Here is a 115,343-nt window from a genome sequence, read left to right on the forward strand (position 1 = left end):
ATCCGGCTCGTGCTCGCCAACCCGGGCCGTACCGGCGCCCATTGGGAGCACACGGTCGACCAGCTGGAGCGGATGACGACGACCTCGGACCGGCTGCGCGCGGTCACCGGGATAGGGCTGAGCACGGAGGAGAACACCCGGGCCGTGAGGGAGCTGACGAGGCGCGGTATCCCCGTCGTCGGCACGTCCATCACGGCCGACAGCCTCGCCAACGGCCAACAGGGCAGCCCCGGGGGCCTGAAGCCCTTCCCGGGGCTGGCCCGCACCGCCCCCACCAACACCGACGAGGCCCGTGCGCTCGCCTCCTTCGCCAACGTGGCGGCCGACAAGGCGGTGCTGGTGTACGACGATCCGGGCGACCCGTACACGCTCACCCTCCAGGCGTCGTTCGAGAAGCTGCTGACGGGCTCGCGCTACCAGCCGTGGCCCTTCACCCCGCTCACCGACCGCACCAAGGAGGGGACCACCGCCAACGACTTCCGGCAGATCAGGGAGCTGGTGTGCGACACCGCGCCCGGCGTGAACACCATCCTGTTCGCCGGACGCCACACCCAACTGCGCCAGTTCATCAACGCGCTCGGCAAACGCGGCTGTATGCAAAGGGCGTTCACCATCCTCACCGGGGACGACGCCTCGTATCTCACCGGCGACAAGAAGCTCGACGCCGAAGCCCTCAAGAGCAGCATCTCGGTGCGCTACAGCGCCCTCGCCCACCCGGACGCCTGGCTCAGGAACCCTCCGAAGACCGGGGGTTCGGCGGCGGACGCCCAGGACCTGAACGAACTGCTCAGCGCCGCCCGGGCCAACAAGGAGGCCAAGAGCGACAAGCCCTCCCCCATCGGCACCATCGACCTGGAGGACGGTCAGCTCATCATCGCGTACGACGCGATGCGGCTCACCGTCGAGGGCATCCGCGAGGCCACGCCCAGCGGACAGAGCGCGCCCACACTCGCCGACGTCGGCGACGAGTGGACGCTCATCAAGGGCTCGTCGGGGCGGGTGAACGGCGCGAGCGGCTGGATCTGCCTGGACAACTACGGCAACCCGTACGACAAGGCCGTACCGATCGTGGAACTGACCTCCGACCGGCACGCCCGCTTCGTCGAGATCGCCTGGCCGACGGGCAAGCCCCCGAAAGAAGACTGCCTGCCGCCGTCGTGACCCCTGTCGGGCCTGTTCAGACTCCCGCGTACGAGTGCTTGCCGGTGACGAAGATGTTGACGCCGTAGTAGTTGAAGAGGAAGCACGCGAACGCGATCAGGGCGATGTACGCGGCCCTGCGGCCCTTCCAGCCGGCCGTGGCGCGGGCGTGCAGGTAGGTGGCGTAGGCGACCCAGGTGATGAACGCCCAGGTCTCCTTGGGGTCCCAGCCCCAGTAGCGGCCCCACGCGTCGCCCGCCCAGATCGCGCCCGCGATGATCGTGAACGTCCACAGCGGGAAGACGGCGGCGTTGATCCGGTACGAGAACTTGTCGAGGGACGCCGAGGCGGGCAGCCGCTCCATGACGGAGGTCGCGAAGGTGCCGGGCTTGCCGCCGGACGCGAGCTTGTTCTCGTACGAGTCCTTGAAGAGGTACAGGATCGTGGCGACCGCGCCCACGTAGAAGACGGCGCCGCAGAGGATCGCCGTGGAGACGTGGATGTACAGCCAGTACGAGTGGAGGGCAGGGACGAGCTGGTCGCTCGCCGTGTACAGGACGGTGACGGCGAGGCCGAGGTCGAGCAGGACGCTCGTGACCAGGGGCAGGCCGAGCCAGCGGATGTCCTTCTTCAGCGCGAGGAAGACGAGGTACACGCCCACGGCGGTGGTGGAGAAGGTGAGGTTGAACTCGTACATGTTGCCCCACGGCGCCCGCTGCACGGACAGCGCGCGGGCCAGCACCCCGGCGAACTCCACGAGGAACGCGACCACCGTGAGGGACACGGCGATACGCCCGTACAGGTCGCCCTGCTCGTCCCCGCCATGGGCGCCGGGCCCGTCCGGCACGTCCCGGGCCCCGGCCGCGGCCCGCACGACGACCTTCGGCCGCTCCAGTACGGCGGTCCCGCCGGCGTTCTTGACGGTCACCTCCGGCGCCTTCGCACCGGCCGCCCCGGCCGGCTTCGCGGTGAGCGCGGCGGCCGTGCGGCTGATCTTGCTGCGGCTGCCGAAGGTCCACTCGGCGATGTAGGTGAAGAAGGCCAGGGTGTAGACGGCCATCGCGGAGTAGATCAGCGTGTTGCTGATGTTCGCGAGGTGCTCGTTGGTCGCGGTGGCGAGAGTCGTCGCGTGGGCGAGGTCGGTCGCGGTGGCGAGAGCGGACATTTACTTCTCAGCCCCTTCAGCAGGTACGGCAGAAGTATCGGAGTCGGGGTCGGGGGTTTCGGGATCGGGCGCGCCCGGCGCCTGGTCGTACAGGGTTCCGGCGAGGTCGCCGAGTTCCTCGGGCAGCTTGGCGGACTCGCTGCGGCCGAGGCCGCCCATCTCGACGACGGTGACGCCGTCGGAGCCCTTCACCGCCCGCACCCACACCCGCCGGCGCCGGATGAACAGGGAGCCGGCGAGGCCGAAGATGGCGACGATCGCGCCGCCGAGCGCCCAGTCGGCGGCGGGCTGCCGGGTGACCTGGAAGTTGGCCCACTCCTGGGTGCCCTCGTAGGTCACCGAGCCGGCGCCGCCCGGGAGTTGCATGGTCTGGCCGGGCTTCAGGTTCTCGCGCACCTGCTGGCCCTTGGCGTCCTTGTAGGCCTTCATATGGGTCTTGTCGAGCTGGTACACGCTCTGCGGGAGACCCGCGTTGACCCCGAGGTCGCCGTGGTACGGCGCCAGGTTCAGCACCGGGTTCTCCAGCGCGGGGAACTGCGAGGCGACCTCGTTGCCCGGGACGTAGGTGGGCAGGAAGAAGGCCTGGATACCGAGCTGTTCCTCGACGCCCTTGGCGTCGCGGTAGCCGTCCATGACCTTGACCGCACCGGAGGAGGTGACGTTGGAGTCGAGGGGAAGGAGTGCGACGGCCTGGTCGAAGACGATGTCGCCCTTGCCGTCGCGGACCGTGAGGACGGGCGCGTAGCCGTGGGCGGTGAGGTAGACCTTCGAGTCGCCGATCACCAGCGGCTCGTTGACCTTGATGGTGCGCTTCCTGTCCTTGCCGTACGCGCCCACGCTGTAGTCGACGTCGGCCTCGTAGGTGCGCGGGGTGCCGCGGTTGGGCCCTGACACCTCGTACGTGCCCTTGAAGTCCTTCAGGGTGAAGCTGAAGGAGTCGAGGTCGTCGGTGTCGAAGAGGGTGCCGGACTTGAAGTCGTCGTACTGGGTGAGCGTGTTGGAGAAACCGTCGCCTTCGAGGATCAGCTTGTTGCCCTCGGACTTGTACAGCTGGCCCCAGGCGAAGGAGGTCAGCATCACGATCAGCGCGATGTGGAAGGCGAGGTTGCCGACCTCGCGCAGATAGCCCTTCTCGGCGGCGACCGAGTCCCCGGCGAGATGGGCCCGGAAGCGGCGCTTCTTGAGCAGTACGAGGGCTGCCTCGCGGACCTGCTCGGGCTCGGCCTCCGTACGCCACGTCGTGTACGCGGGCAGCCGGGTCAGGCGGCGGGGCGCGCCCGGCGGGCGGCTGCGCAGCTGGCCCACGAACTGCCAGGTGCGGGGCACGATGCAGCCGATGAGGGAGATGAACAGCAGGATGTAGATCGCCGAGAACCACACCGAGCTGTACACGTGGAACAGCCCGAGCTTGTCGTAGAGCGGCCCGAGGAAGCTGTGCCGCTGGATGAAGTCGGCGACCTTGGTCTCGTCGGTCCCGGACTGCGGGATCAGCGAGCCGGGGATCGCCCCGAGCGACAGCAGGAACAGCAGGAGCAGCGCGACCCGCATCGAGGTGAGCTGCCGCCAGAACCAGCGGGCCCAGCCGATGACACCCATGGAGGGCAGTCCCGGCGCCTCCTCCTGCGGGGCGGTGGACAGCTGGGAGCCGGCGGCGCCGAGGTCCTGGTCGTCACTGTCCTTGGGCGCGGGGACAGTGGCAGGCACAGGCACAGGGGTGCTGCCGGTGCTGCCGGTGCCGGTGGTCTTGCTCATCGATCAGATCCCCACAGTGAAGCCGTTGGACCAGGTCTGCATCTCCTGCACCAGACGGTCCCACGCGCCGGTAAGGAGCAGCACACCGGTAAGGATCATCATCGTGCCGCCGATGCGCATGACCCAGACATAGTGGCGCTTGACCCAGCCGAAGGCACCGAGCGCCTTACGGAAAGCGACAGCCGCGAGCACGAAGGGGACACCGAGGCCTACGCAGTAGGCGACCGTCAGTACGGCGCCGCGCCCGGCGCTGGCCTGGTCGAAGGCGAGGCTGTTGACGGAGGCGAGGGTCGGGCCGATGCAGGGCGTCCAGCCGATGCCGAACAGCGCGCCGAGAAGGGGGGCGCCGACCAGTCCGGTGGCGGGCTTCTTGTGGAAGCGGAACTCGCGCTGGGTGAGCCAGGGCATCATGCCCATGTAGAAGACGCCCATGAGGATCATCAGGACGCCGAGCACCTTGGACAGCGTGCCCTGGTGCTCCTGCAGCGTCTGCCCGAAGTACCCGAACAGGGCCCCCGTGGACACGAACACCGCGGTGAACCCGAGCACGAAGAGCGAGGCCCCGGCGACCATCCGCCCCCGGCGGGCCTCGCCGAGATCGGTGCCGGTGACGCCGGTGACGTACGACAGATAGCCGGGTACGAGGGGCAGCACGCACGGCGAGAAGAAGGAGACGAGGCCTCCGAGCAGGGCGATCGGCAGGGCCAGTATCAGGGCGCCGTTCATCACGGTCTTGTTGGGCTCGGTGACGGAGGCGGCGAGCGTGACGAGGTCGGGCACCTGGGACATCCCGCTCACGTCACTTCTCCGCGAGGACGGGATCGATCATCTTGCGGAGGTTGTCCTCGCTGAGCGCCAGGAGCGCGCGGGCGGCGATCTTCCCCTCCCGGTCGAGGACGATCGTGGAGGGGATCGCCTTCGGGTTGAGCGTGCCCTTCTTGAAGCGGAGCATCAGCTTGCCCGTGGGGTCGTACAGACTCGGGAACGTGACGCCGTACTGCTTCTCGAAGGCGACCGCCGGACGGGTCTCGGTGTCGCGGGTGTTGATGCCGACGAACTGGACTCCCTGGTCCTTGAGGGCGGCGGAGACCGCGACGAAGTTCTTCGCCTCAAGGCGGCAGGGCCCGCACCACGAACCCCAGATGTTGATGACGACGATCTTGCCCTTGTAGTCGGCGACGTCGAGCTGCTTGCCGTCGATGGTCGGCCCGGAGAGGTCGGGGGCGGCGATCCGCTTGCCCTGAGCCACCGTGGCGATGCCGCCGTCGCCGGTGACGAAGTTGGTGTCGCCGGAGCCCCCGGACGTACCGCCCGAGGTGCACGCGGTCAGGGCCAGCGCGGAGGCGGCGACCGCGGCGGTGAACAGGGCGGCCCGGCGGCTACGGACATGGCCACGGGGACGGTTCGGGGGGCGGTCCAGGAGGAGGGAGACGCGGCTGGCGACACTCATGTGAAAAGTTTCGCATGTCCGTTCCGAGGATCTTGCGCACCCCCCTCGCGGGCCACTGCGCCATCCCGGGGGACGGCCCCGGACCCCCAGCAGACAAGCAGGCCGCTTGGTACGACCGGCGTGCGCGCTGAGAGGCCAATCTGAGCGAACCCGCATTTCAGGCAGCCTTTCCGGCCCCTTCGGCACCCGCGGTCGCGGTGCTCTGCGGGTCGGCCAGGAATCCCTTCCAGCCACCCGCCGGCTGCTGCCCGACGTCGAGGGTCCGCAGCTTCTCCAGCACCTCGGGCTTCTGTACGTCCAGCCAGTCGACGAACTGCCGGAAGGAGACGAGGCGGACGTCCTCGCCCTTCTCCTTCTCCCGCGCGATGTGCTTGAGGGCGGCCTCGACGGCGTCCATGTAGATGCCGCCGTTCCAGTGCTCGAAGTGGTTGCCGACGAAGAAGGGGGCCCGGTTCGTCTCGTACGCCCGCCGGAAACCGGCGATGTAGGAGCCGGTGGCCTGCTCGCGCCAGGCCGGGTAGTTGTACGCGGGGGCGTTGGTCGAGTTGATCGACTGGTTGGCGAGGATGTTGTAGTCCATCGACAGGACCTCGAACTGGTGGCCGGGGAAAGGTATCGCCTGGAGGGGCAGGTCCCAGACGCCACCGGTCTTCGTGGGCCACACCTGCCGGCCGCCGGGCGAGGAGGCGTCGTAGCGCCAGCCGAGGGCGCGGGCGGTGGGCAGCAGGTTGTTCTGGCCGAGGAGACAGGGCGTACGGCCGCCGATGAGCTCCTTGTCGTAGTCGAAGGGGAGCGCGGGCAGGTCGGTCCACCCGGTGTTGGTGCGCCACTCCTTCACGAAGCCCTTGGCCTGCGCTATCTCGCTGCGCCACTGCTGGGGCGTCCAGTTGGCGACCGTGCCGTGGCCGGAGCAGAAGTGACCGTTGAAGTGGGTGCCTATCTCGTGCCCGTCGAGCCAGGCCTGCCGGACGTTGGTGAGGGTCGCCTTGACGTGGTCGTCGGTGAGGTAGCCGATGTCGGAGGCGCCGGGGGCGTTGTTCGGCGGGAGGTACTTGCGCTTCTGCGACTCGGGGAGGAGGTAGAGCCCGGAGAGGAAGAAGGTCATGTGGGCGCCGTGCGTCCTCGCGAGGTCCAGGAAGCGCGGGAAGAGTCCGTTGCCGACCTCCCCCGCGCCGTCCCAGGAGAAGATCACGAACTGCGGCGGGGTCTGCCCGGCCTCCAGGGGCACGGGCCTGCCGGGCTGGTGGGGCTGCTTTCCGGTGAACGAGGTGGAGCCGTCACCGATGGGCCTGGCGGCGGGGGCGGTGTGGCCGGGGCGGGACGGCTTGCCGGAAGGCCGGTCACCGGAGGAGCCTCCGGACCCGCTCGACCCTTCTCCCAGTACGGTTCCGCAGCCGGCGGCACCGAGAACGGCGGCGGCACCGAGGCCGAGGCCGATCGCACCCCGTCGGCTGAAGCCACCGAGGCCGACGCCGACGCTTTCAGCGTCACCGTTCTTGCCGTGCATGGGATCCCCATTCGTCGTACTCACAGCTGGTTCACACAGTGAGAGGGAACGACGAACGGGGAGGTTCCCGTCGTTGTCACGCGCTTCGGAACAATTGCAACAGCTGTGTCACCGAGCTCTCGGGGTGACGACGGTGACGACGGTGTCCGAAGTGTTGCCTGGTCAGGGACGGGCAAGGCTGATCGGGGCCGGCCAGGTCTGCTCAGGCCCCGAAGGCCTTGTCCTTCCCCTTCACCGGCTTGGCGCCGGCGAGGAGATGGGCCGGGACGAGGTCGCGGGCGGGCTCGGTGTAACCGACCGACACGATCTTGTCGCCGCGGTAGGTGAAGGTGGTGAGGGAGGCGAGCGTGCACTGCCGCTTGCGCGGGTCGTGCCAGAGCCGGCGCCGTTCCGCATAGCTGCGCACGATCCAGATCGGCAGCTGATGACTGACGAGCACGGCCTCGTGCCCACGGGCGGCGTCCTTGGCGGCGTCCAGCGCCCCCATCATCCGTACGACCTGATCGACGTACGGCTCCCCCCAGGACGGCTTGAACGGGTTGACCAGGTGCTTCCAGTTCTCCGGCCGCTTCAGGGCCCCGTCCCCGACGCCGAAGGTCTTGCCCTGGAAGACGTTCTCGGCCTCCAGGAGCCGCGCGTCGGAGGCGAGATCGAGCCCGTGCGCCTTGGCGATGGGCGTCGCCGTCTCCTGCGCCCGCTCGAGCGGGGAGGCGCAGACATACGTCACGTCACGCGGGGCGAGGTGCTCGGCGACCCGGTCGGCCATCCGCCGGCCCAGCTCGGAGAGGTGGTAGCCCTCCAGCCGCCCGTACAACACCCCTTCGGGGTTGGCGACTTCGCCGTGCCGCATGAGGTGTACGACGGTGATGTCGCTGTTCGTCCCACTGTTGAGGTCGTTGCTGACGTCGTTGCTGATCTCGCTCATGCTGCCGTGGCCTCCGCCGCCGCACGGGCCGCCGCCGGAAGGGCGTCGGCGATTTTCTGGATGGCCCGCTCGTCGTGCGCCGTGGAGACGAACCAGGACTCGAAGGACGAGGGCGGGAGATAGACCCCGTTCGCCAGCATCGACTGGAAGAACGCGGTGAAGCGGAACGACTCCTGCGTCTTCGCGTCCTCGTAGTCACGGACCGGCCGGTCCGTGAAGAACACGGAGAACATGTTGGAGGCGTTCTGCACGGTGTGCGCGACGCCCTCCTTGCCCAGCGCCTCGCCGACGAGCCCCTGGAGCTGCGCGGAGACCGCGTCTACGGTGACGTACGCGGCCTCGTCGAGCAGCCGCAGCTGGGCGAGCCCGGCGGCGGTGGCGACGGGGTTACCGGAGAGGGTGCCGGCCTGGTAGACGGGCCCGGCGGGAGCGAGGTGGGCCATGACGTCGGCGCGCCCCCCGAAGGCGGCGGCGGGGAACCCACCGCCCATGACCTTCCCGAAGGTCATCAGGTCGGGCCGAACGCCGTCGATCCCGTACCAGCCACTCCGACTGGTACGGAACCCGGTCATGACCTCGTCGGACACGTAGAGCGCGCCGTTGGCCGCGCACGCGTCCTTGAGCCCCTGGTTGAAGCCGGGCAGCGGCGGTACGACGCCCATGTTGCCCGGGGACGCCTCGGTGATCAGGCAGGCGATCTCGCCGGGGTGCGCGGCGAAGGCGGCGTGCACGGCGCCGAGGTCGTTGTAGGGGAGCACGATCGTGTCGCCGGCCTGGGCACCGGTGACGCCGGGGGTGTCGGGCAGCGCGAACGTGGCGACGCCGGACCCGGCGGCGGCCAGGAGCGAGTCGACGTGACCGTGGTAACACCCGGCGAACTTGATCACCTTGGCGCGCCGGGTGAATCCGCGGGCCAGCCGGATCGCGGACATGGTCGCCTCGGTCCCGCTGGACACGAGCCGCACCTGTTCGAGGGGGTCGATACGGGCGACCATCTCCTCTGCGAGAGCGACCTCGCCCTCCCCCGGCGTACCGAAGGACGTGCCGCGCGAGACGGCGTCCTGGACGGCGGCGATGACCTCCGGGCGGGAGTGCCCGAGGATCATCGGGCCCCAGGAACAGACCAGGTCGACGTATTCGCGCCCGTCGGCGTCGGTGAGATACGGGCCACGCCCCGACACCATGAACCGGGGTGTGCCTCCCACGGCGCGGAAGGCACGCACCGGCGAGTTGACGCCGCCGGGTGTGACGGCCGTCGCACGGTCGAAGAGGCCCTGCGAGACGGGCGCTTCGTATGAATAGGGCAACCCACTCGCCATTCCGCTGGCTGCCCCGCTAGACGTTTCGCTCATGACCTGCGACTTCTCCGACTTCTCGGACTCCGGTTGCCAGTGACCCCCTCAGAGTAGGCGGCCCGACAGGGGGGCGTCGGCCCCGCCCGTCTGCGAAACTGGGAGCGGACACACACACGGACACAGAGACACGCAGCTCATCGGGCCGTACATATGGACGATGGGCAGACGATGGTGTTCAGAGGCTGCGAAGATCCTGCGGACAGGTGTTTCAACGCACGTTTCGGCGGGCGGACGTGGGGGAGGTCACTGACACGATGATCGGGTTGCGCGACGGGGCTCGCGCGTCCTAGAACAGCAGTCGGGTGGAGATATGCATCGCGGTGGCGGACTGGGCGAGGGGACTGACGACCTGGGTCCTCGACGTGCCCGGCGGGGAAGGCACCGACGCGACGTGGAGGAAGCGGCGGCAGAAGCGGCACGGCAGGCACAGGCCCAGGGAATGGGGCCTGGCCAGGGGACGGGTGCGGGACAGGGCACGGTTCCTGGCCAGAGCACGGTTCCCGGGCTGGGCATGGGATCGAACGGTGTGCCCGAGAGCCTCGACCGGCGGGTCGAGCGACTCCGGGCGGCGAGCGGGAACGGCGGTCGGAATGGTGGTCGGGTGGGGGTGACGTACAAATACTTCGGCGCTCCGGACGGCGCCACGGCAGCCCGCGTCCCGATCTCGATGCGCCCCGAGGAACTCGGCGGCGACGAACTCGGCATGAACGGCATGTTCACCAAGATCAAGCCCGAGACGATGGCCGCGATGGTCCTCACGGGCATCGAGGGCGTCCCCCTCAACAAGGTGCCCCCGCTGGAACTCGTCGTCCTGCACCCCGACTACGCGGTCGTGAAACTCCCGATGACCGTCGTCGACCCGCTACGGGGCATAGGCGAGGAGGCGGTGGGCGCGGCGGCGTTCATCTGGTCCACGGTGCCGGACCGCGGGGGGCCGCGAGACGCGTACAACGTGTATCAACTGCTGCACGAGTGGCAGGACTTCAGTCATCGGCTGCATGAGGCGGGGCATCAGCCGTACTGCCTTGTCTGGCCCTGAGTCGGGGTTTTGGTGGTGGCGGGCGGGGTCTTCGGACCTCGCCTTCTTCATGTCCCCGGAGGGGCCGTCAGGCGGCCAGGGCACATTGAGGGCACATGGGTTTCGGCGGGGCACTGATGTGCCCTGGGCTGCAGGCGGGTCGCCGTCGTCTTCCGCCTCGGCTCCCGTTCCCGTTTCCGTTTCCGTGAAGGCGTCGTCGATCGCCTTGCGGGTGCGGGTCTCGCTGGACGGCAGCAAGTGCGTGTACGTGCGCAGCTGAAGCCGGGGTCCGAGTGGCCCAGGAACTCGGAGAGCGCCTTGATGCTGTCCCCCGAAGGGACAGCGGCGCTGATTACGCCCGCGCAGACAGCCGGGGAGCGAGAAGTTCCAGCGCCTCCTCCCAGGGGTAACGGTCGGCCCCGCCTCCGGCTTTCGGCTTGTGTGGCTCGTACGAGCCGATCAGAACGCCCATCCCGCGTAGCCGTTCCAGGCTCTGCTGGTACGCGGGGTGGGCAGCCTGAGCCGCGTTGACGTACGGCACGACGGCTGTGGGGATTTCCATGCCGTACGCCTCGCACAGGATGCCCAGGGCGAGGGTGTCGGAGATACCTGCGGCCCACTTGTTGACCGTGTTGAAGCTGGCCGGCGCGACCGCGATCGCGTCCGCGGGCGGGAGCGGCCGGAGCTCACCGGGTGTGCGCCAGGCGGAGCGGATCGGATAGCCGGTCTGTGTCTCGATCGCCTCGGCGTCGAGGAAGCCCAGGCCCTGCGGGGTGGCGACGACCCCGACCTCCCAGTGGCGCTCCTGGGCTGCGGTGATCAGCTTGCCGACGTCGCCGGCGATCCCGCAGGCGCAGACGACGACGTACAGGAAGGGCTTCTTCTCCGGGGCGTTCGGCTCGGTCACGCGGGGGCTCCCAGTTGGCGACTGAAGTGGTGCAGTTCCGGAAGGGTACGGCGCCGGTCGCGGGCAGCCATGTCGGCGACCAGGTCGCGCACGGCGGGGCGGCGGACGTCCTGAGCAGCGCAGGTCTCGGCGATGCGCACGGCCTGGTAGCCATCGGAGAGACGGCCCTGCTGGCTGTAGGCACGGGCGGCCTCCACCCACAGAGCGGCACGACGCTCGGGGACAGGGATGTGCCGGCGCATGAGCGGGCGGGCTGCTTGGAGAGCAAGCCCGGAGTCGCCGAAGGCCACCAGAGCGCTCAGCTCGTGGAGAGCGACGTTGGTGGGGCTGAAGTTGGCCCAGGCATCGGCACTGTCGAGGGACACGTACCGTGCCACCTCTTTGGCCTCGGCGAGGAACTCCTCGGTGGCCGTGCGGTCGCCACCGCCGCTGGCCGCGGTCACCCCACGCAGCAGCAACAGCCCTACGGCCGCCAGATACTTCGGGGAACGGCGATCGTAGGAGCCGGTGAGCTGGTCGGCCGTGTGCCGGACGAGGGTGACGGCCTGGGTGGTGTGCTTCTCGCGGGCCAGGACATGGGCCTGCACCCGGACACTGGAGGCGAGGACAACCGGATCACCGGAGCGTTCGGCCTCGGCCATCGCTCGGCCGACCGCGAGCCAAGCGTTGCCCTGGTCGTGCTGTTTCAGCAGGAGGCTGGTCGAGGTCTGGTAGGTAGTGGCCAGCAGCGCGGACAGTACGTCGCTGTCCACCACACCGCTGGAGGCCAGCCTGAGGTCGGCGATCAGGTCCGGCAGAGCGCGTTCCAGTTCCACGTAGTCGCACGTGTAGAAGAGCCTGCGGGCCGCGCCGACCCGCTCGCGCAGAACCGTTGTATCCACGGGGGCACCGGTGTTCGCCGGGCCGAGGCCAGGCAGAAGGGCTTGGACCAGGTCGTCGTGGGCGGCGGTTGGGGTGGCGGGGTTCGCGAGCGCTGCGATGCTCACGGCGAGGAAGGTACGGCGGTGCATCTCTTCGGCTTCGGGATCGGCGGTGGCGGCATCGCGAACGGCGGCGAGGCCCAACTGCTCGGGTGGAATCCTGAGTTCCTGCGCAACGGCACGCAGGACACGGATGTCCTCCGTGCCACGGCCGCCCTCCAGCCGGCTCACCTTGGACTGGTGGTAGCCGAGCGCGGCGGCGACATCCTTCTGCGAGCGTCGCCTTAACACCCGCGCCTGACGGATCGCTTCGCCGATCCGTCTCGCTTCGCTGTGCACCTCGGCCATCTGCCACGGCCCCTTCCGCCGTCGCCGATCCTGCCTGCTCAACCGAGCGTAGATCAGCGGTACTTCGTCGCGATGCAGCTCCTGCATAACCGATGCAGCGCCAGCACCTGGGCTAACCACCCACCGCGACGAGCTGATTGCGTGAAGTGGCCGCACCAACCTCGGGAGGCCGCTCATGGCAGCGCACCGGCTCACTCTGTCCGTACCCACCACACCCGCCGCGGTCACCGCCGTCCGGCACCAGGCGATGAACGCCATAACGGGCTGGGAGACGGAGCTGGACGACGCGCTGATGCCCACCGCCGAACTGGTGATCAGCGAACTGGTCACCAACGCAGTCCGGCACGCGGGCACCGGGCAGGTCTCCCTGTCGGTTCAGCTCGTCCAAGCCGGCCTGCGCATCGAGGTCGACGACTCGAACCCCGCACTCCCCCAGCTCTGTCTCCCGGACGAACACGCCGAGAACGGCCGCGGCCTGTTCCTGGTCGCCGTTCTGGCCGACCGGTACGGCGCCGATCCGACACCCACCGGCAAACGGTGCTGGGCCGAGATCGCCCTGCCCACCTGCCCGGGCCAGGAGATCGCTGTCTCCCTTCCTCTGCAAAGGAGTTGACTGTGACGACCACCACCTCCACCCCGGCACGGGCCGCCGAGGTGATCGCTGTACGCCCCGGACCCCCACTCGCCGGCACCGTGACCGTCGATGGTTCCAAGAATGCCGCCCTACCGCTGCTGGCCGCCGCGGCAGCCTCGGGTCGACCAGTCCGGCTGAGCAACATCCCTGCGAACACGGACGTCCAGATCATGCTGGCGCTGTTGCAGCAAGCGGGCTGGCATGTCGCGCAGCCCGTCGGGGAGCCGACCACGGCGATGATCCTGCCGACCGAGAACCGGTGCGTATCTCCCGAACTCGCGCAAGCCGCCCACATCCGTGCCTCGTACTACCTGGTGCCCGCGCTGCTCGCCCGGCACGGCGAGGCACGGCTGCCGTGGCCCGGCGGCTGCCGGATCGGTGCACGCGGGATGGAGTTGCACTTCAAGGTGTACGAGGCGTTCGGCGACCGGAGCGCAGTGGACGACTCCGGCTACCGCGTCGAGAGCGTCTCGCCGCGCACCGGCACCGTCTCCCTGGTGCTGCCGTTCCGCTCCCGCGGGGCAACCGTGGCCGCCGTACTGCGCGCCGTCACAACCGGTCGACCGTTACGGCTGGGAGGGCCCAACCTCTCCCCAGAGATCCTCTGGGTGCTCGACGCCCTGAGGACGGTGGGCTGGGAGACCCGGGCGAATGAGCACCTCCTCAGCCTCGTACCGCCGCCTCCGGGCCACGACGAAGCTGTCGTCTGGGAAGTGCCCGGCGACAAGATCGAGGCAGGCACGCTGGCGTGCGCCGTCGCGGCCACCGGGGGTACCGCACGCATCGAGGGGGTCCATGGCAGGGATGTAGGCCCGCTCGTCGCTGCGCTCCGGCGACTGGGCATCCCTGCCGACGCCGATTCCGGCGTCCTCTCTGTCCGTTCCCAGGACGCGCGACCGACGGGTCGCGCGCTGCGGGCCATCGCGTCCCTCAGCCCTGGTGGCCTGGACGCCGACTTCGAACCACCTCTGATGGCCCTCGCCCTCAACCTGCCGGGCACTCACCTGTTCGCCGACGCGATCAACCCCGGCCGTCACGGCAATCTGCTTCCCCAACTGACCCGCCTCGGCGCCGAGATCGAGGAGACCTCCCCCACCGAGTGCCGCCTGACCGGACCCCAACGGCTGACCGGAGCGGGCGTGGAGGCCACCGACATACGGACCGGCTCCGCCCTCATGGTCGCGGGCCTCACGGCCAGCGGTGTCACCACGCTCGGTGGCCTCGATCAGCTCCGGCGCGGCCACGCCGACCTGCCCGGCAAGCTGCGCGCCCTCGGCGCCGACATCTGCGAGGTCACCCCATGACCACCCAGCGCACCCTGCGCCAGATCGTGGCCACCACCGACGTCCACTCCGCCCTCGACAACGCCGTGCCCTTCCTGAGCCGTCTCCATGCCCTCCGCCCGACCTCGCTCATCGTCGACTGCGGCGACTTCTTCGAAGGTTCCGGCTACTACCGCCTCGCCCAAGGGGCCATCGAGCGCGAGATCCTGCTCCAGCTCTACGACGTCCTGGCTCCCGGCAACCACGGCTGGCCCTACCACTTCGAACCCGAGCTCCACCGGCTCACGGTCTGCGCCAACGCCGTCCAGGCCGATACAGGCGACGCGCTCTTCCGCCGCCTGTACACCACCCGCATCTCGGGGCGACGAGTCGGAATCACCGCGGTGATCGGGCAGCAGGCGTTCAACGCCATCCCTGTCAAGCATCGGGCCGATCACCGCGTGACCGACCCCGTCCAAGCCCTGCGCGAGGTGATGCTCGCCCACCACCACGAGGTCGACGACTGGATCCTGCTCAGCCACTCCGGCTTCGACGAGGACCACAAGCTGGCGGCCGTCTGCCCCTTCCTCGACGTGATCTTCGCCGGGCACTGCCACAGCGCCCGGTACGGCCCGGTCCGGGTCGGCGACGCTCTCATCGTCAAGGGGCGCGAACTCGCCGACGGGTATGCGATCGCCACTCCCGTCGGACCAGGCTGGGGTGCCGGCACCACTCGCTTCCCGGACCGGGCTCCGGCTCTCGTCCCTGCCGAACTGGAGCCGTTGGAAACGAAGATCGGCGAACTCGGGCAGCAGCTGACCGCCGTCCTCGGCCCCGTGACCAAGGCGTATCGGCACCGGACTCCCGATCGCCACGACCTGCTCGTCGACCTCGCAGCACGCCTGCGCACAGGACTCGGCGTCGACGCGGTCATCCTCAACGAGACCGTGCTCCGTCCCGTCCCACTCGGCGACATCCTCACCCTGGGCGATCTGCTCGCCATCGAGCCCTTCGACAACCAGCTCGTCCACGCCCATGTCCCAGAAGACTTCCGTCAGGACCTCCATGGCCTACTGACCTATCTCGCCGAACAGGCCGGCCCCCTCGTCACCTCGCCAGATTTCCTGCCGGACGGCATCACCACTGTGCTGACCACCGACTACCTCGCCGACACCTACCTCGCAGGCCGGACCCACGCCGCGGGGCTGCTCCTCGGCCAGGCCGTCAAGCACGTCCTCACAACGCCCGCCCAAGGAGGCACGCGATGATCCTCACCGGTCCCGAGATCACCGCAGCCGCCCAGGACGGCCGCCTGCGGATCACACCCTTCGCCCCTGACCAGGTCAACCCCAACAGCTACAACGTCCGCCTCGGCCCGACCTTGGTCACCTATACCGCCGGCGTCCTGGACACCCACCAGCCGAACCCCACCACCGAGCTCACCATCGGCCCGGACGGATACGTGCTCCAACCCGGCGAGCTCTACCTCGGCCACACCGTCGAAGAGGTCGGCTCCGACTCCTTCGTACCGCTGCTGTTCGGTCGCTCGTCCGTCGGACGGCTCGGTCTGTTCGTCGAGATCACCGCCCCTATCGGCGACATCGGCTTCCACGGCCAGTGGACCTTAATGCTCACGCCGATCCGCCCTCTGCGCGTCTACGCGGGCATGCTGATCGGGCAGATCATGTTCTTCGCCTCCGTCGGCCCCGTCGCCCTGTACCGCGGCAAGTACCAGGCCGCAGCCGGACCACAGCCCTCCGGCTACTGGCGGGACGTCACAAAACTTCGGGCGGTGGCCTCGTGATCCTCACCGGCCCCGCCATCGCCTCGGCCCGAGCCGCAGGAGAGATCACCATCGAGCCGTACGACCCGGACTGCCTCTCCCCCAACGCCTACGACTGGCGGCTCGGAGACACCCTGCGCGTCTGCGACACCGACCTGGACGCCGCCGCCCCCACCCCGTACACCGAGACCGCCGTCCCCGGCTCCGGACTCGTCCTGCGTCCCGGCGTGCTCTACCTCGGCCACACCCACGAGAGGACCGGCTCGGAGACGTACGCCCAATTCCTCAACGGCAACCGCACCATGGGCGCGCTCGGCATCTGGGTCCACGTCTCCGCCCCACTCGGCCACCAAGGCCACGCGATCCACTGGACCCTGGAGATCCGCGCCGCCAGACCCGTCCGTGTCTATCCCCGGATGACGTTCGGCAAGCTCGTCTTCCTCCGGTGCCTCGGCGCACCGGCCAGCTACCAACTGCACGGTCTCAAATACACCGCGACCGCGGGCATCGACATCTCGCGCCTCTACGAAGAACTCGCCGGAGGTACCACGTGAGCCCTCTGATCGCGACCGCCCTCGACATGCCGTTCGGCAGCGCGGGCGGAAGTGTCGAGCTCTTACTCGACCTCTACACCGGCGAGAACCCGCTGATCCCAGCTCGTGCCTTCATGCTCGCCCCACAGACTCCTCCGCTTCGACTGCCTGCGGGGCTGGAACTGATGGCTGTGGCCGGCAAATGCCTCTCCGGACCGCCCTTCACGACGTACGTCAACGCGTTGCGCCGGGCCCTGGCACAACGCATCGACCCGTCCAGCGTCGATGTCCTCCACCTGCAGCACCTCGCCTTCGGCGGAACCCCGGCCCTGATCCGCGCACTGCCCGCCCACCCCCGCATCGCGCTCGTCCACGGCACCGACCTGCTGTTCGCCGAAGCCCACCGCGACCAACTCCGAGTCCTGCAGGAAACCGCACGCCTCGCCAACGCCATCGTCGTCCCGACCGGCGCCATGGCCGACCGACTGCTCCAGCTCGCCCCCACCACCGACCGCCGGAAGATCACGAAGATCCCCTGGGGCATCCCCGACCACCTGCTCACCACCCCACCACGGCGCCCCGCCCGCCGATCAACCGGACACCTCCGGCTGCTTTACGCAGGACGCCTCACCTCCGAGAAGGGCATTGAGACACTCCTGCGCGCCATGCCCGTAGCCCGGGCCCTCGAACTGAGCATCGCGGCACCCCGCCACCAGTTCCACGGGCTGACCCCGCTCCTCCGTCTCCTTAAGGTCCACGTCCGCTACCTCGGCTGGCTCAGCCGTCCACAACTGTGGAGAACCTTCGCCGATCACGACGCCCTCCTCATGCCCTCGACCACCCTCGAAGCCATGGGCCTGGTCGCACTCGAAGCCCAAGCGTGCGGACTGCCGGTCGTCTACCAACCCGTCCCGGGCCTGAGCGACACCCTCGCCACAACCGGCCTGGCCACCGACTTCACCAACCCGGCCGCACTCGCCCAGGACCTCAACCGGCTCCACAGCACCCCCGGCTTGCTGCCCGCACTCCAGGCCGCAGGCCGCACCAACGCCGCCCGCTACCCCCTCACCGCCACGGCAGCTGCCCTGAACAACCTCGGCAAACAGCTCGCCTGACGACCCACGCCGCAACGGGAACTGCACCCGGCTCATCACTACGCTGAGCATCGGGACACCCTACGGCACGGCCCACGATCGATCGGGAGACCATGGCGCTCGACCTCGACACCGACCGCATCCAGCAACTCCTCCACGACGGCGTCCGCGACAAGGTCTACCCCGGCGCCGTCTGGGCCATCGGCAACAGCCAGGGCATCCAGGCCAGCGGCTCCGCTGGCGTCCTGGATCCCGAGCGCCCCGGCGAGCCAATGCGACGCGACACCGTCTTCGACGTCGCCAGCCTGACCAAGATCCTCGCTGTGTGGTCGACCATCGGCTGCCTCGTCGAGGACGGCAAGCTACAACTCGACACGCAGCTCGGGGACTTCTGGTCCGAAGTACACGGCCATCCGCTGGCCGAGGTGACTGCACGGCACCTACTGACGCACACCGCCGGCGCCCCCCTCCGAGCCAACCTCCGGAACCTCTACGGCACCGATCGCCAGGATGTCCGCGACGGCGTCCTCCGCGAAGCCCTGCACCGGCCGCCCGGCGAGGCCGTGGAGTACACCGATCGCGCCGCGCTCATCCTCGGCTACCTCGCCGAACACCTCTCCGGTCAGAGTCTCGGCGCGCTGGCAGACAGCCGCGTGTGGCAACCCCTGGGCATGACACAGACCCGCTTCGGGCCACTACCCGACGGTGCAGCGGCCAGGTGCGCGCCAACCGAGCTCGACGACGGCACGGGAACCCATCTCAAGGGATCCGCACACGACTTCTCCGCCCGCTTGCTCGGCGGGGTATGCGGCATCGCGGGCGCGTTCTCCGTACTCGAAGACCTCGCCACGTTCCTGCGCTACCTGCTCGCTCCAGCCCAGGTGAGCGAGTCACCCGGATTCGGCGCGGGGTGGATCAAGGAATCCCTGCAGATCCACACAGGCGAACTGAGCCCGCCCCGTGGCCTCTTCTGGCACCCGGCCCCAGGCACCGCACCCAAAACCGACGACATCTGGGTCCACTACGGCTTCACCGGCATGGGTGTGTGGATCTCCCCCGGAAAGAACCGATGGGCGACTCTGCTCACCAACAAGCTTTACTACACCCGTGACCGCGAGCCGCTCACCCTCGTCCGCAACACATTCCGCTCATTGGCATTCACCTGACCAAAGGCGCGCGGCCACTTGATACTTGGCCAAAGGCTACCTCTGCAAGAACTTCGTGGCGTCAGGCGATTCTCACAACCGGGTAGCCCACCTTCTTTACAAAGACATCAAGATATCTCCCCTTGCTGGCCGCATTCATCAGTCCGCTGAACACGGCCTCAGGTACGCCCGCGTACTGGTAGGTCGATCCATTTCTGAACTGCACTTCGAGCGTCCCCGAGTTCGACTCATAGCCGACGGACGCCAGGTTGGTGGAGGCGACGGGTATGCGCTGCACAGAATCTCTCCCAAGTTCGGTACGAGGCGAGGCGAGACCGGGGGCCTCAACGTGAGGAGGGTCTCCGCCTGCCGACGTGGATCAGAAGTGCGTTGCGATGCCGTAAAGGCGGCGGAGTTGTGCCATGTCCTGACGATCGCGTTCCGAGGGCTCGTAGCCCTGGTGGAAGTAGACCTGCTGTTCGGCGGACAAGCACGCGACTGACGTCCCATGGATGGTGCCCGTCACGAAGCACGAGGACGGGTAGGCGAATGGACGCTCGGGTTCGGGTGACGCCTGCACTGCTGAGCCGTCGTCGGCGAAGACCAGCGGGTGAAGGTCAATCTCTCGTCCGTCCGGTGTCGTCACGACGAATCGGATGGGCCTCCAGTTCAGGGTCTCCACGAAACCGACCTCATGGAGGGCCGCCACCACAACGTCTTCCTGGTCCTGCCGGTGCATCAAGTCCAGGTCCCGATGGTTTCGCGTCTGCTCGCCGACCAGAGCGTCGATCCCCCATCCTCCACCGATCCAGACGTCCGCATTCGCCTGTCGTAGCAGGGCCAGGACGAACAACACGTCTTCAGCTGTCATCACCTGACACAGGCTAGAAGCGTCCGCCCAGTGCCGCGAACGTTTTCCTGTCAGCCTTCCGCTGGCTGGTGGTGGCAGGGGCGAGCTCGGCGTGCGCAGCAAGAACACATCTTCGAAGGTGACCGCACCCACAGTCACCAGACCGATCGCCCGCCCAACCAAGAATCAAATCCGCCAACTAACGATCAAAGTCACAGCAGGGGCACCGACCCGCGGGGAATGCTTCCACGCCGCCTTCTTGGCGCCTGCTTCGCCGAATGCCGTGCGCCGGAAGCCGGTACTGGCCGACCGGCGCACTGACCTGCGGCTCGTCACCGCCAGATGGACTTCAGCTGCCACGCCCGCATCTGGTCGAGGGTGGCGGTGCCGCCTTCGGCGAAGACCTCGACGCCGGTGCTGGAGGGGTCGGGGAAGATCTGGTCGGTGATCACGGCCTCGCCGTTGCCGCCGAAGACCTCGACGGAGGACCAGTCGACGAGGATACGCAGCTTGACCATGCCGTTCTTGGCCTTGAGGGGTGCGGTCTGGACGCCGGGGAAGGTGCTGTTGAAGTCCCCGGTGCCGGAGCGGGTGCGGTCGACGTACAGCTCCTGGGTCGTGGTGTCGTAGCCGATGACGGTCTCCTCGCCGCCCGCGCCGGTGCGCACCTTCAGGCCGAAGCGTTCGGCGTCCTTGAGGGAGAAGGTCGCCTCGATGTCGAGCGCCTTGCCCTTGGCCGCGCGGCTGATCAGCGGCTTGGACGTGCTCTTGACGGTGACGCCTGACGCCGTCGCCGGGCGCTGCTGCCGGAGGGACTCCAGGCTGCCCACCGGCTTGCTGGTCAGCCGGACTTGGCCGTTGATCGTGCGCAGTGCCATTTCCCGGGGAACGCTCTGCGCGCTGCGCCAGGGGGAGGTGGGGATGGATTGGCCGTAGTCCCAGTTGTTCATCCAGCCGATCATGTAGCGCTTGCCGCCCGGGGCGTTCTCCCAGGACACCGCCGCGTAGTAGTCCTTGCCGTAGTCGGTCCAATCGGCGCGCTGTACGACGGACTTGGCGGGCTTATCGGCGGTGGTGAACTGGTCGGCCATGACGTGGCCCCAGCCGGCGGAGTTCATATCGACGACCTGGATCTGCGCCTTCTTGCCGGCGTACGGGCGCATGTCGAAGGACGCCCAGTCCAGGCTCTCGCTGTCGGCGCCGGTGGCGCTGCGGACGACCTCGCCGTCGACGAGCAGGTTGACGGACGTCTCCTGGGAGACCGGCTGCGCCTGGGTGTCGGACAGCATGATGTGGTCGACGTTGAGGTGGCCCCAGCCGCCGGTGTTGTTGTCGACGATCTTGATCTGCGCCTTCTTGCCGGTGAGGTCGCCGACGTCCCAGGAGGCCCAGTTGAGTGCCTCGGCGTCCTTTCCGGTGGCGCTGCGGACGACCTGGCCGTCCACGAGGAGCTCGACGGCGGTGGGGTTGTCGGAGTCGGCCGGGTGGTTGCCGCCGCCGATGAGGAAGTTGATGTGCTTCTTGTCGATGGTGAACTCGGGAGAGGTGAGTGTGCCGGTGGTGGAGTCGCCGTTCAGGAAGGTGTTGACCAGCCCGTCTCCCAGGAAGCCGGAGACCTGTCCCTGGTCGGGGAGGGTGCCGGTGGCCGGTGCCGAGCCGAAGGCGTCCCCGGTTGCCGTCCAGTCGCCGTAGGTGCCGCCTTCGAAGTCGGCGAGGACCGTGCCTTCGGGCGGAGTCCTGTCCATGACGGTTCCGGCCTCGTGCGGATGCCGCCCGCCACCGACCTTGAAGTTCAGGTAGGGGCTGTCCACGGTGAATTCGGGTGAGGTGAGGGTGCCGGTGGCGCCGTCACCGCCGTGGAAGCTGTTGGCGAGGCCCTTGCCGTCGAAGCCGGTGACCGCCCCCTGCCAGTCCACCGCACCGGTTGCCGGTCCCTGACCGAACGCGGTGCCGGTGGTCGTCCAGGAACCGAAATTGGTGCCCTCGAAGTCCTGCACCACCGTGCCGGTGGGCGGTGTGTAGGTGCCCTTGTCGTCGGCGGTGAACTTCTTGCCGTCGAAGTCGCCGATGAAGTACTGCGAACCCGAACCGCCCGCGATACCACCGGGATTGATGTTGACGACCAGGACCCACTTGATGTTGTTCTTGTCCCCGTCGACCGCGAGGGGGAACAGGTCGGGGCACTCCCACACGCCGCCCGTCGCGCCGGCCGGCCCGAACTCGCTCTGCAGCTTCCAGTCCTTGAGGTTCTTGGACGAGTAGAACTGCACCTTGTGCTCGGCGGACAGCGACACCGTCATCAGCCAGCTCTTGGTCGGCGCGTACCACTGGACCTTGGGGTCGCGGAAGTTGTTGGAGCCGATGTCGATGACGGGATTGCCCTGGTACTTGGTCCAGGTGCGGCCCCGGTCGGTGCTGTAGGCGAGCGACTGGGCCTGCTTGCCGCCGTCCTTGTAGGCGCTGGTGTAGATCGCCACCATGGGCGGGTTCTTCTTCGTACCGAACCCGGTGGTGTTTTTCCAGTCGACGACCGCACTGCCGGAGAACACCATCTCCTCGTCGTCGTGCGACAGGGCGAGCGGCAACTCCTCCCAGTGCACGAGGTCCCGGCTCACCGCATGCCCCCAGGACATGTCGCCCCAGGAGTTGCCGTTCGGGTTGTACTGGTAGAAGAGGTGGTACTCGCCCTTGTAGTACACGAGCCCGTTGGGGTCGTTCATCCAGTTCTTCTCCGGCGTGAAGTGGAACTGGGGCCGGTAGGTCTCGGTGTACGTCGGGGTGTCGGCAGCGACGGCTGAAGGAGCCGGCGGCGCTGCGGACAGGGCGCATACGGTCGCCACCGCCGCCATCATCCGTATGCGGGCATGCCGGGATACGCGTGCAGAGCTCATGGTGTCTCCTAGTCCCGCGGCTCGTCGGCGCAGCACTGACTGCGGCCCCGGCGCGGACGGACCGAAAAGTGACATCCCAGCGGCGTCGACGTCCACGCAGCCGACTGGGGTGTCAGCGACGACGAATGTCATCGATGACAGCGAGTGCCCGATTATGAAGGGCAATCCGGCCAGTGCGTCAACGGTTCAGGCGCGATTGCTCCGGGACGGGTCTGCGGTCCGTCGGGCGTCGGCGGCGGACGGCAGCCGCGCCAATGAGCTCGGCCATGGCGGGTTGGACTCGGCAACCGCGCAGGTCAGAGCGGTGGCCTGGGTGGCAACCGGCAGGCTTCCGCGGCAGCGTGCGAGACCGAGATCGGCTGCGTTAACGAGTTGTTTCCGGGGTGTTGACCGGTGGGGCCTCTCGATGCTTCACTTCCGGAACCGGTCCCGAAACCGGTTCCGGGACTGCTTCCGGTACCGGTTATACGGGTCTCTGTACGATCGTCCCTTCGGTGCGGGAGGGAAGTCTTCCGCCTCTGCAGAAAGGGAGGGGAGGTGACATGGGAGTCACTATCGCCGACGTGGCCACGCGGGCCGGCGTCAGCAAGACGACGGTCTCGCGGGTGCTGAACGCCAAGGGCGAGATCAGCGAGGACACCGTCTCGAAGGTCCGCAAGGCGATCTCGGAGCTCGGCTATGTGCCGAGCGCCGGGGCCGTGGGGCTCGCACGCGGCACGACACAGATGATCGGCATGCTGGTCCCTGACCTGGCATGGGTCTGGGCCGGCATCGTGCAGGCGGTCGTCGAGACGCTGGAGGCCGAGGGCTTCGGGCTGCGGATGCTGACCGTTAACGGCGGTGAGGAGTCACTGCGCAGGCTGGGCCTGCAGGTCGCCGCCAAGTCGTTCGACGGGCTGCTGGTGATAGAGCCCGAGGGAGCCCTGGCGGCCATCACGGAACTGCACGAGGCCGGACTGCCGGTGGTGCTGATAGACGACCGCTTCCAGCGGCCAGGATTCCCCTATGTGGCCACCACCAACCGGGAGGGCGGTGAGCAGGCGGCGCGCCACCTGCTGGACCTCGGTCGCCGTCGCCCTCTGGTGGTGACCGGTCCTGATGAGTACGGCTGTACTCAGGAACGGTTGGGCGGCTTCGTCGACGTCTATGCGCAGGCCGGGATCGAGCTCGAACCGCGCAGCATCATCGGCGGTGACTTCTTGTTCGACACAGCCCGGAGCGCGGTCGCGGGGGCTCTCACGGACGGCGTGGAGTTCGACGCGGTCTTCGGGCACAACGACCCCTCGGCGGCCGGCGTGCTCGCGGCCTTGCACGAGGCCGGCCTCAAGATTCCGCGGGATGTCGCCGTGGTGGGGTTCGACGACGTCGAGGTGGCGTCGTACACCTATCCGGCCTTGACCACCATCCGCCAGCCGATGCGGGAGATGGGTGAGGCAGCGGCGCGTCTGCTGCTCGACCACGTGCGCAGATCGCCCGAGGCCGCCCCCTCGCGCATCATTCCCACCAGCCTCGTGATCCGTGGCTCGACGTTAGAGCCGAGCTCGAACTGACGCGACGTCATCACGATGCGTACGTGATGGCGCCTCGCAGCCGGGCGGTGCGTCGCCGGTGACGCACCGCCCCCCGTCTCCTTGAAACCTCGGCGACCCACTTCGGCCTCGCCTTCCTCGCAACCATGGCGGCTGCACACGCGTTCACGCGGCACCGCCCACATGCACCCTTCCGCTCGCGCGTTCCCGATCCGGGACACCGAACGGCGCGCCTGGCCCACCCCGCCCGGCCCCTACCCACTCCGCGTCGGATGCTCCAGCCGCGCCCTGCGGCTGACCGCCGATGCCGCTGTCACCGCAGACGGTCCCCACCCGTGCGCCGGCCCATCCGGGCGTCCGCCCCGTCTCACCCTTAGCCCCCCGCGCCCTGTATCGCCTAACGGCAAGGAGCCGCATCATGCGTATCACCACCCGTCACGCTGTCAGAACCGTCCAGATCCTGTGTGTCACCGTCACGGCCGCCCTGGTGGCCACCGGCTGCGGCCGGAGCGAGGATTCCGGCACCGGCAAGGACGCACCCGCCGAGATTGCCGCGGGCAAGGCCAAGGGGACAGTGGTCATGTGGTCCATGGGCGACCCCGACGAGGACCTGAAGGCGCTGGCCAAGAAGTTCGAGCAGGAGAACCCGGACGCGACCGTCAAGATCACAGCGATCCCGTGGAGCGCCGCCCACGACAAACTGACCACTGCCGTCGCCGGTGGCAACACCCCGGACATGTCGGTGGTGGGAACCACCTGGATGGCCGAGATGGCCGCCATGAACGCCTTCCAGGCCACCCCGGCGTCGATCAAGTCGTCGGACTTCTACCCCGGCCAGTGGGACACCACCAAGTACAAGGACACCTCCTACGGCGTCCCGTTCATCGCCGACACCCAAGCAATCTACTACCGGACCGATATCACCACGAAGGCTGGCATCAAGGGCGCCCTGGCCGGCGACCGGGCCGGATACCTGAAGGACCTGGAGGCCATCCAGGCCACCGCCGGCAAGGAGAACCCCAAGCTGCTCCATGCCAGCGGGCTGGTGATGGGCTTCAACTCCTGGATCTTCTGGGTGCCGATGGTGTGGCAGCAGGGCGGTGACATCTACGACGCCAAGACCGGGAAGTTCACCTTCGACTCTCCCGAGGTCGCCAAGGCGCTGGAGTACTACGCGAGCGTCCCGAGGAAGGGCCTGGCGCCGACCGACAGGTCGGACAACGTGCAGGGCTTCCGGGACGGGCTGATCGCCGTCTACCAGGAGGGTGCGTGGGCCGGCGGCAGCTTCCACAAGGACGCCCCGGAGCTGGACGGCAAGTGGAAGACCATGCCGGTGCCGTACTCCGAGCAGCCCTCCGGGTTCGCCGGCGGCAGCGACCTGGCGGTGTTCAAAGAGGCCAAGAACCCCGACGCGGCATGGAAGTTCGCCCAGTTCCTGACCGAGCCTGCCAATCTCGCGGCCTATTCCAAGGCCACCGGCAGCCTGCCCCCCGCGCCCCAGGCGTGGACGGAGGGCAAGCTGACCGAGGACGAGAACATGAAGGCGTTCGCCGAGCAGCTCAAGGTCAGCAAGGCGCCGCCCGCCATCACGACCTGGCAGCAGATCGCCGACGCCATCGACTCCGAACTGGAGAAGCTGATCCTCGGCAAGGCCACCGTCGCCGAGGTGCAGAAGACGCTGCAGTCCAAGGCCACCAGTATCGGCACCGGCCGATGAGCGCCGCCGCGATGAGCACCCCTCGTAGGGAGGGATGACATCCATGTCCACGAATACGCTCCCCGGGCGGGGCGACGCCGGCAAGCAGAACACCGGGCAGCCGGAGCGGAGTGCCGATCGCCGGCGCCTCCCGTTCCGGAGCCCGGCGCGCGGCAGACAGGCCCGGGCCGCCTGGATCCTCGCCGGGCCCTTCCTCGTGCTGTTCGCGGCCTTCATGCTGGTGCCGGTGGTGTGGTCGCTGCTGATGAGTTTGACCGACACTCAGAGCGCCGATCTGCGCACCCCTTTCAACGTGTCGTTCGTCGGCTTCGACAACTACGTGCGGCTCTTCCAGGACGATCAGTTCTTCACGGCCCTGCGCAACACCGCCGTGTTCGTCCTGGTGGCCCTGCCCCTCACCCTGGCCGCCGGGCTCGCCGCGGCGGTCGCCCTCGACCGGGGCATCCGCCGCTTCCGGGCCGTCTTCCGGATCGGCTTCTACCTCCCGGTGATCACCAGCATCGTGGCCGTCGCCGTGGTGTGGAAGACGCTCCTCGAACCCCGCGCGGGACTGGTGAACCTCGTCCTGGGCTGGTTCGGGATCGACGGCCCGGCCTGGCTGGCGGACACCCGCTTCGCACTGCCCGTCATGATCCTGATGGCCGTATGGCGCAACCTGGGCACCGTCATGATCATCATGCTGGCCGGGCTGCAGTCCGTGCCCCTGTCCCTGATGGAGGCGGCAGAACTCGACGGCGCCGGGCCCTGGCAGCGGTTCTGGCGCGTCACCTTCCCGCTCCTGCGTCCGGCCCTGCTGCTGACCGCCGTCACGACCGGCATCGGCTATCTGCAGTTCTTCGACGAGCCGTTCGTGATGACGGGCGGCGGACCGCTGGACTCCACCCTGTCGGCCACGTTGTACGCCTACAAACAGTTCGGCAACGGCAATTACGAGATGGCGTCGGCCGCCAGCTACGTCATCTTCGTCCTCATCGTGGCGCTGACCGTGCTGCAGTTCCGCGTGCTGAGAGACAAGGACTGACGACCCATGAGCACCCTCTCCACCCTCCCCACGGCACAACCGGGCACGGACCGCATCCTCAAGCGTCGCCGCATCCGCCGGACCTGGGGCCAGCCCTGGCTGTATCTGCCGCTCGCGGGCGCCCTGCTGCTGATGATCGCGCCGTTCCTGTGGATGCTGTCCGGCTCCTTCAAACCCGAGGCCGACATCCGCAGCGTCCCGCCCGTCCTGCTCCCCACGGCGCCCACGATCGCCAACTACGGTGAGCTGTTCAGCACGCTCGACTTCACGAGCATGTTCGCCAACTCCGTGATCGTGGCCCTCGCCGTCACCGCCGGGAACCTCATCTTCTGCTCGATGCTCGGATACGCCCTGGCCAAGCTGGAGTTCCGCGGACAGCGCGCCGTCTTCCTGCTGGTCCTGGGGACGCTCATGATCCCCGGCCTGGTCACCTTCGTTCCCCTGTACGTGCTGGTGTCCAACATGCAGCTGACCGGCTCCATGCTCGGGCTGATCCTGCCGTTCCTGGCCGGCCCCTTCGGGGTGTTCCTGATGCGGCAGTTCATCTCCACCCTGCCCGACGAACTCATCGACGCCGCCCGCGTCGACGGCTGCAGGGAACTGGCCATCTTCGGGAGGATCATCCTGCCGCTGACCAAGCCGGCCCTCGCCACCCTCGGGATCATCACCTTCCTCGGCTCCTGGAACAACTTCCTGTGGCCGCTGGTCGTGGCCCAGAACGAAAGCCAGTACACCCTCCCCGTCGGCCTCGCCCTGGCCAGCAGCGGGCAGTCCTTCACCCGCTTCGGCATCCTGCTCGCCGGCGCCGTCGTCGTCCTGCTGCCGGTGATGATCGTCTTCCTGCTCTTCCAGCGACAGTTCATCGCCGGTATCGCCACCACCGGCCTGAAGTGACACCTCTGCTCCCACCGCGCCGCCCCCTGCCTCACCGGTTCCGCCCGGGGCGGCGGGCAGGCAGCGCGCGAGCCCCGCCGCGCAGGGCGGCAGCGTGCGCGCGACGAGGCACTCGCGTCGCCCATCAACTCTCTGATCTGTGACGACTCATCTCTTGGAGAACACCGTGGGACAGCCGGTCCACTCTGCCTTGTACCTGGATCCGGAAGCGGTCGTGGAAGCGAGAATCGACGACTTGCTGTCCCGGATGACCCTGCCGGAGAAGGTCGGGCAGTTGCTGATGCTCGACGCCCAACACGGGGACCTGGTGGACATCGTGTCGACCAAGCTGGCCGGGTCCGTTCTGCATGTGACTCCCGAACGGATGCCCGAGGCCATGGAAATGGCCCAGCGGACACGGCTGGGCATTCCGCTGCTGACAGCCGACGACGCCATCCACGGTCACTCGTTCTGGCCCGGCGCGACCATCTTCCCGACACAGCTGGCCATGGCCTGCACCTGGGACCCCGCTCTGCTCCACCGGGTGGCCCGTGCGTCCGCGACCGAAATCGCGACGACCGGCATCCACGGGACGTTCTCCCCGGTGCTGTGCATCACCCGTGACCTGCGCTGGGGTCGGATCAACGAGACGTTCGGCGAGGACCCCTTCCTGATCGGCGAACTCGGCGCGGCAATGGTGCGCGGCTACCAGGGTGAGGGCCTCAGCGACCCGACAGCCGTGCTGGCATACGCCAAGCACTTCGCGGGCTACTCCGAAACCCTGGGCGGGCGCGACGCGAGCGAAGCCGATCTCAGCCCACGCAAGCTGCGCTCATGGTTCCTGCCCCCGTTCGAGCAAGCCGTTCGGGCCGGCTGCCGCGGCGTCATGCTCGGCTACCAGTCGATCGACGGCGTGCCCATCACTGCGAATCAGTGGCTGATCAACGATGTGCTCAAGGGCGAGTGGGGCTTCACCGGGACGCTGGTGACCGACTGGGACAACGTCGGCCGGATGGTCTACGACCAGCGGACCTGCGCCGACTACGCCGAGGCGGCGGCGGTCGCCGTCAACTCCGGGAACGACCTCATCATGGCCACGCCGCAGTTCTTCGAGGGCGCGCAGGAGGCGGTCGCCCGCGGCCTGGTCGACGAGAAACAGACCGATGACGCGGTACGGCGGGTCCTGCGGCTGAAGTTCGAGCTCGGGCTCTTCGAGGACCCCCGCGCCCCCGACCCCGAGCGGCAGGCGCAGGTGATCGGCTGCCGCGCACACGTCGACCTCAACCTGGAGACCGCCCGGCGCTCCCTGGTGCTGCTGCGCAACGCGGGGATCCTGCCCCTCGAAGGCGGGCTGACCTCGGACGGAACCGGCCGCGCCGGGAGCCAGGGCACACCGCGGACGATCGCGGTCATCGGCCCCAACGCCGACAGCCCGCAAGCCATGCTCGGCGACTGGGCAGGCGCCACCGGCCAGGTCCCGTGGATGCCCGACGGACATCCACGCGAGACGGTGGAGACGGTGCTCGACGGCCTACGCGCCTTCGCACCCGCCGACTGGACCGTCACGCACGCCCGCGGAGCCGACATAGCAAGCCCCACCCATGCCCCCGAGTGGTCCACCGGGCCCGACGGCCAGCCACTGCCGCCCGTTTTCGCCCCCGCCCCGGTCGACCAGGCACAACTTCGGGAGGCCACCTCTGCGGCAGAGGCCGCCGACTACGCCGTCGTGGTCGTGGGAGACACCATCGCCCTCACCGGCGAGGTGCGCTCCACGGCCACGCTCGACCTCCAAGGAGGCCAGATCGCCTTGCTGGACGCGGTCGCCGCCACCGGCACACCCATGATCGTCGTACTCGCCCAGTCCAAGCCGAGCACGCTCCCAGAGTCGGCACTGAACGCGGCAGCCCTCATCGAGGCGTTCAACCCGGGCATGCGCGGTGGCCGCGCCATCGCCGAACTCCTCCTCGGACTCATCGAACCCAGCGGCCGGCTCCCGCTGTCCTTCGCACGCCACGTCGGACAGCAACCGGTCTTCTACAACCAGGTGCGAGGCCAGCACGGCAACCGCTACGCGGACCTCACCCAAGACCCCCTGTTCGCGTTCGGCGAGGGCCTCACCTACACCACCGTGACCTACTCCGACCTCGTCGTGCACGACCCGGACGTCCCTGCCGACGGCACCGTCGACGCCACGGTGCGCCTCACCAACAGCGGCAGCCGTCCGGCCCTGGAAACGGTCCAGGCATACGTCAGCGACCTGACCACCAGCGTCACCTGGGCCGAGCAGGAGCTGAAGGGTTTCACCCAGGTCGAGATCCCTCCCGGCGAAAGCCTGGACGCCACCATCAACATCCCGGCCACTCACTGCTCACTCGTCACCGCGGACAACCGCCGAGTGGTCGAACCGGGTGAGTTCATGCTCCGCGTCGGCCCCAGCTCACGGCGGGAGCAGCAGCTGAGCGCGGGATTCCGCATCGGGACCTGAACCCCGTATCCGGACCTGTAGCCCGTATACGGGCTCGAAGACCCCCGCCCCGCCGGCCTGCCGCCCCGCCAAATCGAGGGCCGGCGGGGCGGGTTCCATCTGAAACACCGAAAGGCACGCGTGTGTCCACCACACCCCGCGATCCGCACCGCCCCGTGGCGCACCTGCGGCCGCCCCGCAACTGGATCAACGACCCCAACGGGCTGGTCTTCCACGACGGCCACTACCACGTGTGCTACCAGTACAACCCGTACGGCGCGACCCACGCGAACATGCACTGGGGCCACTTCCGCAGCCCCGACCTGCTGACCTGGGAGCCGCTGCCGATCGCCCTGTCCCCGACCCCCGGTGGCGTGGACGCCGACGGCTGCTTCTCCGGCAACGCCGTCTCCGACGGCGACCGGCTGGTCGCCTTCTACTCCGCGCACCGCGAGGACCGCTCGTTCCAGCACCAGCCCGTCACCTGCGCCGTCTCCCACGACGACGGCACAAGCTTCGGCCCGCGGGGCGAACTGCTCATCCCCGAGCTGCCCGAGGGCTGCACCATGTACCGCGACCCGTACGTCTGGCAGGACGGCGACGGCTGGCGGATGCTGGTCGGCGCCGCCCTCGCGGACGGCCGCGCCGCAGCCCTCCTGTACGACTCGCCCGACCTGGAGAACTGGACCTACCGGGGGCCCTTCGCAGCCCGCCGTCCGGAGCCCGTCGGCGGCACCGAGGAGCTCACCGGCGATGGCTGGGAATGCCCCCAATACCTCCCGGCAGCCGACGGACCCGGCGCCCTCATCTTCAGCACCTGGACCGAACCCACCGGCCCGATGCGCGTCGCAGCCCTGATCGGCGAAGAGCATGACGGCCACTTCGAGGCCGGCCCAGCGGTACCCGCCGACCACGGCCCCGACTGCTACGCGCCCGCCCTGCTGCGGGCACCGGGCGACCGGTGGCTGCTGTGGGGCTGGTCATGGGAAGCCCGCGACGAAGCCTGGGCCGTCGCGGACGGATGGGCCGGCGTCCTCACCCTGCCCCGCGAGATCCATGTCGACGACGACGGCACGCTGCGCCAGCAGCCCGCCACCGAACTGCTCGCCCTGCGCGGCGAGCACGCTGTCCACGCGGAGGGCGTGACCGACGGCCCGCAGCCGGTGGACCTCGGCAGCGTGGGCCGCGCTTTCGACCTGACGGCCCGTCTGGAGCCGACCGGAAACGCCGGTCTGCGGCTGCTCACCACCCCTGACGGCTCCGAGTACCTCGACATCCGCGTCGATACCGATGCGGGCGAACTGGTCGTCGACCGCGACCACGCCTCACTGGACGGCCGGGCCCGCGGCGGCTCGTACCGGATGCCCTGCCCCTCTGGTCAGCCGGTCGAGCTGCGCGTGGTCGTCGACCACTCCATCGCCGAAGTCTTCCTGATCACCACCGGCCAGGTCCTCACCCTGCGCTGCTACCCCACAGGGCAAGGCCCGTGGCGACTTGAGGCCCGCAGCGCACCGGGTACGCGCCTCGGCTTCGCGGTCGACGCGTGGGAGCTGCACCCGCTCGTGATCAAGGAGCCGAGCGCCGGCACCGCAGAGCCTGCGCCGATGTCGCCGTAGAACCGACTCCAACCGGTCGATCCCCCACCTCGGCAATGTGTCCCACCCCCTCTCCTAAGTACTGACCAAGCAGGTCCGAAGGAGGATCTTCCATGAGCTCATACGGTCTCGGACGACGCCAGTTCCTGGCCACCGCTGTTGGTGTCGCCGCCGCCTGGACCTCGGTTTCCGGGAACGCCATCGCCGCCCCGCAACTGAAGCAGGCCGCACGTGGCAATTCCGTCCGTGTGTGGCTGACGGACGTATCGGCCGACAAGTGGGTCGCCGGCCAGGACGATGTGCTGTTCAAGGCGAAGAGCACGGCCAACCCGCTCACGATCAAGATCGACGACAGCGTCAAGTACCAAAAGGTCCAAGGCTTCGGCGCGGCCATGACCGACTCCTCCGCCTGGCTCATCGACAAGCTGTCCACTGCCGAGCGGACCAAGCTGATGAAGAAGCTGTTCGATCCCTCGAAGGGAATCGGCCTCAGCCTGCTCCGCTCTCCGATGGGTGCCACGGATTTCAACGCGTCCGGGAACTACTCCTACAACGACATGCCCGCCGGCCAATCGGACCCGACGCTGTCCGACTTCTCCATCCAGCACGACGTGCCGTACATCATTCCGGCCTTGCGGCAGGCCCTCTCACTCAACCCGTCCATCAAGATCATGGCCAACCCGTGGAGCCCGCCAGGCTGGATGAAGACCTCCGACTCCATGATCGGAGGCACCCTCAAGAGCGAGTACACCTCCGCGCTCGCCGACTACTTCGTCAAGTTCATCCAAGCCTGTGGCGAAGCCGGCGTGCCCATCTCCTATATTTCCCCGCAGAACGAACCCATGGGCACGCCCACCTGGCCCGGAATGTTCCTGTCCGCGTACCAGGAAGCCGAGTTGATCCAGGAGATCGGCAAGGCGTTCGAAGCCAACGGAATCTCCACGAAGATCCTGGCCTGGGACCACAACTGGGACGTGCCCTCGTATCCGGAGACGATCTTCAGCGACCCCGCAGCCTCCAAGTACACCGCGGGAACCGGATGGCACATCTACAGCGGCAACCCGAAGTACCAGTCGGTGGTCCACAACGACTACCCGAGCAAGGAAACCTTCATCACAGAAGCCACCGGAGGCGTTTGGCAGGACAGCGACCAGACGGCGTTCAGCGAAGCACTGGGTACGTGGATCATCAACGGCACACGCAACTGGGCGAACGGGGTGATGCTGTGGAACATCGCACTCGACCCCGATCGGGGCCCGCTCAACAGTGACACCGCCGGTATACCCATGCTGCGGGGCTTGCTCACGATCGACCCGGCCGACGGACGGGTGACCTACAACGTGGATTACCACGCCCTCGCTCACGCCAGCAAGTTCGTGAAGCCCGGAGCACGCCGGATCTACTCGAACACCTTCGGGGAAGGCAGCATAGAAAACGTCGCGTTCCAGAACCCGGACGGATCGAAGGTCCTGATCGCGCACAACACGGGAAGCGCGGCGAAAACCTTCAGCGTCGCGGACGGGACACACTCGTTCGACTACACCCTGAACGCCGGCGACGCCGTCACCTTCACGTACTCCGGGCCCGCGCAGAGCGGCCGCGCCCCCGCAGCGACCAAGGTCTCGGACCCGACACACGACTTCACCTTCACGTCGGCATCCGGCCCGGTCACCGTCACGTACGACCCGGCACTGCTGCCCTACCAGAACTCCATCCGCACCGGAAACAAGCTGGTCACGTACTCCCTTCCGATCGGAGCTTCCGTCCAGACGTCAGGAAGGGCGCTGAGCCGCAGCAAGTGGACTGCCACGGCTTCGGCGCAGGCGGATTGGGGTGTGGCCGCGAACGCGATCGACGGCGACATCGACACGCGGTGGAATCTCGGGCACGGGCCCACGAGCGGCGACTGGTTCCAGATCGATCTGGGGAGCCCTACGAGCTTCAATAAAATCGTCATCGACACCGGCGTGAACAACTCGTTCGACTACGTCACCAAGTATCAGATCTACGTTTCGAACGACGGCGCCGATTGGGGCAGCGCGATTGCGAGCGGCAGCGGAGGCATTGGCAAGATCGCCGTCACCTTGCCGACCCGAACGGCACAGCACATTCGCATCGTCAGTACTGCGACCTCCGGCTTCTGGTGGTCCATCGGCGACATCGAGGTGTACGGGTCTGCGCGTGGAACCGGCTCGATCACAGCTCCGGCAGCGGTATCGAGCGGCCTCCAGCTGAAGAACTGGACCAGCAAGGAAGGGGAGCAGGTCACCGCAGTATTCAACGGGACCACCGACAGCAAGAGCTACAAGATATCCACCGACGGGTCGTACACCTATACGCTGCCGGGCGGCACCTCGGCGATGTTCACCACCAAGAAGCTGTCAAGCTTCCCATCGCCGACCTTCAGCGATCTGAAGCCGGGCCAAGGCATGCCGCGCTCCAAGTTCACGATTCGCGGCTCTGGTTTCGGCGATGCACAGGGGCTGGGCACGGTGTATTTCGGATCGAGCTATGCCGAAATAGACACCTGGTCGGACACGAGCATCAGCGCCTACGTTCCGAAGGGGCTTCCAGCGGGGAAGGTCACGGTTTCCGTGAAGGGAACCAGCGGAGTGGATGCAGGTGGATCTTCGTTCGACGTCATCGATCTAGGTCCTGCGCTGCCCCGGACGAGCTGGACCGCAAAGGCTTCGGACGCAAGTCAGTGGGATGCGCCCGGAAACATGCTCGATGGCAATTCCGACACTCGGTACAGCTCCGGAACAGGGCAGTACGACGGCCTCTGGATCCAAGTGGACATGGGGCAGACGCAGACCTTCGACAAGATCGTGCTCGATGTCGGCGGCAGTGTCAGCGACTATGCGCGGAGCGCAGACGTATACGTGTCCACGGATGGAACCGACTGGACCAAGGTTTCTTCCGCAGCGGACGGCCAACGAGTCCACTTGGTCTCCTTCCCGACGCAGACAGCTCGCTACATCAAAATCGTCAACACCGGCAATGTTGCGCGTAGCTGGTGGTCAGTCGCAGAATTCAACGTCTACAACTGAGCCCGGCTTTCATGTAGGGCGACCGTTGGCCTTGCCCCCGGCGTAGAGGAAGTGCCTCTTGTCGGCGGGAACAGGGAGTGTTGATGTCCTTGTTCCCGTGGACGAGGCACTTCCGGGTGCCCCCGGCCCCCGCCGAGGGCACATCCAGGGCACATGAGCGTGGGAAACGGCGCTGAACCGTGAGAACTATGGAGCGGTGTTTTCCCAAGTCAGCGCACATTTCCCTGCGAAACCCCAGGTCAGCCCGACGCCGCTCCCATTCGCTGCACGAGTGGCAGGACTTCAGTCACCGGCTGCATGAGGCGGGGCATCAGCCTTATTGCCTGGTGTGGCCCTGATCCGGGGTTTCACTGGTGACGGGCGAGGTCTTCGGACCTCGCCTTTTTCATGTCCCGGGAGGGGTCGTCAGGCGGCCAGGGCACTTGAGGGCACATGGGTTCCGGCGGGGCACCGATGTGCCCTGGGCCACGGGCGGGTCGCCGTCGTCTTCCGCCTCCTCCGAGTCCTGCAGGAAACCGCGCGACTCGCCGATGCCGTCGTCGTCCCCACCGGCGCCATGGCCGATCACCTCCTCCAGCTCGTCCCCACCACCGATCGCAGGAAGCTCACGACGATTCCCTGGGGCATCGCCGGCGTTTGGTGCGCCCCACAGCGTCCGTGGGGAATTTCTCCGCCGTACCCCTCCTGTTGGCCAGGTCTGGCTACCTTCGCCTCGCCCGGTCCGGTACAGGAGAGGTACATCCATGAGCACGCCGATCCACCGCACCTCGACACGGCAGTCCGCAGCCGTCCCGACGTCGGCCCGGCACCGTGAGGGAGGGAGCCGGACCTGGAGTACGTCCGCACGCTCGCCGGAGCGCGCCCTCCTGGAGATGCAGTCCCGCGCCGGCAACCGGGCCACGACCGCGGCGGTGCAGCGCGTCAGGGACACCGAGAGAGGGAATGCGGCGGCGAACGGCGACGCGTCCCCCGGAGCGAAGAAGAAGAACTATCGCGACCGGATCGCCGCGCTCCTCGACAGGTTCAAGAAGAATCTCGAACCCATCGACACCTTCGTCAAGGGCTTCCAGACCCCCACCAACGCGGCCTTCACCCAGCAGGCCGCCGTCGCAGCCAACGAGGGCCTCAAGCACTCCGCCGCCGCCTCGGGAACCTCCGCAGCGTCGGGCAACCTCCTCACGGAGGCCGCCGGCACCGTGGTCAGTGGCATGGACGCGTACAAGAACATGAACAACGCCAAGAAGCACGAGACCGGGGCCGACCACCACACGGCGAAGAAGAAGGCCAAGACCAAGGGGGCCGACACGGTCGTCGGCGCCGCCAGTTCTGGAAGCTACAGCGCCGCCATCGCCAAGGAGGTGACCAAGATCCAGAAGGCGGCGGACGCCGCGGTGGCATCCGAGGCGAGCGGTATCGCCGGCGCTTCCATCGGCGCGATCAAGGGCATGCGGTCCGCCTTCCGCATCGGGGGAGCAGCCAACAAGTACAAGCAGGTCAAAAAGCTGGGAGATCCCCACCTCGTCCAGGCGGGGTCGCTGGCACGGCTGAACGAGTCGCAGGAGCAGGCCGGCTGGGCCGCGGCGGAGGCTTACGTCGCGCTGGACACCTACTGGAAGGATGAGGGCCCGGGACGGCTGGAGCTCGTTTCCGAGGCCATCGACGCCGCCTGGGAGGCGATGGGTGAGGCCCGTGACGCCGCCGAGAACCTCCAGCACGCCGAGAACGACGTGGAAAAGCTGAGCAAGGTGCAGCAGTACGCGAAGAAGAAGCAGCTCACCAAGATCGGCAAGGAGACGGCCGGCGGCGGGGGCGAGTCCGTCAAGGCCGCAGCCGGCGTCGTGACGGCGGTCGCCGCGGGAACAGTCGGGCTGGCGAGCAACCCGGTCGGATGGGGCCTCGCCGGGGCCGGGGCCGGTCTCGTCCTCGGCGTCACCATGTACAAGGCGCTCCGCGCCGCCACGAAGCGCTACGAAGAGGTCCACCACCCCGAGCGCTGGGCGCCGCAGGGCGAGACCCCGGCGGAGGCCGCCTCCCGCACGGAGTCGCTGAAGCACGCGATGAAGTTCTGGAAGAAGGTGTCGAAGGGCGAACGCCAGGCCATGGCGCGCGAGATCTACGCCCTGGCGGCGGGCCCCGACATCTCCGGGAACACCACGGCCGAGATGCGGGAGTCCGCCAGGTCCCTGCTCATCGCCCTCAAATCCGGCCCCGCCAAGCACAAGCTGGAGCCGGACGCGTGGGCCGAGACCCTCAACGACCCGGCGAAGACCTCCGGTTGGATCGCGGAGATAGCGGAGCAGCTGGCCTCGGGGTGACCTGGAGCGGGCCGGCTACCGGGGTGTCGACAGGGCGGATACGAACGGCACCCAGGCCGCACGGCTCAGCGCCGGCCGGGGGCCCTCGGCGTTCTTGGAGTCGCGGACGTGAAGGGCGGCGGGGGCCGTGGCCGATGCGTACCTCGCCGCGATCAGTGACGAGGCGCTGATGTCGGCTTTGGGATCCTTGTCTGCATCAATGCCCCCATCAAGGTTCGAGGGGCGAGTGCCTGCGGGCCGGTCAGGCTCGGCGCCCAGGCCACCGCGGCAATCACCGGACCGGACGGCGACGGCATGACGATGCGCCGGTACCGGGCCCTCGGTACGGGCCCGGCCGACGTCAGCCACCGGATCGGGCGAGATCGGTCAGGTCAGGTCAGGTCACCGGATCGAGGAAGGTCAGCACCGAGGCGTCTTCCTCGATCAGCGGGACGAGCGCCGCGTTGAGAGGGCCGCCGTACGGTGCCTTCAGGTGCGCCTGGAAGGCGTCCTCGTCCCGGTACACCTCGAAGATCCAGAAGGCGCGCGGGGCGGCTGACTTGGTGTACACGTCGAAGGCAAGGTTGCCTTCTTCCTCGCGCACCTTCAGGGCGTAGTCGCCGATCAGGCGGGCGACCTCGTCCTCAGCTCCCTCGCGGGCGGTGAACTCGGCGAGCAGGGTCTTCTTCACGGTTTCGCGTCCTTGTCGGTTGCGGGGATCGGTTGTGGACGTCACTTGTGGGCGGAGTCGAGGTGCCAGACCACGGCCTTGTCCAGCTTCACCGAGCCGTTCTCGGCGAACACCTGCACTTCCTGGCTTGCGAGGTCGGGGAAGATCTGGTCGGTGATCACGGCTTCGCCGCTGCCGCCGAAGACCTCGACGGAGGACCAGTCGACGAGGATCCGCAGTTCGACCTTGCCGTTCCTGGCCTTCAGCGGTGCGGTCTGGACTCCGGGGAACGTGCTGTTGAAGTCGACGGCGCCGGAGTGGGTGCGGTCGACGTACAGCTCCTCGGTCGTGGTGTCGTAGCCGATGACGGTCTCCTCGCCGTCGGCGCCGGTGCGCACCTTCAGGCCGAAGCGGTCGGCGTCCTGGAGGGAGAACGTCGCCTCGATGTCCAGGGCCCTGCCCTGGGCCGTGGGGTCGGTCAGGGGCTGAGAGGTGTTCGTGACGGTGACACCGGCCGCGGTCGCCGGGGGCTCCTGCCGCAGGGACGTCACGCTGTTCACGGGCCGGCTGGTCAGCCGGATCCGGCCGTCGACCGTACCCAGGGCCATCTCTCTGGGAATGCTCTGCGCGCCCCGCCAGGGGGACGTGGGGATGACGCCGCTGTAGTCCCAGTTGTTCATCCAGCCGACCATGTACCGCTTGCCGTCCGGCGCGTCCTCCCAGGACACGGCCGCGTAGTAGTCCTTGCCGTAGTCGGCCCAGTCCGCGCGCTGGACGACGGACTTCGCGGCCGTGTCGGCGGTGCTGAACCGGTCGGCGAGGAGGTGGCCCCAGCCGGCGGTGTTCATGTCGACGAGTCGGATCTGGGCCTGCTTGCCCGCGTAGGGGCGCATGTCGAAGGAGGCCCAGTCCAGGGTCTCGCTGTTGGCGCCGGTGGCGCTGCGGACGACCTTGCCGTCGACGACCAGGTTGACGGACGTCTCCTGGGAGACGGGCTGGGCCTGGGTGTCGGACAGCATGATGTGGTCGACGTTGAGGTGGCCCCAGCCGCCGGTGTTGTCGTCGACGACCTTGATCTGCGCCTTCTTGCCGGCGAGGTTCTTGACGTCCCACGAGGCCCAGTCGAGTGCCTCGCCGTCCTGTCCGGTGGTGCTGCGGACCACCTGACCGTCGACGAGAAGTTCGACGGCGGTGGGGTTGTCGGAGCCTGCGGGGTGGTTGCCGCCGCCCACAAGGAAGTTGACGTAGTCCTTGTCGATGGTGAACTCGGGCGAGGTGAGGGTGCCGGTGGTGGAGTCGCCGTTCAGGTAACTGTTGACCAGGCCGCTGCCCAGGAAGCCGGAGACCTCCTGCTGGTTGGGGAGGGTGCCGGTGGCCGGCGCGGCGCCGAAGGCGTCCCCGGTCGTCGTCCAGTCGCCGTAGGTGCCGCCCTCGAAGTCGGCGAGGACCGTGCCCTCGGGCGGCGGGCCCTGCTCCATGACGGTGCCGTCCACGTGCGGGTGCCGACCGCCCCCGACCTTGAAGTTCAGGTAGTTGCTGTCGACGGTGAAGGAGGGCGAGGTCAGGGTGCCGGTGCTGCCGTCACCCGCGTGGAAGCTGTTGGCGAGGCCCGTGCCGTCGAAGCCGTCGACCGTGCCCTGACCGTCCACCGCCCCGGCTGCCGGAGCCGTGCCGAACGCGGTGCCCGTGGTCGTCCACGAACCGAAGTCGGTGCCCTCGAAGTCCTGCACCACCGTGCCGGTGGGTGGGGTGTACGTGCCTTTGTCGTCGGCCGTGAACTTCTCGCCGCCGAAGTCGCCGACGAAGTACTGGGCGGCCGAACCGCCCGCGATACCACCGGGGTTGATGTTGACGACCAGGACCCACTTGACCTTCTCCTGGTCCCCGTCGACCGCGAGGGGGAACAGGTCCGGGCACTCCCACACACCGCCCGTCGCACCCGCCGGCCCGAACTCGCTCTGCAGCTTCCAGTCCTTGAGGTTCTTGGAGGAGTAGAACCGCACCTTGTGCTCGGCGGACATCGACACCGTCATCAGCCAGCTCTTCGTCGGCGCGTACCACTGGACCTTCGGGTCGCGGAATTCCCTGGAGCCGATGTCGAGAACCGGGTTGCCCTGGTACTTCGTCCAGGTACGACCACGGTCGGTGCTGTAGGCGAGCGACTGCGCCTGGATGCCCGTGGCCTTGCTGTAGCTGGTGTAGATCGCCACCATCGCCGGGTTCTGCTCCGTGCCGAAGCCGGTCGTGTTGTCCCGGTCGACGACCGCGCTGCCGGAGAACACCATCTCGTTGTCGTCGTGCGAGAGGGCGAGCGGAAGTTCCGTCCAGTGCACGAGGTCCTCGCTGACCGTGTGCCCCCAGGACATGTCGCCCCACGAGTTGCCGTTCGGGTTGTACTGGTAGAAAAGGTGGTACTCGCCCTCGTAGTACACGAGTCCGTTGGGGTCGTTCATCCAGTTCTTCTCCGGCGTGAAGTGGAACTGGGGCCGGTAGGTCTCGGAGTACGGCGGGGTGTCGGCGGCCACGGCCTGGGGGGCGAGCGGGGCGGCGGACAGGGCGCAGACCGTCGCCACCGCCGCGATCATCCGTATGCGGGCATGCCGGAATACATGTCCAGGGCTCATGGGATCTCCTGTGCTGCGGCCGTCCGCGCGTCGAAGCCTGTTGCCGGGCGCGGATCCGGCCGAAAAGGCCACCCCTTGCCGACGCCGACGCCGACGCAGTCGTCCACGGCATGGGCAAGGAGTGTCATCGTTGACTGTGTCATCGATGACATCGAGTGGCCCGATGATGGGGGCAATCCGGCCGACGCGTCAACGGTGCGGCCGTGATGTCCTGTTGAGCGGCCCGCCGGCCCGTCAGGCGCGGTCGGCAGGGGCGAACTGTGCCAGCTGCCTCTGCCACGGCGGGTTGGGACCGGCGACCGAGCAGGTCAGGGCGGCGACGCGGGTACCGAAGCGGCAGGCCTCCTCGACGTCGTCCAGGCGGAGTTCCGTCAGCCGGCCACCCAGGAGCCCACGAGCGCCGAGGTGGTGCAGCAGTCCGGCGGTGAAGGAGTCGCCTGCCCCGACCGTGTCGGCGACGCTCGTCGGGACGGCGGGCACCTGGACCCGTTCGCCGTCGAGCGAGGCCAGGGCGCCGTCGGCGCCGCGCGTGATCACGACGAGCCGCGCCCCGGCCGCGTGCCAGATGTCGCACGCCTTCTCGGGCGGGGTGTCCGGCAGCAGGAGTTCCAGGTCGTCCTCGCTGAGCCGCAGTACGTCGGCGAGGGTGCACCAGTGCGCGAGCCGAGCCCGGTACACGTCGGGGTGCACCAGCAGCGGCCGGACGTTCGGGTCGATGCTGATGGTCGCGTGCGGGGCAGCAGCGGCCAGGAAGTCCTCGACCACCGTCGCACCGGGCTCCCGGACCAGGGCCAGGGATCCGGTGTGCACGCAGCCGGATTCCGACAGGTCCACCCGCGCCAGTTCCTCGGCCGTCCACTGCCAGTCGGCCGTGTTCTGGGCGTGGAAGGAGAACGCGGCCTGTCCCTGGGCGTCCAGTTCCGCCACGGCCAGTGTGCTGGGCTCCGCGGCCCGGACGGCGTCCGTCAGGTCCACCCCCGACGCCTCCAGACGGGCTCGGAACAGGCGGCCGAACACGTCGCCGGACAGCCGCGCGAGGAAGCGGGCCGGGGTACCGAGACGGGCCAGGGACACCGCCGTATTCGCAGGTCCGCCGCCCGGCAGCACACGTAGGGCGAGTTCGTTCGAGGTGCTCGCGGGTTCGGCGAACGCGTCCGCGACGCACTCCCCCAGGACGGTGATCTGACGCGGGCTCATGGGCTGCTCTTCTCTGACGGACATACGGGCACACCAGTCACACCAGTCACGTCGGTCACGTCGGGAGCGGCTGCCGGGCAACCACGGTGGACGGCGGCCACGGGTGTTTGCCGATTTGTGACGAGCGCAAGGCATTGACGTTTCCGGCAAGCGGAGTCCATCATCCTCGCCAGGCAGTGTCAACGATGACATAAGTCAACGATGACACCCCGGGCGGCGTGCTCTGATCCCAACCCCGTGCCGCTCGCTATCCCACAGGAGTCGATCATGTCTCGCACCACTCGCCTGTCCTCCTCCCTCCTCAGAGCCGCCGCGGTCACGGGCGTCGCGGCCCTCACCCTGACGGCCTGCGGATCCGGCTCCGGATCGGGCTCGTCGAGTTCCGGCTCGGGCGAGGTCAAGGTCGGTCTGATCACCAAGACCGACACCAACCCGTTCTTCGTGAAGATGAAGGAGGGCGCGGAAAAGGCCGCCAAGGAGAACGGCGCCCAACTGTCCACCGCGGCAGGCAAGTTCGACGGGGACAACGCCGGACAGGTCACCGCCATCGAGAACATGGTCGCCGCCGGGGTCAAGGGCATCCTGATCACCCCGAGCGATTCCAAGGCCATCGTGCCCGCGATCGAGAAGGCCCGCGCCAAGGGCGTTCTGGTCATCGCCCTGGACACCCCGACCGACCCGGAGAGCGCGGTCGACGCCCTCTTCGCCACCGACAACGTCAAGGCCGGTGAGCTGATCGGCGAGTACGCCAAGGCCGCGATGGCGGGCAAGACGGCGAAGATTGCCGCGCTCGACCTGGCGCCGGGCGTCTCCGTCGGCGTTCAGCGGCACGAGGGTTTCCTGAAGGGCTTCGGCGCCACCGACAAGGACGTCGTGTGCGCCCAGGACACCGGCGGCGACCAGGCCAAGGGCCAGACGGCGATGGAGAACTGCCTCCAGAAGGAACCCGACATCAACGTCGTCTACACCATCAACGAGCCGGCCGCGCTGGGCGCGTACACCGCGTTGAAGGCCAAGGGCCGGGAGAAGGACGTACTGATCGTCTCCGTCGACGGCGGCTGCACCGGCACCCAGGCCGTCAAGGACGGCAAGATCGCCGCGACTTCACAGCAGTACCCGCTGAAGATGGCCGCCGAGGGCGTCAAGGCCGTCGTGACGTACGCCAAGGACAGCAAGAAGGCGTCCGGTTACACCGACACCGGCGTCACGCTGATCAGCGACAAGGCGCAGGACGGGGTCACGTCGAAGGACACCGCCTACGGCCTGGAGAACTGCTGGGGCTGAGTGGTTGCTCCGCTGGGTGGGCGCGGTGGTTTGCTGCGGGCCCGGTGGGGGCTGGTCGCGCAGTTCCCCGCGCCCCTTGAAGGCGCCCCTGCGGGGCGGCCTTCACCAGAACCACCCCGTTCACCCCGTTCCCTCGCCCGCCGACAAGGACATCTGTCTTCCGACAAGGACCCCGCATGACAGCCACGATCCCGCCGTACGCCGAGCTCAAAGCACCGACCACGGCCCGCAGACTGCTCACGGCGCCGACCACCGGACCTCTGGCCGCCCTCCTCCTGGCCTGCGCCTTCTTCTCCCTCTCGACCGAGCAGTTCCTGACCGGCGGCAACTTCTCGCTGATCGTGCAGCAGGTCATGGTCGTGGGCACCCTCGCCATCGGGCAGACCCTGATCATCCTGACCGCGGGCATCGACCTGTCGTGCGGCGCCGTGATGGCGTTCGGCAGCATCGTGATCGCCAAGATGGCCGCCGAGGGCTCCCTGCCCCCGCTCGTCGCCATCGCCCTGGGCATCGGCGTCTGCGGCGGGTTCGGGCTGGTCAACGGGCTGCTGGTGCAGAAGATCCCGCTGCCGCCGTTCATCGTCACCCTCGGCATGCTCAACGTGGCGTTCGCGCTGACCCACATCTACTCCGAGGAACAGACGGTCACCAACCTGCCCGGCTCGCTGACCGCCCTCGGCGAGACCTTTCCGCTGGGCCACACCGACATCACCTACGGCTCCCTGGTCACCATCGCCCTGTTCCTCCTCCTCGCCTACTCGCTGAGCAACACCGGCTGGGGCCGGCACGTCTACGCCCTGGGCAACAGCGCCGAGGCCGCCCGGCTGAACGGCATCCGCACCTCGCGCCTGACCATCGGCATCTACACCGTGGCGGGTCTCCTCTACGGCATCGCCGCCCTGTTGCTCATCTCGCGCACCGGAGTCGGCGATCCGCAGGCCGGGCAGACCGACAACCTCGACAGCATCACCGCCGTGGTCCTCGGCGGCACCAGCCTCTTCGGGGGACGCGGCTCGGTCCTGGGCACCTTCATCGGCGTCCTCATCGTCGGCGTGTTCCGCAACGGCCTGCAGCTGATGGGCGTCGCGTCCATCTACCAGACCCTGATCACCGGAGTCCTGGTGATCCTCGCGGTGACCGTCGACCAGCTCTCCCGGAAGAAGGCCCGATGACCGCCACCTCCTCCCCCACTCCCGTGCTGCAGGCCCGCGGTCTGGTCAAGCGGTACGGCCAGGTCACCGCCATCGACGGCGCCGACTTCGACCTGCTCCCCGGCGAGGTCCTCGCCGTCATCGGTGACAACGGCGCAGGCAAGACCAGCCTCATCAAGGCCCTCACCGGCGCGGTGGCCCCGGACGCGGGCGAGATACGCCTCAACGGCGAGCCCATCACCTTCTCGGGCCCGCAGAGCGCTCGCGCCCACGGCATCGAGACGGTCTATCAGGACCTCGCCGTGGCCGCCTCCATGGACATCGCCTCGAACATGTTCCTCGGACGCGAACTCCGCCGCCCCGGCGTCCTCGGCAGTGTCTTCCGCATGCTCGACAAGAAGCGCATGCGTCAGGAGGCCGCCGAGCACATGGCCGACCTGAAGATCGGCCTGCGCTCGCTGACGCAGTCGGTGGAGACGCTCTCCGGCGGACAGCGGCAAGCCGTCGCGGTCGCCCGTTCCGTCGCCTGGGCCCGCAGCGTCGTGGTCATGGACGAACCCACCGCCGCCCTGGGCGTCAAGGAGTCGGGGCAGGTCCTCGACCTCATCCGCCGGGTCCGGGACAAGGGCATGCCGGTCGTCCTGATCAGCCACAACATGCCGCACGTCTTCGAGATCGCCGACAGGATCCACGTCCACCGCCTCGGCCGGCGCGCTGCCGTGATCAAGCCCTCCGACTACTCCATGGCCGAGGTCGTCGCCATCATGACCGGCGCTCTCACCGTCGATGCGGCCGGAGATACTGTCGTAGCGGATTCCGAGGCGGCCAAGGCCGCCGGAGTCCAGGCCACCTGACAGCACGATCCAGCTCTCGCAGTTTCCGGCCGAGGCCGCGGCCGGAACCGAGAGCCCACAGGACGGTTTCTCCATGGCAGCGAACCGCCGCCCCACCCTGGCCGACGTCGCCCACGAAGTGGGTGTCAGCGCCAAGACCGTCTCCCGAGTCCTCAACGAGGACGGACCCGCCTCCGCGCAGACCAGGGAACAGGTACTCGCCGCGGTGGCCAAGCTCGGCTTCCAGCCGAACCTCATGGCCCGCAACATCCGCGTCGGCGGACCCGACACCACGGTCGGACTGGTCATCCCGGACCTCGGGAACCCCTTCTTCGGGGCCGTGGCCCAAAGCATCGAGGACACGGTCCGCGACCGGGGCCTGACCCTGCTCATGGGCTCCTCCGCGGACGATCCCGTCCGCGAGCGCGCGCTGACCGACAAGTTCCTCGCCCGGCGGGTCAGCATCCTGATCGTCGTGCCGTCCGTCGGCGCCGACCACTCCCACCTCAAGTCCCACCGTACGGCGGGACTGCCCGTGATCTTCCTCGACCGGCCCGGAGTCGGTCTCGCCACGGACAGCATCGTGAGCTCCAACCGCGCGGGCGCCCACGACGGCGTCGCCCACCTGCTCGCCCACGGGCACCGGCGCATCGGCTTCGTCGGTGACCTGCCGGTGAAGCTGTACACGCGTCGCGAGCGCCTGGCGGGCTACCGCTCGGCGCTGCAGGAGGCCGACATCCTCTACGACCGCTCGCTGATCACCAACGCCCACGACCAGCAAGGAGCCGAGGCCGCGACCGCCCGACTCCTCGGCCTGTCCGATCCGCCCACGGCGCTGTTCGCCGGCAACAACATCATGGCGCTGGGCATCGTCGCCGAACTGGCCCGCAGCAAACGCAAGGAGGTCGCCGTGGTCGCCTTCGACGACGTGCCGCTGGCCGAGGCACTCGAACCCGCCCTGACCGCCGTCGCCCAGGACGCGGAAGAACTCGGCAAGGCAGCCGCGACCACCGCCCTCACCCGACTCGACGGCGACCGCACCCGGACCCGCGTCATCACCGTGCCCACTCGCCTGATCGTCCGCGGCTCGGGCGAGCAACCCGCGCCCAAGCCGTAGGCAGCTCGGCGCACATCTCGGCAAGAAGTCCCAGGTCGGCCCCCTCCACCCTCCACCACCTCTTCCAATCGCTGCACGAGTGGCAGGACTTCAGCCATCGGCTGCATGAAGCGGGGCATCAGCCGTACTGCCTTGTCCGGCCCTGAGCCGGGGCTTCGTGGGTGTCGTGGGCGGGGTTTGCGGACTCCGCCCTCTTCCGTGTTCCCGGCGGGTCCGTCAGGTTTCGTGTTCCCGGCGGGTCCGTCAGGCGGGCAGTCGGGGCGTCCTTGCCTTCCGGCTCGGCTTTCGTGAAGGCGTCGTCGATCAGCTGGACTTGGGGAGTTCTCGCCGGCTGTCGTCAGGGTTCGCTTCAGCGGGTCGAACAGGAGCACACTGGGGAGTGAGAGGCAGGCGGTCCGATGGCGCAGGGGACATCCGTTCGATCGGGTCCGGCGCCGGGCCGTTGGGGAGCTTCTGGGGACAGCCCGCGGCAGGAAGCACCGGCGGGCCGGTGTCCTGGTCGTCGACGGCCGCCGCCGATGCGGGCAGGCATCGGCGGCGGCCGAGAGGCGCGAGGACGGCGTGGACTCCCCCTCACATCGCCGCCTCGCACTGACCGTCCTCACCACCCCTCCCGGGGTGCGCGGGAGTTCATCCCGGGCTCGAACAGGGGTGGGGAGGGCGAAGGGCTGGAGCCGCGTAGTCGGCGATGCGGCTCCAGCCGCTCACAGTGGTCGCATTCGCACTGCGACCCGGGGGCTGGGGGCCTACGTATGCGGGCCGGCGACCCGTCGCCGACCGTGGTCGGCAGCGGGGCGAGGACCCTGTCCGCAGCATAGACCGGGCTTGGACGGGACCAACACCGTGCGATTCCGGACGCCCATGGCCGAATGAGACCGTAGGAGCTGTGTGAGACGGGTGCGGCCAGGGTGAACGGCTCGCCGTGCATGGGCGGTTCGCACGCGTTGACGGATGCCGAGGACCTCCCGGTCGTGCCCGGGCGCACGCCGGGTTCGCCCCGACCCGGCCAACTTCGGTCTGTCCAGTGAGCGGCGCAGGGACTAAGCTGCTGTATAGACGTCCCAGACCCCGGCGGCATGCTGTTTCCTGAACACAGATGTCTGTGGGGTGCGGACTCTTCGTCTGTCACCCGGCGCATCCCAGGAGGGAACCGGGTGGATCCTCTGTCCTGCTGCTCAGGCTGTCGGACCGGCCGTTGCTCTGCCTCCGCCGAAAACACACCCCCGCCGGGAGCGCGCCCAGGAAGCCGGTACTCCGGCACCAGCGCACCCGCTGCCGGAGGGGCTCCGAACCGAGGCGTTATGCCCCAGCCCCAGCTCACCGTCCACCGCCATGACCGAAGGACACGAGCGCTGATCACCCCGGTCGGCGAGATCGACCTCGAATCCGCGCCGTTGCTGCAGGCGTCCCTGGAACAGTGCCTGCGAAACGGAATCCGCGCCATCGACATCGACCTCGCTCATGTCACCTTCTGCGACTGCAGCGGACTCAACGCGTTCCTCCTCGCCGCCCAGCAGACCACCGCCGTCGGCGGGACCCTGCGACTGCATCATCCGCAGCCGACGCTGGCCCGCATGCTCGACATCACCGGCACCTCGGAGACGCTCATGGCGGTCCCGCCGCGCGGCTCCGTCCGGCTGGTACCCGTCCTCTCGGGCGACGCGCGATGACGGCGGGCGCCCGACGGGCGCGGTCGAGGAAGCCGGAGGTCTCGCGACTCCGGCGTTGCTCGACACCCGGCCGCGGAGCCGGACCACGACCAGGACGCCTGTGAGGCAACCGGAAGCCTGGGCGCCGACCACCGAAAGTGCCGCCGTCCTTCCCGCGCCTGTTCAGGCCGGGACCAGCCTCCATCGAGAGTGCCCACCGTGGATCAACAACTCCTGGCCAAGACCTTCGTCGAGCTGGCCGACAACCTGGTCGCCGACTTCGACCTCATCGACTTCCTGCGCCTGCTGACCGACCGCTGCGTCGGCATGCTCGACGCGAGCGCCGCCGGGGTACTGCTCGCCGACCAGGACGGCAAGCTCCACGTCATGGCGGCCTCCGACGAACAGGTGCGACTGCTGGAGCTCTTCCAGCTCCAGAACGACGAGGGCCCCTGCCTCGAGTGCTACCGCACCGGCACGCCCGTGATCGTCCACGACCTGACCCGGGAGGCCCACCGCTGGCCGCGCTTCGTCACGGCGGCCCACCGCAGTGGATTCGGGGCCGTCCAGGCCCTGCCCCTGCGTCTGCGGGACAACACCGTCGGCGCCCTGAACCTCTTCCGCGCCGCCCCCGGCCCCTTCGACCCGCCCGCCACACTCATCGCGCAGGCCATGGCCGACGTCGCCACCATCAGCCTCCTGCAACACCGCACCGCCCACCGCAGCACGATGCTCAACGAACAGCTGCAGACGGCGCTGACCAGCCGGGTGCTGATCGAACAGGCCAAGGGAAAACTCGCCGAACGCCAGGGCATCGACATGGAGCAGGCGTTCAGCGCGCTGCGCGGTTACGCCCGCTCCCACAACATGCGCCTGGCCGACGTGGCCCGCGCCTTCATCGACGACTCCGAATCCCTTGCCGGTCTGAGTGTCTGACCCACGCTGCGGCGGGCACCCGCTACTCCAGGACGTACCCGCGGACCGCTCTGTGGCGGACCGGCCCGCGTGCGGTACGGCGGAGACCGAGAGGCTCTCCATCCTGAAGTGCCACGGACACGGGACGGAGACCGGTGATCAGCGACAGCATGGCCGAGGTCCTGCGGTCGCTGCGCCAGGGCGAGGTGGCCGACCCGGCCCGGGCGTGTGCGCGGGCGCTGGGCGTCGAGGGCGTCGTACTGTCTTTGCTGGCCGGCCCGGACCCGACGACCGAGCCGGTCTGGTGCCATCCCGAGCTGGGCGCACGGTTCGAGGAGCTTCAGTTCACGCTGGGTGAGGGGCCTGGTCCGGACGCGGTCCGCACGGGTTCGCCCGTCGTGGAACCCGACCTGGACCGGGTTCGCCCGGAGCGCTGGCCCGCACTGCTGCCGGCCGCGCACGACCTGGGCGTACACGGTGTGTGCTGTTTCCCGCTGGGCATCGGAGCCGTCCGGGTCGGGGTACTAACCCTGCTGTGCGACGGCGACCGGCGGCTGAGCGGGCAGCAGTACACGGACGCCGGCGCCCTCACGGCCGCGCTGACCGGCGCTTTCCTGAACGGGGGCCCGAGTGGCGGGAACGGGAACGCGCGCGGGTTCGACATGTCCCTGGACCCACCGGCGGGGCTGCGCCGCGCGGTCGTGCACCAGGCGACGGGAATGATCAGCGTCCAACTGGGCGTGGCCATGGCGGAGGCGCTCCTGCGCCTGCGTGCCCACGCGTACGGCAGTGAGCGCCCCCTCGGCGAGATCGCTGCGGACGTGGTCGCCCGCAGGCTCCGATTCGAAGACGATGTGAGCGGGCCGCAATCGCCCGACAGTGGAAAGGGTGGAAAGGGATGATCGGCATGGCCCGTGAACGACGTCTGGCCGAGATCTTCGTGGAGATCGCGGACTCCCTCGTCGAGGACTTCGACGTGATCGACCTGCTGCACCGGCTGTGCGCGCGCTGCGTCGAGCTGCTCGACGTGTCGGCGGCCGGGATCCTCCTCGCGGACGCGCACGGTGAACTGCAGGTCATCGCCGCCTCCGACGAGCACACCCGGCTGCTGGAACTCTTCACGCTCCAGCACGACCAGGGGCCCTGCGTCGAGTGCTTCCGCACCGGTGTCGCCCGCACGAACATCGACCTGACGCAGCCTCAGGCCACCGCCGGCTGGCCGCGCTTCGCCCCGCAGGCCCGCGAGACGGGATACGTGGCCACCCACGCCATCCCGCTGCGCCTGCGCAACCGGGTCGTCGGCGCCCTCAACCTCTTCCAGACCACGGCGCATCACCTCGGCGACGACGACATCGCACTCGCCCAGGCACTCGCCGACGTGGCCACCATCACGATCCTCCAGCAGCGCACGCTGGAGCGGTCGCACGTGGAGAACAGCCAGTTGGAGTACGCGCTGAACAGCCGGGTCCTGGTCGAGCAGGTGAAGGGCGTCCTGGCGGAACGCTGGGACACCTCCGTCGACAACGCCTTCGAGACGTTCCGGTCGTACGCCCGCGCCCGTCACCTGCGCCTGACCGACCTCGCCGTGCAGATCATCTCGGGCGACTTCGACACCTCGGACATCCCCGCTCCGGTGCCGGACCGGGCCGGGGACCAGCACGACTGACCGGCCTCGCACCCCCGCTGCGGGGAGTAGCGTGAGGCCATCGGGAGCACCTCGCGCACCGGCCCCGTTACCGGTGTCGTTCCTGGTGAGCAACGACACCGCACACCTGACCGCAGCGTCTTCAGATGCCTCAGACGCCTTCCAGATGCCTTCAGACGGAACGGAAGCGATCCCCGATGATGTACGACCAGACACGCGCCCAGCAGCCCGCGAGCCAAGTCCGGGGCTCCGCCGAGCGGCGCAGGCCGGGCCCTGAGCCGCTGCTCCCGCAGGACGAACAGGACAGGATCGTCCATCGCCTGCAACACGCCCTCAACACCTTCGCCGACACCCCGCTCAAGGCGCTGGAAGAGGCCGAGAGCGCCTACGACGAAGCCACCGCCCAGCTCGTGAACGCCCTCGCGGAACGCCGGAGTCTCCTTCGCGCCGGCTGGCAGGACCAGAGCCGCGAAACGCAGCCCACCGAAACACAGGCCGACGAACTCCGGCTCGCCCTGCGGCAGTACCGCGAGATCACCCAGCGCATGCTGCGTCTCTAGGGCCTGGCGACCTCTGGAGCCTGTCGACGGAAAGCTCCGCCGGGTTCTGCGGATGGCCCAGGGCCTGTCCGGTCAGCGGGGACGGGTCCGGACAGGCCCTGGTGTATCGGGGCGCCACTCGGCGCGGGGGACATCGGGCCGGAGTGATCCCGGCGCCGCCGTGCTCGCCGATGGCTCGGTGGCCCCGTCATCGACCGCGTCTACGGCCGCTCGGGCGCCCGCCTGTCGAGACGATCCGTAAGACGGCGTCCCCTGGCCCCCGCCCTGCCCCCGTCCTGTGCCCACCCTGACAACGGCCCGCCTCAGACGGAACGAACCGCCCGGTACTCCGAGGCCAGCAGGCCGAACAGGACGTCGTCGGTCCACTCCCCCTTGATCCAGGCGCTCTGCACGAGGTGACCCTCGCGGCGGAAGCCCACCCGCTCCAGCAGCTTCGCCGAGCGGAGGTTGCGTCCGTCGCAGGCGGCCGAGATCCTGTGCAGGCCCTCCTCCACCAGCAGGAACCGCACCAGCAGCGCGACGGCCTCGGTGGCGTACCCGTGCCCCTGGAACTCCGGGGCGAACGTGAATCCCAGCTCGGCCTGGCGTCCGTCCTCGCTGCGGCACACCCCGACGTCGCCGATCAGCCCTGGAGCGTCCCGGCGCTCGACGGCGTACTGGAACCATCCCGGAGCGCGGGGATCCCCGGCCGAGAAGGTGGCCGCCAGCCGCTCGGCGTCCGCCAAGGGCACCGGCGCCTCCCAGGACTGGTACCGGCTCACCTCGGGGTCCGACCGGTACGCCGCCAGGGTCGGCGCGTCCGACGAGGTGAACCTTCGGATCCGCAGCCTCGCCGTCTCCATGTCCACGTTTCCCTTCCCTTCAGCGGTAGTTGAGTCAGTGATAGTCGAGTCAGCGGTAGTTGAGCTCCGCCAGCTCGGTCGCGAGCTTCCTCGGCATGGCCGTGTGGCCCAGCAGGGGAAGCGCGATGTTACGCGCGCGGCGCACCACGGGGTTGCGGGTGGTGGCCATACGAGTCATCCGGTGGGTGAAGGCGACGACCCGCTGGGCGACGGGGCGGCGCTGAGCCTCGTAGCCGTCGAGTTGCCCGGTGGCGAAGGCCCGGCCGAGGGCGTAGCCGTCCTGGATGCCGGTGTTCATGCCCTGGCCGCCGGCGGGGCTGTGGACGTGCGCGGCGTCGCCCGCCAGGAACAGGCGGCCGGCCCGGTAGTGGTCGGCGACCCGGTGGTGCACCCGGAACCGTGAGGACCAGGCGATACCGGTGACCTTGGCCTGGCCGGGGGCACGCTCGTCGAGAAGCCGTTGGACGAAGGCCAGGTCGGGGGTGGGCGGGGCGTCGTCCACGGTGGCGACGACCCGGTAGTGGCCGCCGGGGAGCGGCGCGACGACGGCGAGACCGTGGGTGCCGAAGGTGAGCGACACCTCGGCGGGGCCGGGCGCCCAGTCCATCACGGCGTCGGCGAGCACGAAGGACTCCTCGTAGGAGCTGCCGGTGAACCTGATGCCGGCCGCTTCGCGGACGGTGCTGTGCATGCCGTCGGCGCCGACGGCGTATGCGGCGCGCAGGGTTTCGCCGGTGCTCATGGTGAGCGTCACGGCGTCGGCGTCCTGGACGACGGCGGCGACCTCGTACGGGCGGTGCACGGCGCCGCCGAGCGCCCGCAGCCGGTCCAGAAGCACGCTCTCCGTCTCGTACTGGGGAACCATCAGGGCGTACGGGTGGGCCGTGGGCAGCCGGTCGAACGGCACGGTCAGCAGGCGCCGGGAGCCGTCGCGGACGCCGAAGCGGGTGATCCGGATGCCGCGGGCGATCAGCTCCTCGGAGGCTCCCAGCTCGTCGAGGACCTCCAGGGTGCGGGCGTGTAGGCCCTGTTCTCGTATAGCTGTCGCCAGGTGGCGTGTAGCGCTCAGTAACCTTCCGGCCACAGTTGTGCTCTTCTGACCTTCTCTCCGGTTCTGCCTCGCCACGCTGTGGTGATCCAACTGGTTGGGCGAGGGAGCACGGGTGCGGCAGGACTGGGAGCCGGAAGACCTGATCGAGGTCTGGACGCTGCTCGAAGACGACATGAAGAAGGTGCGGAACAAGTCCGGGGCGACCCGGTTGGGTTTTGCGCTGTTGCTCAAGTTCTTCGAGGTGGAGGCCCGGTTCCCGGAGTCCGCCAAGGAGATGCCCCCGGCAGCGGTGGAGTACGTGGCCCAGCAGGTGAAGGTGCCCGCTGGGGCGTGGGCGGACTACGACTGGCAGGGCGACCGGATCAAGCGGCACCGCAAGGAGATCCGCGAGGCGTACGGATTCCGGGCGAACACCGAGGAGGACCAGGAGCGGCTGGCCGAGTGGCTGGCCGCCGAGCTGTGTCCGGTGGAGCTGTCGCGGGAGCGGCTGGCGGCGGCGGTGGTGGTGGCCCGGTGCCGTAACGATCACATCGAGCCGCCGGCCCCGGGGCGGGTCGGGCGGCTGGTGGGCAAGGCGGTCACGGACTTCGAGGCCCGGTTCTGCCGCAGCCGGGTGGAGCGGATCTCGCATGCGACGCGCTCGCGCCTGGAGGATCTGGTCGCCGGCAGCGAGGACGAGACGGGTGAGGGAGCGGACGGTGAGGGTGCGGTGTCGGGCGGTGGGCGGTCGCACTTCGCCGAGCTGAAGGCCGATCCGGGGGCGCCGGGGCTGGAGAGTCTCCTGGCGGAGGTGAACAAGCTCCAGCGGGTGCGGCGGTTGGAGCTGCCTGCGGACTTGTTCGCGGACGTGTCGGAGAAGGTGGTGGACGCGTGGCGGGCGCGGGCGTCGAAGGAGTACCCGGCGAATCTGGAGCGGATGAAGCCTGCGAGGCGGCTGACGCTGCTGGCGGCGCTGTGCCATGTGCGGCAGACGGAGATCACCGACTCTCTGGTGGACCTGTTCATCCAGCTCGTGTTGAAGATCAACACCCGGGCGGAGCGGAAGGTCGACAAGGAGCTCAACGCCGAGCTGAAGAAGGTCCGGGGCAAGGAAGGGATGCTGCTGCGGGTCGCGGAGGCGGCCCTGTCGGAGCCGTCCGGCACGGTGCGGCGGGTGATCTACCCGGTGGTCGGTGGGGAGAAGACACTGAAGGCGCTGGCGGCGGAGGCCGCAGCGAACGAGGCCCGCTACAAGGCGAGGGTCCGCGCGGTGCTGCGCTCCTCGTACTCGGCGCACTGGCGCCGGATGCTCTCGCCGCTGCTGGGGGCGCTGGAGCTGAAGTGCAACAACACCGCCTACCGGCCGGTGATGGACGCGATCGATCTGCTCCAGCGCTACCTTGAGCAGCCGCTGAGGGAGGGCGCGTTCTTCGATCCGGCGGAGAGTGTGCCGCTGGCCGGGGTGGTGCCGGAGCACTGGCGTGCGGCGGTGGTGGACGACAAGGGCCGTGTCGAGCGCATCCCGTACGAGCTGTGCGTGCTGGTGGCGCTGCGGGACGCGGTGCGGCGCCGGGAGATCTGGGTGGTGGGGGCGAACCGGTGGCGTGACCCGGAGGATGAGCTGCCGGCGGACTTCGAGGACAACCGCGACGTGCACTACGCCGCGCTGGGCCAGCCGCAGGACGCCGGGGAGTTCATCGCCGCTCTGCAAGGCAAGCTCCGCACCTCCCTGGACCGCTTCGAGCAGGCGCTGGCGGAGGGCACGACAGGCGGGGTGGCGATCGTCAAGAAGCACGGCGAACCGTGGATCAGGGTCTCCCCGCGCGGCAAGCAGGAGGAGCCCGAGAACCTGGTGGCCATCAAGGGCGAGATCGAGCGGCGCTGGGGCACCATCGATCTGTTGGACATCCTGAAGTACGCCGAGTTCGACACGGACTTCATCGCCGAGTTCACCTCGGTCGCCACTAGAGAGATGCTGTCGAAGGATGTACTGCGGCGCCGGCTGCTGCTGGTCCTGTTCGGCCTGGGTACGAACATGGGGATCAAGAGGGTCGCGGTGACCGGCAAGCACGGCGAGAGCGAGGCGACGCTGCGCAGGGTGCGGCACCTGTTCGTCAACCGCGCCAACATGCGGGCGGCCCTGCGGAAGTTGGTGAACGCCACCTTCGCCGTCCGGGACGAGATGTGGTGGGGCACCGGCACCGCGTGCGCCTCCGACAGCCGCAAGTTCGGCGCCTGGTCCTCGAACCTGATGACCGAGTGGCACCAGCGCTACCGGGGCCCCGGCGTGATGATTTATTGGCACGTCGAACGAAAATCCGTCTGCATCTACAGCCAGCTCAGGTCCTGTTCGGCCTCCGAGGTCGCCTCGATGATCGAGGGCGTGCTGCGGCACTGCACCGACATGGTGGTCGACCGGCAGTACACCGACACGCATGGCGCGTCCATCGTGGGCTTCGCTTTCGCGCACATGCTCGACTTCAAGCTGATGCCGAGGCTGAAGAACATCGGCTCCGCGAGGCTGTACCGGCCGGCGGCCGGTCAGGACGACCAGTGGCCGAACCTGGGCCCGGTCCTCTCCACCAAGACGATCGACTGGGACCTGATCGCCCAGCAGTACGACCAGATCGTGAAGTACACCACCGCCCTGCGCCTGGGCACCGCCGAGGCCGAGCAGGTCCTGCGCCGGTTCACCCGCGGCGGCCCCAAGCACCCGACGTACCGGGCGATCGAGGAACTCGGGCGGGCGGTACGGACCTCGTTCGTCTGCGACTACCTCGCCGATGTCGAGATGCGCCAGGAGATCCACGAGGGGTTGCAGGTGGTGGAGAACTGGAACTCCGCGAACAAGGACCTCTTCTACGGCAAAGACGGCGACCTGGCCGGTGCGGACAAGGAGTCACAGGAAGTCAGCATGCTCGCGCTGCACCTGCTCCAGTCCGCGCTGGTACACGTCAACACGCTGCTGGTGCAGGAGGTCCTGGCCGATCCGAAGTGGGCGGACAAGCTCACCGACGCGGACCGGCGGGCCCTGTCGCCGCTGTTCTGGACCCATGTGAATCCGTACGGCCGTTTCGAGCTGGATATGAGCTCCCACCTGGACATCGCGCGGCCCACCATTCCGTCTCCGCGTACCTCGCCCGTGATCGAGGAGGCTGCCGGAGCGGTGGCCCAGCCAGGCGAGTAAATCCTGACGGTTCCGATGTCGACCTTCCCTCGGCACGCAACGGCCCCGGCAGGGCCTGTGAGGCACCGGTCATCCGGCCGTCGACAGGACGGGACCACGGGGATGAAGCAGGACGGCGACCTTGTTCGGGCGCTATCGTGCCTTCATGCCACACCCTCGTGACTGACCAACAGCTGTCCAGCAGCCGTTCTTCCAGAGCTGCTGGGCAACGCGAAGTGATCTGTCCTTCGTTGTCCGTCCCGCGCTTCCCGCCGGGACGTCTTTGCTGCTTGGAGTCATCAGGTGTTTCGTGCTCGTTCCCGCATGTCCGGAAGCCTTCTGGGATTATTGCGTTCCAACGCAGACTTCAGGCGCCTGTTCTGTGCCTCAGCCCTCAGCCTCACCGGTGACTGGTTCACCTTCGTCGCACTGAGCGGGTTCGTCTACCACCACACCGGCTCGGCCGGGCTCACAGCTCTCCTGTTCGCCGTCAACTCGCTGCCGGGTGTCTTGCTGATCCCTATCGTTGGTCCGCTGACTGACCGCTTTGATCGCCGCCGGCTGCGGATCGCATGCGACACCGCAGCTATCGTGCCAGTCGTGGGTCTGCTGTTGGCCTTCCATTTGGGCTCGGTGCCGCTTGCGCTGGGCGGCCTGGCCACCTTGTCGGTGTTCGCCGCCGTGGCGAGCCCGATTCCAGAGACGGTCCTGCCCAACATGGTCAGCAGCAAGGATCTCCCACTGGCACAGGCCGCACTCGGCAGCGTCTATTCTTCAGGCCTTCTCGTCGGCGCGGGGCTGGGTGGCGTGGTCACAGCAGCTTGGGGGAGTTCGGCGACCCTGATTATCGATGGTGCGTCGTTCGCTGTGTCTGCCGTCCTCATCGCAAGGATTCGCCGACCCTTTTCCACCGCCGCTGCCGTTCACCGCATGCGGGTGTGGGCCGATTCGCTCGAACTCTGGCGATTCGTACGCGTCACCCCAGTTGTGGCCGCGTTCCTCTGGCTGACCGTAGGGCTACGCCTTTCCTACGGCATGGTCGGTCTCCTGCCCGTCTACGCTCTTGACCGCTTCGATGTCGGCGATGCCGGAGTCGGTGCGCTGTACATGGCCCAGGGAGTCGGCGCCGTTCTCGGCCCCTTCCTGGGGCGGCGGCTCACCGAAGGTTCCGCACGCCGGCGCCTGTTCGTCGCGGGCGGCGCCCTGGCCATCTTCGGCTTCGGGTATTTGGCGTTGGCGCAAGTCAGCCACTTGGGACTGGGTATGGCTGCGGCCCTGATAGGCCATCTTGGAGTAGGGGCGTGCGCCATCCTGGCCGTCAACGGTCTGCAACTCGCGAGCCCTGACTACATCCGGGGACGCGTGATGGTGCTTGTGTTCGGCCTGTCTTCCGGGCTGCAAGGAGTGTCAGCGCTGGCAGTGGCGCCGCTCGCCGCCACCCTCGGCATGACGGGCGCCACACATGTGCTCGGTGTTCTCGCCGTCGCGTACGCCATGTTCTGGGCTATCTGCGTAGCACGCATGCTCATGAAACGAAAGATGATCGAACCGGACTCGCTTCAAAGCAGCGCGCCCGAGCCTGCGCCGTGACAGCGCTACTGGATATGTCAAGAGCACGCCGCCTGTAGCCCTTCGGCACAAGAGATCTCCGAGACGGAAATCGGAGCCCTTGATTCCGCCAGAAGCAACTCGGCTTAAACCAGGCTAAATGCGACCCGCATGCGTCGAAGTATTTCGCCCTGTAACAGCGGGGCTGAAGAGCCGCATGTGCGAAAAGATCCATGGAGAGTGCATGCAACGTCCGGACAAACTGTGTTGCGCTCTCCGTCTTGGCTGGTCCCTAGAAAGGATGTAACCCAAATGGACGAGCTCCTCAAGAAGATCGCTTCGACGATCACCGACGAGGACATCACGCAGGCTCAGGAATCCTCTGTGGCCATGCGCGAAACCAGCGGTGACGCCAAGAAGTACCGGCTGCAGATGTTCGCGGCCGACGCCAGCTGAACCTGAGCGGGCTGCCGCCGGGGCAACTCCAGCGAGTTCGCCCCGGCGGCAGTCCGCACCTTTACCCGGATCGGGACGCTATCCGACAACGGCTGGGAGACGAAATGCTGCACCTTTTCGGCGTTGAAGAAAATCTGAAAACCGTCACGGCGCTGGCCTATCCTTTCCTTGGCAGGAATCAAGCAGTCACGCCGGCAAGCCTTAAACAGGCATACCGTGAATTCCTTAACACCGTGCAGCCCAGCGTCCCATCGGAAACCGCCGATGAACCCTGCTACGTCCAACGCACGAGTCGCGTTATGGAGTACCTGGATGTGTTCAGCGCCGACTCCTCACTGACCGATACGCGCTACCGATTTGGCGAGGTGGTCACCGATTCACCACTGATAGCAGAGGATGCCCAGAACTCTCTGGACTGGGTAAAGAGCAGTGCTTCGTCTCTCGCGCAGCGCCACGAGGCGTTCGCTGCTGTTTATCCGATCGCGGTGAACGCGGTCTTCCAGGCCCCCAGCGGAATGGCTGGCGGGGGTACCACCAGTGGAGCCATCGGAGTGCTGTGGGTCGATCCTCGCATGTCCTGGGAGGATCGCGACCTGGAGGAGTTCCTGATACACGAACTCGGTCACACCCTGCTTTTCCTGGATGAGTGTCGATTCGGGTTGTTCACGTCTTACCCGGAGTTGCTCAAACAGGACAACTGGGTAACCTCTGCCATCCGAAAGACGGTTCGCCCGCTCGACAAGGCGTACCACAGTGCTGTCGTAGCCACAGAGGTCCTCCTGGCGCGCGAGGAGTTCCTCGGTCACCCGAGTTCCGCCGTACTGCACCCACTCTCACCGCAACTGGCCCAGGGAGCCCTCCGGTCCATTCAGGACATCGACCGCCCGCCGACGAAGGATCTCCTCACGTCCCACGCACTTGAGATCCTGCACCACTGCCGGGACGAAGTGGAACGGTTGGCTCGGAAGAACGGTTGGAAAACGGCTGACTTCGCCCAGGTATGAGGAGCAGGCCAGCATGTATTTCCTCTACGGCACAACGCCCAATATGCAAACGATCATGGTTCTGGTCCGCTCTCATTTGCCGCAGGGCCAGCCACTCAGCGAAACCCTGGTGGCACGGGCCTACCGCGACTACCTGACCCGTCTGCAACCGCAGGTACCCGCCTCGCCGACGGACGGCACGCAACTGATCAGGGATGACGTCCAGGCTTCTCGGCTGGCCGAACTCTTCGGGCTACCGAAGGAAACCCCGCCTTCCCAGAGGCAGCAGGAGACGTGCTCGGACTCGATAGACGCGCATAAGGCCTCGTTTTTTGAAGCTGGGCTGGAGCGGATCGCACAATACGATCCCGAGCTTTCCATGGTCTTTCAGATGGCCGTCACGTCGATATTCTCCTCTTCGGCCAGTGCCACGCCAGGGAGCATGACTGTTCGCGCCGCGCTCGGGGCCGTCTGGATCTATCCGCTCGCCACCTGGTCAACAGAGGATCTCGTCGAAGCGTACATACACGAACTGACACACACCCTCGTGATGCTCGACGAACAACGATTCCGTCACTATCCCAACTATGACCAACTGGACCACGAGGACAACCTCGTATGGTCGGCAATCAGAAGCGATAGGCGCTCTCTCTTCGCGTCCGCGCACAGTATCCTCGTCGCCAATGAGCTGCTTCAGGTCCGCGAACGCCATCACGGACACCGGAGAGACTTCCAGCTCCATCCCCCGTCGCGCGAAATACGCGAGAATACGTTGCGTGCCCTGGACTCTGCGCTAGGTCTCTCCAATATTGGCGATCTTGCGAGCCCTCGGCTTCTCGACATTCTTGAAATGGCTGGACGGCAGCTGAGCGCCATCCAACCGAAGACACTGGTCTCGTGACGGGAGAATCTGGTAAATGTACTTCCTCAGGGGTCCCGAAGAGGGACTGCAGGACATCATCGCACTTTCCGCCCCATACCTTGAGTCGCGCGAAAACCTGTCTCTTCCCTCACTCAAGGCCGCGTATCAGGTGTACCTTTCGAAGCAGCAGCCGGAGGTGCCGGCGAAGTTCGTGCAGCACGCCGAGTTCACTCGGGACCGCATCTGGCGCTCCGAATTGAGCGGTTGGTTCCGCAGCCCAGAATCTCGGAATAAGACGGGTAATTCCCTCATCGCCAGCGGCGAAACGGATCAGGCGATAGATGAAGTCTTGCAAGGATTCCGCGTGCTGTGCCAGGCAGAGCCCGAGCTTGCCCCGCTGTTCGATTTGGCGGTGAACCATGTCTTCGTGATGACGGAGCCCCAGGAACCGGGCAGTGGGTCATCGTTCGACGGCGTGGGTCTTGTCTACGTGAATCCTCAGGTTACGTGGACCACGCAGGACGCAGTCGAGTGCCTCACGCATGAATTTGCGCACACGCTCCTATACTTGGACGCCATGCGTCACACCCACCACCCCGACTATCGACTTCTCGATATGCCAGAAAATGAAGCCGAAACGGCAATCACAGGCCGGCGGCGGTCAATATTTTTCGCCTTCCAAAGCTTCCTCATAGCTGCGGAGATTCTTACCGTCCGAAAACGGCACCCTAATATCTGCCCGGGAGTAGGGATCCACGGCTCCACGGTGGACATCCTCAAGACCGCGAAAAATACTTACGACCGCTGCATGCGACACCCCAACCTCGATACCCTCGCATCTCCTCGACTAAAAGGACTACTCGCGGACGCCCATACGCGCATGCACGAAATCGAGCAGGCTCTGTAGCAAGACACACCGCGTGTCCGCCGGAAACCGCCAACAGCCCGGTGACCTGCTCAGCGAGGCGCGTTTCGACGTGCGGCGGGGTCGCGTTCGGCGACGTGTCGGGCGACCGAGTCGACGCCGGGGCGGGCGTATCGCTCCAGGGAGCGGACGGATGCGTGGCGGGAGCGGGCCAGCAGCATCGGGGTGGAGGTGCCGTCCTCCGCGTCGTGTGTCAGGGCACTGTGACGTAGCCGGTGAAGCGTCCAGCCGTCCAGGTCCTCGATGTCGTCGGGTGAGGCGAGGGGGTTGGCCAGCAGTCGGGTGTTCTCCTCGAAGATCTCCTCAGCCCGGCGGTAGGAGAGCCTGGCTCGGCCGGTCTCCGGGCACACGTCGAGCGTCGGTGTTCCGGCCGGCGCCTTGCGGTCGGTGAGGAACAGCGGGCCGCGGGTGCGGCGGGCGATGAGTCGGGGCAGCAGCTGGGCGGTGCCGGACTGCCAGTGGATCCACTCGGTCGCCCCGCCTTTGGCGGTGATCCTGCCGCGCTTGTCCTGCGGGTAGAGGTCTTCCACGTTGAGGCACAGCACCTCGTCGGTCCGTGCGGCGGACTCGTAGAGCATCTTCCACTGCGTTTTCTCCCGCAGCGCGACGTCGAGGCGCCACAGGGCAGCGATCTGGTTCTCCGCGAGAGCCTTGGTGCGGTCCGGCGGTGCCGGCCGCCGCTCGATGCCGATCGTGGGATCGCCTTCGATCCAGCCCTGGCGCTGCCACCAGCCGATCGATTTGCGCGCGATGGACAGCTCCCGGTTGACGGTGTCGGCGTCCATCTCGTCCGCCCGCGCCGCTGCCAGCTCGGCCAGGACCTCCGGCAGCGCCGGGTCGTCGATCGCGGCGACGGGGAAGACGGGCGGCTTCGCGCCTCGGCGGGCTGGCCCGGTCGGTGCCGGTTCGCCGGTGAGCATCCATCCCCACGTCGTCAGCGAGATCCGGTAGATACGCGCGGAGGACTTCGCGATGCCCGCGCCGGTGAGGTACCGCTCGACCGCCGCGGTGTACGACGCGGGAGGGGCGGACAGAGGTACGACCCGAGCGTGCGGCAACCGAAGTGCGCCCTCGCTCCCGAGTTCGGTCACCGGTTCGATCGTCACACTGTCCCACCCTTCCGGTACTGCCGCAGTAAATGCGTACACCTCGCCCCGGCGGCCGGAACCGCCCGCCGCAGGTCGCGGTGATCACGGTAGGGGCTCCGCCGCAGTAAATCCGGCATTTACTGCGGCAAGCTGGGAGGTGGCTCGGCGGGTGTCAAATCATGTGACACCAAACTGCAGTCTCTGCGCGGTTCGTACTCGACCCCCGTCTCTGCGCCGGAGGAACAGCTGGAGCGGACCGCAGGCGAGTTAGGGTGGCGCAGGCGGCGCCTGCGCCACCCTCCCCCGTGGACGGCGCAGGGGCCGACTGCACGCCCGGCCGACGCCGCCTCACCCGCACACGGACAACTCCACGTTCGAGCTGTGGGCGAACGCGGCTCGATCGTCTCGCCGCCCGCGCGGTCTGTTTGGATGCGGGACCGGGAAAGCCCGGTCTGTTCCATGGCCGGACAACGAGTGGCCGGCCGAACAGGTCACCGAGGTCCGGGAAAACCTGGGTGATCCTTGAATTCCTCGGCCGCCCGGATCATAAAGTCCAGCTTCTCTCGGGCCGGTTCTTCGCGGTCGGCCAAGAGCATCGCCTCGGCGTACCCATAGGCGTAACCGATCATGATGTTGGCCGGGGGTGTCGACTCGGCTTGGCGGTCACTCAGGAACCCGAACCATTGGTCGAGTTCGTCCTTCAGGGGGCTGCTGTGTAGATCGCTCGTCGGGGGTGTCCGCAGCGGTGTGCGGCCAACCTCGATGGCTTCTGCCGCCTCCAGCTCGTCGTAGCTGACGGTTCCTTCGCCGCGGCACTCGTCGCACTTGTCCCAGACGAGTTCGCCTTCGGTTCCGATGACTTGCAGGGATCCGTCCCCATCGCACTCGCTGCACGTGAACTCGTACTCCCCTGCTACCAATGCCATCTGGGTGCCTCTCCCCGTGAATCGTGCTGCGACAACGGCGATGCTACGCAACTGCCGCTTCTCCGGGAGCGAGGACGGGAGGCCCCAGGCGAACTCGTCCACCCCGACGTGACCCGTGAGCTGCGGCGGGAGGCCTGCTAGGAGCAGAGCGCCCGCCCGACCACGGCGCCGGTACTGGCAGCGCTGGTCGAGGCCGGTTTTCCACACCGCCGGGGGAAACGAGGGCTATGGCGGTTACTCAGCGCTACACGCCACCTGGCGGCAGCTATACGAGAACAGGGCCGTGTACGACGGCGGCGCGCGAGGTGTTGGCGCCCTCCGCCAGCTTGTCCAGGACGACGAAGTCGACGCCGGCGGCGGCGAGCGTGACGGCGAGAGCGAGTCCGGCAGGCCCGGCGCCCACGACGGCGACCTCGGTGCGGGCGGGCAGCGCGGTGTCGTTCATGTCATTCAGGTTGTCGGTGCTGTTCATGGCGGCCTCCTTGCCTTGCTCTTGCCTTGCTCTTGTCTTGTCTTGCCAACGAATGTTTGCCAACAAGCGTTGGCCAACGTCTGTTGACATGATGTTCCCGCCCACGCTGGAAAGTCAACACTCGTTGGCCTACAGTCGTTGGCATGAACCAGCACACCGAGCCCACCAGCACGGACACCGGGACGGGCACCGGGACGGGCACCGGGACGGGCACCGGGACGGGCGGCAGCACGGACAAGCGCTCCGACCGCACCAAGGCCGCGATCCTGCGCGCCGCACGCGAACGGTTCGCGGCCCAGGGCTACGAGCGCACCACCATCCGGGGTGTGGCCGCCGACGCCGACATCGACCCGTCGATGGTCATGCGCTACTTCGGCAACAAGGCCCAGCTCTTCGACGCGGCGCTCGCCATCGACCTGCGCCTGCCGGACCTCACCGGCGTCCCGGCGGACGAGCTGGCACGGGTGCTGGTACGGCACTTCCTCGACCGCTGGGAAGGCGACCCGGCCGACGAGGCGCTGCTTGTCCTGCTCCGCTCGGCGGTCACCAACGAGCACGCCGCGGCGCGGATGCACGAGATCTTCGCGACCCAGGTCGCCCCGACACTGGCCGCCGCCCTGGGCCCGGAGACCGCCAGGCGCAGGGCCGGCCTGGTCTCCGCCCAGCTCCTCGGCCTGGGGCTGACCCGCTACCTGCTGCGCCTCCCGGCGGTGACCGCCCTCACCCGGGACGAGATCGAGAACGGCCTCGCGCCGGCCATCGAGGCGGTTCTTCATTGAGGGGCGGTGCCGAAAGCTGTCGTGTTTGAGGAGTGGTGCCGAGACCCGTCGTGAGTTGCCCGGTCAGCGCGTCGTGCCGGCGCCCCCGCTCACGCCTTCCTCGTACCGCTCACCTCTTCCTCGTACCGCCCCCGCATTTCGGAGAGCACGCCGAACGCCGCCGCCGTCAGCGGTACGGCGAGGAGCATGCCGAGGATGCCGGCGAGGGAGGCGCCGGCGGTGAGGGCGACGAGGATGACCGCAGGGTGCATCTGGAGGGTGCGGCTCTGGATCATCGGCTGGAACACGTTCCCCTCCAGGAGCTGGACGAGGGTGACCACGCCGAGGACCCACAGCGCGGTGGTGAGCCCGCCGTCCGCGAACGAGACGAGGACCGCGACCGCGCCCGACAGGAAGGCGCCCAGGTACGGGATGTACGCGCCGATGAACACCAGCGCCCCGAGGCCGATGGCGCCCGGCACCTGGAGGATCAGCAGGCCGACGGTGATGCAGACGGCGTCGATGAACGCGACGATCGTCGTACCCAGCATGAAGCCCTCGATCGCCTGGAAGGCGCGCCTGGCCATGACCTCCAGGGTCGCGCCGGAGCCGCGGGGCGCCAGCGTGTGCAGTGATGCGACGGCCCGGTCGGAGTCGCGGAGGAAGAAGAAGAGGAGCAGGATCGCGAGCGTTCCGGTGGCGATCATCTCGGTGAGCAGGCTGACGCCGCTCAGCACACCGGAGACCGCGGTACCGCCGAACTTGGACAGCAGGTCCTGGGCGTTCGTGGCGAGTTCGTCCAGGGCGGTGCCGACCACGTCGAACCGCTCGCTGAGGTCCTTCGCCGCGTCCCGCAGCGAGTCGATGATCTGGTCACCGGTGTCGAGCAGGGCGTTCACCACGATGTACGCGGCCCCGCCCATGACCAGGATCACGGCGGCGCAGGTCAGCCCGGCGGCGAGCGACTTGTTGAACCTCATCCTGACCAGCCGCCGGTAGAACGGGCCGAGCAGGGCCGACAGAAGCAGCGCGAGCAGTATCGGCGTGACGGCGGTCTGGAACGTGATGCAGAACCACACACCCACGGTGATCACGCCGCTCACCAGAAGCAGCAGCACGCTTCCGGCTGCGATACGCCGGGCGGGCCCCGACAACAGGGGGGCACTGCGGCTGTAGCTGTCGGCACGAAGCGACGGCGTGTTCTTGGGCACACCGGTGGTGCGTACGTTCGTACGCGTCCGGTGTATCCGCGTGCCGCGTTGCCCCGGCTGGCTGTTGCGGCTCGCGCCGACTCGTCGAGGGGCTTCCGTACGGCTGCTGTTCATCCTGTTTCGTCTCCGCTCACCCGCATGACCGCTGGCCACGGCGCTTCGAAGATCGTGTTGTGCCGCGGCGAAAGGGTAGACCGGCGTGGGCCCCGCAGGGTTGAGCGGACGCGTGGAGGCCGCCGGAGACGGGTGGAGTTCGGATGCGATCCGGGTGGAATCCTGGTGGAATCCGGGTGGAGGCACGGCGTCCGACAAGCGGCGCGGAAGCTGTGGAGACCGTAAGAACGGGTGTGGCTCCACCGAGGCGGGGCAGGCGCGGACGTTATGAGCCCCTCCACCGACCGGAGCACGGTAGACGTCACTGACGCGGCAACGCAGCGGAGCCCGCAGGGCGTGCAGATCCCGCGCGGGCCGGTGGCGGAACCGCGGCGCAGATCCGGTGGTGGCCGGGGTTTTCCGTCAGCCCTGCGTGGTGGCGGGCGGGTGGCGGGACTGGACGGGCTGCGGACGGTCGCGGTCGTACTGGTGATCGTGTACCACGTGAAGCCGGATCTGGTACCCGGCGGCTCGGTCGGCGTGGACGTCTTCTTCACGCTCAGCGGTTTCGTCATCACCCGGCTGCTGATCGCCGAGTACGCCCGCACCGGCGGCATCCGCCTGCGGTCGTTCTACAAGCGGCGGTGGCTGCGGCTCGGGCCGGCCATGCTGACGATGTGCGCGGTCACCGCGCTCCTCTCCCTGGCGCTTCCGCTGCCGCTGTTCGACGGGGCGTGGAAGGCGGCGGCGCTGGCGGCGGTGTCGGTGGTCAATCTCGTACGGGCGAGTGAGTCCGGCCCGTACTCCGACCTCACCGCACCCCTCAGCCACACCTGGTCCCTGGGAGTGGAGGAGCAGTTCTACCTGGCCTGGCCGATCCTGCTCCTCCTGCTTCTACGGCACACCACGGCACGGAGGGCACTGGCCTGGGTGGCGGCCCTGTGCGTCCTGCCGCTGCTGTGGCGCCTCGCCCTCTGGGACCCCACGGCGGCCCACCGCATCTACAACGGCCCCGACACCCGCGCCGACCAACTCCTGATCGGCGCCCTGCTGGCCGTGGTCCTCGCCCGCCTACGAGCCGACGACCCCCGACTGGCGCTGCTCGGCCGCTGGGCGGGACGCCTGTGCTGGCCCGCGCTCGCCCTGTTGGCCCTGGTCGCCTGGCAGATCCCGATCGCCGGGGCGAGCGCGTGGAACCCCGCCTGGTACACGGCCGGCTTCATGGTCGCCGCCATCCTGACGGCCACGGTGGTGGCAACCCTGGACCTGCTCCCAGAGTCGTGGCCGTCCCGCCTCCTCTCGATCGGGGCCCTGGCCTGGGCAGGCCGCAACCTCAGCTACGGGATGTACCTCTGGCACTACCCCGTCATCCGCCTCCTCTCCGACCTGGGCGTACCGGACGACCAGTTGCTGCCGATGGGCATGGTGGGGACGGTCGGGGCGGCCCTGGCGTCGTACGCGCTGGTGGAACGGCCTTTGCTGCGACGGGGGTAAGGGCCCCTCCGGGGGTACGAGGGGTATGTCACCGGCGCGGATCAGCGGACGGAACGCGATGTCAGTGGGCCGCCCTAGACTCCGGCGCACCATGACCGACCACAGCACACCCCTCGCGCCCGCCTTCGACTCCATGACCGTGCTGGTGGCAGCCGTCATCGTGCACGACCGGGCGGCGGGCCGTGTCGTCCTACTCCAGCGCGGCCCGCGTGCCAAGTTCGGGCAGGGCATGTGGGATCTGCCCATCGGCAAGAGCGAACCCGGCGAGCCGATCACCGGCACGGCGGTGCGCGAGCTGTACGAGGAGACCGGGCTGACGGTGAAGCCGGAGGCCCTGAAGGTCGCGCACGTCGTCCACGGATCCCAGGGCGTCGAAGCTCCGAACGGCTACCTCACCGTCGTCTTCGTCACCCACGAATGGACCGGCGAGCCCGAGAACCGCGAACCCGACAAGCACGCCGAGGTCCGCTGGGTCGAAGTCGACGCGCTCCCAAGGGAGTTCGTACGCACGAGTGCGGGGGCGCTGCGTCACCATCTCGGCGGCGGGCCCTTGATGTCGCTGGCCGGGTGGTCGCCGTGACTGAGCCGACCGGGTTCCGGGCGGGCACGGTGATCCGGTCGCACCGGGTCCCTGTGCGCCGGGATGCGGGCGGCCACGGCCCTCCCCCTAAAGGACTTTCCCCTAAAGGACTTTGGGAAAAGAACCAACTACCTCCCCCCTCCCGCCCGTTCACACCTGTTCGCCCCCGTTCACTCTCAGGAGTGACGCGGTTGCGGCGAGTGGGTGCGGAGAGTTACGTTCCCGGAAACAACCTCACAAAACGACGGCCCCCGCCAGGACGGCAATCCTGAACGAGGGCCTGACCGCTCAGGAAGAGACCGACTTCCCAATGGCTGAAACGCAGTCTAACGCGCCCTCGTGCGCCAACTCCGGTGCGACGAACGCGCCGGACTCACCGAACACACCGAGCACACCCACCTACGGTGTGATTCACGTACGCACCCGCCTCACCGCCAACTTCACGGTGATCTCCAACGCCCTCGCCCAGCGGCGCGGCAGCGCGGTCACTATCGGCGTCGCGGCCTACATCCTCTCCGTCCCCGACGGCGCCCGCATCAGCATCGCCGCCCTCTGTGCCCACTTCGACGAGGGCGAGATCCTGATCTCGCGTGCCCTACGGGAGTTGGAGGCGGCGGGCCATCTGGAACGGCGCCGGGTGAGGGGGCCGAACGGCAAGGTACGTACACAGACCTTCTTCTACGACGTACCGCGCGGCGCCGGTGACCGGGTGGCCCCTGCTCCACAGCCGCCCACCCGACCGGCGAAGCCCAAGCCCAAGCCCGATTCCGAGCCCGAGCCCGATTCCGCCGAGGACAACCCGCCGACGGCAACTCCCGCGAACCTCCCGCCCGTTGCTCCGCCGCCGCCCCCTCCCCCGCTCGGCCTCGACGATGCCGACCCCCAGGCCGTCGTCATCCTCGCCTCGCTCCGTATCGTCGACCGCAGGCTGATCCTGTCCCGCAGCGAGGTCGCCGAGTTGGCCCCGGCGGTCAGCGAGTGGCTCGCGCAGGGACTCCGCCCCGAGGAGATCACCGAGGCGCTCACCACCGGCCTCCCCGCACCCTTCCGTGCCCGCCCGGCACGCGTACTGGCGTACCGGCTGCGCGAAGCCCCGCTCCCGGCACCCCCGAGCGCCCTACCGGCCGCCGCACCCCTGCTCCCCGCCCTCCGCTGGCAGACCTGCGACGGCTGCGAACGGGCGTTCCGGGCGGCGGAGCCCTCCGCGTGCCGCGACTGCAGGATCGCCGAGGCGGCTTGATGGCTCGGGAAGAGGACCTCTGGGAGGCCGGTGAGAGCGTCGGGGACATCGGCTACGAGTACGACATGACGCCCGAGCAGGTGGATTCGCTCTGCCACGCGGTGAAGCCGCTCGGCGGCCTCGCCCCGCTCAGGCAGGACGGGGACCGGCTGCGTGAACTGGTCGACTGCACTGCCACCCGCCCGCCCCCTCCACGGCGACCTGCGCATCGCGCTGGAGAAGACCGAACACCTCACTCGTGGGAGTGCCCAGGAACTCACCGAACTGGACATGGCGGCACCCCGGGGCGACGTCAACGCCCTGCTGCTGCGCACGAGCGAACTCGTACGGGCCAAGGTCACCGGCCGCAAGAAGGACAGGAAGGATCGGCGGGGGACCGATCTCATCGGCGCCGACCTACGAGACGCCAACCTCACCGGCAGCATCTTCCTCACCCAGCCCCAACTCGACGCGGCCAAGGGCGACATCAGCACGAAACTGCCGTCGGCCCTCAGCCGCCCCACACACTGGTAGTTCCACCGATCTCTTGATCAATGCCAGTGAGATACGGACGTCACTCAGTGGGCGCCCGCTTCCATGGCCTCGGGCGTCCACTCCCGGCAGGCCACGCGCGCTCCTCCGTATGTCTTGAGACCGGCGCATACTGCAAGCATGGCCACTGACCCGCTGGACGGTCCGTCCACTACGAGTGATGCCGCACCGTCCCCGGACAAGCCCGGGCAAGAGGCCGACGAACAACAGCGGGTGGCCGACGAGCGAGGGCGCACCGCTGACGTCCGTGAGGCCACCGCCGATGAGCGGGAGGCCACTGCCGACAGGCGGGAAACCAGCGCCGATGAGCGGGAAGCCGCTGTGGACACGTGGCAGGACCAGCTCGCCACTCAGGAGAGTCGCCTGGACATACGGCGTCGTGCGGCGGGGGCTCCGGCTCCCAGCGTGCGCAGGCGCTCGTACGAGCGGATCGACCGGACCCAGGAACGGCTGACAGCCGGCCAGGAGCGCCTGGACCGCAGCGCGGCGGCACTGCGCCGGACGGATGCGACGGACCTGCGGGAACAGGAAGCCATCGACCGGGAGACAGACGTTTCCACCACGCGGATGGCTGCGCGGGGCCCGGTGCCGCTCGACGTCCTGCAGGCCACGGCCGATCGGCTGCGCGAGCAGGCCGCAGCGGCGGCCGAGGCACTGGCCGAAGCCGAGGACGCCCTCGTCGACGAACACGAACAGCATCACCGAGCCCAGCAGGCCACCGAACACCGACACCAGGCCGCGCAGGCCCGCACCGCGGCCGACACCCTGCGCGCCATCAACGTCACTATCACCATCACCGAACCGCCGGAGGGCGAGGACGGCACTCCCTCAGAACCTCAGGTTCCGTAGACCGTAGAGCGGTGTCCGACGTGTACGACCCACACGACCAGTTCGCCGTTGTCGATGGTGTAGATGACGCGGTAGTCGCCGATCCGGAGGCGACGGCGATCGGGCTGGGACACGAGCGCCGTGGTACTGAATCCGAGTGGGTCGCTCTCCAGTTCCGTCAGCTTGGCCAGGATGCGCAGCGCCATGTCGCGGGGGACTTTCCGAAGCTCGGCCTGCGCCTCGGGCCGGAAGACGGTGCGGTACTCATTCACGCTGTGCTCATTCACGCTGTGCTCATTCACTGCGTGCCAGCGTCTCCTTCATGATGTCCTCGATGGGGACGCCGGCCGAGCGGTTCGCCATCCGCTCGTCGATGATGCGGTTGATCTCGCGCTCTTCCCACTGCTGGTACTTGCGCAGGACATCGATCGAGACGACGGCGGCGACTTCTTTTCCTCGTCGCGTGATCACGGTGGGCTGGTCATCGCGCTCGGCCCGCTCGACGACTTCGGCAAGGTGCGCGCGGACGTCACGGATGGACTCTATGGGCATCTGCGTCATACGTTCAAAGGTACCGGGTGTGCCATGTGTACACAACGGCGGGCGTCGCCGCGTACGTCGCTCAGCTCGCCGGCCGCCGAATCCGACGCCCGTAATGCCGCTCCAGCCCCAGGTTCCCCTCGAACCCCCCGGGCACGTTCGCCGACACGTACACCGGCGGACGCTCGCCCGCCTCGATCAGTGCCGCCGCCGTCTCCGCGACCGCCATCTGTACGAGCATCACGCCGGTCAGCGTCGACAGTGCGCACACCGCACCCCCGCCCGGGAGTTCGAGGAGCGCGTCGCCCGTGGGGGCCGCGTTGTCGAGGACCACGTCCGCGATGTCGGCCAGCTTCTTGCCGCCGGCGTGGCCCGCCGGGACCGTGCGGGTGTGGGTGAGGGACGTGATCGCGAGGATCTTGTGGCCGCGTTCCTTCGCCCGGAGGGCCATCTCGACGATGACGTTGTTGACGCCCGAGTTGGAGATGATCACGAACAGGTCGGACGGGTGCGGCGCGGCGAGTTCGTACAGGCGCCCGGCGATGCCCGGCTTGCGTTCCAGGAGGGGGTCGTCGAGGACGCTGGGGTCGCCGCCGCCGTAGAGGACGAGGTCGGCCATGCTCAGGCGGTTGGTGGGGACGAGGCCGCCGGCCCTGCCCGCCAGTTCCAGGACGAGGGCCTGGGAGTGGCCCGTACCGAAGGCCTGGATGACGCCGTCCGCGCGGATGCAGTCCGCGATCAGCCCGGCGGCGCGGGTCACCGACTCCTGGACCGCCTCCGACCCGGTGATGCGGTCGAGAACGGCCCGGCTCTCGCGCGCGAACCCCTGAGCGCTGACGGACTCGACGGACACTCGACACTCCCCACCGGTGGATTGAACCACCCGCTATATCGCTATCGGTGAATCAATAAATCACAGTGTACGGGCTGCGAGCAACGCCTCCCGGTCTCGCCCCACCGCGCTTGGCCTCTCCCGGCGTCTCCTGGTCCTGGAATTCAAACTGCCCCACAGACGGTGGCTGATACATTCGTCTCTGCCATCTGCAGTACCGCCAGTACAGCGCCGAGGAGATCGGTTACCCCATGGAACGGACCGGCTCCGGCAACGGGATGCCCCCGACCGACGTCACCACCCTCATCCGTACGGAGCTGCCGCGCCTCGCCGGCTCCCTGCGGAAGGTGGGTGAGCTGATCCTCGAGGATCCCGCCGCCGTCACCCACTGCTCGGCCGCCGAGCTGGGCCGGCGTACCGGCACCTCCCAGGCCACGGTCACCCGGTTCTGCCGTGCCATCGGCCTCGACTCCTACCAGCATCTCCTCATCGAGCTGGCCCAGGAGCGCGGTCGCGGCGAGGTCTCCGACTGGGGCACCGCCGAGATCGGGCCCGACATCTCACCCGACGACAGCCTGGAGCGGGTCGTCCAGGTCGTCGGCAGCGCCGATCTCCGTGCCATCCAGCAGACCATCGACCGTATCGACCTCGACTCCATCGAGCGCGCCGGCCAGGCCGCCGCCCGCGCCCGCCGCATCGACGTGTACGGCGTCGGCGGCAGTGGAGCCGTCGCCCAGGAGACCGAGACGCGGCTCTTCCGCATCGGGTGCGCGGTGCGCGGCTGGACCGAGGTGCACGCCGCCCTCACCTCCGCCGCCCTCCTCACCCCTGCCGACGTCGCCATCGGCATCTCGCACTCCGGCTCCACCCGCGAGACCATCGAGCCCTTCGAACTGGCCAAGCAGCGCGGCGCCACCACCGTGGCCATCACCGCCGATCCGAAGTCGCCGCTGGCCCGCGCCGCCGACGTACGGCTCATCTCGTCCTCCTCGGAGACCAGTTTCCGCACCGAGAGCATCGGCGCCCGCCACTCCGTGCTCGTCCTCATCGACCTGCTGTACGTCCGGGTCGCCCAGCTCTCCTACCAGCGCGCCAGCGCCTCCCTCGCCCTCACCGACCACATCGCCAGGGAGCACGCGGTGAAGTCCCGCCGCGCACGCTGAGCAGTCACAGAACCGCCTGTAAGCCGCCTCGGGTCATTTCCTCCCGGGGCGGCTTTTGCATGGATGAACCACCAAGAAAACTTGAAGATGGTTGTTTGAACCATCCGAACGGTGCCACGATGACCCCCGTTGGGCCCAGCCGTTCCCCCGTTCCCCGGTTCCCCCGTTCCCCCGTTTCTCCCGTAGGCCTCGTAGGAGACCCATGCGCGTCACCTCAGTCGAGTCGACCGAGCTGTTCGTCGGCAGTGCCGAGCACCCGCGTCAGGTGGTGGCCGCCGGGATCGGTCACACCGCCGGCCGTACGGTCCGTCTCACCGCCGAAGGCCCCGGCGTCCGCGCCGACGGGGAGACGCTCGCGACCGTCGGTGACGACGGCACCCTCCGCGTCGAGATACCGGTGGTCTGCGACCTGCCCCCCGGCGAGCGAACCCACGTCACCGTCACCGCCGAGGACACGACCGACCCCGACCAGCGGGCCTCGCTCACCGGCTGCCTCCTCGTCGCCGAGCCCGGCTGGACCATGTTCATGGTCAACCACTTCCACTACGACCCGGTCTGGTGGAACACCCAGGCCGCCTACACCGAGACCTGGGACGACGTCGACGACCCGGCCATCTCCGGGCTGCCCGCCCGCACCTACGACTGGCGCGGCCAGTCGGGCATCAGCCTCGTCCGCGCGCACATCGACCTCGCGCGCCGCGACCCCGCGTACACCTTCGTGCTCGCCGAGGTGGACTACCTGAAGCCGTACTGGGACGCCTTCCCCGAAGAGCGCGCGTTCCTACGGCAGTTGCTGCGCACCGGGCGCGTCGAGATCATGGGCGGCACGTACAACGAGCCCAACACCAACCTCACCGGCGCCGAGGCGACCGTACGCAACGCCCTCTACGGCGACGGCTTCCAGCGCGGGATCCTCGGCGCCGACCCGCACACCGCCTGGCAGTTGGACGCCTTCGGGCACGACCCCCAGTTCCCGGGGCTGATGGCCGACGCGGGGCTCTCCTCCAGCTCCTGGGCCCGTGGACCCTTCCACCAGTGGGGGCCCACCATGTCGGTCTTCGGGGACGAACCCCGCGACCCCCAACGGATGCAGTTCCAGGCCGAGTTCGACTGGATCGCCCCCTCAGGACGCGGCCTCCTCACCGCCTACATGGTCAACCACTACGCCGCCGGCTGGGCCATCGACAACGCGCCCGGCTTGCCCGAAGCCGAGGCGGCGGCCCTCAAGCTGTTCACCGGGCTGAAGAAGGTCGCGCTCACCCGCAACGTCCTTCTCCCCGTCGGTGGCGACTACGCGCCGCCCTGCCGCTGGGTCATGGCCATCCACCGCGACTGGAACGAGCGGTACGTCTGGCCGCGCTTCGTCTCCGCGATCCCCCGCGACTTCTTCGCCGCCGTACGCGCCGAACTCGCCGCCGAGGGGCGCAGGGCCTCGCCGCAGACACGGGACATGAACCCGGTCTACACCGGCAAGGACGTCTCGTACATCGACACCAAGCAGGCCCAGCGGTACGGCGAGACACTCCTCGCCGACGCCGAGGCCTGGGCGACACTCGCCTCCCTCGTCACCGGGCGCGCCTATCCCGACGCCGCGCTCGACAAGGCCTGGCGGCAGCTGATCTACGGCGCCCACCACGACGCGGTCACCGGCTCCGAGTCCGACCAGGTCTACATCGACCTGATGACCGGCTGGCGCGAGCTGTACGACCTCGCCGAGTCCGTGCACACCGACGCCACCCAGACCCTCGCCGACCGGGTGACCCCGCTGCCCGGCGGCGGCCCCGACCTCGTCGTCCTCAACTCCGCGACCTGGCAGCGCCGGGACACCCTCACCACCGACCTCCCCGACGGCCTCGTCCCCCTCGACGACACGACGGGGCTGCCGCTGCCCGCCGTACGGGAGGAGGGTGGCGAGCTTCGGGTGGTGGTGCCCGACGTACCCGGCCTCGGGCTCAAGGCGCTGCCGCTCGGGGAGGGTTCGGTTCCCGGCTGGACTCCGGGCGACGGACTGACCATCCGCAACGAGTTCTACGAGGTGACGGTCGACCCCGGTCGCGGCGGTGGCGTCCGCAGCCTGCGTCAACTCACCGAGGGTGGACGGGAGTTGCTGCGCGCCGGTGACATCGGCAACGAGCTGGTCGTGCAGGAGGAGTATCCGGCGCACCCGAAGTTCGGTGAGGGGCCCTGGCATCTCACCCCGACCGGGACGACGGCCGCCCGCAGCCGCGACATCACCGACGCGGACGTACGTGTCGAGCACTCGGCCGCCGGGGCACGCATCACCGTCACCGCCACCCTCGGTCAACTCTTCACCTACACCCAGCGGTTGACCCTGTGGAAGGGCGTCGACCGGCTGGACGTGTCGACCACCGTCGACGGGTACGACGGTTCCGACCGGCTCATCCGGGTCCGCTGGCCCTCGAACGTCCAGGGCGGGCTGCCCGTGCACGAAGTGGCCGACGCGGTCATCGGGCGCGGGTTCGGGTTCGTGGAGGTGGACAGCGCACAGTTCCCGTGGACGCTCGACAACCCGGCGAACAACTGGTTCGGGCTGGGGAGCACCGCCCGGGTGGCCGTGCACGACGACTCCGGCGCGCTCCTCGGCCAACGGGCCATCGGTGTGGCCGAGTTGGTCTACCCGTCCTGGAGCGAGGCCGGTGAACTCGGTGCCGAACTCGCCGCCGCCCTCGTCCGGGTGGGGGTGACGGCCACCTCGACGATCGCCGACGGCCAGCGCTACGGCGACCTCGAGATCGACTCCAACCTCCCCGACATCCGGATCGCCGTGGGCGCCCCCGACCGCAACTCCGTCGTCGCCGAGGCCCTCGGCATGGACCCGGCCGCCGGACGCGAACTCCGGCGCCAGATAACCGAGTCGGGCGTCGCCGTCGTATGGGTCGCGCCGCGTGCCGGCCTGCGTGAGGAGTGGGTGCCCGGGGCCGACCTGCGCGATCTGGAGCGGCTGCCGCTGCTCGTGGTGGCGGGCAGCGGTCCGGAGGGTGACGCCAAGGCGGTGGACGCGCTGATCGCCGACCTCGGCGACGCCGTCGTCCACGCCACGGCGGCCGGGGGCGGCGAGGCGCTGCCGCCGGGCGACACCTGGGACGGCACCGGCTTCGCCGTCCTCAACCGGGGCACACCCGGCTGCGTGATCACACCCTCCGGCGACCTCTACATGTCACTGATGCGCTCCTGCACCGGCTGGCCGTCGGGCTTCTGGGTCGACCCGCCCCGCCGCACCGCCCCCGACGGCTCCGCCTTCCAGCTCCAACGCTGGTCGCACACCTTCGAGTACGCCGTCGTCGGCGGCACCGGCGACTGGCGCGAGCTGCGGCTGCCGCAGGCGGGGCACGCGTACAACCATCCGTTGCGGGCACGGCTGCGGCAGCATTCGCCGGTCGCGTTGTCGTCGGAGGTGTCCTCAGAGGTGTCTTCGGAGGTGTCTTCGGAGGTGCCTTCGGAGGTGCCTTCGGAGGGTGGCGAACTTCCGCGCACCACAACCCTGTTGAGCCTCGAACCCGCCGGTGAGGTGCTTCTCGACGCGCTCAAGCCCGCCGGGTCGCCGCTCGCCCGGGGAAGCGTGGCGCCCGCCGATCCGGGGCGCGGTGTCGTCGTGCGGATGCACGAGGTGAACGGCCGGTCGACGTCGGCGCTGGTGCGCGGGCCGGTGGCGTGGACGGACGGCGCCCGTGCCGACGTCCTGGAGACACCCGGGGAACCGCTGACCCCGGATGCGAAGGGTGTCATCGGGGCCGACCTGACGGGTTTCGAGATCGCCACCGTACTCATGACTCCCGCCAGTACACCGACTGTTGAGGGCGTGGGCATCGAGACGATCGAAGCGATCGACGCGTACGAGCCCGCCCAGCCCGTCCCCACCCGCTACTGGCTGCACAACTCGGGCCCGGCCCCGCGCGGCAACCTGCCCGTCGCCGTCTATCTCTCCCCCAGCGCCCTCACCGCCTCCGGGCCGGTAACGGCGACGATCCGCATCAGCTCCGAGCTGACGGACTCCCCCGTCTCCGGCACGCTGGCCCTCGGCGTCCCGCCCGGCTGGTCCGCCGAACCGGCCGAGCTGCCGTACGCGCTAGGCCCCGCCGGCTTCACCCTCACCGAGGTGACGGTGACCCCACCGGAGGACGCCTCACCCGGCCGCCACTGGCTCACCGCCCGCCTGCCGTACGGCGGTCAGATGTACGAGGATGTCGTGGCCCTGGATGTCCCGGGCGCCGTGGCGGAGGGCGCGCCGGATGGGCGTACCGGCCCAACTCTGTTGACAACACTCGGAGTTGACCGGGTCGTCGTGCGTCGTGGGGAGCGCATACGAGTTCCCGTGAGCCTGCGCAACACCACCCTCGGGGAGATCAACGGCACGTTGTGGGCCGTGTCCTCGTGGGGGACGTGGGCGGGGGTCGGGCCCGGGGTGCGGGGGTTCGCCGTACCGGCCGGGGAGTCGGTGGAGTGCGGGATCGAGGTGGACGGCGGGGCGCTGGCGCCGGGGTCGTACTGGCTGATGGCGAAGGTCGGCTGGCACGGGTGCGTGGCGTACACAGAGGCCGTGGTCCTGGAGGTGACACCGTGAACGAGCAACATGGGCACGGGTATCCACATCCACATCCACATCCACATCCGCCCGAGGGCGCCTGTGCCCTCGTACGCGGTGAGCCCATCGCCCGGGAGCAGGTCGACGCGGTCCTGGCGGCCGTACCGGCGCGCGATGGCGACAGGGCGCGGCCCGAGGCGCTTGCGCGGGCGGAGCGGCAGCGGCGGCGCTGGGCAACCCAGGTGGTCGTGGCGGACGTTCTCGCGCGGCGGGCGTGTGCGGAGCGGGGGCTGAAGCCTCCGGAACCACCCCGGGCAGGTGTACTGACCGCCGTTCCGGAGGCGGATGTCGCCGGACTCGGGAGCATCGTCGCGGTCGTGCTGGCCTACTCCGCCGCCGCGCGGGCGCTGTTGGGGCACCTCGAAGGGCACCAGAGCATCCCCGAGGCGGCCCTGTGGGAGTACTACGAGCGCAACCGGGACCGGTTCCTCACCCAGGCCGCGATGCGGCGCGGAGTCGACCCCTTCGGCGGGCCCTTCGGTGAGCCGAGGGATGCCGACTTCCTGCCGTACGAGCAGGTGAAGGCGGGAATCGAGGGCGAGTTGAGGCAGGCGGCGGGTCGGCGTGCCTTCTTCTCGTGGCTCGACCTGGCGCGGGTGGACGTGGTGTACGCGCCCGGGCACGAGCACCCCGGGGACCCGTCCCAACCCGACCACGAGCACCGCCACTGAAGCGGCCGTCGGACGGGCCTCGTTCCCGGCCGGAACCTAAAAGCAACACGGCACCCCATTGACCTCCGATGAATTCTGGTCCACATTTTCATCATTCGGAGTCGAAGTTGGTGAATCAAACCAGCATCCTGGAGGGCAGCAGCAATGCGCGCAAGAAGACTGACCGGATCCCTGTCCTGTCTCGTCGTACTGACGTTGACGGCCGCCGGATGCGGCCTCTCCGGAGGCTCCGACGACAGCGGCGGCGCCACCGCGGGCGGCTGCTCGGTCGACAAGGGCAACGTCGGCTCCGGGAAGCTCACCGGTGATGTCAAGGGCACGATCACCTTCCAGACCACCAACCTGAAGAAGGACTTCGGCGACTTCTTCAACGGCGTGATCGCCGACTTCCAGAAGGCCCACCCCGGCACCAAGGTCAAGTGGATCGACGACCCCGGCGACAACACCTTCACCAACCGGACCGTCGCCGACGCCCAGGCCTGCACGATGGCCGACGTCATCAACGTCAACGCGCCGACGGCGACCGCCCTCACCAAGGCCGGCTACCTGCTCGACATCGGCACCAAGGACCCGGCCGCCTCCAAGCCCTTCGTCCCGTCGTTCTGGAAAACCGCCACCTTCGCGGACGCCTCCGGCAAGTCGATCCACACCACGCTGCCCTGGTACACCGGCGGCGTCCTCCTGACGTACAACAAGGACCTGCTGGAGAAGGCCGGCATCGACCCGGCGAAGGCACCGACGAGCATCTTCGGGCTCTTCGCCGACTACGAGAAGATCGCCAAGGCCTCCGACGGCAAGTACTTCGCGACGATGGCCAACCCCATCTGGCGCATCCCGGCCGACTTCGACCAGATGGGCATCAAGGTCCTCTCCACCGACGGCAAGTCCGCCGTCTTCGGCGACGACCCGCGCACCACCCAGTGGGTGGAGTGGATGGCGAAGCTCTACAAGGAGGGCGCGATGCCGAAGGACTCGCTGTCCTCCAGCAACGACCCGTCCACGCTCTACAGCCAGGGCAAGGTGGCCTACGGTTCGACGAACCCGAGCTTCGTGCGGTTCGTCAAGCAGAACAGCCCGTCGGTCTATGCCGAGACGGCCGTCGGCCAGCAGCCCTACGACGCCCTCGGCGTCGCCTCCGCCGGCGCCCCGCAGTTCATCTCGGTCGCCGCGACCAGCAAGCACGCCCCGGTGGCGCTCGCGTTCGCTGAGTTCCTCACCAACGCCGAGAACCAGACGGCCTGGTGCAAGGACCCGGCCGTGGTGATCTTCCCGACCACCACCGAGTCGCTGAACGACCCGTTCTTCCAGACCGTCACCGGTACCGACCCGTTCTCCCAGGCCCGCAAGCTCGTCGCCGACCAGCTCAAGACGGCCTCCACCAACCAGACCAACCTCTCCCCGGCCGTGCAGAACGCCATCGTGTCCCAGGTGCAGCTGGCCATGCAGGGCAAGAAGAGCGCGGCGGACGCCGTGAAGGACGCCCAGGAGAAGTCGAACGAGCTGCTGAAGCAGGGCAGCTGACGGTGACGGCACAGATCACGAACCCGGTGTCCGGCGTGGAGCCCCTGACCTCCACGCCGGGCCCGGGCCCGGCCCCGTCCCACCTCCGCCGAATCGCCAGGGCCGCGCTGCCCGGTCCCGCTCCCGGGGCCAACGGAGCGGCCATGTACCGCCGTTGGTGGCTGCCGTGGCTGTGGACCGCCCCCGCGATCGTGTGCGCGGTGGTCTTCGGGGTGTTCCCCTTCCTCAACACGGTCCTCCTGTCGTTCACCAACGCCAAGCCGCTGGGCGGCGCCGCGGGTTTCGTCGGACTCGACAACTACACGCGGATGCTCCAGGACGACGACTTCTGGCTCGCGACCCGCAACAGCATCCTGTACGCGGTGATCGTCGTGCCGCTGATGGTGCTGCTGCCGCTGATGCTCGGCGTCCTGGTGGAGAAGAACCTGCCCGGCATCGGCTTCTTCCGCTCCGCCTTCTACACGCCGGTGCTCGCCTCCAGCGTGGTCGTGGGCCTGAGCTGGCAGTGGCTGCTCGCGGACGACGGCCTGGTCAACACCTGGCTGGAGAAAGCCCACTTGATCAGGTCGGCGATCCCCTTCCTCTCCGACTCGTGGCTGATCCTGCTCTCCGCGATGGGCCTGACCCTGTGGAAGGGCCTTGGCTGGTACATGGTCTTCTACCTGGCCGCCCTCGGGAACGTGCCCAAGGAACTGCACGAGGCCGCGCAGATGGACGGCGCCGGCGCGGTCCGCCGCTTCTGGAACATCACGATCCCCGGCGTCCGGACGGCCATGATGCTCGTCGGCACCCTCACCGGCATCGGCTCCCTGCGGGTCTTCACCGAGATCTACATGCTCGGCAGCTCCACCGGCGGCCCCGGCGGCGCCGACCGCACCCTGCCGTTCTACATCCGGGACGTCGGCCTGGACCCGATCACCGGCAACGCCGGCTACGGCTCGGCCGTCAGCGTCGCCCTGTTCGCACTCACCCTGGGCCTGACCCTGCTGGCGCAGCGCCTGACCAAGGAGGACGAGTCATGACGACGACCGTCGTCGAGACCAAGGGCCGTCGCCTGATGCCGCGTTGGCGTGACTACGGCCGCCCGCGCGAGCTGGCCGTCCGTTATCTGTTCCTCCTCCTGGTGCTCGGCCTCACCGTGGGCCCGCTGCTGTGGCAGCTGCTGGCCTCCCTGAAGGGCACGAGCGAGGACGTCTTCGGCGCGAACGCCACCCTGCTGCCGCACGACCCGACCCTGCGCGCGTACCGGACGGTCTTCGACCAGGTGCCGGTGTGGTCGTACATCAAGAACAGCCTGATCGTGGTCGCCCTGTCGGTCACCAGCCAGCTGGTCTTCTCCACGACGGCCGGCTACATGCTCTCCAAGCCCTCCTGGAAGGGCCGCAGGGCGGTCTGGGTGGTGCTGATCGCCTCGATGATGTTCCCCTTCGAGTCGATCATGGTCTCGCTGTTCATCAGCATCCGCGACCTGGGCCTGGTCGACAGCCTGGCCGGCGTGTGGCTGCCGGGCTTCGTCGGCGCCATCAACGTGATGCTGATGCGCGGCGCGTTCCTCGCGGTCCCGCGCGAGATCGAGGACTCGGCGATGCTGGACGGCGCGAACGAGTGGCAACGCTTCAAGTACCTGTATCTGCCGTCCGCGTGGGGCGCGATCATGGTGGTCGTCATCAACACCTTCATCAGCGCCTGGGACGACTTCCTGTGGCCGCTGATCGTGCTGCGCTCCGAGAGCAACATGACGCTCACACTGGGGCTTTCACGCCTGCAGAGCTCGTCGTTCGGCTACGACCAGCGGATGGTCATGGCCGGTTCGGTGATCTCCGTGGTCCCGGTGCTGGTGCTGTTCGTGATCACGCAGCGGTGGTTCTACCGGGGGGTGGCTTCGGGGGCCGTGAAGCTGTGAAGTTGTGAGGCTTTGAGGACGAGGGGCGGGTGGGGAGACATCGTGTGCCTCGATGTCCGCCGGCCTTGTGACACCCCTGTGGCCGGAACTATGGCCTCCATCACAGGCGCCGGGTTCACACCCTGATCAGATGGCCGGATGCGTAGACGCGCCCCCCTCCGCCGCCCGGCTCTCGCCAGGACCGCCCCCTTCCTGTCGGCCCTCGCCGCGACCGCTCTGCTGCTCACGGCCTGCGGGACGGAACACGCGGGCACCGGGAACACCGGCGCCGGCACGGCCGAATCGCCGTCCCCTGTGCAGGTCGACGATCCGGGCAAGGACGGCGTACGGATCACCTCCCTGACCCTCCCGTCGACCTCGCCCCCGACCTCACCCTCGCCCCCGACCTCTCCCTCGCCCACCCGCAGCTACTCCGTCTCCGCCGACAGCCTCGACCCCGGCGCGGACTCGGGGATCATGGCCACCTACGAGGTCACCAACAAGGGCACCGAGACCCTGACCTACTGGGTCGTCTTCACCTTCATGAGCGGTGACGGCGCGGCCGTGGCCGCCCAGTCCGCGACCGTGCGCGACGTCGGCCCCGGGAAGACCGTGCGGGGCAGGGTCCAGGTCGGGGAACTGCCGCCCGCCGCGCCAAGGGTGACGCAGGCCAAGGTGCTCGAAGTGACCAAGGTGCCCGCGAGTGAGGCGCCGGCCGACCCGGGCACGTGTCCCGCCTCCGGGATCCGGGTCAGCGCGGACAAGGGCGACGCGGCCATGGGACTGCGCGTCGTGGGCCTGCATCTCGACAACTGCGGCACGCGCGACTACACCGTCGAGGGCTACCCGCTGCTGGAACTCCTGGACAGCGATCTCAAGCCCGTCGACGGCATCAAGATCCTCGACGGCAGCAACGAGATCAGCACCGGCGCCGGGCCCGACAACCAGCCCCGTCCCGTCACACTCAGCCCCGGCGAGTCGGCGATCGCCAGCCTGGTCTGGCGCAACACCACCGAGTCCGGCACGCCGGTGAACGCGCCCTATGTACGAGTCCGGGCGAAGGCCGGCGCCGACCCGGTGACGGTGACGCCGCACCTCGACCTCGGAACCACCGGAAAACTCGGGGTCAGACCGTGGGAAAAGGCGGAGCGCTAGGTGGTCTGTCTCGGAAGATCGTGAACCGGTGAGGTGGATCTCGGCTCTGGATCATGAAGCGGGCACCGGTCCACGGAGGGGATTCCCCCGCCGGGACCAGGGCGTAAGGCGTGCGTGAGGCAGCGCAACCCGCCCGGCGTCTCATGGGGTTCAGCCGGCTCGACTGCGGCCCACCGCGAGCCCGAAGACCCACGGTCCGGCTGATGCTCCTCTGGATCGTCAAGCGGCCTTGTGTGCCTGATCAACCTCCGAGCGCCGCTGGATACTTGTCAACATCGTGTCGCCGGTCGCCGGTCGTGGGCGACAATGCCCGCACGGAAGCCGGGGGAGGCAGCATGGATCGAAATGCCGCGAAGGTGTGGTGGCTGGGGCTCGCTCGCTGGGTGGCTATCGCCTTGCTGGCGTCGGTCGTCCTCTCCATGCTGGCCTCGGTCACTCTCCTGGGCCTGCCTCACGCCTGGGACACGGCAACGTCCTGGACCGACATCAAAAGGCGCACGTCATGGCTCGTCCATGTCCTTGTCCCGGTCGGCGTCGCCACACATCTGCTGATCCGCTTCCGTCACCGCATACGACTGACCATGCACGAAGGCGACCGACCCGGATCCTCAGAGAAGGGCGGTCGGCACCGTTGACCGCGCGGACGGCCGACTGGGGGGCGCCGTGACCGGCCCCCTCGCCTAGAGTCCCCGCGTGACCCACGGCCTCTCCCCCTCCCACCTCACCGCCATCCGCGACTCGTACGACACCGTCGCCGCCGACTACGCCCGACTGGTCAAGGAACCGGCGGAGTTGGACCCGTTGTCGCGCGCGATGCTGGCCGCTTTCGCCGAAGCCCTGCGAGTGGCCGCCGCCGGCCCGGTCGCGGACCTGGGATGCGGACCCGGCAAGGTGACCGCGCACCTGGCAGCCCTGGGCGTGCCCGCGTTCGGCGTCGACCTGTCCCCGAAGATGATCGAACTGGCCCACCGGGCCCACCCCCACCTGAGCTTCGCCGTGGGCTCGATGACCGCTCTCCCACTTCCGGGCAACGGACTCGGTGGCATCCTCGCCTACTACTCCACCCACCACACACCACCCGAGCAACTACCCGTCATGTACGCCGAGTTCCACCGCGCTCTCGCACCCGGCGGCCTCCTGATGCTGGCCGGCTACGTGGGAGACGACGAGTATCTGCGTCTGCGTCCGACCCAGGGGCACGGCGGCCATCCGGTGTCCTACGAGTCCCATCTGCTGCCGGTGGAGCGGATCGCCGAGTTGCTGGACCGGGCCGGACTCGTGATCACGGCGCGACTTGTCCAGGAGCCCGACGAGGGCGCCCGGAGGAGAGTCGCCACCTTCCTGGCCCGGAAACCTTGAAATCGAGCTGGATCGCGAGCCGGCCGAACTCCGGTGGGGCCGTGTATCGGTAGTACGTCGCCCCCGGCACGAGCGGCCCGCCGTCACGCCCTGGACGGGCACGCCGTAGACGGGCACGTCTCAGCGGAACAGGTCTGGGTCAGGGCCTTCCTGTGGGCAGAGCGCTGCCCGTATGCGGTAAACTGGATCTTGAGCTGGTCGCCGCAACTCGGGGTGGCTGGTTGTGCGTTGGTGGTCCAAGGAAAGACGCCCCGCTTCCTGCGGGGAAATGCAGGTGCAAGGCCTGCCCGGCGCTCGATCACGGGGCCCGTCCGTACACCGGACGGGCCCCGTTCGTTGTCCGGCGTCAGAACCCGGACGGCTGCGGCCGCGATCCCACTGCTACGGCGTGCGGCGCGCCCATGGGTTTGGCACCGTGAAGGTCAGCCCGGCCCGCCACGGGCCGCTTCCCGGACTGGGGTTCGCACAGTTCTCGCTCCGAGCTCTGCTGTCACTTCTGGAAGAGCGCAGTGCCGGACAGCGCGAGCCACACCACCAGCGCCACCACCCCCACCACGAGTGCCGGCCAGCGTGCCGCCTTCGTCGCCTTCGCCGTGAACTCCAGCACCTGGTAGATCCCGGTGGGGACGAGCAGAGCGACCGTGACGGGCAGCAGCACCGCGAGACTCACCCCCACAACCGCGCCGGCGATCCGGAAGCGCCCCCAGAACAGCGCCAGCACGAGCGGGATCACGATCGCGCCCGCCAACCCTCCGACGACCTCGACGAACCACGGCCGGTCTCCCATCCAGGGCAGCTTCGGGATGTTCGCGTCGCACAGGTCGAACAGGTCGATGAACGCGTAGATGCCGAGCGCCAAGACCAGCGAGAGCGTCACGCCCACAGCCAGGCGGTAGTACCACTTGCGCCGATTCGACCAGCCCGTTCCCTTGCCGTTGAGCATCGTCACCATCGCCACGGCCGACCAGATCAGCCACCGCCGGATCAGTTTGGTGCCGGCGTGCCCCATCGCGTCGCGCAATACGCGGTCGGCCTGCTCACGTGTTACGACGTGGTTGTCGGTCGAGGTGTACGTCGGGTCCCCTGGCGGGTGGACCAGTCCGTCGTGCAGCAACGCCGCCGGGAGGTGCTCCCCGGTCTTCGGCACGAGCCAGGTGAAGAGCGTGGGCACCGAAGTCAGGTCGCTGCAGAAAGTGCGGGTCCTCCGGGGCACCAGGAGCTCGCCGAGGTGCTCGTCGTTGTAGGCGATGCGGCGCAGCATCTTGAATTCTTCGCAGCCGTTCTCGGTGGTCCGAACCAGCTCGATCCGGGGAGGACAGGCAGGGTCGGGCGGTACTCCCGGCTGTCCCTCATCAGCGTCGACGCCACCGTCGTAGAACCGAGCGGCATCCGGGGCAATCGGCTGCTCGGCATCCTGGATCATCGCGCGGCCCTGTAGGCCCAGGTCCACCTGTTGCACCGGTCGGGCACCGGTAGGCCGTCGGTCACCAAGAAGCCGTCGGACGCTGACATGCGTACCTCCCTCTCGACCACGGGTTCACACTCCTTCTCTTCCAGCGGTCACCCGGCACCCTCGGCGCCGCTGTCCGGCCTCCTGGCGAGTTGTCCAGGGCGACGGCTGTCGCTGTTCGGAGATCACGACCGTGGTGCAGCTCTTGCGCGGCCCCGGCTGCGCGCGGGTGGCATCGAGTCGGCCACCCGTCGCGAGCGAGGTGAAAGCCAAAGCTGGTCGCGGTCCACTGACCGATACCGTGCCGCGGCGGCGGTGGGCGGGCGACACGCGGCACCCGTGCCTGTTGACACCCATATGCACCTTCCCGCCTGCGCGGTTGCCTTGCAAGGGAATCAGCTCGGCCGTACGGCGAAGCTGATGCCGATGCCGCGCACGACCGAGCGGATCGCCGAGTCGCTGAAGCGGGCCGGACTCGTGATCACCGCGCGGTTGGTGCGGGAACCCGGCGAAGGGGCCGGGCGAACCGTCGCCACCTTCCTGGCACGCTCCGGCCGGAATTCGTTTCGTTCCTCGCGGCGGGCGCCCTAGTGTGAGGCGGTGGCGATTCCGGTTCGGGCTCAGTTTCAGGTTCAGACTCAAGTGCAGATGGTCATTCTCAACGGTGGTTCCAGCTCCGGGAAGTCCGAGATCGTACGGTGTCTGCAGGCCGAACTGCCGGAGCCGTGGCTGGCGTTCGGGTGCGACTCGTTCGTCGACGCCCTGCCCGCGAGGATGCGGGAGTCGGACGCGGGGATCGCGATCACGACGAACGGCGAAGTGAGCATCGGGGCGGACTTCCTGGCGCTGGAGGCGGCCTGGCGGGAAGGTGTCGTGGCGATGGTCCGGGCGGGCGCCCGAGTCGTCATCGACGACGTCTTCCTCGGCGGAGCGGCGTCCCAGCAGCGGTGGCGCAAGGCTCTCGGCGAAGGGGGTGCACTGGGCGAACCCGCTGTGCTGTGGGTCGGCGTCCGGTGCGAGACCGCCGTAGCCGCGCGCCGCGAGGTCGCCCGGGGAGACCGGGCCCTGGGGATGGCCGCCGCGCAGGCGGCCGTCGTCCACGAGGGCGTCGTCTACGACCTGGAGGTCGACACGTCGCGCACCGAGTCCCTGGCGTGCGCGCGAACCATCGCGGCCCGCCTCCACGACGACGAGGCCCGGATCGGCTGATCGGGCACCCCCACCATCTCCCTCAGTCCGTCGCCTTCACGACGGTGTCCAGCACCGACCGAGGTCGAGGACATGACGATCAGCCCTTGATGTCGAGGACGACCGGTACAGCCCCCAACGCCCCCCGCGCCGACTCCGCCACCCGGATCTCCACGCTCCCGGGCAGTACTGCCGTCCTCAAGTCGGCCCCGACCTGAGCGAGTTGGTCGGGGCCGAGGGAGAACGTGACCGTACGGCACTCACCAGGAGCCAGGTCGACGCCCTGGAAGGCGCGGAGTTCCAGGGTCCGGGGCCACACCGTCGTACGCAGTGGGCGGATGTAGAGCTGGGCGACCGAACGCCCCGCCCGTTCACCGGTGTTGGTGACCGCGACCTCGACTTCGATCTCGACCTGGGCCCCGCAACTGGCGCCATCCGGCCTGATGTTCGGAACGCCGTACTCGAACGTCGTGTACGTCAGGCCGTGGCCGAAGGAGTACAGCGGCTCGGCGTCCTCGTCCACGTACGACCCGTACTCCGTGTCCTTGTGGTTGTAGTAGACGGGGAGTTGGGCCGCCGAGCGCGGCACCGAGACGGGGAGGCGGCCGGTCGGGGCGGTGTGGCCGAGGAGGATCTCGGCGATCGCCTCGCCGCCCCAGGGGCCCGGATACCAGGCCGTGAGCAGCGCGGCGGCGTGTTCCGCCGCCTCCGGGACCGCGTGCGGGCGGCCCTGGATCAGGACGACCACCGTGGGTGTGCCCGTCGCCGTCACCGCGTCCAGCAGAGTGTGCTGGGCCCGGCCCAGCCGCAGGCCGGCCAGGTCGACGCCCTCGCCGCAGGTCATCTCCGACACCGCTGTGCGCGCCGCGCCGTTGGCGTCGAACTCCGTGTCCGGGGTACGGGCACTGCTGCCGCCCAGGACCAGTACGGCCAGGTCGGAGACCGCCGCTGCCGCCACCGCCTCGGGGATACCGGAGAGGTCGTCGCCGGTCAGGGCACAACCTTGGGCGTAGCGGAGCTCCATCTTCTGGTGGGTGAGGTCGCGGAGGGCGGCCAGGACGCTGGTTCCTGTGCCGGGGCGTTGTGGGGCGGTGTAGTCGCCGAGTTGGTGGGCCGTGGTGGCGGAGTGCGGGCCGAGGACGGCTATGCGGGAGACCCTCGCCGGGTCGACGGGCAGGACGCCCGCCTTGTTGTGGAGGAGGGTGACGGCCGAGCGCGCCAGAGCTGTGCTCAGGGAACGGCCGGCCTCGGCGGACGGCAACTCCGGTGTTGTGTAAGGGTGTTCGAAGAGGCCCAGGCGGAATTTCAGGGTCAGGACCCGGGATACGGCCGCGTCGAGCACCGACTCCTTCACCAGGCCTCGTTCCACCGCCTCCGCCAGGTGCGTGAAGCCCTCGTCCCAAAGGCTCAGGTCGATACCGGAGTTGAGGGCGAGAGCGCCTGCGGAGACCTTGTCGCCGGTGATGCGTGCGAGGCGGTCCACCGCCAGGCCGTCCGCCATGACCAGGCCCTCGAAGCTCCAGCGGTCGCGCAACAGGCCATTCAGCAGAGGGCCGTTGGCCGAGCACGGGATGCCGTCCACCTCGTTGTACGCGGCCATGACCGCCGCGGCACCGGCCCGTACGCCGGCCCTGGCTGCCGGGAGGTGGATCTCGTGGAGTTCACGGAGGCCCAGCTCCGACTCGGCCGAGTTCCGGCCGCCGACCGTCGCGCCCTGACCGGCGAAGTGCTTCAGGACCACCGGGGCCTTGTCCGAAGAGAATTTCCCCTGCTCCCGCGCGTTCCCCTGCGCGCCTCTCACCAGCGCCTCCGTCAGACGCGCGGCAAGGTACGGGTCCTCCCCGAAGCACTCCTCCGTACGGCCCCAGCGGGGGTCGCGGGCGATGTCCAGCGCCGAGACCAGGGCCAAGTGGCCGCCCCGGGCGCGGAGTTCGGCGGCGGCGTGGGATGCCGCCCGCTCGTACAGGTCAGGGTCCCAGGTGGCGCCCACCGCCAGGTTGACGGGGAGAACCGTGCCGTCGAGGGCCATCAGGCCGTGCGGTACCTCCTCGACGAAGAGCGCGGGGATGCCGAGGCGGCTGCGTTCGAGTACGTGGCGCTGGACCAGGTGCGCCAGTGCCGGGCCCGCCTGCGCGTCGGCGCCCGTCGAGTGGTCGACGCCGGACCAGGCGTCGGCGCGCAGGAGTCCGTACAGGGCGCCGAGGCCCTCGAAGCGGTCGGTTTCCTCGTACAGGGCCCGGGTCAGCTCGAACTCGCCGTCGGGACGGCGGCGGTAGGCGTCCCAGCCGTACATCCGCTGGTTGACCTGGCCGACCTTCTCGCGCAGGGTCATCCGGGCCAGGAGGTCGGCGACGCGGGCGGCGACGGGGGCGGCGGGGTCGCGGTAGAGCGGGGTCATGGTCACTGCCTCTTCTCCAGGTGCGGGGTAGGACCCTGTGCGAGTCGGGCCAGCGCCACCGCGCCCCGGCTGCCGTCGGGGACCCAGTGCGCCACCAGACCGAGGGCACTCAGATGCCGGTCCAGGGGGACGGTCAGCGGGCCTTCGGGGCCGAGCAGGCCGCCCGTCGCGACCACCGACTCGCCCGGCGTCGGCTCCAACGCCCGTACGCAGTCGGCGAGATGACAGGCCGCCTCGTCGAGGATCGCCCGCGCGAGGGCGTCCCCCGCGCGGGCCGCCCCGGCGACCAGCGGGGCGAACCGGGCCAGCCGGACCGGCGGTTCGGCCATGACGGCGGGGAGGACGTACCGGCGATAGGCCTCGCGGGCGGAACGGGTCCAGGGCTGCTGAGCGGCGCCCTCACCGTCGTAAGTCGATACCCCACCTTCGCCTTCGTACGCCGATACCTGACCCTCGTACGCCGATACCTCACCCTCGAACGGGAGGACCGCGACCGGCACCCCCAACTCCCGTCCCACCACCGCCGCCAGAGCCGTGTCGCCGCCCCGCCGGTCCGCCATGCGCAGCGCGACCCGGACCGCTTCCCTGCCGATCCAGAAGCCGCCGCCGTCGTCGCCGAGGAGCCAGCCGTCGCCGCCGACCGTCTTCTCGCAGTGGCGGGCGGTGATGCGCATCGCGACGGCGCCCGTACCGGCGACGAGGGCCAGCCCGTCGGCAGGGGGGACCGGGGTGTCCGGGGCGGCGGCGAAGGCGGCCTCGATGTCGCTGCAGATCCGGATCTCGCGCGCGGGGATACGGATGCCGAGTCGGCGCAGGGCTTCCGTCAGCGCGGTGAGGGCGTTGACGCGGCCGGGTTCGTCGGCGGTGCCGGCGGCACCCGCGAAGCCGCCCGCGACCGCGACGACCCGAGGGCGGTCCGGCTCCGGCACCGCCCGGGCGAGGGCCTCGACGAGGTGCTCGGTGAGCTGCGGTACGGGGACGGTGAGGGCGTTGCCCGGCCCGGCCACGCCCTCACCGAACGTGCGCCCGTCGGAGGCGGACGCCAGCACGGCGCGCGTACGGGTGCCACCGGCGTCGACCCCGACGACGAGGGCGCCGGCCGCCGGAACACCGTGTTCGCCCGGGCCGGATTCCTGACGCGAGTCCCGACCCGAATCCGGACTCGAATCCTGGTTCAATTCATTGCTCATCGCGCACTATGGTGGTTCATACATTCGTAGACGACAAGACCCGACTCGCGGCCCGGCGCAGTCACGCACGTCCGTGGAGGACCCGTGAGCACACCCCCCGCCCCCTCTTCTCCGTCTCCCGCTCCTCGTTTCGGTGTCAACTACACGCCGCGCCGGGGCTGGTTCCACTCCTGGTACGACTTCGATCCGGCCCTCGCCCGCGAGGATCTCGACCAGATCGCCGGGCTGGGCCTGGACCACGTACGGATCTTCCCGCTCTGGCCGCTGCTCCAGCCGAACCGCACGCTGATCCGCGCGTCGGCCGTCGACCAGGTGGCGCAGCTCGTGGACGTGGCGGCGGAGGCGGGCCTCGACGTCATGGTGGACGGTGTGCAGGGCCACCTCTCCAGCTTCGACTTCTACCCGGAGTGGACCCGCAGCTGGCACCACCGCAACGTCTTCACGGACCCGGAGACGATCGAGGCGCAGGCCAACCTGCTGCGCACCCTCGGCAGCGCCCTGGCCGGCCGGCCGAACCTCCTGGGCCTCCAGCTCGGCAACGAGCTCAACAACCTGGTCGAACACAACCCGGTGACCGTGGCCGACATCGACCACTACCTGGACACCCTCCTGGCCGCCGCGCGGGACGGACTGGGCCCGGCGGACACGGCAGGCACGGCGGGGCTGGTGACGCACTCCGCGTACGACGCCGCCTGGTACAGCGACGACCACCCCTTCACCCCGGAGGCCTCGGCCCGCAAGGGCGACCTGACGACCGTCCACCCCTGGGTGTTCTCGGCCGACTGCGCCCGCCGCTACGGCCCCCGCTCCCCGCAGGTCCAGCATCTCGCGGAGTACGGCGTGGAGTTGGCCACGGCGTACGCCGTGGACCCCGCCCGGCCCGTCTGGGTCCAGGAGACCGGCGCCCCCGAGCCGCACATCCCGGCGGCCGACGCCCCAGGCTTCGCCCGCGCGACCGTACGCAACGCCGTCGAGTGCGCCAACCTGTACGGGGTCACCTGGTGGTGCTCCCACGACGTCGACCGTTCCCTGGCCGACTTCCCCGAACTGGAGTACACCCTCGGCCTGTTCGACTCCACGGGCCACCCGAAACCCATCGCCGAGGCCCTCGCGGAGACGGTCGCCGAGCTGCGCGCCGATCCCCGCCCGGCCGAGCCCCGTACGACCGCTCTGGTGCTCGACTGCACACCGGGGACCCGTTCGATTTCGGGACCGGGAGGCGCGTACTTCGAGGCGTGGATGCGGCTGCGGGCGGAGGGCACGCGCCCGGCGGTGGTACTGGCGGACCGCGCCGAGGACGAGACCTACCTGACGGCGCGGGGCATCAAGGAGACCGTCCGGGACCTCTGAGAGGAACGCGCTGAGGCTGTTGCTGTTCTTTTCGGTACCGGCGCCGGTACCGAAAAGAACAGCAACAGCCTCAGACGGCGGCGCGTCCCACCAACACCTCGGCCAGCGCCCGCAGGTTGACCCGCCCGCGCCCGTACGAACACAACGCGCCCTCGCTGTCCGGCAACCCGGTGTCCACCAGCAACGCGTCCCCCCGCCCGGCCGCCAGCGCCGCCCGCAGCTCCCCCTGCCACGGAGACAACCCGGCATCCGACGTGGCGACCACCAGCGGCACCCCGACAGCCCACCGCAGAATCCCCTCGGCCAGAGCCGCCGGATCCACCGGAGCCTCGTTCAGCACCATGCCCGCAGCCGTGGGATCCAGCGCCCGCACCTCGCTCAGCAGATCCTCGCCACCCCAGTTCAGCGCGGGATGCGGCGGCGGAAACAGGTCGACGACATACGCACCGGGCGCCGCCGTGAACCCACCGGCCCGCGCACCCCGCAGAGTGCCCCGCACCGCCCGCCGAGCCGCATCGAGCCCCGCATCCGCGTCCCACGGCGCGACCGCGCCCTCCTCCGCCGCGCCCGCATACCGCTCCGCCAGCTTCCGCACCCGCCCGGCGGCCTCACGTACCCGCTCCTCCGCGAGCATGCCGTCCCGCAGCGCGTCGATCACCGCGTCCCGGCAGGCCAGGGTGGTCGCCAGGTCCGGTACGGCCACGATCACCTGGTCGGCGCCCGCGGCCAGGGCGAGCCGGGCGCCGGCCGCCTCGCCGTACCGGTCGGCTATCGCCTTCATCTCCAGGGCGTCACTGACCAGGACCCCGTCGAAACCGAGGTCCTGGCGGAGCAGATCGCCCAGGATGCGGCGGCTGAGGGTCGCGGGCCGCTCAGGATCCAGCGCCGGATACACCACGTGCGCGCTCATCAGCATCGGCACGCCCGCCGCCACAGCGGCCCGGAACGGTTCGACATCGGCGCGGATCTCGTCGTACGACCGCGGGTCGACCGCCATCTCGTGGTGGCTGTCGGTCACCGTGCCGCCGTGGCCGGGGAAGTGCTTGGCGCAGGAGGCGACGCCGCGTGCCTCGGTGGCCGTGATCCAGGCGCGGAGGTGACGGGCGGCGAGTTCCGGATCGGCGCCGAAGGAGCGGGTACGGACGATCGGGTTGTCGGGGTGGTGCTGGAGGTCGGCCACGGGGGCGTACGAGACGGTGATGCCCAGCGAGGCGAGGTGACCGGCGAGGGCGTCGGCGCAGCGGGCGGTGAGGTCCGGGTCGTCGACGACGCCGAGGGCGTACGAGCCGGGCACCTCGGGCGCGCCCGCGGCGACGAGGTGGCCGATGCCGCCGCCCTCGTTGTCGATGGCGACGAGGAGATCGGGGCGCAGGGCGCGCAGCTCGTCGGTGAGGCGGCGGACCTGATCCGCGTCGCGCACGTTGCGGGTGAAGAGGATCACTCCGCCGAGGCCGCGCTCGATGAGCCGCTTGAGGGTGTCCGGGACGCCGGTGGTGCCGTCGAAACCGGCGACGAGGCACCGGTGGACGGCTTCGTCGAGGTCGACGGGCAGGTCGAGGGGCAGGTGGGGCTGGGGCTGCTGCTGCATCGACTTCATCGGAGGGCCTCTGGGTTCGCGGGCAGATACTTGGCAGACACTTGGATGATAGAAGTCACCAAAACTTCAGCACAAGGTGAATCAAACAACCAGAATCTCACAGCACACATGCCCCATACGCCCCGCATGCGCCATTCCACGGCCACCCCGGGTTCATCCGCGCCACCGACGATGCGCCCATGAACCGCACCGCCCTCGCCCTCGCCGCACCCCTGTGCGCCCTGCTGGCCACCGCACTCCCCGCCCACGCGGCGGACCGTTCCACCGCTGGATCCGTCTCCGCCGACAGCTACGGCACCAAGGCCTCGTACGCCCCCCAGCAGAGCCTGCGGAGCTACCAGCAGCCCCCGAAGGGCTTCGCCCCGGTGTTCACGGAGAACGTCTCCCGGCACGGCTCCCGGGCCGCGACCGACAGCTCGGACGGCGACCTGATCCTCAAGCTGTGGGACCAGGCCGAGAGCGAGGGGCAACTCACCGCGCGCGGTGAGGAGTTCGGGCCGAAGGTGCGGGCCCTGCTCGCCGCCATGGCCAAGGTCGGCTACGGCAACCTCAGCGGGCGCGGTAAGAGCGAGATCGCCGGTACCGCCGTACGGATGGAGAAGCGGCTGCCGGGCCTCTTCGCCGACATCGCGAAGAACGGCGAGAAGATCGACGTCGTCAGCTCCGGACAGGGCCGCGCCGTCGACAGCGGCCGGCTCTTCGCGGACACCCTCGCGGCCACCGACCCGGCACTGGGGCCGCTCATCGGCGCGGGCCGCACCGACAAGGACCTGCTCTACTTCCACAAGGCCGCCGGTGGCGCCGCCTACCGCGACTACATCGCGAACGACCAGCGTCTCGCCACCACCCTCACCTCGATCACCGACCAGCCGACGACCCACCGCGCGGCGTCGGACGTACTGCGGAAGATCTTCAAGCGCGGCTTCGTGCAGCGCATCGTCGACGGCGAGTTCGCGAGCACCGCCGGCAGCGCGGTGGACGCGGCCGAGGCGGTCTACAACCTGTACGGGATCGCGCCGGCCATGAGCGACGAGAGCCCCGGCGGCAAGGGCTGGCACATGGACCGGTACATCTCGCAGCGCGATGCCGCCTGGTTCGGATACCTGAGCGACGCCGAGGACTTCTACGAGAAGGGTCCCGGCTTCGCCGACAGCGACATCACGTACAAGATGGCGAACGTCCTGCTCGACGACTTCTTCAAGAAGGCCGAGACCGCTCAGAACAGCACCGCGGGCACCAACACCCTCGGCGCCGAACTGCGCTTCACGCACGCCGAGGAGATCATCCCGCTGGCCGCGCTGATGGGCCTGCCGGGCAGTACGAACGGGGTGAGCGCCGAGCGGCCGTACACGTACGGCGACAACGCGTGGCGGGGCGCGGCGGTGGCGCCGATGGCATCGAACATCCAGTGGGACGTGTTCCACAAGGGCGACACCACCCTCGTACGGATGCTCTACAACGAGAAGGAGACCGCCTTCAAGGCCGGCTGCCGACCGGTGTCCAAGGGCAGCAAGTTCTACGACCTCGATGAGCTGGAGCGCTGCTTCGGCCGTACTTCCTGACGTACGACCTAACCGACACCCGGCGCGCGACACCCGACACCCGACGCGCGGCGAGAATATAGGGGTACCCCGTATCCGTATACGTACGCCGGGCTAACATGGCCGAGTGACAGCCCGCGCACAGCGACAGCAGCGCACGTACCCACCGTCCTGGTGGTCGCGTGCGTTCGTCGTGCTCGGGCTGCTGGCCGGCGTCCTCGCGATGCACGGCCTCGGGCCGGGCGGCATGTCCGCCGGGATGACGGACGCCGCCCACCACGGCCACCAGGCTCAGCCGATGAGCATGCGGGGCGGGCCGTCCGACGAGTTCGTCTGCCACGGCATGGACTCGCACGGCGGCCACGCCCAGCACGCCGACGCGACCTGCGCGTCCGGCGCCGTCCCGGCGGGGCACACGTTCGCCGCGCTCACGCCCGACCCGGCCGGCCCCTCGGTCCTGGCAGCCCGAGCCGACCGCTCGCTGCCCCGGTCCCCCGAGGGCGCCCGCGCGCCACCGTCCCTCGCCGAACTCCAACTCCTGCGGATCTAGAGGCGACCTCCACCTCGCCTCAATTCCCCTCCCCACAGCAGGAGTTCCAGCATGCGCAAAACCCGTAGGACCCTCGTCGTCATGGCCGCCACTGCCGCGCTCGCCGTCACGCTCGCCGCGTGCGGCAGCGACGACGGCAACAGCGGCACCAGCACCGACAACACCAGCAGTGGCGCCAGGGCCGAGGACCACAACGCCCAGGACGTCACCTTCGCGCAGGGCATGATCCCCCACCACAAGGGCGCCCTGGAGATGGCGGAAGAGGCGGCCGGTGAGGCCTCGTCGGCCGAGGTCAAGTCCCTCGCCGCGCGCATCGAGAAGGCGCAGGCGCCGGAGATCGCGACCATGACGGGGTGGCTGAAGACCTGGGGCAAGGACGTCCCGACGTCGACCGAGTCGATGCCCGGTATGGACTCCATGGACTCCATGGAAGGGACGGAATCGATGCCCGGCATGGATCACGCCGCCACCGGCAAGGAGTTCGACAAGAACTTCCTGACCATGATGATCGAGCACCACAGGGGCGCCGTGCGGATGGCCACCACCGAGAAGGCCAAGGGCGAGTACGGCCCGGCCACCTCCATGGCCGACGACGTCATCCGCACCCAGAACGCCGAGATCACCGAGATGAACAAGCTCCTCGGCAGGAACTGACACCACCGCCAGGGGTGAGCCGACCAGCCGCTACCGGGCCGGTCGGCTCACCCCTGCCCACCCACCGTGAACCCGATGACCGCCCCGCCCCCGTCCCGCCGGTTCGCGAAGGACGCCCCGCCGTGCGCGATGGCCACCTCGCGGACGATCGACAACCCGAGGCCCGAACCCGGCAGGCTACGGGCGTCGGCGGCACGGTAGAAGCGGTCGAACAGGCGCATCAGGTCACCCTCGGCGACCCCGGGCCCCCGGTCGAGCACCTCGACCCGGATCGCGCCCTGCCGCCCGCCCCCGCCCTGTCGGGCCCGCTCCGGCCCGGTGACCGCGATCTCGATCGGTGTCGTGCCGCCCCGGTCGAACTTCGAGGCGTTCTCGACCAGGTTGGAGATCGCGCGCTGGAGCGCGGCCGGGCGGGCGTCGGCGGCCGTCTCGCCGCTCACCCGGACGACGACGTCCCGCCCGGTACGCCGCCGGGCCACCACCGCGACCTCGTCCGCGATGTCGGCGATATCGATCCGCTGCTTGGGCTCGGTGTCCGACTGCCCGGCCGCCAGGTCCACCAACTCGTTGACCAGATCGGTGAGTTCACGCGCCTCGATGGCAAGGTCGTCGACCAGGTCCTCCCTCGTCGCGGGCGGCAGTTCGTCGATACGGCGCAGCAGCGAGATGTTCGTACGCAGGGAGGTGAGCGGGGTACGCAGCTCGTGCCCCGCGTCCTGGACCAGGCGGCGCTGGTCCTCCTCCGACTGGGCGAGCCGGCCGAGCATACGGTCGAAGGACCGGCCCAGGCGTCCCACCTCGTCGGACCCGGTCACCGGCACCTGGATGCCGAGCCGGCGGGTACGGGCGACGTCCTCGGCGGCCGAGGCGAGGATGCGCAGCCGGTGCGTGATCCGCCGGGCCAGCCACCACCCGAACAGGCCGGCCGCGACGACGACCGCGGCCATCATCAGGATCGTCCGCTGCTGCAGCTCCCGGAGCAGGTCCTCCGTGTCGCTGAACTCCTGCGCGACCTGCACCGCCCCCCGCCCCGCGTCTCGCTCGCCGCCCAGGGAGACGGTCGCGATGCGGTAGACGTCCTGGCCGACGGCGACGTCCTTGTGCTGCACGGCCAGCCCGGCGACCGGGGAGACGGCGATCCGGCGGTCGGCGGCGGTGACGGGCAGCGCCGGACTCCCGCTGTCGACCACCTCACCCGCCGGCCCGAGCACCTGCACATCGGTACGGCTGGGCCGGACGATGTCGTGACCCGGCTCGGACGACGAGAAGTCCTGCGGCGTCATCGTGTTGTTCCGCACCTCGTCCTGGAGGTCCTGCACGACCTCGGCGAAGGCGGACTGCTGGTCCACCCGGACCAGCCGCGCGGCGGCGTCGTACGACAGGAACCCGACCAGCACGGTCACCCCGGCGGCGACCGCGGCGAACGACACGGCGAAGGTGGTCCGCAGCGAGGCCAGCCCGCCCCTCCGCAGGGCCACTCAGTCCTCCCGGAGGACGTAACCCACGCCTCGCACCGTGTGGATCAGCTGCGACGCGCCCGGCTCGTCGAGCTTGCGGCGCAGGTAACCGACGTACACGGCAAGGTTCTTGGACCCCGGGCCGAAGTCGTAGCCCCAGATACGGTCGTAGATCGTGGAGTGGTCGAGGACGATCCCGGCGTTGCGCACGAGCAGTTCCAGCAGTTCGAACTCGGTCCGGGTCAGCTCCAGCTCCCGCGTCCCGCGCCACACCCGCCGCGCCTGGAGATCCATCCGCAGCCCGGCGGCGGTGAGCTGCCGCTCGGGAACAGCGGGTTCCTTCAGTGCGGGGGACGTGGACAGGCCCACGGGGGCGGCGCCCCTGGCAGGACGCTGCTCGCCGGGGCCGGTGCGCCGCAGCAGGGCCCGGAGCCGGGCGAAGACCTCCTCGACGTCGAACGGCTTGACGACGTAGTCGTCGGCGCCCGCGTCCAGGCCAGCGATCCGGTCGGCGGTCTCCACCAGCGCGGTGAGCATCAGGATCGGCGTACGGTCCCCCTCGGCGCGCAGCACCCGGCACACCTGGAGCCCGTCGATGCCGGGCATCATCACGTCCAGCACGAGAATGTCCGGCGGCGTGCGATGCGCCTGGGCGAGCGCCTCGACGCCGTCGGCGACCGCGGTGACCCGGTAGCCCTCCAGGGTCAGGGCCCGCTCCAGGGCATGGCGGATGGCACGGTCGTCCTCGGCGAGCAGCACGGTTTGGGGCACCCGCCCAGTGTGCCAAGGGAGGCTCTTACTCGCCTCTCACCGTCACGCCCGCAGGGCACCCAGTTGCTGCTCGAACGGAACCACCTCGAACCCGCCCGACGCGGGCTTCGGTACCGGCCGCCGCTGAGCGGACAGCCCCGACATCAGAGCCGTCAACTCCCCCGCCGCCCGCTCCACCCGCTCCGCGAGCCCCTCCGCACCCCAGTCCTCCGAGGCCGCGTACACGGCCGTCGGCACGACCACGGCCCGCAGATACGCGAACAGCGGCCGCATCGCGTGCTCCAGCACCAGCGAATGCCGGGCCGAGCCACCGGTCGCGGCGACCAGCACCGGCTTCCCCGCCAGCGCGTCCTTCTCCAGCACGTCGAAGAACGACTTGAACAGGCCGCTGTACGAGGCCGAGAACACCGGGGTGACGACGATCAGCCCGTCCGCCCGCGTCACCGCGTCCAGCGCGTCCGCCAGCTTCCGCCCCGGAAACCCGTTGGTGAAGTTGTGCGCGATCTCCACGGCCAGCTCGCGCAGCTCCACGACCTGAATGTCGACCTGAATTCCGGCGTCCGACTTCCGGTCAACGGCGGCGGCCAGCCGGTCGGCCAGCAGCCGGGTGGACGACGGAACACTCAGCCCCGCCGAGACAACGACGAGCTTCATACCCCGGCCTCTTCCTTCTGGTCCTTCTGGTTCTGCTGGTTCTGCTGGTCCTTCTGGCCCTGCTGCTCCTGCTGCGCGGCGGCCAGCAGAGAAGCGTGCGTGGGCGCGTCCGGCACATCGGCAGCCCGCCCCTTGGCGAACTCCGCCCGCAGCACCGGCACGACCTCCTCGCCGAGCATGTCGAGCTGCTCCAGCACCGTCTTCAGCGGCAGCCCCGCGTGGTCGACCAGGAACAGCTGGCGCTGGTAGTCACCGGCGTACTCCCGGAAGGCAAGCGTCTTCTCGATGACCTCCTGCGGCGACCCGACGGTCAGCGGGGTCTGGTCGGTGAAGTCCTCCAGGGAGGGCCCGTGCCCGTACACCGGCGCCTCGTCGAAGTACGGCCGGAACTCCCGTACCGCGTCCTGCGAGTTCTTCCGCATGAACACATGGCCGCCCAGGCCCACGATGGCCTGCTCGGCCGTGCCGTGCCCGTAGTGGGCGTACCGGGACCGGTACAGGTCGATCATCCGCTTGGTGTGGTCGGCCGGCCAGAAGATGTTGTTGTGGAAGAAGCCGTCGCCGTAGTAGGCCGCCTGCTCGGCGATCTCGGGCGAGCGGATGGAGCCGTGCCAGACGAACGGCGGTACGTCGTCCAGGGGCCGGGGTGTCGACGTGAACCCCTGCAACGGCGTCCGGAACTTCCCCTCCCAGTTCACGACGTCCTCGCGCCACAGGCGGCGCAGCAGGGCGTAGTTCTCGACGGCGAGGTTGATGCCCTCGCGGATGTCCTGCCCGAACCACGGGTACACCGGGCCGGTGTTGCCGCGCCCCATCATCAGGTCCACGCGCCCGTCGGCCAGGTGCTGGAGCATCGCGAAGTCCTCCGCGATCTTCACCGGGTCGTTGGTGGTGATGAGGGTGGTGGAGGTGGAGAGGATCAGCTTCTCGGTCCGCGCGGCGATGTAGCCGAGCATCGTGGTCGGGGACGAGGGCACGAACGGCGGATTGTGGTGCTCACCCGTGGCGAACACATCAAGCCCGACCTCCTCGGCCTTGAGCGCGATGGCGACCATGGCCTTGATGCGCTCGCGTTCGGTCGGCGTCCGTCCCGTGGTCGGGTCCGGTGTGACGTCGCCGACGCTGAAGATCCCGAACTGCATGGTCGCTCATCCTCCAGGTTGTTAACTCTTCAACTATAGCGTCCGAGTGCGACAACCGCGCCCCCTCCAGAGGTATTCCACAGGCATTCCATGCCGTGCTACAAAACGGTGGAGGATAATTTCCATCCTGCGAGAATGAGGGTCTCAAATGGCTAGAACGGGCGCGCTGAGAACTGTGGTGGTCGGGGCGTCGAGCGGCCTGGGCCGTTGCGCGGGAATCGACCTCGGCAGCCGGGGCAACCCCGTCGCCCTGCTCGCCCGCAGACACGACCGTCTGGTCGACGCGGCGAAGGAGGCGGGCCCCGACGCCCTCGCCATCGCCTGCGACGTCACCGACGAGGCCTCCTGCCGGGCCGCGATCGAGGAGGCCGCCGACGGACTCGGCGGCATCGACGCCCTCATCTACACCACCGGCATCGGCCCCCTCGCCCCCGTCGAGAAGACCGACGCCGACACCTGGCGCCGGATCATGGACACCAACGTGATCGGCGCCGCCCTCGTCACCAACGCCGCGCTCCCCCACCTCACGGCGTCCGCCGGCACCGCCGTCTACCTCTCCACGGTCGGCGCGTCGATCACCCCCGCCTGGCCCGGGTTCGCGGGCTACCACGTCAGCAAGGCGGCCCTGGAGAAGCTCGTCGAGGCATACCGCGTCGAACACCCGGAGGTCGGCTTCACCCGGTTCGTGGTCAGGGACTGCGGGGGCGGCGACGGAGACTCCCGTACCGAGTTCAACAACGGCTGGGACATGACGTACGCCGCCGAGGTCGTACCCGTCTGGCGGCAACGCGGCTACCTCACCGGCGACCTGCTCGACGTCTCCGAGTTCCTCCGCACCCTGGACGCCGTACTGCGCTGCGGCGGCACCATCCCGGAGGTGACGGTGACACCGCGCGCGAGCCGGAGATAGGAGATAGGAGATAGGAGATAACGGTCGGCCGTCAGAAGTAGTACGCGTCCCCGGTGTCGAGCACGAGCACACGCTGCCGGTCGTTGCCCCGGTTGCGGTCGACGACACCGCCGCTCCAGACCGTACCGATCTCCAGCGTCACCTCGGCGGGCATGCCCTGGAGCCGCATCCGCAGCCCGATCTGCTCACCCACACCGTCGGCGGCCAGCGCCCCCGTACGGCACACGACCACCCGCTCCCCGAGCCGCGCACACCCGTCCGGCAACTGCTGCCGGGCGGCGAGCGGGGCCGACCAGGTCAGCCGCACGGTCGCGTCGGCGACGGCGGACGGCCCGTGGTTGCGCGGAGTCACCCGCAGGTCGATCCGCCCACGGTCCAGCGAGACGGCCCCGTGATACGCGAGATCGGCCTCGGCCTCCCCGCTGTCGGCCCCGGCAAGCCCCCCGCCCCCGACCAGACCGATCGCCACCCCAACCGCACCCGCCACCAGCCCACGCACCCAGACCCGCATGCTCACGCCACCCACTCCTCGCCCGGAAGACTGTTAACGCCGTTAACACCGTCGAAGCGATGTATCCCACTTGACGCGCCCCGCAGGCGCCCTCCAACAGGTGACGGTGAACCAACATGCAAAGCTGCCCGAATGTCGGTCCTGCGCTCCGTAGCCCTGTTCCTGGTCGCCGCCCTGTTCGAGATCGGCGGCGCCTGGCTGATCTGGCAGGGCGTACGGGAGCACCGCGGCTGGGTGTGGATCGGCGCGGGCGTGCTGGCCCTGGGCGCGTACGGGTTCGTCGCCACCCTCCAGCCCGACGCGGAGTTCGGCCGCATCCTGGCCGCGTACGGCGGAGTCTTCGTCGCCGGTTCACTGGCCTGGGGCATGGCGGCGGACGGCTACCGCCCGGACCGCTGGGACGTGACGGGCGCGCTGATCTGCCTCGCGGGCATGGCCGTGATCATGTACGCCCCCCGAGGCAACTGACGGAGCCCGGCGAAGCACGGCCAAGCCCGCCGAAGGCGACGGCACCGGCCCACCCTCCGGACACCCCGCCACCGGCTCCCGCCGCCTGCCTATCCTGGGCAGCAGCTCAGCCAGCCCGGTACGCCGAACACCCCGAGGAGCAGTCCCATGGCCACCGCCGCCCCGTCCGCCGCCTCCCGCATCGCCGTGATCACCGGCGCGAGCAGCGGAATCGGCGCCGCGACGGCACGCCGGCTCGCCGCCGCCGGCTACCGGGTCGTACTGACGGCCCGCCGCAAGGACCGTATCGAGGCGCTGGCCGAGGAGATCAACGCGACGGGCGGCCAGGCCACGGCGTACCCCCTGGACGTCACCGACCGCGCGGCGGTCGACGAGTTCGCGACCGCCTTCAAGACGATCGGCGTCCTCGTCAACAACGCGGGCGGCGCACTCGGCGCCGACCCGGTGGCCACCGGCGATCCGGCCGACTGGCGCCAGATGTTCGAGACGAACGTCATCGGCACCCTCAACCTCACCCAGGCCCTCCTCCCCGCCCTGACAGCGAGCGGCGACGGCACGATCGTGGTCGTCTCCTCCACCGCCGGGCACGGCACGTACGAGGGCGGCGGTGGCTACGTCGCCGCCAAGCACGGCGCCCACGTCCTCGCCGAGACACTGCGCCTGGAGATCGTCGGCACCCCGGTACGGGTGATCGAGATCGCGCCGGGCATGGTGAAGACGGACGAGTTCGCCCTGACCCGCTTCTCCGGCGACACGGAGAAGGCGGCCAAGGTCTACCAGGGCGTGGCCGAACCCCTCACCGCCGACGACGTGGCCGAAACGATCACCTGGACGGTGACCCGCCCCAGCCACGTCAACGTCGACCTCCTGGTCCTCCGCCCCCGCGCCCAGGCATCGAACACGAAGGTCCACCGGGACGTGTGACCAGCCTCCGCCTCCGTGGGAGACGGTCCACGGGTCTCGTTGGACGTTACTGAGTAGCGGCTCGCCGGCTCACCACGCGGGGCGGATCGGCCCCGGTGGCGTGAACCGGGCCAGATCGACGACGAGTTCGCTGAAGCGTGCCTCGCCCAGCGCCTCTCGCCATGGCGCGACGGCAGCCCGGGCCGCCTGATCGGCGACGCGGCAGTGGCTCCGGCAGGCTCCGAGCTGACGGTTGCCGACACCCCCGACCAGCCCGCCCACATGTGGGTCACCACACGTGTCGGGCTCACTGCCGAACTGGCCGATGGCAGCACCATCACACCGCCATGGACTCATTGGGCCCACAGAGGGATCAGCGCCGGTTTCCCTTACGGGAGGACCGTGAACGAGGTCCCCGGCCTGAAGCCGGGAACCTCGTGGGTCAGCCCTTCACACAGACGACCTGCTTCAGCTTCGCCACGACCTCCACCAGGTCCCGCTGCTGATCGATGACCTGCTCGATCGGCTTGTACGCGGCAGGAATCTCGTCCACGACGCCGGAGTCCTTACGGCACTCCACGCCCCGAGTCTGATCCTCCAGGTCCTTGGTCGAGAAGCGCCGCTTGGCCGCGTTGCGGCTCATGCGCCGACCGGCTCCGTGCGAGGCGGAGTTGAACGATTTCTCGTTCCCCAGGCCCTTCACGATGTACGAACCCGTGCCCATGGAACCCGGGATGATCCCGTACTCGCCGGCCCGGGCGCTGATCGCACCCTTGCGGGTGACGAGCAGGTCCATGCCCTCGTAGCGCTCGCGACTCACGTAGTTGTGATGGCAGCTCACCTCGGGCTCGAAGGTCACCCCGGCCTTCTTGAACTCCTTGCGGAGCACGTCCTTGAAGAGGGCCATCATGATCGACCTGTTGTACTTCGCGTACTCCTGAGCCCAGTAGAGGTCGTTCTGGTAGGCCGCCATCTGCGGGGTGTCCGCGATGAAGACGGCGAGGTCGCGGTCGATCAGCCCCTGGTTGTGGGAGAGCTTCTGAGCCACGCCGATGTGATGGTCGGCCAGCTCCTTGCCGATGTTCCGGGAACCGGAGTGGAGCATGAGCCAGACCGAATCCTGATCATCTATGCAAACTTCTGCAAAGTGATTCCCGGATCCGAGCGTTCCCATCTGCTTTCCAGCCCGATCATGACGGAATTTGACCGCTTCCGCGATTCCATCAAACCGCCCCCAGAAGTCGTCCCACCCCCCGGTGGCGAACCCGTGCAGCCGCCCCGGATCGACGGGACTGTCGTGCATCCCCCGCCCCACCGGAATCGCCTCCTCGACCTTCGACCGCAGCCGGGACAGGTCGCCCGGCAGGTCGTTCGCCGTGAGGGACGTTTTGACGGCGGACATCCCGCAGCCGATGTCGACCCCCACCGCCGCCGGGCACACCGCACCCTGCATCGCGATGACCGATCCGACCGTCGCCCCCTTGCCGAAGTGGACGTCCGGCATGACCGCGAGACCCTTGATCCACGGCAGCGTCGAGACGTTCCGCAGCTGCTGCATCGCGACGTCCTCGACCGACGCCGGGTCGGCCCACATACGGATGGGTACCTTCGCACCCGGCACTTCCACGTACGACATATCGTCCTCATTCCCCCGAAAAACCAACAGAAGTCTCGAATCGCAAAACCGGCGCCAAGGTCAACGAAAGGGATGCCGGACCGGCGTTCACGGTCGTGCGTGCGATAGACATTGTCTGTCGGTGACGCCCCCGTGCGGCAAGTGAATAACCTGCGGGGACACTGGAGCGAGCACCGCCCGCAAAGATCGTCGAGAAAGATCGAGAAAGATCGTCGAGAGGAACCTGACCGTGCAGCGGAAGGCCTACGTACCCGGCGTCGCCGCCCTCCTCGCGGCGCTGCTGGCCGGCTGCACAGGCGGCTCGGGCAGCGATGACACCGCCGAGGACGCCAAGCCCGGCGACAGCGGCACCACGACCGTCGCGGCGCAGCCCGGCCGGTACCTCACCCTCCCCGAGCCCTGCGGCGCGGTCGGTCACGGCACCCTCGACTCGCTGCTGCCCGGCATCAGGCAGATCACGGACGAGGACCAGCGCGCAGAGGCGTACGACGGCGAGTCGACCCTCACGTACAACACGGACCGCAAGGTGGGCTGCCGCTGGAAGGTGGAGTCCACGGACGCCACCGATCATCTCCTCGTCGACTTCGAGCGGGTGGTGTCGTACGACAACTCCGTGAGCGACGACAGCCAGGCGACGGACCTCTTCGCGACCAAGGTGGTGGCCGCCGACCTCCCGGAGCCGGTCGTCTCCACCACCGCCACTCCCACCCCCACCGGGTCCGCGTCGGCATCCGGCGCCCCCTCCGCCTCCCCCTCCTCGGCCACTCCCACCGACGCCGCCTCGGCCTCCGCCACGGACAGCGCCGCCGACGCCGAGTCGGCCGCCGCCCTCCAGCCCCGCCTCCTCGACGGCCTCGGCGACGAGGCGTTCCTCGACGACGAGCTGACGCCCGCCGGTTCAACGGACCAGCGGCGCACGGTAACTGTGGCGTTCCGCACGTCCAACGTGATCGTGACCATCGAGTACGTCGAGCAGCCGACGGCGCTCGGCACCGTGCCCGACAGCAAGGAAATGCAGGACAGGGTGCAGAAACTGGCCTCACAGCTCGCCGGCGCGTTCGACTAGGACACGGCTCGTGTCCCCTCGTACCGGCCGTCCGCAAAGGGCGTGAAGCAAGACAGCGCGCCCCTCCCACCGCGTACCGTGGCCCCTCGGACCCGATCCGACCGCAGGAACCGAGAGCCGCAGGAACCAGGCGCGATGAGTGAAGGAACCATGCACCGACCCGCACAGCGAGACCAGCGCAGCCGGAACAGCAGCCGGAACACCGGAGTGGCGACGAGGCGGCAGCACCGGGCCCTCGCCACCCTGGCCGCCGGCGTCGCCGTCCCAGTCCTTCTCCTGGCCGTCGGCTGCTCCTCCGACTCGGGGTCCGACTCCGGGTCGGGATCCGGTTCCGCCGACAACGCGTCGAAGACGGCAGCGGCCGGCGCGGGCGAGACGGTGAGCGCGTCGCCGACCGTGCAGGCGGCGGCGTACCAGAAGCTTCCGGAGCCGTGCGCGGTGCTGTCGACGAAGACGCTGAAGGACCTGGTCCCGAAGGGCGTGAAATCGGGCAAGGAGGGGTCGTCCAACGACACCTCGACGCGCAGCAGTTGCTCCTGGACCAGTCTCGTCAACAACGGCGTGAAGGGCTCCCAGTTCCGCTGGCTGAACGTGTCGCTGCTGCGCTTCGAGTCGACCGCGTCACGCGGTTCGGGCGACGAGCTGGCGCAGGCGTACTACAAGAGCCAGGTGCAGGACGCCGAGTCGACGGCGGGTGCGAAGAACACCAGGTCGGAGGCGGTGGCCGGGGCGGGCGACGTCGCGACGTCGGTGCACTACGACCTGAAGAAGAAGGAAGGGTCCTTCCGGCAGCAGACGGTGGTGGTCCGGGTCGAGAACGTCGTCGTGACCCTCGACTACAACGGTGCCGGGCTCGCGGGCGAGAAGACGCCGAGCGCGGACAGTCTGACGAAGGCCGCGGTGAAGGCCGTCAAGGAAGCCGTCGCGAAGGTGTCGTCGGAGAACGGCGAAGGTGGTGCGGGCACTCCGGCCCCCACCAACTCCCCTACGGCGTCGGCGAGTTCGTCGGCGAAGCCGAGCGCGTCCCCGTCGAAGTCGTCGTCCGAGGCGCCTGCCTCGTCCGCGTCCTCCTCAGCGTCGAAGAAGAGCTGACCTTGTCTCGGCAACACGCACGCCGCACACATGTGCCACCCTGTTGCGCGCAACAGCACGCACTGGGAGGGGAGTACGGGTGGCCGCGCCACTGCAACTGACACGGATGCACCGGGTTCTCATCGGCGTGGTCGTCGCCGGTGCGGTGGTCATCGCCGGGATCGGCTTCGCGGGTTCTTACGCCGCCGTCCGTGAACTGGCCCTGCAGAAGGGCTTCGGGAACTTCAGCTACGTCTTCCCGATCGGCATCGACGCGGGCATCTGCGTCCTGCTCGCCCTGGACCTCCTCCTCACCTGGATCCGGATCCCGTTCCCGCTGCTGCGCCAGACGGCGTGGCTGCTGACGATGGCGACGATCGCGTTCAACGGCGCGGCGGCCTGGCCGGACCCGCTGGGTGTGGGCATGCACGCCGTCATCCCGATCCTGTTCGTGGTCTCGGTGGAGGCGGCCCGGCACGCCATCGGCCGGATGGCGGACATCACCGCCGACAAGCACATGGAAGGCGTCCGCCTCACCCGCTGGCTCCTCTCCCCCCTGCCGACGTTCCTCCTCTGGCGCCGGATGAAGCTGTGGGAGCTGCGCTCCTACGAGCAGGTCATCAAGCTGGAGCAGGAACGTCTCGTCTACCAGGCACGTCTGCACGCCCGCTTCGGCCGGGCCTGGCGGCGCAAGGCCCCGGTGGAGTCCCTGATGCCGCTGCGCCTGGCTCGCTACGGCGTCCCCCTCGCGGAGACGGCCCCCTCGGGCCTCGCGGCGGCCGGCATCGAACCGGCACTGCTGCCGCCGGCCCCGCAGCCCGCCCTGGAGGCGGCCGACGCGGGCGCGAGCAGCCGTACCTCGGAGCCCACGGCGACCCCTCAGCCCCGGACCGCCGAGCAGCGCCCCGCTCCCGAGGGCGGCGAACCCGCCGGGCAGCCGGACAACGCCGAGCCCCAGAATCCGTGGCTCCAGGCGCGGGACCCCCGGGCCATCGCGTACCAGGGCGGCTACGACCCGTCCTACGACCCCGGACCCGCGGACGCCCAGTGGTACGAGGAGCAGCAGCAGGCCGAGCAGTACGACGCCCGGCAGCAGAGCGACGCCCGGCAGCAGTTCGAGAACAGGCAACAGTTCGAGAGCCGACAGCAGTACGAGGCTCAGCAGCAGTTCGAGGAGCAACAGCGGTTCGAACAGCAGCGGTTCGAGCAGCGGATGTTCCCGCAGCAGCAGTACGAAGAGTACGCGGAGCCGTCGGCCCCCGCCCCGGAGCCCTTGCCGGAGCCCTCTTCGGAGGACACCGGTACCTTCCCGATCCCGGCCGGCCCGGGCCGTACCCGTGAGATGGGTGCGGGCGGCGGTACGGAGCCGACGGAGGAGGACTACTACCTGGTCTTCAAGAAGTCGATAGACGGCAGCTACCCGACCTCGGGCCAGTTCCGGGGTGACGTGGAAGCGACGTACGGCTCGAAGCTCCCGCAGCGCGAAGCCGACCGGATGGTCAACCGCTTCACCAACCGCCACACGGCGGAACTCCAGGACGACCACATCGCGTAGTCCCCGATATTCGATTTTTCCTGGCTGTACGAAGGACGGGGCGCCCGGAGTTCACCGGGCGCCCCGTCCTTCGTATCAGGGGATATCAGGGGATGTCAGGGGAACGCGCCCCCTACTCCCCCAGCAGGGCCCGCACCCGCTCCTGACCCACGGCGAGGAGCAGCGTGGGCAGACGCGGACCGGTGTCCCGCCCGACGAGCAGGTGGTACAGCAGCGCGAAGAACGTGCGCTGGGCGACCTTGATCTCGGCCGGGAGTTCCTTCGGCGTGGCGTCGGCGGAGAAGCCGGCCTGGACCTTGGGAACCCCGTAGACGAGGTGGCTGAGGCCGTCGAGGGACCAGTTGTCGGCGAGGCCGTCGACGAGGAGCCGCAGCGACTGCCGCCCCTGCTCGTCGAGGGACTTGATCAGCTCGGTGTCGGGTTCCTGGCGCACGATGGTCCGCTGATCGGCGGGCACCTGCGTGTTGATCCAGGCCTCGGCCTTGTCGAGCCGGGGCCGCGCCTCGTCGAGGGAGACCAGCGGGTCGGCGGGGTCCAGCTCACCCAGGATCCGCAGCGTCTGGTCCTCGGCACCGGCGGTGATGTCGGCGACGGAGGCCAGCGTCCGGTACGGCAACGCCCGCGCGGTACGCGGCAGTTCGCCCTCTGCGGTACGCACCGCACGGGAGTGCGCGGCGACGTCCGCCGGCAGCGCGGAGCCGTCGGCGACCTTGGCGTCGAGCTTGTCCCACTCGTCGTAGAGCCGCTGGATCTCCTGGTCGAAGGCGATCTTGAAGGACTGGTTGGGCCGCCGGCGGGCGTACAGCCAGCGCAGGATCTGCGGCTCCATGATCTTCAGCGCGTCGCCGGGCGTGGGCACACCGCCCTTGCTGCTGGACATCTTGGCCATGCCGCTGATGCCCACGAAGGCGTACATGGGCCCGATCGGCTGCTTGCCGCCGAAGATGCTGCCGACGATCTGCCCGCCGACCTGGAACGAGGACCCCGGAGACGAGTGATCGACGCCGGAGGGCTCGAAGACGACCCCCTCGTAGGCCCAGCGCATCGGCCAGTCGACCTTCCAGACCAGCTTGCCGCGGTTGAACTCGCTCAGCAGGACGGTCTCGGAGAACCCACAGGCGGTGCAGGTGTACGTCAGCTCGGTGGTGTCGTCGTCGTAGGCGGTGACGGTGGTGAGGTCCTTGCCGCACCCACCGCAGAAGGGCTTGTACGGGAAGTACCCGGCGGAACCGGAGCTCCCGTCGTCCTCCCCGGCGGCCCCGGACCCCTCGGCGGCCTCGACCTCGGCGTCGTCGAGCGGCTTCTGGGACTGCTGAGCCTTCTTGCCGGGGTTACCAGGGTTACCAGGGCTGCCGGGATTACCAGGAGTACCGGGAGCCTTCTTGGTCCGGTACTGGTCGAGGATCGCGTCGATCTCACCCCGATGCTTCATGGCATGCAGGATCTGCTCGCGATAGACACCTGCGGTGTACTGCACGGTCTGGCTGATCCCGTCGAACTCGACACCGAGCTCGGCGAGCGCGTCGACCATCGCGGCCCTGAAGTGCTCGGCCCAGTTGGGGTGGGGGGACCCCTTGGGCGCGGGTACGGCGGTCAGCGGCCTGCCGATGTGCTCGGCCCAGGAGGCGTCCACACCGTCGACGCCGTTCGGCACCTTGCGGTAGCGGTCGTAGTCGTCCCAGGAGATCAGATGCCGGACCTCGTACCCCCGGCGCCGGATCTCGTCGGCGACCAGGTGCGGAGTCATCACTTCCCGGAGATTCCCCAGGTGGATGGGCCCGGACGGGGACAGCCCGGAGGCGACGACGACAGGTTTGCCGGGGGCTCGGCGCTCCGACTCCTCGATGACCTCATCCGCGAAACGGGAGACCCAGTCGGTGGTCTCGGTGCTCTGAGCCACGGGGCACGTCCTTCTTTCCAGTTTGTTCTCGTACGCCGCTCTGGACGCCGTGGAGATACGTCGGACCCATTGTCACCCGTGTCGGTCCCAGTCGGAAAACGTTTGGGCCCGCCGTACAACCCCGAGGGCCTGGGGGCAGTCCTCTTGTCGTGATCACAGAAAATATCCGGGCCAGGCTGCGCGTGGGAGCGGCCGGACTCGCGGTGACGCTGGCGTCGACCTGCGTCCTCCTCGTGGCGCCTGCCGCCGAGGCTGCCGTGACCTGCGGCAACACCACATTCAAGCGGACGTTCTACACGAACACCTCGTTCTCCGGCACGCCGAAGAGGACGGACTGCGACACCACGATCGACCAGTCCTGGACGGGCGCTCCGCTCTCCGGGATGGCCACGAACAACTTCGGGGTGCGCTGGTCGCTCACCCGAGACTTCGGTTCGGGCGGCTGTTTCGAGTACCGCCTGTCCGGCACGGACGGCCTGCGGCTGTACGTGGACGGCGTGCGGAAGGTGAACAAGTGGACGAACACCGGTGACAGCTCCGGCAACAGTGTCCCGGGCACGTTCTGCATCGGCTCGGGCAGCCACACCGTGCGCGTCGACCATGCGAACTGGACGGGCCTGTCCCGGGTGAAGTTCGCCTGGACCGCCTCGTCCGACAGCAAGCCGCCGCTGGCCCCGACCGGCATCACCACCACCTACGACGCGGCGACCGGCAAGGCGAAGGCCGGCTGGCGGAAGAACCGGGAACTGGACATCTCCCACTACCGGGTCCTGGTGGAGACTCCGACGGGCGGTGTCTCCAGATGGACGACGACCGGCACCACCGCCTCGTACACGCCCGCGAAGGACGGCCAGAAGTACCGATTCTGCATCCAGGCCGTCGACAAGTGGACGAACTACGGCGCCACCGCCTGCGGCCCCTACGTCACCACTCCGGACAAGACGGCACCGCCGGTCCCGGACGTGCGCGCCTCCGACATCTCGGTGTCGGTGTCCAGCCACGAGGGGCCCGACGGCAGCTCGCCGATCCCGCAGGTCAACGTCTGGCTGGGCCAGGTGCGCCCGGTCGACGGCCCCCTGTTCACCCTGTGGCGCGCCACAGCCGCGGCGGGCCCGTTCACCAAGGTCGCCGTCATGGACCTGCGACAGACGCCGGGTGAGCAGTACCTGTACGACGAGACGGCCGCCGAGAAGCAGACGTACTACTACACGGCGTCGGCCACCGACACCGCCGGGAACACCTCGGCACGCACCGCTCCGGTCGCGGTGACCACCCCGGATGTGACGCCGCCGGGCGCGGTGGCCGGCCTCGCGGCCGCGGCGGACACTCAGAAGGTCGCGCTGAGCTGGACCGCGCCGACGGACGACGCCGTGCGCTGGCAGGTCTACGGCGCGGACGGCAGCGCGCAGCCGGCTCTCCTCGGCACCGCCACGAGCGCCTCGTACGACGACATGACGGCGAAGCCGGGCGTCACCCGCACCTACACGGTGTACGCGGTCGACGCGGCCGGTAACCGCTCCGGCGCCGTGAAGATCACTTCCCGGCGGCAGGTGGCGCCCGCCCTGCCCGTGTACCTGCGTCCGGACGCGAACGGCCGACCCGAGCTGCGTATCCGGGTCGCCGCCGACAACGACCACAGCGGGGGCTTCCGGGTCTACTCCGGCAGCAGCGCCTCCACGGTCCGTACGACCTTGCGCGCCTGCGCGCCCGAGGAGGTCTACCGCGATGCCGCGTGGGTCGAGTACCGCTGCCTGCTCACCGACTTCGGCGGCTCGTCGGACGGCTATGTCACCGCGTTCGCGGTGGCCGCGAACGGCGTGACCTCCAGCACCTACAAGGCCGTGCGCTATGAGGACACCGTCGCGCCGCCGCTGCCGACCGGGTTCGCCGCCACCTCCGAGCCGTGGGGCACGGCCCTGCGGTGGGACACCTCCACCGCCGCCGACATGCGTGCCTACTGGTTGCGCGTGGGCACCCCGAAGACGGACCACGGGGTGCGCACCTGCGAGTCCGGCAACTCGCACACGCTGGCGGCGGACGCCACGTCCTTCCAGGACACCGAGGGCCTGCCGGACGGCGAGGAGCGCTGCTTCGAGTTGCGGGCGGTGGACGGCTCGAACAACTACACCGACGGCGTCACCGTCTACACGACCGAGCAGGACACCCGGCCGTCCGAGGCGACCGCGCCGGGCTCCCCGGTGACCCGCCTGGACGCCGTGGAGAACGCCGGTGCCGCCGTATTGAACTGGGACACGGTCGACAGCGCCACCGGCTACCGCGTCTACCGCTGGGACCGCTCCACGGGCTCGTACGAGCGGATCGCGGAGGGAGCACTGGAGAACCCGTACACGGACTCCTACCGTCACTACCGCGACGAGGACGCCCCGGCGGGCACCGCCGCCTACTACCGCGTGACGGCCGTGTACGCGGACGGCACCGAGTCCGCTCCCGCGCTCGCGGCCGTGGCCCTGGCGCCCACGGGCTGACGCACCGACGTGCCGGCCTCGAGGGGCGGGCGGGAATCCGTGCGACCGCCCGCCCGCCCCCGTGGCAGACTGGTGTCGTTTTCTGTACCCCTACGAGTGGAACGGCACCCATTCCATGGCCTCGGTCACGTCCCTCACCGCCAACGTCAACGCACACCTCGCGTCCGCCCTCTCGGCCACCCTGCCGGAGGCGACCGACGCGGACCCGTTGCTGCGACGTAGCGACCGGGCCGACTACCAGGCCAACGGCATCCTGGCGCTCGCCAAGAAGGCCAAGGCCAACCCCCGGGAGCTGGCGACGCAGGTGGTCGAGAAGATCACCGCCCCCGGCCTGTTCAAGGACGTCGAGGTCTCCGGCCCCGGCTTCCTGAACATCACCCTCACCGACAGGGCGATCGTCGAGAACCTGGCGGCCAGGTCCACCGACCCGGACGCCCGCCTCGGCGTACCGCTCTCCGCGCACCCGGGCACGACGGTCATCGACTACGCCCAGCCGAACGTGGCGAAGGAGATGCACGTAGGCCACCTCCGCTCCGCGGTGATCGGCGACGCGGTGGTCCAACTCCTGGAGTTCACGGGCGAGAACGTGATCCGCAGGCACCACATCGGTGACTGGGGAACCCAGTTCGGCATGCTCATCCAGTACCTGGACGAGCACCCGCACGAGCTGGACCACAAGGCGAGCCCGGCGGACACCGAAGCCAGCGGTGAGGAGGCGATGTCGAACCTCGACCGCCTCTACAAGACGGCGCGCAAACTCTTCGACTCCGACGAGGAGTTCAAGACGCGGGCACGTCTGAGGGTGGTCGACCTCCAGGCCGGCGACCCCGCCACGCTCGCCGCATGGCAGAAGTTCGTGGACGAGTCGAAGATCTACTTCTTCTCGGTCTTCGAGAAGCTGGACATGGAGATCCGGGACGCGGACATCGTCGGCGAGTCGGGTTACAACGACATGCTGGACGAGACGTGCCGCATCCTGGAGGAGCAAGGGGTCGCGGTCCGTTCGGAAGGCGCCCTGTGCGTCTTCTTCGACGACATCAAGGGCCCGGAGGGCAACCCGGTCCCGCTGATCGTCCGCAAGTCCGACGGGGGTTACGGCTACGCGGCGACGGACCTCTCGGCGATCAGGGACCGCGTCTTCAACCTGAAGGCGAACAACCTCATCTACGTGGTCGACGCCCGCCAGTCCCTGCACTTCAAGATGGTCTTCGAGACCGCTCGCAGGGCGGGCTGGCTCAACGACGAGGACGTCAAGGCGTACCAGCTGGCGTTCGGCACGGTCCTCGGCAAGGACGGCAAGCCGTTCAAGACGCGTGAGGGTGAGACCGTACGGCTGGTGGACCTGCTGGACGAGGCGGTCGACCGCGCGACGGCCGTCGTACGGGAGAAGGACACCCTGGGCCAGCTCTCGGACGACGAGGTCGCCGAGCGGGGCGCCCAGGTGGGCATCGGCGCGGTGAAGTACGCGGACCTGTCGACGTCGGCGAACCGGGACTACAAGTTCGACCTGGACCAGATGGTGTCGCTGAACGGCGACACGAGCGTGTACCTCCAGTACGCGTACGCCCGTATCCAGTCGATCCTGCGCAAGGCCGGCGAGGTACGCCCGCAGCCGCACCCGGAGCTCGAACTGGCCGAGGCGGAGCGGGCGTTGGCCCTGCACGTGGACGGGTTCGCGGAGACGGTCGCGGACTCGGCGACGGAGTACGCCCCGCACAAGATGACGGCGTACCTCTACCAACTGGCGTCGCTGTACACGACGTTCTACGACAAGTGCCCGGTGATCAAGCCGGCACCGCCGAAGGACATCGCCGAGAACCGCCTGTTCCTGTGCGAGATCACGGCGAAGACCCTCCACCAGGGCATGGCCCTCCTGGGCATCAGGACGCCCGAGCGCCTCTGACGCGACGGCGGCGGCGGCGGCCGTCCGCCCACACGGAAGCCGGGCACCCGAAGTCGAACGGGTGCCCGGCTTCCGCCGTTCATCGCGACAGCGACGGCGACGGCGACGGCGACGGCGACGGCAACCGCGTCTCCTCGACCGGCAGTTCCCACTCGCACCACACCACCTTGCCGAGGTCCCGCTCCCCGACCCCCCACTTGTCACTGAGCGCGGCAACGAGCAGCAGCCCGCGCCCGCCCTCGTCGGCGGACTCGTCGGCATGCTCCGCACGCTCGGCGATGAACGGCTCCCCCGGCCCGCTGTCGTGCACGGCGACCCGCAGCACCTTCCCGTCGTACCGCAGGAACAACAGGAACTGCCGCCCGGGCGGTACGCCGTGCACCAGCGCGTTGGTCGCCAGCTCACTCACGCACAGCAACACGTCGTCGCCGCGCTCGGTGTCCGCGAGCCCCCAGTCGGCGAGGAACTCGTACGCCAACTTCCTGGCAGCGGGCACGGAACGGCGTTCCCGCCGGAAGAACCTCTCGCGCAGCGGGCGGGGTCGGATCGTCTCATTCACGGGACGAGAGTCGCGGAGAGTGACTAGCGTGGATCACCCCGTGAACCCGTACAGATTTTTTGTACGGGTTCCTCCAGGGTCGGGGCCGGGCAGAGGTGGGGAGTTGGAGGGGCATGAGTCACGGAAACCGCTCGCGGAACTCGCGGAATTCGCTGAGTTCGCGGAAGAAGAACTACTCGGCGATGAGGATGCTGGGCAAGCAGTTGCAGGCGGCCCGCAAAACGGCGGGTTACACGCAACGTTCGCTGGCCGAGGAACTCCTGATCGACGAGGAGACGATCGCCTCGATCGAACAGGGCCGCCGCGCCCTGATGTACGACCTGGCCGAGCAGATCGACCAACTCCTCGGCCTCAAGGGCATGTTGGTGGCCGGGGTCGAGGAACTCCCGGAGATCGACCAGTTCCCCCTGTTCGCGGAGGAGTACATGGAGCACGAGCGCGAGGCCATCTCCCTGTCCTGGTACGACAACGCGGTCCTGCCGGGCCTGCTCCAGACCGAGCCGTACGCGTACGCGGTCATGAGCGAGCGCGTACCGGCGTACGACGAGGAGGAACTCCAGGCCAAGACAGCGGGCCGCATCGAGCGCCAGGAGATCCTCCAGCGCAGGTGTCCGCCGACGATGAGCTTCATCGTCTGGGAGCCTGTCCTGAACCTCGGCGTGGGCGGCCCGGGGACGCGCCGCGACCAGCTCCGCCACCTGCGCGCATGCGCCGAACTCCCGGGCCTGACACTCCAGTTCCTGCCGACGGACTCACTCTCGCACGCGGGACTCGCCGGCCCCTTCATCCTCCTGGAGACACCCGACC

Annotated in this window: 97 protein-coding genes and 4 pseudogenes (2 of these 101 running past the window's edge); 63 read left to right on the plus strand and 38 right to left on the minus strand. The window is 68.9% G+C overall.

The window, feature by feature from the left end:
- Nucleotides 1–1,161, plus strand: a pseudogene (locus G3I71_RS10235) (ABC transporter substrate-binding protein) (its annotated part extends 45 nt beyond the left edge of the window); the annotation flags it as partial.
- A 16-nt stretch (nt 1,162–1,177) separates the two neighbouring features.
- Here G3I71_RS10235 and ccsB read toward each other — a convergent pair.
- The 7 genes from ccsB to hemL form a co-directional block, all read right to left on the minus strand.
- The gene (gene ccsB / locus G3I71_RS10240; RefSeq protein WP_164313650.1) at nt 1,178–2,305 is read right to left on the minus strand and encodes a c-type cytochrome biogenesis protein CcsB; all 1,128 of its coding nucleotides are present in this window, start codon (nt 2,303–2,305) and stop codon (nt 1,178–1,180) included.
- The gene (locus G3I71_RS10245; RefSeq protein ID WP_203729824.1) at nt 2,306–4,057 is read right to left on the minus strand and encodes a cytochrome c biogenesis protein ResB; all 1,752 of its coding nucleotides are present in this window, start codon (nt 4,055–4,057) and stop codon (nt 2,306–2,308) included. It abuts the gene before it with no gap.
- A gap of 3 nt (nt 4,058–4,060) precedes the next feature.
- Entirely contained in the window at nt 4,061–4,846 is a 786-nt protein-coding gene (locus G3I71_RS10250; RefSeq protein WP_164313763.1) for a cytochrome c biogenesis CcdA family protein, read from the minus strand.
- Nucleotides 4,847–4,856: 10 nt separating this feature from the next.
- Nucleotides 4,857–5,507, minus strand: a complete 651-nt coding sequence (locus G3I71_RS10255; RefSeq protein ID WP_164313651.1) for a TlpA disulfide reductase family protein — start codon at nt 5,505–5,507, stop codon at nt 4,857–4,859.
- A gap of 157 nt (nt 5,508–5,664) precedes the next feature.
- Nucleotides 5,665–7,014 carry a hypothetical protein gene (locus tag G3I71_RS10260; protein ID WP_164313652.1) on the minus strand — a complete coding sequence of 450 codons (1,350 nt, stop codon included), beginning with the start codon at nt 7,012–7,014 and terminating at the stop codon, nt 5,665–5,667.
- A 202-nt stretch (nt 7,015–7,216) separates the two neighbouring features.
- Nucleotides 7,217–7,939: a histidine phosphatase family protein gene (locus tag G3I71_RS10265; protein ID WP_164313653.1), complete on the minus strand. Its 723-nt coding sequence runs from the start codon at nt 7,937–7,939 to the stop codon at nt 7,217–7,219.
- Nucleotides 7,936–9,258, minus strand: coding sequence for a glutamate-1-semialdehyde 2,1-aminomutase (gene hemL, locus G3I71_RS10270; protein ID WP_164313764.1), 1,323 nt, complete (start codon nt 9,256–9,258; stop codon nt 7,936–7,938). Before hemL ends, G3I71_RS10265 begins: the two co-directional genes overlap by 4 nt.
- Before the next feature lie 637 nt (nt 9,259–9,895).
- Between hemL and G3I71_RS52660 the strand changes: the two genes are divergently transcribed.
- The gene (locus tag G3I71_RS52660) at nt 9,896–10,333 is read left to right on the plus strand and encodes a hypothetical protein (RefSeq protein WP_006381067.1); all 438 of its coding nucleotides are present in this window, start codon (nt 9,896–9,898) and stop codon (nt 10,331–10,333) included.
- 67 nt (nt 10,334–10,400) lie between these two features.
- Here the strand turns inward: G3I71_RS52660 and G3I71_RS52665 are convergent.
- The 3 genes and pseudogenes from G3I71_RS52665 to G3I71_RS10290 form a co-directional block, all read right to left on the minus strand.
- Nucleotides 10,401–10,653: pseudogene (locus G3I71_RS52665) on the minus strand (site-specific integrase); the annotation flags it as partial.
- A gap of 11 nt (nt 10,654–10,664) precedes the next feature.
- Nucleotides 10,665–11,219, minus strand: coding sequence for a flavoprotein (locus tag G3I71_RS10285; RefSeq protein WP_164313654.1), 555 nt, complete (start codon nt 11,217–11,219; stop codon nt 10,665–10,667).
- Nucleotides 11,216–12,487 (minus strand): helix-turn-helix domain-containing protein, encoded by a 1,272-nt coding sequence (locus G3I71_RS10290; RefSeq protein ID WP_203729827.1) that lies wholly within the window; start codon nt 12,485–12,487, stop codon nt 11,216–11,218. Before G3I71_RS10290 ends, G3I71_RS10285 begins: the two co-directional genes overlap by 4 nt.
- 175 nt (nt 12,488–12,662) lie before the next feature.
- On the opposite strand from G3I71_RS10290, the gene G3I71_RS10295 reads away from it, so the two are divergent.
- The 7 genes from G3I71_RS10295 to G3I71_RS10325 all read left to right on the plus strand — a co-directional run bounded on the left by G3I71_RS10295 (nt 12,663) and on the right by G3I71_RS10325 (nt 18,959).
- On the plus strand, nt 12,663–13,100 hold the full coding sequence (locus G3I71_RS10295; RefSeq protein ID WP_164313655.1) for an ATP-binding protein: 438 nt from the start codon (nt 12,663–12,665) through the stop codon (nt 13,098–13,100).
- Nucleotides 13,101–13,141: 41 nt separating this feature from the next.
- Nucleotides 13,142–14,425 (plus strand): UDP-N-acetylglucosamine 1-carboxyvinyltransferase, encoded by a 1,284-nt coding sequence (locus G3I71_RS10300; protein ID WP_164313766.1) that lies wholly within the window; start codon nt 13,142–13,144, stop codon nt 14,423–14,425.
- Nucleotides 14,422–15,651, plus strand: coding sequence for a metallophosphoesterase (locus tag G3I71_RS10305; protein ID WP_164313656.1), 1,230 nt, complete (start codon nt 14,422–14,424; stop codon nt 15,649–15,651). Before G3I71_RS10300 ends, G3I71_RS10305 begins: the two co-directional genes overlap by 4 nt.
- A complete protein-coding gene (gene dcd, locus G3I71_RS10310; RefSeq protein ID WP_164313657.1) occupies nt 15,648–16,187 on the plus strand; it encodes a dCTP deaminase in 540 nt (179 codons plus the stop codon). The genes G3I71_RS10305 and dcd overlap by 4 nt, the downstream gene beginning before the upstream one ends.
- Nucleotides 16,184–16,720, plus strand: a complete 537-nt coding sequence (locus G3I71_RS10315; protein WP_164313658.1) for a deoxycytidine triphosphate deaminase — start codon at nt 16,184–16,186, stop codon at nt 16,718–16,720. The genes dcd and G3I71_RS10315 overlap by 4 nt, the downstream gene beginning before the upstream one ends.
- On the plus strand, nt 16,717–17,814 hold the full coding sequence (locus tag G3I71_RS10320) for a glycosyltransferase family 4 protein (RefSeq protein ID WP_343242902.1): 1,098 nt from the start codon (nt 16,717–16,719) through the stop codon (nt 17,812–17,814). The genes G3I71_RS10315 and G3I71_RS10320 overlap by 4 nt, the downstream gene beginning before the upstream one ends.
- 92 nt (nt 17,815–17,906) lie before the next feature.
- A complete protein-coding gene (locus tag G3I71_RS10325) occupies nt 17,907–18,959 on the plus strand; it encodes a serine hydrolase (protein ID WP_164313659.1) in 1,053 nt (350 codons plus the stop codon).
- Between the two features lie 61 nt (nt 18,960–19,020).
- Here G3I71_RS10325 and G3I71_RS10330 read toward each other — a convergent pair whose 3' ends face one another.
- From G3I71_RS10330 to G3I71_RS10340, 3 genes are all read right to left on the minus strand, one after another.
- Entirely contained in the window at nt 19,021–19,236 is a 216-nt protein-coding gene (locus G3I71_RS10330; protein ID WP_164313660.1) for a KTSC domain-containing protein, read from the minus strand.
- Between the two features lie 81 nt (nt 19,237–19,317).
- A complete protein-coding gene (locus G3I71_RS10335; RefSeq protein ID WP_203729907.1) occupies nt 19,318–19,809 on the minus strand; it encodes a nucleotidyltransferase domain-containing protein in 492 nt (163 codons plus the stop codon).
- Nucleotides 19,810–20,120: 311 nt separating this feature from the next.
- A complete protein-coding gene (locus G3I71_RS10340) occupies nt 20,121–22,679 on the minus strand; it encodes a GH32 C-terminal domain-containing protein (protein ID WP_164313662.1) in 2,559 nt (852 codons plus the stop codon).
- 542 nt (nt 22,680–23,221) lie between these two features.
- On the opposite strand from G3I71_RS10340, the gene G3I71_RS10345 reads away from it, so the two are divergent.
- The 9 genes and pseudogenes from G3I71_RS10345 (at nt 23,222) to G3I71_RS10380 (ending at nt 37,243) form a co-directional block, all read left to right on the plus strand.
- Nucleotides 23,222–24,229 (plus strand): LacI family DNA-binding transcriptional regulator, encoded by a 1,008-nt coding sequence (locus tag G3I71_RS10345; protein ID WP_164313663.1) that lies wholly within the window; start codon nt 23,222–23,224, stop codon nt 24,227–24,229.
- 397 nt (nt 24,230–24,626) lie between these two features.
- The gene (locus tag G3I71_RS10350; protein ID WP_164313664.1) at nt 24,627–25,925 is read left to right on the plus strand and encodes an extracellular solute-binding protein; all 1,299 of its coding nucleotides are present in this window, start codon (nt 24,627–24,629) and stop codon (nt 25,923–25,925) included.
- A 43-nt stretch (nt 25,926–25,968) separates the two neighbouring features.
- Nucleotides 25,969–26,946 (plus strand): carbohydrate ABC transporter permease, encoded by a 978-nt coding sequence (locus G3I71_RS10355; RefSeq protein WP_239149051.1) that lies wholly within the window; start codon nt 25,969–25,971, stop codon nt 26,944–26,946.
- A 6-nt stretch (nt 26,947–26,952) separates the two neighbouring features.
- The gene (locus G3I71_RS10360; protein ID WP_164313666.1) at nt 26,953–27,840 is read left to right on the plus strand and encodes a carbohydrate ABC transporter permease; all 888 of its coding nucleotides are present in this window, start codon (nt 26,953–26,955) and stop codon (nt 27,838–27,840) included.
- Nucleotides 27,841–28,006: 166 nt separating this feature from the next.
- A complete protein-coding gene (locus tag G3I71_RS10365) occupies nt 28,007–30,304 on the plus strand; it encodes a glycoside hydrolase family 3 N-terminal domain-containing protein (protein WP_164313768.1) in 2,298 nt (765 codons plus the stop codon).
- A 122-nt stretch (nt 30,305–30,426) separates the two neighbouring features.
- Nucleotides 30,427–31,899, plus strand: coding sequence for a GH32 C-terminal domain-containing protein (locus G3I71_RS10370; protein WP_164313667.1), 1,473 nt, complete (start codon nt 30,427–30,429; stop codon nt 31,897–31,899).
- 92 nt (nt 31,900–31,991) lie between these two features.
- Nucleotides 31,992–34,928, plus strand: coding sequence for a discoidin domain-containing protein (locus G3I71_RS10375; RefSeq protein ID WP_164313668.1), 2,937 nt, complete (start codon nt 31,992–31,994; stop codon nt 34,926–34,928).
- A gap of 496 nt (nt 34,929–35,424) precedes the next feature.
- Nucleotides 35,425–35,556, plus strand: a pseudogene (locus tag G3I71_RS51010) (glycosyltransferase); the annotation flags it as partial.
- Between the two features lie 115 nt (nt 35,557–35,671).
- Nucleotides 35,672–37,243 carry a hypothetical protein gene (locus G3I71_RS10380; protein WP_164313669.1) on the plus strand — a complete coding sequence of 524 codons (1,572 nt, stop codon included), beginning with the start codon at nt 35,672–35,674 and terminating at the stop codon, nt 37,241–37,243.
- 15 nt (nt 37,244–37,258) lie between these two features.
- Here G3I71_RS10380 and G3I71_RS52670 read toward each other — a convergent pair whose 3' ends face one another.
- From G3I71_RS52670 to G3I71_RS10400, 4 genes are all read right to left on the minus strand, one after another.
- Complete coding sequence (locus G3I71_RS52670; RefSeq protein ID WP_343242903.1) at nt 37,259–37,591, minus strand: DUF397 domain-containing protein; 333 nt, start codon at nt 37,589–37,591, stop codon at nt 37,259–37,261.
- 28 nt (nt 37,592–37,619) lie between these two features.
- Complete coding sequence (locus G3I71_RS10390) at nt 37,620–37,913, minus strand: antibiotic biosynthesis monooxygenase family protein (RefSeq protein WP_164313670.1); 294 nt, start codon at nt 37,911–37,913, stop codon at nt 37,620–37,622.
- Nucleotides 37,914–37,954: 41 nt separating this feature from the next.
- Nucleotides 37,955–40,516, minus strand: coding sequence for a glycoside hydrolase family 32 protein (locus G3I71_RS10395; RefSeq protein WP_239149052.1), 2,562 nt, complete (start codon nt 40,514–40,516; stop codon nt 37,955–37,957).
- A gap of 234 nt (nt 40,517–40,750) precedes the next feature.
- Nucleotides 40,751–41,713, minus strand: coding sequence for a carbohydrate kinase (locus G3I71_RS10400; RefSeq protein WP_164313671.1), 963 nt, complete (start codon nt 41,711–41,713; stop codon nt 40,751–40,753).
- A gap of 267 nt (nt 41,714–41,980) precedes the next feature.
- Here G3I71_RS10400 and G3I71_RS10405 point away from each other — a divergent pair, with 267 nt between their 5' ends.
- The 9 genes from G3I71_RS10405 (at nt 41,981) to G3I71_RS10445 (ending at nt 50,867) form a co-directional block, all read left to right on the plus strand.
- Complete coding sequence (locus G3I71_RS10405) at nt 41,981–42,997, plus strand: sugar ABC transporter substrate-binding protein (protein ID WP_164313672.1); 1,017 nt, start codon at nt 41,981–41,983, stop codon at nt 42,995–42,997.
- 176 nt (nt 42,998–43,173) lie between these two features.
- Complete coding sequence (locus G3I71_RS10410) at nt 43,174–44,169, plus strand: ABC transporter permease (protein ID WP_164313673.1); 996 nt, start codon at nt 43,174–43,176, stop codon at nt 44,167–44,169.
- A complete protein-coding gene (locus G3I71_RS10415; RefSeq protein ID WP_164313674.1) occupies nt 44,166–45,002 on the plus strand; it encodes an ATP-binding cassette domain-containing protein in 837 nt (278 codons plus the stop codon). The genes G3I71_RS10410 and G3I71_RS10415 overlap by 4 nt, the downstream gene beginning before the upstream one ends.
- Before the next feature lie 73 nt (nt 45,003–45,075).
- Nucleotides 45,076–46,098 (plus strand): LacI family DNA-binding transcriptional regulator, encoded by a 1,023-nt coding sequence (locus G3I71_RS10420; protein ID WP_164313675.1) that lies wholly within the window; start codon nt 45,076–45,078, stop codon nt 46,096–46,098.
- A 1,301-nt stretch (nt 46,099–47,399) separates the two neighbouring features.
- Nucleotides 47,400–47,768: an STAS domain-containing protein gene (locus G3I71_RS10425; RefSeq protein WP_164313676.1), complete on the plus strand. Its 369-nt coding sequence runs from the start codon at nt 47,400–47,402 to the stop codon at nt 47,766–47,768.
- A gap of 198 nt (nt 47,769–47,966) precedes the next feature.
- Nucleotides 47,967–48,683, plus strand: a complete 717-nt coding sequence (locus G3I71_RS10430; protein ID WP_164313677.1) for a GAF and ANTAR domain-containing protein — start codon at nt 47,967–47,969, stop codon at nt 48,681–48,683.
- 134 nt (nt 48,684–48,817) lie between these two features.
- Entirely contained in the window at nt 48,818–49,564 is a 747-nt protein-coding gene (locus tag G3I71_RS10435) for an ANTAR domain-containing protein (RefSeq protein WP_164313678.1), read from the plus strand.
- The gene (locus G3I71_RS10440) at nt 49,561–50,328 is read left to right on the plus strand and encodes a GAF and ANTAR domain-containing protein (protein WP_164313679.1); all 768 of its coding nucleotides are present in this window, start codon (nt 49,561–49,563) and stop codon (nt 50,326–50,328) included. Before G3I71_RS10435 ends, G3I71_RS10440 begins: the two co-directional genes overlap by 4 nt.
- A 176-nt stretch (nt 50,329–50,504) precedes the next feature.
- Nucleotides 50,505–50,867 (plus strand): hypothetical protein, encoded by a 363-nt coding sequence (locus tag G3I71_RS10445; RefSeq protein ID WP_164313680.1) that lies wholly within the window; start codon nt 50,505–50,507, stop codon nt 50,865–50,867.
- Between the two features lie 302 nt (nt 50,868–51,169).
- Here G3I71_RS10445 and G3I71_RS10450 read toward each other — a convergent pair whose 3' ends face one another.
- Together G3I71_RS10450 and G3I71_RS10455 are read right to left on the minus strand one after the other, a co-directional pair.
- The gene (locus tag G3I71_RS10450) at nt 51,170–51,709 is read right to left on the minus strand and encodes a GNAT family N-acetyltransferase (protein WP_164313681.1); all 540 of its coding nucleotides are present in this window, start codon (nt 51,707–51,709) and stop codon (nt 51,170–51,172) included.
- Between the two features lie 49 nt (nt 51,710–51,758).
- Nucleotides 51,759–52,793 (minus strand): FAD-dependent monooxygenase, encoded by a 1,035-nt coding sequence (locus G3I71_RS10455; protein WP_343242904.1) that lies wholly within the window; start codon nt 52,791–52,793, stop codon nt 51,759–51,761.
- 79 nt (nt 52,794–52,872) lie between these two features.
- On the opposite strand from G3I71_RS10455, the gene G3I71_RS10460 reads away from it, so the two are divergent.
- The 6 genes from G3I71_RS10460 to G3I71_RS10485 all read left to right on the plus strand — a co-directional run bounded on the left by G3I71_RS10460 (nt 52,873) and on the right by G3I71_RS10485 (nt 60,661).
- A complete protein-coding gene (locus G3I71_RS10460) occupies nt 52,873–55,926 on the plus strand; it encodes a Tn3 family transposase (protein WP_164313683.1) in 3,054 nt (1,017 codons plus the stop codon).
- 303 nt (nt 55,927–56,229) lie between these two features.
- On the plus strand, nt 56,230–57,495 hold the full coding sequence (locus G3I71_RS10465) for an MFS transporter (RefSeq protein WP_164313684.1): 1,266 nt from the start codon (nt 56,230–56,232) through the stop codon (nt 57,493–57,495).
- Between the two features lie 270 nt (nt 57,496–57,765).
- Nucleotides 57,766–57,909, plus strand: coding sequence for a hypothetical protein (locus G3I71_RS10470; RefSeq protein ID WP_164313685.1), 144 nt, complete (start codon nt 57,766–57,768; stop codon nt 57,907–57,909).
- A 104-nt stretch (nt 57,910–58,013) separates the two neighbouring features.
- A complete protein-coding gene (locus G3I71_RS10475; protein WP_164313686.1) occupies nt 58,014–58,913 on the plus strand; it encodes an HEXXH motif-containing putative peptide modification protein in 900 nt (299 codons plus the stop codon).
- A gap of 13 nt (nt 58,914–58,926) precedes the next feature.
- Nucleotides 58,927–59,793, plus strand: a complete 867-nt coding sequence (locus G3I71_RS10480; RefSeq protein ID WP_164313687.1) for an HEXXH motif-containing putative peptide modification protein — start codon at nt 58,927–58,929, stop codon at nt 59,791–59,793.
- Between the two features lie 16 nt (nt 59,794–59,809).
- Nucleotides 59,810–60,661, plus strand: a complete 852-nt coding sequence (locus G3I71_RS10485; protein WP_164313688.1) for an HEXXH motif-containing putative peptide modification protein — start codon at nt 59,810–59,812, stop codon at nt 60,659–60,661.
- A 50-nt stretch (nt 60,662–60,711) separates the two neighbouring features.
- Here G3I71_RS10485 and G3I71_RS50275 read toward each other — a convergent pair whose 3' ends face one another.
- The 3 genes from G3I71_RS50275 to G3I71_RS10505 form a co-directional block, all read right to left on the minus strand.
- Nucleotides 60,712–61,785, minus strand: coding sequence for a tyrosine-type recombinase/integrase (locus G3I71_RS50275; RefSeq protein WP_343242905.1), 1,074 nt, complete (start codon nt 61,783–61,785; stop codon nt 60,712–60,714).
- A 473-nt stretch (nt 61,786–62,258) separates the two neighbouring features.
- A complete protein-coding gene (locus tag G3I71_RS10500; protein WP_164313689.1) occupies nt 62,259–62,795 on the minus strand; it encodes a zinc finger-like domain-containing protein in 537 nt (178 codons plus the stop codon).
- A 163-nt stretch (nt 62,796–62,958) separates the two neighbouring features.
- On the minus strand, nt 62,959–63,165 hold the full coding sequence (locus tag G3I71_RS10505; protein ID WP_239149053.1) for an FAD-dependent monooxygenase: 207 nt from the start codon (nt 63,163–63,165) through the stop codon (nt 62,959–62,961).
- Between the two features lie 143 nt (nt 63,166–63,308).
- On the opposite strand from G3I71_RS10505, the gene G3I71_RS10510 reads away from it, so the two are divergent.
- Nucleotides 63,309–63,944 (plus strand): TetR family transcriptional regulator, encoded by a 636-nt coding sequence (locus tag G3I71_RS10510; protein ID WP_203729833.1) that lies wholly within the window; start codon nt 63,309–63,311, stop codon nt 63,942–63,944.
- 89 nt (nt 63,945–64,033) lie between these two features.
- On the opposite strand, the gene G3I71_RS10515 is transcribed toward G3I71_RS10510, so the two are convergent.
- On the minus strand, nt 64,034–65,248 hold the full coding sequence (locus tag G3I71_RS10515) for an AI-2E family transporter (protein WP_239149054.1): 1,215 nt from the start codon (nt 65,246–65,248) through the stop codon (nt 64,034–64,036).
- Nucleotides 65,249–65,674: 426 nt separating this feature from the next.
- On the opposite strand from G3I71_RS10515, the gene G3I71_RS10520 reads away from it, so the two are divergent.
- The 5 genes and pseudogenes from G3I71_RS10520 to G3I71_RS10540 all read left to right on the plus strand — a co-directional run bounded on the left by G3I71_RS10520 (nt 65,675) and on the right by G3I71_RS10540 (nt 69,921).
- Complete coding sequence (locus G3I71_RS10520) at nt 65,675–66,721, plus strand: acyltransferase (RefSeq protein ID WP_343242906.1); 1,047 nt, start codon at nt 65,675–65,677, stop codon at nt 66,719–66,721.
- A 91-nt stretch (nt 66,722–66,812) separates the two neighbouring features.
- A complete protein-coding gene (locus tag G3I71_RS10525) occupies nt 66,813–67,301 on the plus strand; it encodes an NUDIX domain-containing protein (protein ID WP_164313691.1) in 489 nt (162 codons plus the stop codon).
- A 310-nt stretch (nt 67,302–67,611) separates the two neighbouring features.
- Nucleotides 67,612–68,541: a hypothetical protein gene (locus tag G3I71_RS10530; protein WP_164313692.1), complete on the plus strand. Its 930-nt coding sequence runs from the start codon at nt 67,612–67,614 to the stop codon at nt 68,539–68,541.
- A 162-nt stretch (nt 68,542–68,703) separates the two neighbouring features.
- Nucleotides 68,704–69,054 (plus strand): annotated as a pseudogene (locus G3I71_RS10535) (pentapeptide repeat-containing protein); the annotation flags it as partial.
- Between the two features lie 138 nt (nt 69,055–69,192).
- Nucleotides 69,193–69,921 carry a hypothetical protein gene (locus tag G3I71_RS10540; RefSeq protein ID WP_164313694.1) on the plus strand — a complete coding sequence of 243 codons (729 nt, stop codon included), beginning with the start codon at nt 69,193–69,195 and terminating at the stop codon, nt 69,919–69,921.
- Here the strand turns inward: G3I71_RS10540 and G3I71_RS10545 are convergent.
- The 3 genes from G3I71_RS10545 to G3I71_RS10555 form a co-directional block, all read right to left on the minus strand.
- Nucleotides 69,909–70,172 carry a type II toxin-antitoxin system RelE/ParE family toxin gene (locus G3I71_RS10545; protein ID WP_164313774.1) on the minus strand — a complete coding sequence of 88 codons (264 nt, stop codon included), beginning with the start codon at nt 70,170–70,172 and terminating at the stop codon, nt 69,909–69,911. The genes G3I71_RS10540 and G3I71_RS10545 overlap by 13 nt on opposite strands.
- 22 nt (nt 70,173–70,194) lie before the next feature.
- Nucleotides 70,195–70,461: a type II toxin-antitoxin system Phd/YefM family antitoxin gene (locus tag G3I71_RS10550; protein WP_164313695.1), complete on the minus strand. Its 267-nt coding sequence runs from the start codon at nt 70,459–70,461 to the stop codon at nt 70,195–70,197.
- 61 nt (nt 70,462–70,522) lie between these two features.
- Complete coding sequence (locus G3I71_RS10555) at nt 70,523–71,293, minus strand: SIS domain-containing protein (RefSeq protein WP_164313696.1); 771 nt, start codon at nt 71,291–71,293, stop codon at nt 70,523–70,525.
- Nucleotides 71,294–71,550: 257 nt separating this feature from the next.
- Between G3I71_RS10555 and G3I71_RS10560 the strand changes: the two genes are divergently transcribed.
- From G3I71_RS10560 to G3I71_RS10600, 9 genes are all read left to right on the plus strand, one after another.
- On the plus strand, nt 71,551–72,435 hold the full coding sequence (locus tag G3I71_RS10560) for a MurR/RpiR family transcriptional regulator (RefSeq protein WP_164313775.1): 885 nt from the start codon (nt 71,551–71,553) through the stop codon (nt 72,433–72,435).
- 202 nt (nt 72,436–72,637) lie between these two features.
- Nucleotides 72,638–77,017, plus strand: coding sequence for an NEW3 domain-containing protein (locus G3I71_RS10565; protein WP_164313697.1), 4,380 nt, complete (start codon nt 72,638–72,640; stop codon nt 77,015–77,017).
- Nucleotides 77,014–77,709 carry a peptidyl-prolyl cis-trans isomerase gene (locus G3I71_RS10570; RefSeq protein WP_343242907.1) on the plus strand — a complete coding sequence of 232 codons (696 nt, stop codon included), beginning with the start codon at nt 77,014–77,016 and terminating at the stop codon, nt 77,707–77,709. The genes G3I71_RS10565 and G3I71_RS10570 overlap by 4 nt, the downstream gene beginning before the upstream one ends.
- 144 nt (nt 77,710–77,853) lie before the next feature.
- Complete coding sequence (locus G3I71_RS10575) at nt 77,854–79,230, plus strand: extracellular solute-binding protein (RefSeq protein ID WP_164313698.1); 1,377 nt, start codon at nt 77,854–77,856, stop codon at nt 79,228–79,230.
- 2 nt (nt 79,231–79,232) lie between these two features.
- Complete coding sequence (locus tag G3I71_RS10580; protein ID WP_164313699.1) at nt 79,233–80,252, plus strand: carbohydrate ABC transporter permease; 1,020 nt, start codon at nt 79,233–79,235, stop codon at nt 80,250–80,252.
- Nucleotides 80,249–81,133 (plus strand): carbohydrate ABC transporter permease, encoded by an 885-nt coding sequence (locus tag G3I71_RS10585; protein WP_164313700.1) that lies wholly within the window; start codon nt 80,249–80,251, stop codon nt 81,131–81,133. The genes G3I71_RS10580 and G3I71_RS10585 overlap by 4 nt, the downstream gene beginning before the upstream one ends.
- Before the next feature lie 138 nt (nt 81,134–81,271).
- Nucleotides 81,272–82,267, plus strand: coding sequence for a DUF4232 domain-containing protein (locus G3I71_RS10590; RefSeq protein ID WP_164313701.1), 996 nt, complete (start codon nt 81,272–81,274; stop codon nt 82,265–82,267).
- 335 nt (nt 82,268–82,602) lie between these two features.
- Complete coding sequence (locus G3I71_RS10595; RefSeq protein WP_164313702.1) at nt 82,603–82,902, plus strand: hypothetical protein; 300 nt, start codon at nt 82,603–82,605, stop codon at nt 82,900–82,902.
- Between the two features lie 58 nt (nt 82,903–82,960).
- Entirely contained in the window at nt 82,961–83,626 is a 666-nt protein-coding gene (locus G3I71_RS10600; RefSeq protein ID WP_164313703.1) for a class I SAM-dependent methyltransferase, read from the plus strand.
- Nucleotides 83,627–84,116: 490 nt separating this feature from the next.
- Here G3I71_RS10600 and G3I71_RS10605 read toward each other — a convergent pair whose 3' ends face one another.
- Nucleotides 84,117–85,049, minus strand: coding sequence for a DUF1353 domain-containing protein (locus G3I71_RS10605; RefSeq protein WP_164313704.1), 933 nt, complete (start codon nt 85,047–85,049; stop codon nt 84,117–84,119).
- Between the two features lie 453 nt (nt 85,050–85,502).
- Between G3I71_RS10605 and G3I71_RS10610 the strand changes: the two genes are divergently transcribed.
- On the plus strand, nt 85,503–85,667 hold the full coding sequence (locus G3I71_RS10610) for a hypothetical protein (RefSeq protein ID WP_164313504.1): 165 nt from the start codon (nt 85,503–85,505) through the stop codon (nt 85,665–85,667).
- A 57-nt stretch (nt 85,668–85,724) separates the two neighbouring features.
- Entirely contained in the window at nt 85,725–86,285 is a 561-nt protein-coding gene (gene cpt / locus G3I71_RS10615; RefSeq protein ID WP_164313705.1) for a chloramphenicol phosphotransferase CPT, read from the plus strand.
- Nucleotides 86,286–86,364: 79 nt separating this feature from the next.
- Here cpt and G3I71_RS10620 read toward each other — a convergent pair whose 3' ends face one another.
- Together G3I71_RS10620 and G3I71_RS10625 are read right to left on the minus strand one after the other, a co-directional pair.
- Nucleotides 86,365–88,662 (minus strand): glycoside hydrolase family 3 N-terminal domain-containing protein, encoded by a 2,298-nt coding sequence (locus tag G3I71_RS10620; protein WP_164313777.1) that lies wholly within the window; start codon nt 88,660–88,662, stop codon nt 86,365–86,367.
- Between the two features lie 2 nt (nt 88,663–88,664).
- Entirely contained in the window at nt 88,665–89,852 is a 1,188-nt protein-coding gene (locus tag G3I71_RS10625; protein ID WP_164313706.1) for an N-acetylglucosamine kinase, read from the minus strand.
- Between the two features lie 84 nt (nt 89,853–89,936).
- Here G3I71_RS10625 and G3I71_RS10630 point away from each other — a divergent pair, with 84 nt between their 5' ends.
- Nucleotides 89,937–91,202, plus strand: a complete 1,266-nt coding sequence (locus tag G3I71_RS10630; protein ID WP_164313707.1) for a cellulase family glycosylhydrolase — start codon at nt 89,937–89,939, stop codon at nt 91,200–91,202.
- A 70-nt stretch (nt 91,203–91,272) separates the two neighbouring features.
- Here the strand turns inward: G3I71_RS10630 and nagZ are convergent, their stop codons facing one another.
- Nucleotides 91,273–92,799 (minus strand): beta-N-acetylhexosaminidase, encoded by a 1,527-nt coding sequence (gene nagZ, locus G3I71_RS10635; RefSeq protein WP_203729835.1) that lies wholly within the window; start codon nt 92,797–92,799, stop codon nt 91,273–91,275.
- Nucleotides 92,800–92,978: 179 nt separating this feature from the next.
- Here nagZ and G3I71_RS10640 point away from each other — a divergent pair, with 179 nt between their 5' ends.
- The 3 genes from G3I71_RS10640 (at nt 92,979) to G3I71_RS10650 (ending at nt 95,544) form a co-directional block, all read left to right on the plus strand.
- Nucleotides 92,979–94,361 carry a histidine-type phosphatase gene (locus G3I71_RS10640; protein WP_164313709.1) on the plus strand — a complete coding sequence of 461 codons (1,383 nt, stop codon included), beginning with the start codon at nt 92,979–92,981 and terminating at the stop codon, nt 94,359–94,361.
- Between the two features lie 106 nt (nt 94,362–94,467).
- Nucleotides 94,468–94,890 carry a DUF6153 family protein gene (locus tag G3I71_RS10645; RefSeq protein WP_343242908.1) on the plus strand — a complete coding sequence of 141 codons (423 nt, stop codon included), beginning with the start codon at nt 94,468–94,470 and terminating at the stop codon, nt 94,888–94,890.
- A gap of 51 nt (nt 94,891–94,941) precedes the next feature.
- Nucleotides 94,942–95,544 (plus strand): DUF305 domain-containing protein, encoded by a 603-nt coding sequence (locus G3I71_RS10650; RefSeq protein ID WP_164313710.1) that lies wholly within the window; start codon nt 94,942–94,944, stop codon nt 95,542–95,544.
- Nucleotides 95,545–95,591: 47 nt separating this feature from the next.
- On the opposite strand, the gene G3I71_RS10655 is transcribed toward G3I71_RS10650, so the two are convergent.
- From G3I71_RS10655 to G3I71_RS10670, 4 genes are read right to left on the minus strand one after another with little or no spacing between them, the layout of a single operon-like run.
- Nucleotides 95,592–97,022, minus strand: a complete 1,431-nt coding sequence (locus G3I71_RS10655; RefSeq protein WP_164313711.1) for a HAMP domain-containing sensor histidine kinase — start codon at nt 97,020–97,022, stop codon at nt 95,592–95,594.
- The gene (locus G3I71_RS10660) at nt 97,023–97,760 is read right to left on the minus strand and encodes a response regulator transcription factor (RefSeq protein ID WP_164313779.1); all 738 of its coding nucleotides are present in this window, start codon (nt 97,758–97,760) and stop codon (nt 97,023–97,025) included.
- A 54-nt stretch (nt 97,761–97,814) separates the two neighbouring features.
- Nucleotides 97,815–98,426, minus strand: coding sequence for an FMN reductase (locus G3I71_RS10665; RefSeq protein WP_164313712.1), 612 nt, complete (start codon nt 98,424–98,426; stop codon nt 97,815–97,817).
- A complete protein-coding gene (locus G3I71_RS10670; RefSeq protein WP_164313713.1) occupies nt 98,423–99,568 on the minus strand; it encodes an LLM class flavin-dependent oxidoreductase in 1,146 nt (381 codons plus the stop codon). Before G3I71_RS10670 ends, G3I71_RS10665 begins: the two co-directional genes overlap by 4 nt.
- A 148-nt stretch (nt 99,569–99,716) precedes the next feature.
- Between G3I71_RS10670 and G3I71_RS10675 the strand changes: the two genes are divergently transcribed.
- A complete protein-coding gene (locus G3I71_RS10675) occupies nt 99,717–100,478 on the plus strand; it encodes an SDR family oxidoreductase (RefSeq protein ID WP_203729837.1) in 762 nt (253 codons plus the stop codon).
- A 31-nt stretch (nt 100,479–100,509) separates the two neighbouring features.
- Here the strand turns inward: G3I71_RS10675 and G3I71_RS10680 are convergent, their stop codons facing one another.
- Entirely contained in the window at nt 100,510–100,989 is a 480-nt protein-coding gene (locus G3I71_RS10680) for a hypothetical protein (protein ID WP_164313781.1), read from the minus strand.
- 132 nt (nt 100,990–101,121) lie between these two features.
- Between G3I71_RS10680 and G3I71_RS10685 the strand changes: the two genes are divergently transcribed.
- Nucleotides 101,122–101,457 (plus strand): YnfA family protein, encoded by a 336-nt coding sequence (locus tag G3I71_RS10685; RefSeq protein WP_164313714.1) that lies wholly within the window; start codon nt 101,122–101,124, stop codon nt 101,455–101,457.
- A 147-nt stretch (nt 101,458–101,604) separates the two neighbouring features.
- Nucleotides 101,605–102,381 carry an SDR family NAD(P)-dependent oxidoreductase gene (locus G3I71_RS10690; protein WP_164313715.1) on the plus strand — a complete coding sequence of 259 codons (777 nt, stop codon included), beginning with the start codon at nt 101,605–101,607 and terminating at the stop codon, nt 102,379–102,381.
- Between the two features lie 421 nt (nt 102,382–102,802).
- Here the strand turns inward: G3I71_RS10690 and G3I71_RS10700 are convergent, their stop codons facing one another.
- A complete protein-coding gene (locus tag G3I71_RS10700) occupies nt 102,803–103,996 on the minus strand; it encodes an RtcB family protein (protein ID WP_164313716.1) in 1,194 nt (397 codons plus the stop codon).
- 229 nt (nt 103,997–104,225) lie between these two features.
- On the opposite strand from G3I71_RS10700, the gene G3I71_RS10705 reads away from it, so the two are divergent.
- From G3I71_RS10705 to G3I71_RS10715, 3 genes are all read left to right on the plus strand, one after another.
- Nucleotides 104,226–105,062, plus strand: coding sequence for a DUF3558 domain-containing protein (locus G3I71_RS10705; RefSeq protein ID WP_164313717.1), 837 nt, complete (start codon nt 104,226–104,228; stop codon nt 105,060–105,062).
- A 135-nt stretch (nt 105,063–105,197) separates the two neighbouring features.
- Nucleotides 105,198–106,154: a DUF3558 domain-containing protein gene (locus tag G3I71_RS10710; RefSeq protein WP_164313718.1), complete on the plus strand. Its 957-nt coding sequence runs from the start codon at nt 105,198–105,200 to the stop codon at nt 106,152–106,154.
- Between the two features lie 106 nt (nt 106,155–106,260).
- Entirely contained in the window at nt 106,261–107,688 is a 1,428-nt protein-coding gene (locus G3I71_RS10715) for a DUF2637 domain-containing protein (protein ID WP_164313782.1), read from the plus strand.
- Nucleotides 107,689–107,800: 112 nt separating this feature from the next.
- Here G3I71_RS10715 and lysS read toward each other — a convergent pair whose 3' ends face one another.
- Nucleotides 107,801–109,588: a lysine--tRNA ligase gene (gene lysS, locus G3I71_RS10720; protein WP_164313719.1), complete on the minus strand. Its 1,788-nt coding sequence runs from the start codon at nt 109,586–109,588 to the stop codon at nt 107,801–107,803.
- Nucleotides 109,589–109,737: 149 nt separating this feature from the next.
- Here lysS and G3I71_RS10725 point away from each other — a divergent pair, with 149 nt between their 5' ends.
- Both G3I71_RS10725 and argS read left to right on the plus strand, forming a co-directional pair.
- Complete coding sequence (locus G3I71_RS10725; protein WP_164313720.1) at nt 109,738–112,074, plus strand: PA14 domain-containing protein; 2,337 nt, start codon at nt 109,738–109,740, stop codon at nt 112,072–112,074.
- A gap of 115 nt (nt 112,075–112,189) precedes the next feature.
- Nucleotides 112,190–113,977, plus strand: coding sequence for an arginine--tRNA ligase (gene argS, locus G3I71_RS10730; RefSeq protein ID WP_164313721.1), 1,788 nt, complete (start codon nt 112,190–112,192; stop codon nt 113,975–113,977).
- A 79-nt stretch (nt 113,978–114,056) separates the two neighbouring features.
- Here the strand turns inward: argS and G3I71_RS10735 are convergent, their stop codons facing one another.
- Nucleotides 114,057–114,536 carry an ATP-binding protein gene (locus G3I71_RS10735; RefSeq protein ID WP_164313722.1) on the minus strand — a complete coding sequence of 160 codons (480 nt, stop codon included), beginning with the start codon at nt 114,534–114,536 and terminating at the stop codon, nt 114,057–114,059.
- A gap of 113 nt (nt 114,537–114,649) precedes the next feature.
- Here G3I71_RS10735 and G3I71_RS10740 point away from each other — a divergent pair, with 113 nt between their 5' ends.
- On the plus strand, nt 114,650–115,343 hold the 5' portion of the coding sequence (locus G3I71_RS10740; protein ID WP_239149055.1) for a helix-turn-helix transcriptional regulator. Its footprint extends 161 nt past the window's final position; the window shows 694 of its 855 coding nt (coding positions 1–694); its start codon is at nt 114,650–114,652; its stop codon lies beyond the right edge, outside the window.

Source organism: Streptomyces sp. SID12501 (assembly GCF_010550245.1).
In the GTDB taxonomy this organism is placed as follows: domain Bacteria; phylum Actinomycetota; class Actinomycetes; order Streptomycetales; family Streptomycetaceae; genus Streptomyces.

What these genes read in the sequence shown, in the direction of transcription:
- ccsB (WP_164313650.1), bottom strand. Translation starts at nt 2,305, where the DNA reads ATGTCCGCTCTCGCCACCGCGACCGACCTCGCCCACGCGACGACTCTC.
- G3I71_RS10245 (WP_203729824.1), bottom strand. Translation starts at nt 4,057, where the DNA reads ATGAGCAAGACCACCGGCACCGGCAGCACCGGCAGCACCCCTGTGCCT.
- G3I71_RS10250 (WP_164313763.1), bottom strand. Translation starts at nt 4,846, where the DNA reads ATGTCCCAGGTGCCCGACCTCGTCACGCTCGCCGCCTCCGTCACCGAG.
- G3I71_RS10255 (WP_164313651.1), bottom strand. Translation starts at nt 5,507, where the DNA reads ATGAGTGTCGCCAGCCGCGTCTCCCTCCTCCTGGACCGCCCCCCGAAC.
- G3I71_RS10260 (WP_164313652.1), bottom strand. Translation starts at nt 7,014, where the DNA reads ATGCACGGCAAGAACGGTGACGCTGAAAGCGTCGGCGTCGGCCTCGGT.
- G3I71_RS10265 (WP_164313653.1), bottom strand. Translation starts at nt 7,939, where the DNA reads ATGAGCGAGATCAGCAACGACGTCAGCAACGACCTCAACAGTGGGACG.
- hemL (WP_164313764.1), bottom strand. Translation starts at nt 9,258, where the DNA reads ATGGCGAGTGGGTTGCCCTATTCATACGAAGCGCCCGTCTCGCAGGGC.
- G3I71_RS10290 (WP_203729827.1), bottom strand. Translation starts at nt 12,487, where the DNA reads ATGGCCGAGGTGCACAGCGAAGCGAGACGGATCGGCGAAGCGATCCGT.
- G3I71_RS10295 (WP_164313655.1), top strand. Translation starts at nt 12,663, where the DNA reads ATGGCAGCGCACCGGCTCACTCTGTCCGTACCCACCACACCCGCCGCG.
- G3I71_RS10305 (WP_164313656.1), top strand. Translation starts at nt 14,422, where the DNA reads ATGACCACCCAGCGCACCCTGCGCCAGATCGTGGCCACCACCGACGTC.
- dcd (WP_164313657.1), top strand. Translation starts at nt 15,648, where the DNA reads ATGATCCTCACCGGTCCCGAGATCACCGCAGCCGCCCAGGACGGCCGC.
- G3I71_RS10325 (WP_164313659.1), top strand. Translation starts at nt 17,907, where the DNA reads ATGGCGCTCGACCTCGACACCGACCGCATCCAGCAACTCCTCCACGAC.
- G3I71_RS10335 (WP_203729907.1), bottom strand. Translation starts at nt 19,809, where the DNA reads ATGACAGCTGAAGACGTGTTGTTCGTCCTGGCCCTGCTACGACAGGCG.
- G3I71_RS10340 (WP_164313662.1), bottom strand. Translation starts at nt 22,679, where the DNA reads ATGAGCTCTGCACGCGTATCCCGGCATGCCCGCATACGGATGATGGCG.
- G3I71_RS10345 (WP_164313663.1), top strand. Translation starts at nt 23,222, where the DNA reads ATGGGAGTCACTATCGCCGACGTGGCCACGCGGGCCGGCGTCAGCAAG.
- G3I71_RS10350 (WP_164313664.1), top strand. Translation starts at nt 24,627, where the DNA reads ATGCGTATCACCACCCGTCACGCTGTCAGAACCGTCCAGATCCTGTGT.
- G3I71_RS10355 (WP_239149051.1), top strand. Translation starts at nt 25,969, where the DNA reads ATGTCCACGAATACGCTCCCCGGGCGGGGCGACGCCGGCAAGCAGAAC.
- G3I71_RS10360 (WP_164313666.1), top strand. Translation starts at nt 26,953, where the DNA reads ATGAGCACCCTCTCCACCCTCCCCACGGCACAACCGGGCACGGACCGC.
- G3I71_RS10375 (WP_164313668.1), top strand. Translation starts at nt 31,992, where the DNA reads ATGAGCTCATACGGTCTCGGACGACGCCAGTTCCTGGCCACCGCTGTT.
- G3I71_RS10380 (WP_164313669.1), top strand. Translation starts at nt 35,672, where the DNA reads ATGAGCACGCCGATCCACCGCACCTCGACACGGCAGTCCGCAGCCGTC.
- G3I71_RS10395 (WP_239149052.1), bottom strand. Translation starts at nt 40,516, where the DNA reads ATGAGCCCTGGACATGTATTCCGGCATGCCCGCATACGGATGATCGCG.
- G3I71_RS10400 (WP_164313671.1), bottom strand. Translation starts at nt 41,713, where the DNA reads ATGAGCCCGCGTCAGATCACCGTCCTGGGGGAGTGCGTCGCGGACGCG.
- G3I71_RS10405 (WP_164313672.1), top strand. Translation starts at nt 41,981, where the DNA reads ATGTCTCGCACCACTCGCCTGTCCTCCTCCCTCCTCAGAGCCGCCGCG.
- G3I71_RS10410 (WP_164313673.1), top strand. Translation starts at nt 43,174, where the DNA reads ATGACAGCCACGATCCCGCCGTACGCCGAGCTCAAAGCACCGACCACG.
- G3I71_RS10415 (WP_164313674.1), top strand. Translation starts at nt 44,166, where the DNA reads ATGACCGCCACCTCCTCCCCCACTCCCGTGCTGCAGGCCCGCGGTCTG.
- G3I71_RS10420 (WP_164313675.1), top strand. Translation starts at nt 45,076, where the DNA reads ATGGCAGCGAACCGCCGCCCCACCCTGGCCGACGTCGCCCACGAAGTG.
- G3I71_RS10425 (WP_164313676.1), top strand. Translation starts at nt 47,400, where the DNA reads ATGCCCCAGCCCCAGCTCACCGTCCACCGCCATGACCGAAGGACACGA.
- G3I71_RS10440 (WP_164313679.1), top strand. Translation starts at nt 49,561, where the DNA reads ATGATCGGCATGGCCCGTGAACGACGTCTGGCCGAGATCTTCGTGGAG.
- G3I71_RS10445 (WP_164313680.1), top strand. Translation starts at nt 50,505, where the DNA reads ATGATGTACGACCAGACACGCGCCCAGCAGCCCGCGAGCCAAGTCCGG.
- G3I71_RS10450 (WP_164313681.1), bottom strand. Translation starts at nt 51,709, where the DNA reads ATGGAGACGGCGAGGCTGCGGATCCGAAGGTTCACCTCGTCGGACGCG.
- G3I71_RS10465 (WP_164313684.1), top strand. Translation starts at nt 56,230, where the DNA reads ATGTCCGGAAGCCTTCTGGGATTATTGCGTTCCAACGCAGACTTCAGG.
- G3I71_RS10470 (WP_164313685.1), top strand. Translation starts at nt 57,766, where the DNA reads ATGGACGAGCTCCTCAAGAAGATCGCTTCGACGATCACCGACGAGGAC.
- G3I71_RS10475 (WP_164313686.1), top strand. Translation starts at nt 58,014, where the DNA reads ATGCTGCACCTTTTCGGCGTTGAAGAAAATCTGAAAACCGTCACGGCG.
- G3I71_RS10480 (WP_164313687.1), top strand. Translation starts at nt 58,927, where the DNA reads ATGTATTTCCTCTACGGCACAACGCCCAATATGCAAACGATCATGGTT.
- G3I71_RS10485 (WP_164313688.1), top strand. Translation starts at nt 59,810, where the DNA reads ATGTACTTCCTCAGGGGTCCCGAAGAGGGACTGCAGGACATCATCGCA.
- G3I71_RS10505 (WP_239149053.1), bottom strand. Translation starts at nt 63,165, where the DNA reads ATGAACAGCACCGACAACCTGAATGACATGAACGACACCGCGCTGCCC.
- G3I71_RS10510 (WP_203729833.1), top strand. Translation starts at nt 63,309, where the DNA reads ATGAACCAGCACACCGAGCCCACCAGCACGGACACCGGGACGGGCACC.
- G3I71_RS10515 (WP_239149054.1), bottom strand. Translation starts at nt 65,248, where the DNA reads ATGAACAGCAGCCGTACGGAAGCCCCTCGACGAGTCGGCGCGAGCCGC.
- G3I71_RS10525 (WP_164313691.1), top strand. Translation starts at nt 66,813, where the DNA reads ATGACCGACCACAGCACACCCCTCGCGCCCGCCTTCGACTCCATGACC.
- G3I71_RS10530 (WP_164313692.1), top strand. Translation starts at nt 67,612, where the DNA reads ATGGCTGAAACGCAGTCTAACGCGCCCTCGTGCGCCAACTCCGGTGCG.
- G3I71_RS10540 (WP_164313694.1), top strand. Translation starts at nt 69,193, where the DNA reads ATGGCCACTGACCCGCTGGACGGTCCGTCCACTACGAGTGATGCCGCA.
- G3I71_RS10550 (WP_164313695.1), bottom strand. Translation starts at nt 70,461, where the DNA reads ATGACGCAGATGCCCATAGAGTCCATCCGTGACGTCCGCGCGCACCTT.
- G3I71_RS10560 (WP_164313775.1), top strand. Translation starts at nt 71,551, where the DNA reads ATGCCCCCGACCGACGTCACCACCCTCATCCGTACGGAGCTGCCGCGC.
- G3I71_RS10565 (WP_164313697.1), top strand. Translation starts at nt 72,638, where the DNA reads ATGCGCGTCACCTCAGTCGAGTCGACCGAGCTGTTCGTCGGCAGTGCC.
- G3I71_RS10575 (WP_164313698.1), top strand. Translation starts at nt 77,854, where the DNA reads ATGCGCGCAAGAAGACTGACCGGATCCCTGTCCTGTCTCGTCGTACTG.
- G3I71_RS10585 (WP_164313700.1), top strand. Translation starts at nt 80,249, where the DNA reads ATGACGACGACCGTCGTCGAGACCAAGGGCCGTCGCCTGATGCCGCGT.
- G3I71_RS10590 (WP_164313701.1), top strand. Translation starts at nt 81,272, where the DNA reads ATGCGTAGACGCGCCCCCCTCCGCCGCCCGGCTCTCGCCAGGACCGCC.
- G3I71_RS10595 (WP_164313702.1), top strand. Translation starts at nt 82,603, where the DNA reads ATGGATCGAAATGCCGCGAAGGTGTGGTGGCTGGGGCTCGCTCGCTGG.
- G3I71_RS10605 (WP_164313704.1), bottom strand. Translation starts at nt 85,049, where the DNA reads ATGATCCAGGATGCCGAGCAGCCGATTGCCCCGGATGCCGCTCGGTTC.
- G3I71_RS10610 (WP_164313504.1), top strand. Translation starts at nt 85,503, where the DNA reads ATGCCGCGCACGACCGAGCGGATCGCCGAGTCGCTGAAGCGGGCCGGA.
- cpt (WP_164313705.1), top strand. Translation starts at nt 85,725, where the DNA reads ATGGTCATTCTCAACGGTGGTTCCAGCTCCGGGAAGTCCGAGATCGTA.
- G3I71_RS10620 (WP_164313777.1), bottom strand. Translation starts at nt 88,662, where the DNA reads ATGACCCCGCTCTACCGCGACCCCGCCGCCCCCGTCGCCGCCCGCGTC.
- G3I71_RS10625 (WP_164313706.1), bottom strand. Translation starts at nt 89,852, where the DNA reads ATGAGCAATGAATTGAACCAGGATTCGAGTCCGGATTCGGGTCGGGAC.
- nagZ (WP_203729835.1), bottom strand. Translation starts at nt 92,799, where the DNA reads ATGAAGTCGATGCAGCAGCAGCCCCAGCCCCACCTGCCCCTCGACCTG.
- G3I71_RS10640 (WP_164313709.1), top strand. Translation starts at nt 92,979, where the DNA reads ATGAACCGCACCGCCCTCGCCCTCGCCGCACCCCTGTGCGCCCTGCTG.
- G3I71_RS10650 (WP_164313710.1), top strand. Translation starts at nt 94,942, where the DNA reads ATGCGCAAAACCCGTAGGACCCTCGTCGTCATGGCCGCCACTGCCGCG.
- G3I71_RS10665 (WP_164313712.1), bottom strand. Translation starts at nt 98,426, where the DNA reads ATGAAGCTCGTCGTTGTCTCGGCGGGGCTGAGTGTTCCGTCGTCCACC.
- G3I71_RS10670 (WP_164313713.1), bottom strand. Translation starts at nt 99,568, where the DNA reads ATGCAGTTCGGGATCTTCAGCGTCGGCGACGTCACACCGGACCCGACC.
- G3I71_RS10675 (WP_203729837.1), top strand. Translation starts at nt 99,717, where the DNA reads ATGGCTAGAACGGGCGCGCTGAGAACTGTGGTGGTCGGGGCGTCGAGC.
- G3I71_RS10680 (WP_164313781.1), bottom strand. Translation starts at nt 100,989, where the DNA reads ATGCGGGTCTGGGTGCGTGGGCTGGTGGCGGGTGCGGTTGGGGTGGCG.
- G3I71_RS10685 (WP_164313714.1), top strand. Translation starts at nt 101,122, where the DNA reads ATGTCGGTCCTGCGCTCCGTAGCCCTGTTCCTGGTCGCCGCCCTGTTC.
- G3I71_RS10690 (WP_164313715.1), top strand. Translation starts at nt 101,605, where the DNA reads ATGGCCACCGCCGCCCCGTCCGCCGCCTCCCGCATCGCCGTGATCACC.
- G3I71_RS10700 (WP_164313716.1), bottom strand. Translation starts at nt 103,996, where the DNA reads ATGTCGTACGTGGAAGTGCCGGGTGCGAAGGTACCCATCCGTATGTGG.
- G3I71_RS10710 (WP_164313718.1), top strand. Translation starts at nt 105,198, where the DNA reads ATGAGTGAAGGAACCATGCACCGACCCGCACAGCGAGACCAGCGCAGC.
- G3I71_RS10715 (WP_164313782.1), top strand. Translation starts at nt 106,261, where the DNA reads ATGCACCGGGTTCTCATCGGCGTGGTCGTCGCCGGTGCGGTGGTCATC.
- argS (WP_164313721.1), top strand. Translation starts at nt 112,190, where the DNA reads ATGGCCTCGGTCACGTCCCTCACCGCCAACGTCAACGCACACCTCGCG.